The 113495-nt window shown below is 69.3% G+C and carries 102 protein-coding genes and 3 pseudogenes (1 of these 105 cut by a window edge); 59 read left to right on the top strand and 46 right to left on the bottom strand.

Annotated elements, in window-relative coordinates; translation table 11 throughout:
- Positions 1-256: the start of an endo-1,4-beta-xylanase gene (locus tag ACFY0K_RS21595; RefSeq protein ID WP_390641167.1), read on the bottom strand. Its footprint begins 1178 nt before the window's first position; 256 of the gene's 1434 nt are visible here — the first part of the coding sequence; its start codon is at positions 254-256; its stop codon lies beyond the left edge, outside the window.
- Between the two features lie 849 nt (positions 257-1105).
- Here ACFY0K_RS21595 and ACFY0K_RS21590 point away from each other — a divergent pair.
- Positions 1106-2530: a non-reducing end alpha-L-arabinofuranosidase family hydrolase gene (locus tag ACFY0K_RS21590; RefSeq protein ID WP_390641166.1), complete on the top strand. Its 1425-nt coding sequence runs from the start codon at positions 1106-1108 to the stop codon at positions 2528-2530.
- Positions 2531-2569: 39 nt separating this feature from the next.
- A complete protein-coding gene (locus tag ACFY0K_RS21585; RefSeq protein WP_390641165.1) occupies positions 2570-2875 on the top strand; it encodes a transposase in 306 nt (101 codons plus the stop codon).
- Between the two features lie 603 nt (positions 2876-3478).
- Here the strand turns inward: ACFY0K_RS21585 and ACFY0K_RS21580 are convergent.
- The 4 genes from ACFY0K_RS21580 to ACFY0K_RS21565 form a co-directional block, all read right to left on the bottom strand.
- Complete coding sequence (locus ACFY0K_RS21580) at positions 3479-4759, bottom strand: PP2C family protein-serine/threonine phosphatase (RefSeq protein WP_390641164.1); 1281 nt, start codon at positions 4757-4759, stop codon at positions 3479-3481.
- A 260-nt stretch (positions 4760-5019) separates the two neighbouring features.
- The gene (locus tag ACFY0K_RS21575) at positions 5020-5418 is read right to left on the bottom strand and encodes a hypothetical protein (protein WP_390641163.1); all 399 of its coding nucleotides are present in this window, start codon (positions 5416-5418) and stop codon (positions 5020-5022) included.
- On the bottom strand, positions 5409-5897 hold the full coding sequence (locus ACFY0K_RS21570; RefSeq protein WP_390641162.1) for a hypothetical protein: 489 nt from the start codon (positions 5895-5897) through the stop codon (positions 5409-5411). The genes ACFY0K_RS21575 and ACFY0K_RS21570 overlap by 10 nt, the downstream gene beginning before the upstream one ends.
- 132 nt (positions 5898-6029) lie before the next feature.
- The gene (locus ACFY0K_RS21565) at positions 6030-10175 is read right to left on the bottom strand and encodes a hypothetical protein (RefSeq protein ID WP_390641161.1); all 4146 of its coding nucleotides are present in this window, start codon (positions 10173-10175) and stop codon (positions 6030-6032) included.
- A 225-nt stretch (positions 10176-10400) separates the two neighbouring features.
- On the opposite strand from ACFY0K_RS21565, the gene ACFY0K_RS21560 reads away from it, so the two are divergent.
- On the top strand, positions 10401-11375 hold the full coding sequence (locus ACFY0K_RS21560; RefSeq protein WP_390641160.1) for a helix-turn-helix domain-containing protein: 975 nt from the start codon (positions 10401-10403) through the stop codon (positions 11373-11375).
- A 70-nt stretch (positions 11376-11445) separates the two neighbouring features.
- A complete protein-coding gene (locus tag ACFY0K_RS21555) occupies positions 11446-12519 on the top strand; it encodes a transposase (protein ID WP_390641159.1) in 1074 nt (357 codons plus the stop codon).
- A gap of 579 nt (positions 12520-13098) precedes the next feature.
- Here ACFY0K_RS21555 and ACFY0K_RS21550 read toward each other — a convergent pair.
- The 4 genes from ACFY0K_RS21550 to ACFY0K_RS21535 form a co-directional block, all read right to left on the bottom strand.
- Positions 13099-13233, bottom strand: a complete 135-nt coding sequence (locus tag ACFY0K_RS21550; protein ID WP_390641158.1) for a hypothetical protein — start codon at positions 13231-13233, stop codon at positions 13099-13101.
- 151 nt (positions 13234-13384) lie between these two features.
- Positions 13385-13555, bottom strand: coding sequence for a hypothetical protein (locus ACFY0K_RS21545; RefSeq protein WP_351958784.1), 171 nt, complete (start codon positions 13553-13555; stop codon positions 13385-13387).
- A gap of 266 nt (positions 13556-13821) precedes the next feature.
- Positions 13822-14235, bottom strand: a complete 414-nt coding sequence (locus tag ACFY0K_RS21540) for a hypothetical protein (protein WP_390641157.1) — start codon at positions 14233-14235, stop codon at positions 13822-13824.
- A gap of 9 nt (positions 14236-14244) precedes the next feature.
- A complete protein-coding gene (locus tag ACFY0K_RS21535) occupies positions 14245-20466 on the bottom strand; it encodes a DNRLRE domain-containing protein (RefSeq protein WP_390641156.1) in 6222 nt (2073 codons plus the stop codon).
- Between the two features lie 533 nt (positions 20467-20999).
- Between ACFY0K_RS21535 and ACFY0K_RS21530 the strand changes: the two genes are divergently transcribed.
- From ACFY0K_RS21530 to ACFY0K_RS21520, 3 genes are all read left to right on the top strand, one after another.
- Positions 21000-21131: a transposase gene (locus tag ACFY0K_RS21530; RefSeq protein WP_390641155.1), complete on the top strand. Its 132-nt coding sequence runs from the start codon at positions 21000-21002 to the stop codon at positions 21129-21131.
- Between the two features lie 612 nt (positions 21132-21743).
- Positions 21744-22781, top strand: a complete 1038-nt coding sequence (locus ACFY0K_RS21525) for an IS110 family transposase (RefSeq protein WP_390641154.1) — start codon at positions 21744-21746, stop codon at positions 22779-22781.
- A 436-nt stretch (positions 22782-23217) separates the two neighbouring features.
- Positions 23218-24063 (top strand): IS5 family transposase, encoded by an 846-nt coding sequence (locus ACFY0K_RS21520; protein WP_390641153.1) that lies wholly within the window; start codon positions 23218-23220, stop codon positions 24061-24063.
- Between the two features lie 29 nt (positions 24064-24092).
- On the opposite strand, the gene ACFY0K_RS21515 is transcribed toward ACFY0K_RS21520, so the two are convergent.
- The 3 genes from ACFY0K_RS21515 to ACFY0K_RS21505 form a co-directional block, all read right to left on the bottom strand.
- Entirely contained in the window at positions 24093-24983 is an 891-nt protein-coding gene (locus tag ACFY0K_RS21515; RefSeq protein WP_390641152.1) for a fumarylacetoacetate hydrolase family protein, read from the bottom strand.
- A 74-nt stretch (positions 24984-25057) separates the two neighbouring features.
- Complete coding sequence (locus ACFY0K_RS21510) at positions 25058-26353, bottom strand: amidohydrolase family protein (protein ID WP_390641151.1); 1296 nt, start codon at positions 26351-26353, stop codon at positions 25058-25060.
- A gap of 71 nt (positions 26354-26424) precedes the next feature.
- On the bottom strand, positions 26425-27594 hold the full coding sequence (locus tag ACFY0K_RS21505) for a trans-sulfuration enzyme family protein (protein WP_390641150.1): 1170 nt from the start codon (positions 27592-27594) through the stop codon (positions 26425-26427).
- Positions 27595-27748: 154 nt separating this feature from the next.
- Between ACFY0K_RS21505 and ACFY0K_RS21500 the strand changes: the two genes are divergently transcribed.
- Entirely contained in the window at positions 27749-28186 is a 438-nt protein-coding gene (locus tag ACFY0K_RS21500) for an Lrp/AsnC family transcriptional regulator (RefSeq protein WP_390641149.1), read from the top strand.
- Positions 28187-28279: 93 nt separating this feature from the next.
- On the opposite strand, the gene ACFY0K_RS21495 is transcribed toward ACFY0K_RS21500, so the two are convergent.
- Positions 28280-29101 (bottom strand): PhzF family phenazine biosynthesis protein, encoded by an 822-nt coding sequence (locus tag ACFY0K_RS21495; RefSeq protein WP_390641148.1) that lies wholly within the window; start codon positions 29099-29101, stop codon positions 28280-28282.
- A 514-nt stretch (positions 29102-29615) separates the two neighbouring features.
- On the opposite strand from ACFY0K_RS21495, the gene ACFY0K_RS21490 reads away from it, so the two are divergent.
- The 4 genes and pseudogenes from ACFY0K_RS21490 to ACFY0K_RS21475 form a co-directional block, all read left to right on the top strand.
- A complete protein-coding gene (locus ACFY0K_RS21490; protein ID WP_390641147.1) occupies positions 29616-29732 on the top strand; it encodes a DUF397 domain-containing protein in 117 nt (38 codons plus the stop codon).
- A gap of 795 nt (positions 29733-30527) precedes the next feature.
- Complete coding sequence (locus ACFY0K_RS21485; protein WP_390641146.1) at positions 30528-30692, top strand: hypothetical protein; 165 nt, start codon at positions 30528-30530, stop codon at positions 30690-30692.
- A gap of 248 nt (positions 30693-30940) precedes the next feature.
- Positions 30941-32146 (top strand): tyrosine-type recombinase/integrase, encoded by a 1206-nt coding sequence (locus ACFY0K_RS21480; protein ID WP_390641145.1) that lies wholly within the window; start codon positions 30941-30943, stop codon positions 32144-32146.
- Positions 32147-32612: 466 nt separating this feature from the next.
- Positions 32613-32711: pseudogene (locus ACFY0K_RS21475) on the top strand (3-oxoadipate enol-lactone hydrolase); the annotation flags it as partial.
- Positions 32712-33251: 540 nt separating this feature from the next.
- On the opposite strand, the gene ACFY0K_RS21470 reads toward ACFY0K_RS21475, so the two are convergent.
- Positions 33252-34307: a fatty acid desaturase family protein gene (locus ACFY0K_RS21470; protein ID WP_390641144.1), complete on the bottom strand. Its 1056-nt coding sequence runs from the start codon at positions 34305-34307 to the stop codon at positions 33252-33254.
- Between the two features lie 248 nt (positions 34308-34555).
- Between ACFY0K_RS21470 and ACFY0K_RS21465 the strand changes: the two genes are divergently transcribed.
- The 4 genes from ACFY0K_RS21465 (at position 34556) to ACFY0K_RS21450 (ending at position 37567) form a co-directional block, all read left to right on the top strand.
- Positions 34556-35533, top strand: coding sequence for a magnesium transporter CorA family protein (locus tag ACFY0K_RS21465; protein ID WP_390641143.1), 978 nt, complete (start codon positions 34556-34558; stop codon positions 35531-35533).
- A gap of 189 nt (positions 35534-35722) precedes the next feature.
- A complete protein-coding gene (locus tag ACFY0K_RS21460; RefSeq protein WP_390641142.1) occupies positions 35723-36355 on the top strand; it encodes a DUF5994 family protein in 633 nt (210 codons plus the stop codon).
- Between the two features lie 166 nt (positions 36356-36521).
- The gene (locus tag ACFY0K_RS21455) at positions 36522-36794 is read left to right on the top strand and encodes a hypothetical protein (RefSeq protein WP_390641382.1); all 273 of its coding nucleotides are present in this window, start codon (positions 36522-36524) and stop codon (positions 36792-36794) included.
- A gap of 284 nt (positions 36795-37078) precedes the next feature.
- On the top strand, positions 37079-37567 hold the full coding sequence (locus tag ACFY0K_RS21450) for a DUF5994 family protein (protein ID WP_356157348.1): 489 nt from the start codon (positions 37079-37081) through the stop codon (positions 37565-37567).
- 39 nt (positions 37568-37606) lie between these two features.
- Here ACFY0K_RS21450 and ACFY0K_RS21445 read toward each other — a convergent pair whose 3' ends face one another.
- The 3 genes from ACFY0K_RS21445 to ACFY0K_RS21435 all read right to left on the bottom strand — a co-directional run bounded on the left by ACFY0K_RS21445 (position 37607) and on the right by ACFY0K_RS21435 (position 40669).
- On the bottom strand, positions 37607-38875 hold the full coding sequence (locus ACFY0K_RS21445; protein ID WP_390641141.1) for an ATP-binding protein: 1269 nt from the start codon (positions 38873-38875) through the stop codon (positions 37607-37609).
- A gap of 114 nt (positions 38876-38989) precedes the next feature.
- A complete protein-coding gene (locus ACFY0K_RS21440; RefSeq protein WP_390641140.1) occupies positions 38990-39853 on the bottom strand; it encodes a slipin family protein in 864 nt (287 codons plus the stop codon).
- A 123-nt stretch (positions 39854-39976) separates the two neighbouring features.
- Positions 39977-40669 carry a DUF5994 family protein gene (locus ACFY0K_RS21435; protein WP_390641139.1) on the bottom strand — a complete coding sequence of 231 codons (693 nt, stop codon included), beginning with the start codon at positions 40667-40669 and terminating at the stop codon, positions 39977-39979.
- Positions 40670-41022: 353 nt separating this feature from the next.
- On the opposite strand from ACFY0K_RS21435, the gene ACFY0K_RS21430 reads away from it, so the two are divergent.
- Together ACFY0K_RS21430 and ACFY0K_RS21425 are read left to right on the top strand one after the other, a co-directional pair.
- Positions 41023-41652, top strand: a complete 630-nt coding sequence (locus ACFY0K_RS21430) for a DUF5994 family protein (protein ID WP_352089196.1) — start codon at positions 41023-41025, stop codon at positions 41650-41652.
- Positions 41637-41798 carry a hypothetical protein gene (locus tag ACFY0K_RS21425; RefSeq protein ID WP_350834311.1) on the top strand — a complete coding sequence of 54 codons (162 nt, stop codon included), beginning with the start codon at positions 41637-41639 and terminating at the stop codon, positions 41796-41798. The genes ACFY0K_RS21430 and ACFY0K_RS21425 overlap by 16 nt, the downstream gene beginning before the upstream one ends.
- 113 nt (positions 41799-41911) lie before the next feature.
- On the opposite strand, the gene ACFY0K_RS21420 is transcribed toward ACFY0K_RS21425, so the two are convergent.
- From ACFY0K_RS21420 to ACFY0K_RS21390, 7 genes are all read right to left on the bottom strand, one after another.
- Positions 41912-43153, bottom strand: a complete 1242-nt coding sequence (locus tag ACFY0K_RS21420) for a PP2C family protein-serine/threonine phosphatase (RefSeq protein WP_390641138.1) — start codon at positions 43151-43153, stop codon at positions 41912-41914.
- Between the two features lie 350 nt (positions 43154-43503).
- A complete protein-coding gene (locus ACFY0K_RS21415) occupies positions 43504-43659 on the bottom strand; it encodes a DUF6131 family protein (RefSeq protein ID WP_099054839.1) in 156 nt (51 codons plus the stop codon).
- Between the two features lie 85 nt (positions 43660-43744).
- A complete protein-coding gene (locus ACFY0K_RS21410) occupies positions 43745-44353 on the bottom strand; it encodes an alkaline shock response membrane anchor protein AmaP (RefSeq protein ID WP_390641137.1) in 609 nt (202 codons plus the stop codon).
- Positions 44354-44381: 28 nt separating this feature from the next.
- On the bottom strand, positions 44382-45008 hold the full coding sequence (locus ACFY0K_RS21405) for a DUF6286 domain-containing protein (protein ID WP_359378543.1): 627 nt from the start codon (positions 45006-45008) through the stop codon (positions 44382-44384).
- Between the two features lie 112 nt (positions 45009-45120).
- Positions 45121-45528: an Asp23/Gls24 family envelope stress response protein gene (locus ACFY0K_RS21400; protein WP_189304760.1), complete on the bottom strand. Its 408-nt coding sequence runs from the start codon at positions 45526-45528 to the stop codon at positions 45121-45123.
- A complete protein-coding gene (locus ACFY0K_RS21395; RefSeq protein WP_030645371.1) occupies positions 45525-45692 on the bottom strand; it encodes a hypothetical protein in 168 nt (55 codons plus the stop codon). The genes ACFY0K_RS21400 and ACFY0K_RS21395 overlap by 4 nt, the downstream gene beginning before the upstream one ends.
- Before the next feature lie 85 nt (positions 45693-45777).
- The gene (locus ACFY0K_RS21390) at positions 45778-46269 is read right to left on the bottom strand and encodes an Asp23/Gls24 family envelope stress response protein (protein ID WP_390641136.1); all 492 of its coding nucleotides are present in this window, start codon (positions 46267-46269) and stop codon (positions 45778-45780) included.
- Positions 46270-46422: 153 nt separating this feature from the next.
- On the opposite strand from ACFY0K_RS21390, the gene ACFY0K_RS21385 reads away from it, so the two are divergent.
- From ACFY0K_RS21385 to ACFY0K_RS21360, 6 genes and pseudogenes are all read left to right on the top strand, one after another.
- Positions 46423-46995 carry an RNA polymerase sigma factor gene (locus tag ACFY0K_RS21385; RefSeq protein ID WP_390641135.1) on the top strand — a complete coding sequence of 191 codons (573 nt, stop codon included), beginning with the start codon at positions 46423-46425 and terminating at the stop codon, positions 46993-46995.
- The gene (locus tag ACFY0K_RS21380) at positions 46986-47657 is read left to right on the top strand and encodes a hypothetical protein (protein WP_390641134.1); all 672 of its coding nucleotides are present in this window, start codon (positions 46986-46988) and stop codon (positions 47655-47657) included. Before ACFY0K_RS21385 ends, ACFY0K_RS21380 begins: the two co-directional genes overlap by 10 nt.
- Positions 47654-48022, top strand: coding sequence for a hypothetical protein (locus tag ACFY0K_RS21375; protein ID WP_310769928.1), 369 nt, complete (start codon positions 47654-47656; stop codon positions 48020-48022). Before ACFY0K_RS21380 ends, ACFY0K_RS21375 begins: the two co-directional genes overlap by 4 nt.
- 407 nt (positions 48023-48429) lie before the next feature.
- Entirely contained in the window at positions 48430-49635 is a 1206-nt protein-coding gene (locus tag ACFY0K_RS21370) for a PP2C family protein-serine/threonine phosphatase (RefSeq protein WP_390641133.1), read from the top strand.
- An 806-nt stretch (positions 49636-50441) separates the two neighbouring features.
- Positions 50442-50804: pseudogene (locus ACFY0K_RS21365) on the top strand (IS110 family transposase); the annotation flags it as partial.
- Positions 50805-50898: 94 nt separating this feature from the next.
- A complete protein-coding gene (locus tag ACFY0K_RS21360; RefSeq protein ID WP_390641132.1) occupies positions 50899-51456 on the top strand; it encodes a transposase in 558 nt (185 codons plus the stop codon).
- Positions 51457-52117: 661 nt separating this feature from the next.
- On the opposite strand, the gene ACFY0K_RS21355 is transcribed toward ACFY0K_RS21360, so the two are convergent.
- Positions 52118-52609 (bottom strand): cupin domain-containing protein, encoded by a 492-nt coding sequence (locus ACFY0K_RS21355; protein WP_352357872.1) that lies wholly within the window; start codon positions 52607-52609, stop codon positions 52118-52120.
- A gap of 223 nt (positions 52610-52832) precedes the next feature.
- Positions 52833-53327, bottom strand: a complete 495-nt coding sequence (locus ACFY0K_RS21350) for a MarR family transcriptional regulator (RefSeq protein ID WP_352357870.1) — start codon at positions 53325-53327, stop codon at positions 52833-52835.
- Between the two features lie 135 nt (positions 53328-53462).
- On the opposite strand from ACFY0K_RS21350, the gene ACFY0K_RS21345 reads away from it, so the two are divergent.
- Together ACFY0K_RS21345 and ACFY0K_RS21340 are read left to right on the top strand one after the other, a co-directional pair.
- On the top strand, positions 53463-54611 hold the full coding sequence (locus tag ACFY0K_RS21345; RefSeq protein WP_384612897.1) for an ABC transporter substrate-binding protein: 1149 nt from the start codon (positions 53463-53465) through the stop codon (positions 54609-54611).
- 220 nt (positions 54612-54831) lie between these two features.
- Complete coding sequence (locus ACFY0K_RS21340) at positions 54832-55371, top strand: hypothetical protein (RefSeq protein WP_390641131.1); 540 nt, start codon at positions 54832-54834, stop codon at positions 55369-55371.
- A gap of 800 nt (positions 55372-56171) precedes the next feature.
- On the opposite strand, the gene ACFY0K_RS21335 is transcribed toward ACFY0K_RS21340, so the two are convergent.
- Genes ACFY0K_RS21335 through ACFY0K_RS21320 form a run of 4 tightly spaced genes read right to left on the bottom strand, consistent with a single transcriptional unit; the run spans position 56172 to position 59677 of the window.
- Positions 56172-57401, bottom strand: coding sequence for a trans-sulfuration enzyme family protein (locus tag ACFY0K_RS21335; protein WP_384612947.1), 1230 nt, complete (start codon positions 57399-57401; stop codon positions 56172-56174).
- Positions 57402-57423: 22 nt separating this feature from the next.
- Positions 57424-58131 carry a B3/4 domain-containing protein gene (locus ACFY0K_RS21330; RefSeq protein ID WP_390641130.1) on the bottom strand — a complete coding sequence of 236 codons (708 nt, stop codon included), beginning with the start codon at positions 58129-58131 and terminating at the stop codon, positions 57424-57426.
- A gap of 33 nt (positions 58132-58164) precedes the next feature.
- Positions 58165-58812: an FMN-binding negative transcriptional regulator gene (locus ACFY0K_RS21325; protein ID WP_390641129.1), complete on the bottom strand. Its 648-nt coding sequence runs from the start codon at positions 58810-58812 to the stop codon at positions 58165-58167.
- 28 nt (positions 58813-58840) lie between these two features.
- Positions 58841-59677 carry an EamA family transporter gene (locus ACFY0K_RS21320; RefSeq protein ID WP_384612892.1) on the bottom strand — a complete coding sequence of 279 codons (837 nt, stop codon included), beginning with the start codon at positions 59675-59677 and terminating at the stop codon, positions 58841-58843.
- Between the two features lie 116 nt (positions 59678-59793).
- Between ACFY0K_RS21320 and ACFY0K_RS21315 the strand changes: the two genes are divergently transcribed.
- A complete protein-coding gene (locus tag ACFY0K_RS21315) occupies positions 59794-60378 on the top strand; it encodes a helix-turn-helix domain-containing protein (protein WP_390641128.1) in 585 nt (194 codons plus the stop codon).
- A gap of 20 nt (positions 60379-60398) precedes the next feature.
- On the opposite strand, the gene ACFY0K_RS21310 is transcribed toward ACFY0K_RS21315, so the two are convergent.
- From ACFY0K_RS21310 to ACFY0K_RS21285, 6 genes are all read right to left on the bottom strand, one after another.
- Complete coding sequence (locus ACFY0K_RS21310) at positions 60399-61541, bottom strand: serine hydrolase domain-containing protein (RefSeq protein ID WP_390641127.1); 1143 nt, start codon at positions 61539-61541, stop codon at positions 60399-60401.
- A complete protein-coding gene (locus tag ACFY0K_RS21305; RefSeq protein WP_352357852.1) occupies positions 61538-62326 on the bottom strand; it encodes an ATP-binding cassette domain-containing protein in 789 nt (262 codons plus the stop codon). Before ACFY0K_RS21305 ends, ACFY0K_RS21310 begins: the two co-directional genes overlap by 4 nt.
- A gap of 5 nt (positions 62327-62331) precedes the next feature.
- Positions 62332-63372: an ABC transporter permease gene (locus ACFY0K_RS21300; protein WP_390641125.1), complete on the bottom strand. Its 1041-nt coding sequence runs from the start codon at positions 63370-63372 to the stop codon at positions 62332-62334.
- A gap of 39 nt (positions 63373-63411) precedes the next feature.
- Entirely contained in the window at positions 63412-64431 is a 1020-nt protein-coding gene (locus ACFY0K_RS21295; protein WP_390641124.1) for a sugar ABC transporter substrate-binding protein, read from the bottom strand.
- A gap of 286 nt (positions 64432-64717) precedes the next feature.
- Positions 64718-65704: an NAD(P)H-dependent flavin oxidoreductase gene (locus tag ACFY0K_RS21290; protein WP_390641123.1), complete on the bottom strand. Its 987-nt coding sequence runs from the start codon at positions 65702-65704 to the stop codon at positions 64718-64720.
- 427 nt (positions 65705-66131) lie between these two features.
- Positions 66132-66611, bottom strand: a complete 480-nt coding sequence (locus ACFY0K_RS21285; protein ID WP_390641122.1) for a nuclear transport factor 2 family protein — start codon at positions 66609-66611, stop codon at positions 66132-66134.
- A gap of 70 nt (positions 66612-66681) precedes the next feature.
- Between ACFY0K_RS21285 and ACFY0K_RS21280 the strand changes: the two genes are divergently transcribed.
- On the top strand, positions 66682-67248 hold the full coding sequence (locus ACFY0K_RS21280; RefSeq protein WP_390641121.1) for a TetR/AcrR family transcriptional regulator: 567 nt from the start codon (positions 66682-66684) through the stop codon (positions 67246-67248).
- Between the two features lie 41 nt (positions 67249-67289).
- On the opposite strand, the gene ACFY0K_RS21275 is transcribed toward ACFY0K_RS21280, so the two are convergent.
- The 4 genes from ACFY0K_RS21275 to ACFY0K_RS21260 form a co-directional block, all read right to left on the bottom strand.
- Positions 67290-68201, bottom strand: a complete 912-nt coding sequence (locus ACFY0K_RS21275; protein ID WP_390641120.1) for a LysR substrate-binding domain-containing protein — start codon at positions 68199-68201, stop codon at positions 67290-67292.
- Between the two features lie 63 nt (positions 68202-68264).
- Positions 68265-68669, bottom strand: coding sequence for a tautomerase family protein (locus tag ACFY0K_RS21270; protein ID WP_390641119.1), 405 nt, complete (start codon positions 68667-68669; stop codon positions 68265-68267).
- Between the two features lie 47 nt (positions 68670-68716).
- Positions 68717-69532 carry an MBL fold metallo-hydrolase gene (locus tag ACFY0K_RS21265; protein WP_352366973.1) on the bottom strand — a complete coding sequence of 272 codons (816 nt, stop codon included), beginning with the start codon at positions 69530-69532 and terminating at the stop codon, positions 68717-68719.
- Between the two features lie 92 nt (positions 69533-69624).
- Positions 69625-70479 carry a LysR family transcriptional regulator gene (locus ACFY0K_RS21260; RefSeq protein ID WP_352366974.1) on the bottom strand — a complete coding sequence of 285 codons (855 nt, stop codon included), beginning with the start codon at positions 70477-70479 and terminating at the stop codon, positions 69625-69627.
- A gap of 132 nt (positions 70480-70611) precedes the next feature.
- On the opposite strand from ACFY0K_RS21260, the gene ACFY0K_RS21255 reads away from it, so the two are divergent.
- The 18 genes and pseudogenes from ACFY0K_RS21255 to ACFY0K_RS21170 all read left to right on the top strand — a co-directional run bounded on the left by ACFY0K_RS21255 (position 70612) and on the right by ACFY0K_RS21170 (position 88536).
- Positions 70612-71799, top strand: coding sequence for a YbfB/YjiJ family MFS transporter (locus ACFY0K_RS21255; protein ID WP_390641118.1), 1188 nt, complete (start codon positions 70612-70614; stop codon positions 71797-71799).
- Positions 71800-71826: 27 nt separating this feature from the next.
- Positions 71827-72855 (top strand): nitronate monooxygenase, encoded by a 1029-nt coding sequence (locus ACFY0K_RS21250; protein WP_351962018.1) that lies wholly within the window; start codon positions 71827-71829, stop codon positions 72853-72855.
- A 197-nt stretch (positions 72856-73052) separates the two neighbouring features.
- Entirely contained in the window at positions 73053-73211 is a 159-nt protein-coding gene (locus tag ACFY0K_RS21245) for a hexameric tyrosine-coordinated heme protein (protein WP_390641117.1), read from the top strand.
- 279 nt (positions 73212-73490) lie between these two features.
- Positions 73491-74705 (top strand): MFS transporter, encoded by a 1215-nt coding sequence (locus tag ACFY0K_RS21240; protein WP_351962019.1) that lies wholly within the window; start codon positions 73491-73493, stop codon positions 74703-74705.
- A 45-nt stretch (positions 74706-74750) separates the two neighbouring features.
- A complete protein-coding gene (locus ACFY0K_RS21235; RefSeq protein ID WP_351962020.1) occupies positions 74751-75704 on the top strand; it encodes an alpha/beta hydrolase in 954 nt (317 codons plus the stop codon).
- 189 nt (positions 75705-75893) lie between these two features.
- Positions 75894-77402, top strand: a complete 1509-nt coding sequence (locus ACFY0K_RS21230) for a CoA-acylating methylmalonate-semialdehyde dehydrogenase (protein WP_351962021.1) — start codon at positions 75894-75896, stop codon at positions 77400-77402.
- Positions 77403-77679: 277 nt separating this feature from the next.
- The gene (locus tag ACFY0K_RS21225; RefSeq protein ID WP_390641381.1) at positions 77680-78906 is read left to right on the top strand and encodes a MalY/PatB family protein; all 1227 of its coding nucleotides are present in this window, start codon (positions 77680-77682) and stop codon (positions 78904-78906) included.
- A 46-nt stretch (positions 78907-78952) separates the two neighbouring features.
- Positions 78953-79981, top strand: a complete 1029-nt coding sequence (locus ACFY0K_RS21220; protein WP_390641116.1) for a molybdopterin-dependent oxidoreductase — start codon at positions 78953-78955, stop codon at positions 79979-79981.
- A gap of 2 nt (positions 79982-79983) precedes the next feature.
- Positions 79984-80229, top strand: coding sequence for a hypothetical protein (locus tag ACFY0K_RS21215; protein WP_351962023.1), 246 nt, complete (start codon positions 79984-79986; stop codon positions 80227-80229).
- Positions 80230-80772: 543 nt separating this feature from the next.
- Positions 80773-81882: an IS110 family transposase gene (locus ACFY0K_RS21210; protein WP_351962024.1), complete on the top strand. Its 1110-nt coding sequence runs from the start codon at positions 80773-80775 to the stop codon at positions 81880-81882.
- 32 nt (positions 81883-81914) lie between these two features.
- A pseudogene (gene pcaC, locus ACFY0K_RS21205) lies at positions 81915-83235 on the top strand (4-carboxymuconolactone decarboxylase).
- Positions 83236-83254: 19 nt separating this feature from the next.
- On the top strand, positions 83255-83890 hold the full coding sequence (locus ACFY0K_RS21200) for an MBL fold metallo-hydrolase (RefSeq protein ID WP_388598696.1): 636 nt from the start codon (positions 83255-83257) through the stop codon (positions 83888-83890).
- A 99-nt stretch (positions 83891-83989) separates the two neighbouring features.
- Positions 83990-84769, top strand: a complete 780-nt coding sequence (locus ACFY0K_RS21195) for an exodeoxyribonuclease III (protein ID WP_390641115.1) — start codon at positions 83990-83992, stop codon at positions 84767-84769.
- Between the two features lie 16 nt (positions 84770-84785).
- Complete coding sequence (locus ACFY0K_RS21190; RefSeq protein ID WP_351959986.1) at positions 84786-85193, top strand: DUF6278 family protein; 408 nt, start codon at positions 84786-84788, stop codon at positions 85191-85193.
- A gap of 146 nt (positions 85194-85339) precedes the next feature.
- The gene (locus ACFY0K_RS21185; protein WP_390641114.1) at positions 85340-86083 is read left to right on the top strand and encodes an amino acid ABC transporter ATP-binding protein; all 744 of its coding nucleotides are present in this window, start codon (positions 85340-85342) and stop codon (positions 86081-86083) included.
- A gap of 16 nt (positions 86084-86099) precedes the next feature.
- Positions 86100-87035, top strand: coding sequence for a glutamate ABC transporter substrate-binding protein (locus tag ACFY0K_RS21180; RefSeq protein ID WP_390641113.1), 936 nt, complete (start codon positions 86100-86102; stop codon positions 87033-87035).
- 11 nt (positions 87036-87046) lie between these two features.
- Entirely contained in the window at positions 87047-87691 is a 645-nt protein-coding gene (locus ACFY0K_RS21175; RefSeq protein WP_351959983.1) for an amino acid ABC transporter permease, read from the top strand.
- A complete protein-coding gene (locus ACFY0K_RS21170; protein WP_390641112.1) occupies positions 87688-88536 on the top strand; it encodes an amino acid ABC transporter permease in 849 nt (282 codons plus the stop codon). Before ACFY0K_RS21175 ends, ACFY0K_RS21170 begins: the two co-directional genes overlap by 4 nt.
- 44 nt (positions 88537-88580) lie before the next feature.
- Here ACFY0K_RS21170 and ACFY0K_RS21165 read toward each other — a convergent pair whose 3' ends face one another.
- Both ACFY0K_RS21165 and ACFY0K_RS21160 read right to left on the bottom strand, forming a co-directional pair.
- Positions 88581-90149: a CocE/NonD family hydrolase gene (locus ACFY0K_RS21165; RefSeq protein ID WP_388598700.1), complete on the bottom strand. Its 1569-nt coding sequence runs from the start codon at positions 90147-90149 to the stop codon at positions 88581-88583.
- A 116-nt stretch (positions 90150-90265) separates the two neighbouring features.
- The gene (locus tag ACFY0K_RS21160) at positions 90266-91018 is read right to left on the bottom strand and encodes a hypothetical protein (RefSeq protein WP_390641111.1); all 753 of its coding nucleotides are present in this window, start codon (positions 91016-91018) and stop codon (positions 90266-90268) included.
- Between the two features lie 143 nt (positions 91019-91161).
- Here ACFY0K_RS21160 and ggt point away from each other — a divergent pair, with 143 nt between their 5' ends.
- Positions 91162-92955, top strand: coding sequence for a gamma-glutamyltransferase (ggt, locus tag ACFY0K_RS21155; protein WP_351959979.1), 1794 nt, complete (start codon positions 91162-91164; stop codon positions 92953-92955).
- Positions 92956-93037: 82 nt separating this feature from the next.
- Here the strand turns inward: ggt and ACFY0K_RS21150 are convergent, their stop codons facing one another.
- Both ACFY0K_RS21150 and map read right to left on the bottom strand, forming a co-directional pair.
- Positions 93038-95587, bottom strand: coding sequence for an ATP-dependent Clp protease ATP-binding subunit (locus ACFY0K_RS21150; protein WP_390641110.1), 2550 nt, complete (start codon positions 95585-95587; stop codon positions 93038-93040).
- A 195-nt stretch (positions 95588-95782) separates the two neighbouring features.
- Positions 95783-96562 (bottom strand): type I methionyl aminopeptidase, encoded by a 780-nt coding sequence (gene map / locus ACFY0K_RS21145; RefSeq protein ID WP_351959977.1) that lies wholly within the window; start codon positions 96560-96562, stop codon positions 95783-95785.
- Between the two features lie 57 nt (positions 96563-96619).
- Between map and ACFY0K_RS21140 the strand changes: the two genes are divergently transcribed.
- From ACFY0K_RS21140 to ACFY0K_RS21100, 9 genes are all read left to right on the top strand, one after another.
- Complete coding sequence (locus ACFY0K_RS21140) at positions 96620-96871, top strand: helix-turn-helix domain-containing protein (RefSeq protein ID WP_388598703.1); 252 nt, start codon at positions 96620-96622, stop codon at positions 96869-96871.
- A 160-nt stretch (positions 96872-97031) separates the two neighbouring features.
- Positions 97032-98354 (top strand): hypothetical protein, encoded by a 1323-nt coding sequence (locus ACFY0K_RS21135; RefSeq protein WP_390641109.1) that lies wholly within the window; start codon positions 97032-97034, stop codon positions 98352-98354.
- Between the two features lie 259 nt (positions 98355-98613).
- A complete protein-coding gene (locus ACFY0K_RS21130) occupies positions 98614-99456 on the top strand; it encodes a nitrilase-related carbon-nitrogen hydrolase (protein ID WP_351959975.1) in 843 nt (280 codons plus the stop codon).
- On the top strand, positions 99453-100736 hold the full coding sequence (locus ACFY0K_RS21125; RefSeq protein ID WP_388598705.1) for an aspartate aminotransferase family protein: 1284 nt from the start codon (positions 99453-99455) through the stop codon (positions 100734-100736). Before ACFY0K_RS21130 ends, ACFY0K_RS21125 begins: the two co-directional genes overlap by 4 nt.
- Before the next feature lie 178 nt (positions 100737-100914).
- Positions 100915-102495: a PucR family transcriptional regulator gene (locus tag ACFY0K_RS21120; RefSeq protein WP_388598706.1), complete on the top strand. Its 1581-nt coding sequence runs from the start codon at positions 100915-100917 to the stop codon at positions 102493-102495.
- A 155-nt stretch (positions 102496-102650) separates the two neighbouring features.
- On the top strand, positions 102651-103493 hold the full coding sequence (locus tag ACFY0K_RS21115; protein WP_351959972.1) for a nitrilase-related carbon-nitrogen hydrolase: 843 nt from the start codon (positions 102651-102653) through the stop codon (positions 103491-103493).
- Between the two features lie 127 nt (positions 103494-103620).
- Entirely contained in the window at positions 103621-105024 is a 1404-nt protein-coding gene (hydA, locus tag ACFY0K_RS21110) for a dihydropyrimidinase (protein WP_388716820.1), read from the top strand.
- Between the two features lie 11 nt (positions 105025-105035).
- Positions 105036-106055, top strand: coding sequence for a TIGR03842 family LLM class F420-dependent oxidoreductase (locus tag ACFY0K_RS21105; protein WP_351959970.1), 1020 nt, complete (start codon positions 105036-105038; stop codon positions 106053-106055).
- A gap of 129 nt (positions 106056-106184) precedes the next feature.
- The gene (locus ACFY0K_RS21100) at positions 106185-107705 is read left to right on the top strand and encodes an NCS1 family nucleobase:cation symporter-1 (RefSeq protein ID WP_351959969.1); all 1521 of its coding nucleotides are present in this window, start codon (positions 106185-106187) and stop codon (positions 107703-107705) included.
- Between the two features lie 40 nt (positions 107706-107745).
- On the opposite strand, the gene ACFY0K_RS21095 is transcribed toward ACFY0K_RS21100, so the two are convergent.
- Together ACFY0K_RS21095 and ACFY0K_RS21090 are read right to left on the bottom strand one after the other, a co-directional pair.
- Positions 107746-108429 carry a hypothetical protein gene (locus tag ACFY0K_RS21095; protein WP_351959968.1) on the bottom strand — a complete coding sequence of 228 codons (684 nt, stop codon included), beginning with the start codon at positions 108427-108429 and terminating at the stop codon, positions 107746-107748.
- 258 nt (positions 108430-108687) lie between these two features.
- The gene (locus ACFY0K_RS21090) at positions 108688-108954 is read right to left on the bottom strand and encodes a GlsB/YeaQ/YmgE family stress response membrane protein (RefSeq protein WP_351959967.1); all 267 of its coding nucleotides are present in this window, start codon (positions 108952-108954) and stop codon (positions 108688-108690) included.
- 269 nt (positions 108955-109223) lie between these two features.
- On the opposite strand from ACFY0K_RS21090, the gene ACFY0K_RS21085 reads away from it, so the two are divergent.
- The 3 genes from ACFY0K_RS21085 (at position 109224) to ACFY0K_RS21075 (ending at position 113428) form a co-directional block, all read left to right on the top strand.
- Positions 109224-109586 carry a metalloregulator ArsR/SmtB family transcription factor gene (locus tag ACFY0K_RS21085; protein WP_351959966.1) on the top strand — a complete coding sequence of 121 codons (363 nt, stop codon included), beginning with the start codon at positions 109224-109226 and terminating at the stop codon, positions 109584-109586.
- A 235-nt stretch (positions 109587-109821) separates the two neighbouring features.
- Entirely contained in the window at positions 109822-111528 is a 1707-nt protein-coding gene (locus ACFY0K_RS21080) for an LCP family protein (protein WP_351959965.1), read from the top strand.
- 103 nt (positions 111529-111631) lie between these two features.
- A complete protein-coding gene (locus tag ACFY0K_RS21075) occupies positions 111632-113428 on the top strand; it encodes a gamma-glutamyltransferase family protein (RefSeq protein ID WP_390641108.1) in 1797 nt (598 codons plus the stop codon).
- Positions 113429-113495 lie beyond the last annotated feature (67 nt).

Raw genomic sequence — 113495 nt, 5'->3', positions numbered from 1 at the left:
TCTCGGCCGTCACCATGTTGAACTCACGGCTTGCGATCGTCGTGTACGCCGAGTCGCCCAGCCTGCCCGAGGCGATGGCGGTGCCGAAGTAGCGGCCGCTCTGTGCCGCCGCGGCGCCAAGCGTGTTCTCGGCGGCGTGTGCGGTCGGCGGTGCGGCCAGTGCGGCGACCGTCCCGAGGACGCCGACGACCAGCGCCGGCAGCAGGCCGCGGATCATCCGGCGGGTGACGGATCTGGGAAGGGCATACGAGCCCATGACTGTGCCTCCGGGGTAGAAATCGCTGATCGACTGAAGCGCAGGGGATTGCGTCGTCCGGGCAGCAAAGGAATCAGTGGACACCGCAGTCATGGGGACCGGGATGACGCCAACCGGCACGTCGGCCGTCGGGCGACGTACGGCGGGCGTTCCACGTCTCGATACAGGCATGGGGACTCCATCGCGGCTCAGCCGGGAAGCCGTCACACGGCGTCGCATACCTCTCCAACTGCGGAAGAGCCAGGATGCGCTGGTGCGGACCTCACCGGAACGAAACGGGGTGGCGCAGGTGATGTGGTGCGCGGCTCTGCCGTACCGCATGGGTTGCCTTGGCCGATACAGCCCGGAATCCCGAACCAGGGTCGGCTTCTCAGACAGGGATGATTGAGGCGTGACCGTGGATCGTCAATACTCTGGGCCAAATTAATTTCCGATTGCCGCACGAAACTTTCGGTCCTTCGGTTCAGTGGACGGCGGGCCCCGGTGTCGGCGTCGGTGGCGTGCGAAATTTCGGTTTCACGGACGTTGGGGGCAGGGTGACCGAGTATCTGCATCGTCCGCCCATCGCCCCGTTCCGGGGTCAAGTCGCTTACGAGCCAGCCAGTTGGCGCCGTGGTGCGCGCTGGTCGGGCTGCGGTGGTGCGAATCTTTCGACGTGAGTGGCGATACGTGCGAGAGCTATTGACGCCGTTCACCGGTTCCTTGATATTCGGGTTGCTCGACACTTCGACTCTTGTTCGACATGACGAACATTCTGAGCCGCTCCATCGCACAGATAGGGCCATGTACATGCAAGGCGTATGTCATGAACCCGTCAGTAGTCGCCTACTCAAGGTCTCGGGAGTATTCATGCGCAGAGGAAGTTCCAGCCGCAGGCATCCAGCACTGGTCCTCGCCGCCGTGGCTGCGGCCCTGGCGGCGCTGGCGGCGATGCTCGTCGCCGCCCCGGCTCAGGCGGCTTCCAGCGGCGCCTTGCGCGGTGTCGGTTCCGGCCGGTGTCTCGACGTGCCGGGCGCCAGCCAGACCGACGGCACGTATCTGCAGATCTATGACTGCTGGGGCGGGACCAACCAGCAGTGGACGTTGACGGACAGCAACCAGCTCACCGTGTACGGCAACAAGTGCCTGGACGTTCCCGGCCACGCCACCGCGGCCGGTACCCGGGTGCAGATCTGGACCTGCTCCGACGGTGCCAACCAGCAGTGGCGGGTGAACTCCGACGGCACGGTCGTCGGCGTGGAGTCCGGGCTCTGCCTGGAGGTTACGGGCTCCGGTACGGCCAACGGCACAGCGGCGCAGATCTGGACGTGCAACGGGGGCAGCAACCAGAAGTGGACCGGCCTGTCCGGGACAACCCCGCCGGGGAACGGCACGTGTTCTCTGCCGTCGACGTACCGGTGGACGTCGACGGGTGCGTTGGCGCAGCCGGCGAACGGCTGGGTCTCCCTGAAGGACTTCACCGACGTGACGTACAACGGCAAGCACCTCGTCTACGCGTCGAACGTGTCGGGATCGTCGTACGGCTCGATGATGTTCCGACCCTTCACGAACTGGTCGGACATGGCGTCGGCCGGCCAGACCGGGATGAGCCAGGCCGCGGTGGCGCCCACGCTGTTCTACTTCGCGCCCAAGAACATCTGGGTGCTGGCGTACCAGTGGGGTGCGTGGCCCTTCGTCTACCGCACGTCGAGCGACCCCACCAACCCCGACGGCTGGTCCGCGCCGCAGCCGCTGTTCACCGGCAGCATCCCGGGCGCCGCCCCGATCGACCAGACCCTGATCGCCGACGGCCAGAACATGTACCTGTTCTTCGCCGGGGACAACGGCAACATCTACCGGGCGAGCATGCCGATCGGGAACTTCCCGGGCAACTTCGGCTCGTCGTACACGACGGTCATGAGCGACACGGTGAAGAACCTGTTCGAGGCGCCGCAGGTCTACAAGGTCCAGGGCCAGAACCAGTACCTCATGATCGTCGAGGCGCGGGGCGCGCAGGAGCAGCGCTACTTCCGCTCCTTCACCGCCACCAGCCTGAACGGCGCGTGGACCCCGCAGGCCGCCACCGAAGGCAACCCCTTCGCCGGCAAGGCCAACAGCGGCGCCGGCTGGACCAACGACATCAGCCACGGTGACCTGGTCCGCAACAACCCCGACCAGACCATGACCATCGACCCCTGCAACCTGCAGTTCCTCTACCAGGGCAAGTCCCCCACCGCGAGCGGCCCCTACGACCAACTCCCCTGGCGGCCGGCTGTCCTCACTCTGCAGCGCTGAACCGGACTGTGTACCTCGCCGACGGCCGGCCTCACCCAGATGGGGCCGGCCGTCGCCTTTGCCGAGTCGCCCTTTGCTGCCCTCTGCGGAGTCAGCCCCATCGAGTGCTCCTCTGGCCGGCGGCGTACGCGCCGGCTCAACTACGGCGGCGACCCTCAGGCCAACGCGGCCCTGCACTGCATCGTCTTCGCCCGCCTGCGCGTCGACCCCCGCACCCAGGCGTACCACGAACGCCGCACCCAGGAGGGCAAGGCCCGGCGCGAGATGGTCCGAAGCCTCAAGCGATACGCAGCCCGCGAGGCCTTCCACCTGGTCAGACCTGTGCAGTCGCAACCCCCGTCATAGGGGCGGTTGTGATACGGCGAGGCCCCGCCGGGGCACTTCCTGCCGGGACTCTACGCGGAGCCCTGAGACGGCGCAGCCGCACCGGATCGCTCCGGTGCGGCTGCGCCGTGAGATCGGCTGCGCCGGCGCGGACGGTGCAGTCGGTGCCTCACGCGGTCTGGGTTCCTGCGGTTGTTGGCGACGATGTACCAGGTTGGCCTTCGTCCGCCAGGCGGTGCCGGGAACCTGCTGGTTGAACAGGTCCGCCACTGGCACAGCGCCTGTCGCCAGGACGAGCTTCTGCTCCGTTTTCGGGAGGTCGCCGCAGAAGTGCGGGACGCCTGAGGGCCTGAGCCACACGCGGCCTCCGGCAGGATTAGAACCTGCGTCACCCGCTTGAGGAGTTCGATCCGAGCCTGCTCCGGCGGCTACTGACGACCGGCACCACTGCCGGACAGGGGTGCTGGTGCACGTCCCCGTCCGGCGTCGCTGATGTCAGCTGTGAATGTCGGACCGCCCCTCGATGCGAACTATGGGCAGGATGGTCATTGAGGTCAGGTGGGCTGGTCAACTGGTCGCCAAGGACCGTTGGCGGTCCGTGGCGGTCGTGGTGGTTGCTGTACTTCACTGCTGTACTGCACTGGGTCGTTCCCCCAGGTCAACAGTGCTGCGTGACCGCATGTCGAAGGACATCGAGACGCCCCACTCATCACAGGTCGATTGGTCAGCCGATGGCGCTGTGCCGTCAGCGGGTTGACGTTCGATGGCGATCAAGGCGGCGTCGTCGTCGAGTCGGCCGCCGACGTGGTGGAGAAGGTCGCCGCGGAGGTGGTTGAGGAGTGCCGTGGGATGGCGGTGGTCCTGGGGGGTGAGTCGTTTGGCAAGCGGGTAGAACTCGCCGTCGGTATCGCGGGCTTCGATGGCACCGTCGGTGTAGAGGAGGAGGGTGTCTTCGGCGCGTAGGGCGAAGGTGTCGAGGTGGTAGGTGGTTTGCGTCAATGCGCCCAGTCCAAGCGGGGGCGCGGGTTGGCCGGCTTCCAGGGGCACGACGTCGTTCGCTCGTAGGAGCAGCGGTGGGGGGTGTCCGCAGGTGACGCTCCGCACGACGGGCTCGGCATCGGGGATTTCGAGGAGAGTGGCGGTGACGAACGCCTCTTCGGTCTGTTCGGGGCTCACTGCTTCGGATGCGTTGCTGCGGACACTTGAATCCAGGTAGGCGGCGAGTTCCGGCAGCGTGGTCAGCCGGCGGGCGGCGTCGCGGAACGTGCTGATGGTGTGGGCAGCGATGCCGACCGCCGGCAGGCCCTTGCCTCGAACATCACCGATGATCAACCGTGTGCCCGTGGGCGTGCGCACGGCGGCGTAGAGATCTCCGCCGATGCGTGCTTCGTCCTCCGCCGCCAGGTACGTCGAGGCCAGGTGAAGGGGGCCGAGTCGGTGGGGGAGGGGAGGCAGTATGGCGCGTTGCGCGGCCTCGGCGACTGCGCGCAGCTGGACCAGCTTTCGCTGTCCGTGTTCCGTCAGGTACCGGGCGATCACGACGGCCACCGAGGTCGCAAGGAGGGCAGCCGCCTGCGGCGGGTTCACCGATTGCCGGACCAGGAAGATGGCCGTCAAAGCCGACACGGCCATCATGGCGACAAGTGAGGTCACCCGTGAGCTCGCGTACCAGGAAGTGAGTACAGGCGCCATGATCAGCAAGTCGCCGAGATGAACTGAGTCAGGCAGCAGAAGATCGATGAGCGTGATCGCCAGAATGAACAGCAAGGCGACTGTCAGCGCGGATCGTGGTTGCTGCAAGGTGCGCGAGAGAACGAGTGACGGCCCAGCTCGGTGATGCATCAGGTGTGGCTCCTGCACGCAACCTGCAGCCGTACACGCAGGGTCGCGGAACGTGAATGCCATGTGCTGCTCCGTCTCGTAAGGGATCATATCCTCGGTTCTGATGCTTCTATCAATTAAAACGGACATATATGGGCATGTGGGGTAATGTGTTGCAGGTCACAAGGGTTATGGATGCAGACCGGGCTTGATCGGGGCGGGTCTCCGCCGCTGGGCAGGGACGTTCCGCGACTGGGGTGACGACTGACCCGCCGTCCCTCGCGGTGCACGGTACCGAGCGGTCGACGAAGCGACTTCGGCCGGAGCTGCTTTGGCGCGAGTGATCATGGCTCCGTAAGCTTCCGGCGCGTCGGGCAGTCTGTGGACCTGCCTGGTAAGTACGACGTTGGGGCCATGATCTTCGAGGCTCGCGCCAAAGTGGCTAAGGCGGTCTGTCGTCGTTCCAGGGTGACGTCGTAGCCGAGGGCGCCGAGTTGGGCGAGGAGGCGTCGGCGGTGGCGTTCTTCGCCGAGGCGGGTGATGTAGTCGGGGCCGAGGTCCTGGTAGGGGACGTCGTTGGCGAGCATGTGGTAGGCGGACACGAGCATGCTGTGCGCGACCGCGACGATGGTGCGCTTCTCGCCGCGCCGGGGCCGCAGCCGGTGGTACTGGGCGGCGAGATAGGTGCCCTTGGTGCGGCCGACGGCAAGGGCGGCGATACCGAGTCCGGCCTTCAGCCACACGTTGCCGTGTCGGGTGGGAGCGCGCTTGCGCTTGCCGGCGGACTCCCGTTGCCGCTGATCTTCCCGGAATCGCGGGGCACCGGGGCCGACGCGCCGATGAGCGTCATGTCGCCGCCGGTGGCGGCCAGGAACTCGGCGCCAAGGGTGATGCCCAGACCGGGCCTGCTGGTGATCACGCCGAAAGCTCGGTGGTCGCGAAACCTGGCCTCGATGTCCTTGTCGAGTTCGGCGACCTGCTGGTTGAGCTCTATCACCTCCCTCGCGAGCGTATGCACCAGCTGAGCGGCCGGCTTCTCGCCGGGCAGGCTGATGTGCTGTTGTTCAGCGGCCTCGATGGCGATCTGGGCGATCCGGTCCGGGTGCACGACATGGCGGTTGCGCAGCCAGGTTTCCGGCCGGTTGGCGCCGATACGGCGGATGGCGGCGGGGGTCTGGTAGCCGGTCAGCAAGGTGAGCGGGCCGGTGTTGGTCAGGTCCAAGGCGTGACAGCAGCCGCTCGTAAGGTCACCCAGCGCCCCCTGCACGACCTCGGCTGAGAGCCTCGACGACAGACAGCTCAGGGTCCCGGCGTCCAGAAGGACGCCGGGACCCTGCGTGCTCACACCGGATGGCTACTTCATGGCTGCCAGGGCCCCGTCGACGCCCGCGGTGGGGGAGCCGAGGCCGGTGACGGTGTCGTAGCCGGGGCCGGCTGTGCACTCCGCGCCGCATCGGCCGTTGGAGCCGGCGGTGATGTCTCGCAGGTAGGTGCTGCCGAGCGCGTAGACATCGGTGTGCGCCGTGTCGCCGTCCGGACCGTCGGAAGCCAGGTGCGGCTTGCCGGCGGTGGCCCGGAGCTGGTCGGCCGAGGCGATGATCGCACCCCAGATCGGGGCGGACAGGCTGGTGCCGCCCACCTTGAACCACACGGAGTGGGAGGCGCCGCCGTACGTCATCGTCAGGTAGACCGGCACGCCGGTGGCGGGGTCGGCCACGAAGCTGACGTCCGGTGTGGCCCTGAGTGGCGAGGGCTGCACGCCGTCCTGGTAGGCCGGGCGCGGCTCGAAGTAGCTCAGGCCGCCGCCGGTGGACCTCCACGCCGTCTCGTCGATGGTGTTGCCGTCGGCGTCCAGTCGGAGGTTGGTGCCGCCGATGGCCAGGGCGTAGGGGTTGGTGGCGGAGTAGCTGCCGGGGTAGCCGAAGTCTCCGGTGGACTGGACGCAGACCGAGTCGGCCAGCTTGCAGTGGCCGTCGTAGAAGGCCTCCTCGGAGAACTCGCCGGCGCCCCAGCTGTTGCTGACCGCGGCCGGGTGCAGCGCCGCGGCCGCGTCTTGGGCCCGGGACAGCGCTGCCATGGTCGGATCCTTGGCCTCGACCAGGACGATCTTGGCGTGCGGGGCCGCCGAGTGCGCCCACTCGATGTCCAGCGCCGCCTCCTCGTTCCAGCCGGTGTCCACGTCCGGCTGGGTACCGTCCGCGTAGACCTGCTGGAAGTCGAAGCAGTCCTCTCCCGTGCCGGCCGTGTCGCAGGTCTGCGGCAGGTTGAAGTGCGCGGCGAAGTGGTTCAGGTCCGCCTTCGCCGTCGGGTAGTGGTACGCGTCGACGATCGCGATCGTCTGGCCCGTGCCGTCACCCTTGAGGCCCAGGCGTGCCTGGATCTGCTGCGGGGTGTAGCCGGGGGCGACCTCCTGGGCGTTGTCCTGGCCCGCGCTCAGCCTCTTGGCTGCCGGAGTCTTCGACTGGATCTCGATGGGGACCGAGGCGGTGCCGATCGGCATGCCGAGGTCCTTCAGCGGGCTCGCGCTGTGCATCCGGTCGCCGTTGAACTGACCCGCCTTGGCGGCGGTCTGCGGGGCCGCGGCCGACGTGTCGCCGTGCGGAGGAGTCGGAATCCGGGTGGGCTCGTCCTCGGAGAGCTTGTAGGTGGTCAGGCCATGCGGGAAGTAGTCGATGTCGTTGACGGCGTCACCGATCGACTGCGCCGCGATGTTCAGAGCCCGCCAGTCGAGCGCGAGACCGATCAGGTCGTCGCCGGGGCCGTCGCCCAGCGCCGCTGTTTTCACCTGGCTCGCCCCCAGGGCGAAGTCCGTCGCGCTCTCGCGGAGGAAGCCGTCGTTGTCCGCGAAGGGAGTGTCGTAGGACCACAGGTTCTGGTAGGCACCGACGAACGCCTCGGTTCCGCCGACGGATCTGGCGAACACTGCGGAGTGGAAGCCGAGGAAGGTGGGTACGTCGTAGGGCTCACCGCCGTTCGCCGGGTACACGAAGTCGTTGAACTCGCGCATCTCGACCAGGCCGGTCTTCTTGGACGCGACGAAGCCCTGCGAGGTTCCGGGGCTGTCGTAGTTCTTGATCACCGCGCCGGAGCGCGCATCGAGGATCTGGACCAGGTGGCTGTAGTTCCTGAAATCGCCGGTGTAGGCGAAGGCGACACCGTGCCCGCTGGCGCCCGGGATGTTCGGGTCGGCCAGGGCGGGGTTGGTCGGCACGATCGCGACGGCATCAGAGCCGGTCGGGGTCTCGGTCCAGTTCGGGATGCCGGTGGCGGCGTCCAGGCTGACCGCCGTCGGCGCCGGGTCGGTGGCCTGCGTGGGCAGGCCGATGCCGTGGTGTGTGCCGCCGTACTCGAAGAACAGGTGTCCGGCGCCGTCCGTGGTGACGCTGGAGAAGACCAGGCTCTTGCCCGCCGTACCCTTCGGCCGGTACGTCCACAGCATCTTGCCCTGCTCGCTGTACGCGGTCAGGCTGCTGCCCGGGACGACGATCTCGGATCCGCCGCGGCCGTCGCCCACGACCGTGAGCGAAGCGGCATAGCCGCCGGTGCGCACGTTCGCGCGCACCTCACCGCTGTGCGTGTCCAGTACGGCGAAGCCGTGGTCGGTCGCGGCCACCACCGAGGCGCCGGTGGCGTCCTTGCCGGGGTTCGGCAGGAGGCGCAGGGCGTGCACCGAGCTGTCGACGGTGGCCCGCCACAGAACGGTCGGCGCCGCCTTCTTCAGGGTTCTGCCGTCGAGGGCGAAGACACCGCGGCTCTGGCCGGCGACGACCAGGTCCTTGGTCCCGTCCCGGTTCACGTCCGTGGCGACGGCCGTGTACGGGTCGCCGGCCAGGGGCATGGCATGCGACGCACCGCTGTGGGGGTTGACCGTGTAGGCGGTGTCGTCATAGCCGACGGTGAGGAGTCCGCCCTGGTACTGGGTGAGCGTGTCGCCGGAGACGGCGCCGTCCTTTCGCCAGTCGAGTTGACCGCTCGCGGCCTTCAGTCCGATGAGCTGGGTGTGCTCGGGACCCGCGGGGGTGGCGGCGGTGGCGGTCGTCGGGTCGGACAGCGAGGCGAACACCTCGCTGCCCTTCGCGTCAGAGGACAGCTCCATGGTCGGGGCGTTCGGCCCGCCGGTCGTGGAGGCCGTGGTGTACGACCAGAGGGTGTGGCCCTGAGCGTCCCAGCCGGAGACGGTGCTCTGACCGTCCGACAAGTCGGCGTCGATGCCGAGCTCCGCGACAGCGAACCGGGGCCGGCCGTCCTTCGCGTCCGGCAGGACGTGGAAGGCCTCCGGCACGGTGCCCTCACGAGAGGCGAGCACCGCACGCTCGCCGCTGTGCGCGTCGATCGCGGTCAGGTCCCAGCGCACCTTGTCGAACGGGTCGTTCTGCTCGACCACCAGAACACGGTCCGCGCCCGGATCCTTCACCAGCATGCGCGGGTAGCCGGGAGTCTTGGTGTGCGCCATGACGCTGCCGTCGGAGGTCTCGAGCACCAGCACGTTGCCGTCCGCCGGGCGCGGGCTTCCCAGGTCCATCGGGGTGTCGGACCACGACGCGGCGATCCGGCCGCTTCCCATCGACGTCAGATCGCCCCAGTACGCCCAGGGCGCGTGCGTCGAGTAGGTCCAGTCGGCGGTTCCGGTGAGCTTGCCGTCACCGGCGTGGCCGAAGCTGTAGGCGGTCAGATTGCTGCGGCTGTCGCCCTGTTCGGCCACCGGATCGCCGCCCCAGTCCGGGCCGACCGTGTTGGCGACGATCAGCTTGCCGTCCTGGAACAGCATGGTGCCGACGTAGCCGGGAACCAGCTTGCTCCACGCCGTCTTCCCGCTACGGCCGTCCAGGACGGTGACGAAGGTGCCGTAGTCCACCTTCGAACCGGGTGAGGAGAACGGCCGGAACGGCCAGTCGCCCACCGCGTAGGCGACGGCGACGTCCTGGACACCGTCGCCGTTGAAGTCGCCCGTCACATACGGCTGCTTGCCGGCGGCCGACATCTGGTACGGGTTGTAGCCGGCATAGAGGTTCGGCAGATACGGGTACGGCTGGAACCAGTTGTCCGGAGTGACCTGCCAGTCCTTGTACAAGGAGGTGGCTCCGCGGCTCCACACCTGCTTGCCCTGGGCGTCGTACCGGGCGACGGTGCCGCCGCTGAAGACGCCCACCCAGTCTTTGGTGCCGCCGAGCGCCAGGCTCTCGGCGAAGCCACGGGCTGTCTCCCACCGACCGGTCCGCTGGAAACCCGGGGCGACGGACGAGGACGGGGTGTCCGTGTGCTCGCCCGGGCCGGCCATCACGCTCGGCTTCGTGCCCGGCAGCACCGGGGCGGCAGCCGCGGGCCCCTCCTGGGCGGCGACCTGCCCGGGCGTGCCGTCGATCCGGGGTTCGTACCGCCTGCTGAGCCTCTCGATCGCGGCGGCGGTCAGCCGGACGCTCTTCGCACCCTGCTGAGGGACCGCCTGAGCCGACGGTGTGACCAGCAGGCCGGCGGCGAGCCCCAGCACGGTGGCGACCATGCCGGAGCGTATGCCCTTTCCACACATTCTCAAGTGACCACGCGCCTCTCGGGTGGGAGCAGGGCGGTTGTGTCGAAGAAGCACTGGTGAACCGCCCTGCAGGGGATGCCGGTACTGTTCCAGCGCACCCGGCTCACCGGGAGACGAACGGCTGGCCGATACCGGTCAGCAGCCGGTAGCGGCCAGGCGCCGCCTCGGCCGGGACATACATGAGGAGGCGAACCTGTGCTGGAGTCCCTGGGTCTGGACGATGCGACCGAGCGCACCTACCGCCATCTGCTGGCTTCGCCGCCACTGACCGCGACCGAAATGGCCAAGCATCAGTCCTGCGGCACGGCACAGGCCCGCCGCATGCTCGACGACCTGGTCGCGACGGGCCTCGCGGTCCCCTCGGCGGGACGACCCACCCGCTACGCCCCGCTGGATCCGCGCATCGGCCTGGCCGCTCTGATCCGCGCCCGCCGTCTGGAGCTGGAGCGCGCGGAGGCCGCGCTGGACGCCTACGGCGCCGAGTTCAACGAGCGCAAACTGAGCTCCGACCCGAGTCGGCTGGTGGAGATCATCGAGGGGCCGACAGCGATCAACGACTGGCTGACCGAGCTGATGGCGGGCGCCGAGCACGAGGTACTGTGCTTCGACACCCCGCCCTACCTCACGGCTGACGCGAGTGCGTTGCAGTTCGAGGAGGACCTGCTGGCCCGGGGCGTGCGGGCGCGGGCTGTCTATTCGAGCCAGGTGCTGGCCGTCCCCGAGCGCGCGGAACTGCTCCAGCACCTCGTGTCACTCGGAGAGCAGGCCCGGGTGTTGCCCCATGTGCCGTTGAAGCTGCTGGTCTTCGACCGCCGCGATGCCCTGGTTCCGCTCACCGCGGGCGCGGACGGCCTGCGCACCACGGCCGCCCTGGTCCACCGGTCACCGTTGTGCGACGCACTGGTCGACCTCTTCGAGGCGAGTTGGCAGCAGGCCACGCCCGTCTTCGGCAGCGAGGCCCGGGAGACGGACGACCATCCCGACCTCAGCGAGGCGGAGCGTGCTCTGCTCCACTTGCTCCACGCCGGACTGAAGGACGAGACCATAGCCCGCCAACTCGGCCTCAGCGAACGCACCCTGCGCCGCCGGATCACCGACCTGACCGTCCGCCTCGGGGCGACGAGCCGGTTCCAGGCGGGAGCGCAGGCCGTTCGCCGCGGGTGGCTCTGATCCCCGTCCGGGATGGTTGACAGCACCGGGAGCGCTCGGTAGACGGCGGCCAGGGCCTCGCACACGGCGGGTGCCGTCCTGCGGCCACCGCCGCAGACCTACGCGTGCACGGCGAGGTGCATGTCGCCGCCGTGATCTCCCCGCTCGGGAAGATCTTGGGAACCGAGCCCTTTCCGGCAACGACAGTCGGCTATCGGCAGTTCTTGTCTGGGCCCGCAAGCGGGGTACGGAGCGCCGGGCCGGTGTGGAGGGCACCGGCACCTTCGGCGCGGGCCTGTCCCGCTACCTGCTGGCCCAGCAGATTCAGGTCTTCGAAGTGAACCGGCCCGACCGCTCGGCCCGCCGGCTGCTGGGGAAGCCGGACCCGCTCGACGCTCAGGCCGCCGCGCGGGCCGTGCTCAGTGGCCGCGCCCGGGCCCGGGCCAAGTCCGGCGACGGTCCGGTGCACAGCGCCCGGATCTTCAAGCTCGTCAAGGACTCCGCGATCAAGGCCCGTACCCAGGCGATCAACCAGCTCAAAGCCGTCCTGGTCATCGCCGATCCCGCACTGCGGGAACGGCTGGCCGGCCTGGGCAACCGCGAGCTGTTCCGCACCTGCGCACGCCTCGGGCCAGGCGACGGTGAGGACGGCGAGAACGCGGTGGCCCAGGCCACCCACATGACCCTGAGAATGCTCGTGGAGCGTATCGAACAGCTCACCGGGCAGAACAATGAGCTGAACCAACGCCTGACCCAGCTCGTCGAACACCACGCCCCGCAGCTACTCGTACCGGTGGGCATCGGCCCGGACAGCGCAGTCACCCTGCTGATCACCATGGGAGACAACCCCGAGCGGCTGAACACCGAGGCATCCTTTGCTGCCCTTTGCGGAGTCAGCCCAGTCGAGTATTCGTCAGGTCGTCGGAGCACGCGCCGGCTCAACTACGGCGGCGACCGCCAGGCCAACGCGCCCTGCACCGTACCGTGTTCACCCGGCTGCGCCATGACCCCCGCACCCAGGCGTACCACGAACGCCGCACCCAGGAGGGCAAGGCCAGGCGCGAGATGGTCCGAAGCCTCAAGCGATACGCAGCCGGCGAGGCCTTCCACCTGGTCGGACCTGTGCAGTCGCAACCCCCGTCATAGGGGCAGTCGTGAGACGTGAGAGGGTCTGGGGCGTGAGTGAGACACCCCCGAACACCCTGCAATACCGCTTTGACGGGCCAGAAGACGCTCCGGTCCTGATCCTGGGTCCCTCACTGGGTACCACCTGGCACATGTCGTAGAAGCCGTCCAGGACCGTCCATCCATTCCCGTGCGGGCATATATGTTCGGTTTCGAGATCCTGTGCCGATAGGGTGTCCACGGGGTTTGTGACTCCCCCCGTGACAGCTGGCAGCGTGACGAAGCCCCCGTCGGCTGGTGGTGTTTTGGTCTGGCTCGGCGGCATGGCTGGCGCGATGGTGGATATCGCGCGCGCAGAGCCGACGTACTGGATGCGGGCCTCTTCTGTGGCGGCTTCCCGGTGGACGCGCCTGTGGTGTGCCGCTTCGATTTCGGCAACGCGCCTTTGCTCGGAGGTTGCGCTGGCGGGCGTGATCTCCTGGGTGGTCTCCGCAGGCTGGTCTTGGGTGGAGTGTTCGACGGTGTCGTCCGTTCGCCGGCTGGGTGTGGCTGGCGGCTGCCGCGGGCGGGCCCGCGCTGCTCCTGTCGGAGTCGGCGCGGGCCCTGGTTCGGCGGTGGGTCAGTGCAGCGCGCTGACTTCGGTCGCCGAGAGTGTGCGTGGGTAGACGTGGACGTCGGCGACGGAGCCGGGGAAGGCGAGGTAGGGGGTGGAGGCGGAGGCGCTGTTGATGCAGCCGCCGATGGTGAGGGGCATGGAGGAGTCGTACTAGGGGCTGACGTTGGTGGCGGTCCGGATGAGGGTGCCGTTTTGGTAGAGGGCCATGTTGCCGGTGGTGCATCCCGGGACTGGTGCCCGGGAGGTGGCGACGAGGTGGGTCAAGGTGCTGCCGTCATCACGGCAACGGCTAGGGGACGTCGACGTAGTCGGTGACCCGGGCGCTTCTGAGGTAGTGGTCTCCGGTCTCTCGGCTGAGCGCGAGGGCCCAGGTGCCGTCCTGCTTGGCGGCCGCCATGCCGATGAGGTGACCCTTCTTGTCGGTGTCCAGCTCGCAGACGTAGTGGTAGGTGCGGGACATGGACGGTCGGTTGCGTGCCGCAGCTCCGCCATGTCCGCCGTCTTCGTCGCAGGTCCGTGGCGCGAGCCGATTTTCACGAGAGCGGGCACTGCCGGCTCTGTCAGGACCACGTGACAGTCGAACAGGCAGTGCTTGGTCCGCTCGGCCCGCAGCATAGCGAGCGCAGGGGTGGACCGGGAACCTGACCCCGGTCCACCCCTGTCTGGGTAGACCTGCCTACTTACACGGCCTGAGAATGCCAGCCCGCATGAAATGGACCGCGCTAGTTACGGGAATCCGGGTTTCGACAAGTCAAGACACTGTCGCTGACTCATCGATTGGTCGGCTTCGGAGATGTTGAACTTATCGCGAGTGTCATCTCTGGTAGACATCTTCAGGCAGCCGTGGAATGCGACTTTTCCGGCGGTCGAGGGACTGGCGATGAAGCAAGCGGCGCCCGGGTCATCGGCTGGCAGCCAGTCCCCGCCCATGAGGACGGAACTGTGCGGCTTTATGTCGAAAGCTCCCGGAAAGGCGGGGCGATTTTGGGAGCAAGCCGCCACTCGCACCTCGCGATCCGTGTCATTCACCACTCTGAATCCTGAGTCATCTTTCGAGAACAGGATGACCCAGCCACCGAAGCCCAGAAACGCCACGATGGGTGTGACCGCCAGAGCGATGATTATTCCGTTTCTCTTCATGCGACGCGTTCACCACGACCAATCCAGGCGCCGATGATGGTGCCGATCCTTGTACAGTCCCGGCAGCCAGACGTTCCCTTTGCCCTTCCCGTGCAGCGGATTGAGGAAGCCGTTCTGGTGTTCATCCCACGCGTCCTCTTTCCCTGCGTAGCCGGTCCGGCGCTTCATCCAGTCCACTGCAGCGTCGCCTGCGATGCCTTCTCCCTGTGCGATCCAACCATATGGATGCAGTGGCAGTGCCCACCTGCTGTACCTGCTGCGGTTGAACCGGTAGCCGGCGTAGTAGTACGCGTAGGGCACGACGGCGACCACTCTCAGGGACTGGTATATCCAGCGATGGTGCCAGCAGAAGAAGCACCTGCCGTCGAGGTCGAACTTGTTGATCGGATCCTGGTAGACGTAGTCGTAGGCGTTTGCTGAGCCGCCAGGGACGGGGTCGACGGACAGGAAGCGTCCGGTGGTGGGGTCGTAGAGGCGGACTCCCATGAGGGTGGCGCCGGTGACCGTTTCACTGGAGCGCTGCTTGCCAGCGAGCCAGCCGTAGCGGGTGGCGGTAGTACTGCTTTCGGGGTTGCCGAACTCGTCGTAGGACTGGGCGGTGGGCGAGACGCTCGTGTCGAGCGGGAGCTGAACGGTGGCGTCGCCGTGGATGTCGGTCAGCTGGAGGACGACGCCGCCGGTGGCGCTCGTGACGGCTCCTAGGTCCCCGCGGATGTCCTGGACGTTACGAGTGATGGTGGAGCTGGTCTCCTGGGTCCAGTCGGGGCTGTCGGTGTTGGAGCCGTAGTGGTTGGTCTTGGATCCGGTCTGGGTCCAGGTACCGTCGGTGCCCTGGGTGTCGGTGGTCCAGGCGGCTAGGCGGTGGGCCGCGTCCAGGGTCCAGGTCTGCCGGCTGGTGCCGGAGGTCTGCTGGTGGACGAGGTCGTTGGTGTAGTAGCCAAGGGTGGCGCCGGATGCTTGGGTGGTGGTACGGCCGAAAGCGTCGTAGACCGTTCCGGTGGTGGTCAGCCTGTCGGCGCTGTCGTAGGAGTACGACGTGCTGGTGGCGCCGGTCGAGGTGCAGGCCGCGCCGACGTCGCTGACCGAGGTCGCGAGGGCGGTGCGGTTGGTGTTGGCGTCGAAGGTGAAGTCGCGGCGGGTGCAGGCTCCGTCCGGGTCGGTGTCGTCCGCTCTGGTGAGGCGTCCGGCAGCGTCGTAGGTGTAACTGCGCGCCCGGGTCTGGCCAGCGGTGTCCGTGTCGTCGACGATCTGTCCCTGGACGCTTTCGTCCGTGGTGTCGGAGGCGACGACGCTGCCGTCGCTGTCCTGGGTGTAGACGCGGGAGGTCTCGGCGCCGGTCTCGTCCTGGCCGATAGTCAGCGTGTAGCCGCCGGGCAGGGACTCGGTGGTCAGGTCGCCGTCGGCGTCGTAGGTGGCGGCGAAGGTGCCGGCGACCGAGTCGGTGCGGGTGGTCTCAAGTCCCCGCGGGTCCTTGGCGGTGTCGTAGGTGTAGGTGGTGGTGGACGGGGCGGAGTCGGTGGTCTTCACCACGCGGCCGAGCGCGTCGTACTGCGTGGCGGCGGTGTTGCCCGCGCCGTCGCTGTAGGAGATCTCCCGTCCGAGCTGGTCGTAGGTGTGGGTGATGGTCTGCCCGTTGGAGGTGACCGTAGCTACGTCGCCGCTGTCGGCGTCGTATGTGGTGGTGGTGTCCGGCACTGCCGTGCCCACGCCTCCGCTGACGGACACGGTCTTGATGCGCCCCGCGCTGTCGTAGGTGTTGGCGGTGATCCGGGTGACCGAGTTCGCGGTCTCCGTGACCTTGGCGGTGTTGCCCCACCGGTCGTATTCGGTGGTCTTGGTGGGCAGTTGGGTGGGGTTGGCTCCGCCGCCGGTGATCGCAGCGGCTGGGCCGGTGGAGCAGACCAGGTCGGCCCACTCCGGCTTGCCGTTGCAGGCGCCGGTGCCGGTGGCCGAGTAGTACGTGGTCACCGTTGCCCCGGCGTCCGTGCCGGACGACTTGGGCAGGGTCGTCTTGGTGACCCGGCCCTGCGCGTCGTACGACGTCGTGGTCTTCAGCGCCAGACCGGACGGATCGGTGGTGGTGGCCGTGGGCAGGCCCTTGACCCAGTCGAACTCGGTCTTCGTGGTCCGCACGTCCGCGTCCGACGGGTAGCCGTCCACGTAGGCACCCACCTGGGTGGTGGTGACCTGGTTGGCGACGGTGGCCGTGCCGTCGGTCGGACGGCCCTCGTCGTAGGTGTTGACCGTGTGCTGCCGGGCCGGCCACGGGGTGCCCGCGGGCAGGTCCGTGCCGCCGCTACCGGCCTTGAGCGCGGAGGTGAGGGTCACCTCGTGGAGCGGGCCGTACTCCTCGGTCTCCCGCAGGCCGTCGCTGGAGTAGTACGAGCGGGTGGCGAGCAGCTCGGCGCGGTCGGCGGAGGTCATCTGGTCGATGTTCAGCGCCACTTGCTCGGCCTGGCTGGCACCGCTGGTGGCGAGGGCCAGTTCGCGGTTGCCGGCGGTCAGCTGACGCACCGTGTTGCCGAAGCTGTCATACCCGGTGGTGGTGATGTGCCCGCCCGGCGTGGCGGTGTTCACCTCCCGGCCGGAGGCGTCGGTGTAGGTGACGGTCGCCCGCTTGTAGTCGGACGCCGCCAGGTCACTGCCTGTGTTGGATGTCGGTACGAAGTCGGCCGAGGAGGCGGCGGCTGGGAAGACGGCGGTCGCGTCCGTGGGGACGTCCGTCTGTCCCCAGTTTCCGACGTCCGAGGTGCCCATCGCGTTGGGCGCCTTGGTCCCGGTGAGAGGTACGTCGTAGACGACGCTGGTGACGGCGTTGGTGCCGTCGGTGGTGCTCTTGCTGCCGGCGGTCAGGTTCGGGCGGGACGCCGAGAACAGCATGCCCGTGCCGGCGGTGGCCGCGTTGCCGGCTGTGCCGTAGGCGAACGTCCACGGCAGCTCGCCCGGCGGGGTGAGCGTCGTGACGCGTCCGGAACTGTCGTAGGCGTACGTGGTCTTCAGCGCGGTGCTGTTACGCGGGTCCCACTGCTCGCGGAGCCGGCCGGAGGTGTCGTAGGCGTACTGGGAGACGGCCGTGGCGGTGGTGGTGCTGTCACCAGGTGTGACGGCCCAGAGCTTGATCTGCTGGACCTGACCGGTGTAGTTGCCGAACGCCGAACTGGTGGCCGTGGTCGAGGTGGCGTAGACATACTGCAGAACCCGGCAGCCGGTGGTGTCGCTGGCGTTGGTGAACCAGTCCTGGCCGGCGGCGATAGCGGTGTCGATCGCGATCTGGCACTTGTCGGCCGCGACCGCCGAGGTGGGGGAGATGAGGTACTTCGGGCGGGCCAGCGTGCTGCCCGAGGAGGGCTTTTCCGAGACCACGGTGGTAGTGGAGTTGGCGGTCGGCAGGGAGGTGCTGGCGACCTGCCAGGTCGTGGCCGCCGAGTCCACCTTCGTGAACGTGGTGGTGGTGCCCTGGTCGTCCTTGAGGGTGAAGGAGCCGGTCACCGACCCGGTCAGGGTCAGGTCCTCCGAGCCGGGCTCGGGCTTCCAGCCGCCGGAGTTGGTGGCGGTGAACCCGGTCTCGTTGCCGTCGGCGTCCACCAGCGCGAGGGAGGTCGGGGAGGCCGGGGAGGTCGCGGAGGTCTCGCGGAGGTAGGCCCAGTCGGAGTCGGTGATTTTCGCGGTGGTGCCGGAGGTCCACTGCGGGCCGAAGATGGCCACCTGGCCCTCGGCGTCGGACCCAGCGGTTGGGCGGCGCGAGGACGCGGTCCGCGACACCGTCAGGCCGAAGGCGGAGGCGTCGGTGCCGGACAGGGTGTAGTCACCGGTCAGCGCGTTCACCGAGCCGGGGCCGACCTGGGCGCTCGGGGCGGTGCCGGCGTTGCGGTCCACGGTGATGGTGTGCGGCTGCGAGTAGACAGTGGTGGTGCCGTCGGTGAAGGCCGCCCGGATGTCGATGGCACCGTCCTGGGACAGGGAGTCGGTGATGTTCCACGTCAGCGCCGCGGGTGATCCGGCCGACATGGCGAGCGGCCAGGCCGAGACCGCGGAGCCGTCGGAGGACTTCGTGACGTTCGTGGCGGGGACACTGGTCCAGGTGTCGGTTTCTCCGCGCCGGTACTGGTAGGTGACACCTGTGTAGATGCTCTTGCCGGTCGAGGTCAGGCTGACCCTGCGGGCGGCGCTGTCGCCGTCGCGAGGGGTGAGCAGACCGACGCCGCCTCCGACGCCGAAGTCGTACTCCGTCGCCGTTGAGGAAACGTTTCCTCCGGAGTCGACGGTCTTGGCGTACAGCTTGTGCCAGTCCTCACCCGGCTTGATCGTGATCGTCAGCGGGTCACCGCCGTTGCCGTCGGTGGTGTCGTAGACACGGCCCGGCACCGACGAGTCGTCCAGGCCCCAGTAGTAGCCCATACCGTCGGACGAGGACGTGTCCAGGGTGCAGATGGCACCGCTGTCGGCCTTCGCCGTCCAGGTCTGCCCGGCGTACGGATCGCAGGAGATCGTCGGGGCGGCGGGCTTGGCGACGTTCGGCACGAAGTAGATGTAGGACGACCACGAGCCGTAGTCCGTGCCGTCGTACCCGCGCACCCGCATCCGCAGGTGAGACGCGGCCAGCTGGCTCGCGGACGGGATGGCCAGCGTCGCGGTGCTGCCGGAGGCCACCGAGGACGAGGTGCCGGTGTAAGAGTACGAGGTCTCACCGCTGTACGACGGGTCGTTGGTGATCTCGAACTGCGCCTTGACCGTGGAGCCGTCCGCGTCCGTCACCTTCGCCGACACCGTCGGCGTGTACGTCGTCACATACCGCTTGCCGCTGTACGCGTTCACCGAACTCGGCGAGATCGCCAGCGAACTCGTCGTCGCGTACGAGTTGTAGGTCACCGCCAGCTTCGGCGCGTACCCGGAGGTGGTGTAGTTCGCCGACCGGAAACGCCGCCAAGTGGTCGAGTCCGTCTCATCCGCGCCGCGGATCTGCAGGCCGTAGTTGGTGGAGCCGTCCGCCCACGCCTGCGTGATCGTCTGCAGGTTCCAGTTCGACCAGTTCGCCGCACAGCCGGTGTAGCCCCAGTGGCCGGTGTTGGAGGCCATGCCCGTCGTCGTGGTCGACGGCTGCGCACCCCACGTGATCGACGAGGAAGACCAGGTGGAGGTGATCCGCTTCGCCACCGTGGCCGCACCGGAGGTGGAGCACGTCGCCGAGTAGTAGTTGTACAGCGACATCGTCGCCGACGTGATGTGCTTACCGGCGAACTTCGACACGTCGAACTTCAGATACGAGCGCGCGGTGTCCGTACCGCCGTCATAGGTGCCCGACTTCAGCTCCTGCGAGGAGACCTGCGAGTCGGGGTAGTCCGGGTTCTGCACCCAGGTGTCCGTGGTCACCGCGAGGGTGGAGGTCGGGTCCACGGTCACCGGATAGGTCGCGGTGGCCAGGAAGTCCTGGTCCGGAGTGAGGACCAGTGCCTGCGAACCGTCCGACGCCGTCTCGACCTTCGTCGCCACCTGCTCCTGGTGCGCGGACTCGCCGGACGCCTCGTCCTTGCTCGCGTCCCACATCATCGGTGCCGGCGCCTCGGCCACCAGGTCACCGTCGCCGTTCTTCAGCAGCAGGTGCCCGGAGTCGGCCTGGGACAACTTCAGCCCGTCCAGCTTGAGGGGAATCCGGTAGGAGACCGCATCGCCGGGCTGCTGGGTCAGCTTGATGTTCTCCGAGAAACCCTGGGCCAGCGCCGTGACGGACAAGGTCTGGCCACTGCCTAGATCGTAGGAGGCAGTGCTGTCCTTGACGGTCGGGGTCGGGAGCTTGTCCTCCCAGCCGAGCCCGAAGGACTCCTTGTCCTTGGTCACCGACGCCAGCTGTGTGTTACCGCCGTCGGAAACGGCCACGTCGGCCGCCGCCACGGCGGGCGTGAGGTCGGAGCCGGTGTCGGACAGGGACGTGTCGATGTCCTTCCAAGTCCCGTCCTGCTTCACCCGCACCGGACCGGCGTACGCCTCCGTCTCCAGCTCACCGCTGGGCAGCGCATACGTCGTCGAATCCGTCGCCCGAGCGGACAACACCTCGATCTTGCGGTCCTGCACACGCGCCATCAGTACCGCCGACGCCTCGTCCTGCGCCTCCGCAGGACCGGACGCCTTGATGGCGTCCGACTGGGCGGACTCCACCGTCGCAGCGGATGCCGGCGTGGCGAATGCGGCACCAGTGCCCTGCGACACCAGCGCGGCCTCGGCCGCGAACAGCATCACCACACCGATAGCGATCTGCCGTAGCCGTCGCGCCTGGCGCGACCCGCCCCTACTCGATCTGTCATAGGCCACAGGTCTGTGACGCACGATCAGCTCCCTCCCTGACACTCCGCGAAGCGGAGCCAACAGAAACGAACTGATCTTCACTGAAGGTTCGCAGTACACCACGAGCGTCACGGGAGATGCTGAAGTCAAACCCTTGAAATCACCAAAGATCCACCAAGGAAAGACGGGGGTGCTCAGCCATGATTTTCCTGATTGAAGGCTTTTTGCGCCCCTACGTTCGCTTGTACTGGATGCCGCGAGGCCGCAAAGGGTTCCCCTGGCCGATTCAAAATTTTCCCAAGACGTGAAAGAAAAAGTGGATCAATCGGTAAGGATTTAATAAAAGTGCCAACGGATCGCCTCCTTGCCCTTACCTGGCGTAACGAACAACTCCAGGGCCTATCAGATTTGATGTCGCATAGGGGGGCTGATCTGCTTTGGCGGACATCCGAGATCAGGGATTCTGCCCCGGGAGGATGTCCATCATGGAGAGCATGGGGAAGAAGAAGCCTCGGCCTCGCCGTTCGTTCACGCCGGAGTTCAAGGCCGAGATCGTCGAGCTGTGCCGGCGCGGTGACCGCTCGGTGGGCCAGGTCGCCCCAAGGACTTCGACCTGACCGAGACCGCGGTACGGCTGTGGGTCAGCCAGGCCGAGGTCGACGCGGGCGAGCGTGACGGGCTAACCACCAGCGAACGCGAGGAGCAACTACAGGACTTGTGGACAGTCCCGTTTACCAGGAGAGAGTTCGAGGCCGTGCGATGGTCGACATGGGCAGCCGGTAAGGCGGCCCGCATGGCTGTCCGTCAATGCCGGTCATGAGTGGACGGAGAGTCAACTCATTGTCAGCCCGTCCAGGCCGGGTTGAGCGCCGGTTCGGACGAAGCCGTGCGGCAGTGATCGGATCATGCCGTTGTGCCGGGGCCAGTGGGACGGTTGCGCAGTGCCGTCCCGGACGGGGGTCTGACTCATGAGATCTATGACCGAAGTGTCCAGTCACGGACGTGTCGACCGTCGTCGCGGGATGGCGACTGCCGGTACCGAGCCACAGGGCGTGTCCCTATAGGGGCCTTGCCGATTTTCAGGCGTCATCACGGTTCAGACCGCCCGAGCAGGCCGGTGCCATCCAACCAGCACGTCACCACGCGGGAGGCGAACCACCATGACGACCCGACAATGCAGCACCTCCTCCAGCACGGATCCTCCCGTTCGGCGCGAGGTCGTCCTGGGTGTGGACACGCACGGCGAGGTTCACGTCGCCGCCGTGGTCTCCCCACTGGGGAAGGTCCTGGGCACCGAGTCCTTTCCGGCCACGGCGGCCGGCTACCGCCGGCTGCTCGTCTGGGCCCGCAAGCTGGGGACGGTGCGCCGGGCCGGTGTGGAGGGCACCGGTACCTTCGGCGCGGGCCTGTCCCGATACCTGCTGGCCCAGCAGATCCAGGTGTACGAGGTGAACCGGCCCGACCGCACGGCCCGCCGGCTGCTGGGGAAGTCGGACCCGCTCGATGCGCAGGCTGCTGCGCGGGCCGTGCTCAGCGGTCGCGCCAATGCCCGCGCCAAAACCGGTGACGGTCCCGTGCACAGCGCCCGGATGTTCAAGCTCGCGAAGGACTCCGCGGTCAAGGCCCGCACCCAGGCGATCAACCAGCTCAAAGCCGTTTTGGTCATAGCCGACCCGGCCCTGCGGGAACGACTGTCCAGCCTGGGCAACCGCGAGCTGTTCCGCACCTGCGCGCGCCTCAGCCCGCACGACGGCGAAGATGGTGGGGGAGATGAAAACGCCGTGGCCGAGGCCACCCGCATCACCCTGAGCCTGCTGGCCCAGCGCATCGAGCAGCTCACCGTACAGATCGATGAGCTCAATCAGCGCCTGACCCGGCTCGTGGAACGCCACGCCCCGCAGCTACTCGCCCCGGTGGGCATCGGCCCGGACAGCGCCGTCACGCTCCTGATCACCATGGGAGACAACCCCGAGCGGCTGAACACCGAGGCATCCTTTGCTGCGCTTTGCGGAGTCAGCCCCGTCGAGTATTCGTCCGGCCGTCGGAGCACGCGCCGGCTCAACCACGGCGGCGACCGGCAGGCCAACGCCGCCCTGCACCGCATCGTGTTCACCCGCCTGCGCCACGACCCCCGAACCCAGGCGTACTACGAACGCCGCACCCAGGAAGGCAAGACCCGGCGCGAGATCATCCGATGCCTCAAGCGGTATGTCGCCCGCGAGGTCTTTAACCTGGTCAGACCGGTTTCCCGCGCCCCCGCGTTATAGGGGCGTCCGTGAGGTCGCCGAATTCGAAGGTGGCATGGTGTCGACCGCTGGAGATGTGCCGCATGGAATCGTCCTTGTGCGTATGTGGTTGCTCGGTGGGGGATTTGCTTTCGAGTAGTTTGTCTGTATAGATCGCCGTGGCAAAGGCAGCAAGTCCTGTGGCGACGAGAGCCAGGAGGCCGCGGCGCGATTTTGCCTCTCAGAGGACGTTCGTGTCATCTATGGGTAGATTTGGGATAGTTGGGCCGCGTCAGGATTCGCCTTGTACAGGTAGAACGAGCAATATGTCCCTTCAGGTGAAGCGCGCCTGATCTCGCGCTCCACCCCAGTTCCTACCGATAGCTCCTGTCCGGTTCGAAGACGTCCATGAAGTTGGCTTTTGCCTCGCCCGATCGAGCGATACGCCCGGTTGGGAACCTCGTGCATGAGTATTCCCATGACCTCTTCGCAGCAGCGCCAGCCGTACCTGAGTGATCTGTCCGATGCCCGCTGGTCGTTGATGGAACCGACCTTGACAGCCTGGCGGGCCGAGCGCCAGAAGACCTCGCTCAACCTCGGCGGCAAGGTCACTGACCTGCGGGAAGTCATGAACGCGATCCTCTTCCTGAACCGGACCGGCGTCCCCTGGCGCTACCTGCCCCATGACTTCCCGCCGCACACCACCGTGTTCGGCTACTTCAGCGCCTGGACCGCCGACGGCACCATCGAAAAGCTCGGTCTCCACCTCCACCGCATGGTCCGTGAGCAGGCAGGACGCACCGCCGAGCCCACCGCCTGCGTGATCGACGCCCAGAGCGTCAAGACCGCCCCCAGCGTGCCCACCGATACCCAGGGCACCGACGCCGGGAAGAAGATCGTAGGCCGCAAACGCAGCATCGTCGTCGACACCCTCGGCCTGTTACTGCTGGTCATGGTGACGGCCGCCAGCGTCTCCGACAACGAGGCCGGCAAACAGCTCCTCACCCGGATCGCCGCCGACCACCCCACGATCACCAAGGCATGGGTCGACACCGGTTACAAGACCCAGGCCATCGAGCACGGCGCCACCCTCGGCATCGATGTCGACGTCGTCCCGAGGAACCCGCAGGTCAAGGGATTTCAGGTGATCGCCAGGCGCTGGGTAGTGGAGCGAAGTTTCGGGTGGATCATGTTGCACCGCCGCCTCGCCCGGGACTACGAGACCAAACCCGTCCACTCCGAGAGCATGATCCGCCTCGCGATGATCTCCAACCTTGCGCGACGAGCAACCGGTGAAACACCCATAACCTGGCACAATCCATGAACTATCCCGTCTTCAAACGGAACGTCCTCTCAGGGACTGTCCTTCGGCTGCGTGCTGACGGTGTTGCGCAGCGTGCCTAGTGCGGTGATCGCGCATTCGACGACGTCGCCGGGGGTGAGGAAGCGCGGCGGGCTGAAGCCGAGGCCGACGCCCGCGGGGGTGCCGGTGGCGATGATGTCGCCACTGTGCAGGGTGATTCCCGCGGAGATGGTGCTGATGAGTTCCGGGATGTCGAAGATGAGGTCGGCGACGGATGCCTTCTGGCGGGGCTCGCCGTTCACGGTGGAGGAGACCACGAGCCGTGTGGGATCACCGACTTCGTCGGCGGTGACCGCCCAGGGGCCCATCGGGGCGAAGGTGTCGAGGGACTTACCCAAGAGCCACTGCTGGTGGTCCCTTTGCAGATCCCGCGCGGTGACATCGTTGATGATCGTGTATCCCCACACGTGGTCCATCGCCTGATCGCGGTGGATGCCGCGCCCGCCGCGGCCGATGATGACGGCCAGCTCGGCCTCGTAGTCGAGTTCGGAGGTGACCGCGGGGTGGGGGTCGATGTCCTCATACGGTCCGATCACCGTGGAGGGGAGCTTGGAGAAGACGACCGGTACAGTCGGCAGCGCCCCGGGGCGTTCCGGCTGGTCGTAGCCGGAGCGGCCGAACTCCGCTATGTGGTCGCGGTAGTTCTTGCCGACCGCGAACAGGTTTCGACGTGGCTGCGGGATCGGTGCGAGCAGCCGGGGCGAGACCACGGCCGGCAGACCGGCGGCGGTGTCGATGACAGGTCGCAGGTTTTCCCAGTCGTCGATGACGTCGAGCAGGGTGCGGTTGCCGAGCACACTGCTCAGGTCGCGTACGTGTCCTTCGTCGTCGATTCGGCCGAGCGCGGCGCGCTCCGCGGCGGTGAACGTTACGAGTTTCATCAGCCGGGCTCCTTCCTCATGCTGTGGTTGGGCAGGGCGGCGGGCGATGTCTTGCTGCGGCGGCTCGGATGCGACTACTGCGCGGGCTGCGGACGCCAGGTGCCGTCGAGCGGTACGCCTGCCGCGGCGGCGATGCGGTCGCGGGACGCGATCAGCCGGGTCTTGAGCGTGGGCAGGTCGACGTCCAGCAGGGTTCCGTCTCGTTTGACCACGCGGCCGGCGACGAGCACGGTGTCGACCAGGCCGGGGTGGCCGGCGGAGACGATGGTGCCGGCCGGGTCGGTGACCGGGAACACGGTGATGTCATCGGTGCGCAGCAGGATGATGTCGGCGTCCTTGCCGGGGGTGAGGCTGCCGGTTCGGGCGTCGAGTCCGCAGGATGCGGCGGCGTCGATGGTGGTGAATTCCAGCAGGTCGCGGGAGTTCAGGCCGCCGTCCAGGCCGCGCTGCACCGCGAAGGCGGTGCGCATGGTGGAGAACATGTCGCCGCCGACCGAGGGGACGTCGTCGACGGACAGCGTCGGGCGCAGGCCGGCGGCCAGCGCACGGCCGGTCAGTGGGTTGCCGAAGCCCATCTTCAGCTCGACGTCCGGGCTGATGGACAGCCAGCTGCCCGCGTCGGCGAGCATGCGCAGTTCTTCGTCGCTGATGCCGTTGCCGTGCACGAACGTGGTGGTGTCCCGCAGCAGGCCGTGCGCGTACAGGTCGGCGATGGGGCGCTGGGTGCCGTCGGAGCCGGTGTGCAGGCTGGTGCGTAGGCCCAGTTCTTCGGCCAGCTTCAGCTCCCGGGCCAGGGCATCCATGCCGGTGTCCTCGGGGCCGCGCAGTCCCCACACCAGGCTGACCCGTTGGTCTCCGGCCAGGTCGGCGTGGACGCGGCGGATCGCGTCGTCCACGGAGTCGGCGGAGCCCCAGCCGGCGCCCAGGCAGAAGATGGACCGGGCCGGTACGTCGCGCAGTGCGGCGATGGCGGCGTCCTCGTGCTCCGGGCCCTGCGCGACGTGGTACCAGTCCAGCATCGTGGTCACACCGGAGTGCAGGGCCTCAAGGCGGCCGAGCAGGGTGCCCAGGTACACGTCTTCGGGCTGGTAGTGCGGCTTGACGGTGCCGTGCATGGCCACCGCCCACTCGGGGAACGTCCAGTCCGCGCCGGCACCGCGGAACGCGGTCTGCCAGCCGTGGCGGTGGTTGTCGACGAAGCCGGGCATGACGATCCGGTCGGACGCGTCGATCACCTCGGCATCCGGCGCGTCGATCCGCTCGGCTACATCGGTGATCTTTCCGTTCTCGATGAGCACGTCGCCGCGCCCAAGGTTGCCGATGGCCGGGTCCATGCTGACGACGACGCCGCCAGAGAGCAAGGTCTTCATGACAGGGGGTCCTTTGCTTCGGTGTTCACGCTCACCCGCGCCAGGCGGGCTGAGGCCGGGTGCAGGGACGCTCAGTGGTGCAGTGCGTCGGCCGCGGCGAGGGCGTCGGCGACCAGATCGTCGGTGTCCTCGGTGCCGGCCGCCAGTCGCACCAGGCCCGCCGGGACAGCGTCGGTGATCTGGTCGTCGCTGAGCATTCCGGCCCACATGGAGGCCGGGTGCACGGCAAGGGACTCGACACCGCCCAGGCTGGCCGAGCGGCGGGGGTAGCGCAGGTGGGACAGGAAGGCGTCGGCCATCTCGTATCCGCCGGTGAATTCGACGCTAAGCACTCCGCCGAATCCCGTCATCTGGTCGACGGCCAGCTTGTGCTGCGGGTGGGCCGCCAGGCCGGGGTAGTGCACGCGCGTCACAGCCGGGTGGCTGCTCAGTGCCTCGGCGAGGGCGAGGCCGTTGTCGTTGTGCCGCGGCACGCGCAGCGGCAGGGTGCGTATGCCGCGCAGCAGCAGCCAGGCGTCGATGGGGCCGAGGGTGGCACCGGTGAGCAGGCTGGTGTCCCAGATCCGGTCCAGGATCTCCGCCGGCCCGGCCAGCACCCCGGCGGAGACGTCGGAGTGGCCGTTGAGGTACTTCGTCGCGCTGTGCCAGACCACGTCGATGCCGAAGTCCGCCGGGCGCTGGTTCAGCGGGGTGGCGAACGTGTTGTCCGCCAGGGTCAGCACATCGTGGGCGCGGGCCAGGCCGGCGACGGCGCTCAGGTCGGTGATCTGCAGCAGCGGGTTGCTCGGTGTCTCCACCAGGATCAGCCGGGTCTTGGGAGTGAGGGCCTTCTCGAACTCCTCGGGGCTCGTCTGGTCGACCAGCGTGGTGGACACGCCCAGGCGCGGCAGCAGATTGAGCAGGACCGACGCGGTGCCGCCGTAGGTGGACTTCTGCCCGATGACATGGTCACCGGCGGACACCAGAGCGAGTACCGCCGTGGTGATCGCGGCCATGCCCGACGCGGTGACCATCGCGGCCTCGGTGCCCTCCAGCTCCGCGACCACGGCCGCGACCTGGGCGTGGTTGGGGTTGCCGAAACGGGTGTAGAAGTCGGCTCCCCGCGGTTCGACGGCGCCGGCGGCGAACGTGGCCGCGTCCTCGGCCGAGAACGCCGCCGTCTGGTAGATGGGCGGCGCGACAGCGCGGCTTGAGTGGATCTCACGGTCGGTGTGAACGGTGACGGTGCTCTTGCCTGGCATGGCGGCCCTTCCGGAATTCGACGCTATGTCCGTCCCCAGCATGACCGCCGGTGACGCCGACATGACCCGGTTGCCAGCAATCTTGGCAATATATTGCGCTCAAGTACGGCACTAATTTGTGCTACATGAGCCCATCAAGCAATATCCTGCTGTCATGGATGAAGTGGACCGGTCGATCCTGGCCGTACTCGAACGGGACGGCCGTATCAGCAACAACGAACTCGCCGCCCGCGTCGGACTGACGCCCTCACCGTGCCTGCGGCGCGTACGGCAGCTGGAGGAGACCGGGGTCATCCGCGGCTACCGGGCGCTGATCGACCCGGCGGCGGTCGGCCGCGGGCTGCGCGTCTTCGCAGGGGTGCGGCTGATGCGGCACACCCGCGCAGCCGTGGTCGCCTTCGAGGAACAGGTGATGGAGCTGCCGGAGGTGACCGCCTGCCACCACATCACCGGCAACTTCGACTACCTGCTGCAGGTGGAGGTCGCCGACCTGCCCGCCTACGAGGACTTCCACGCCAACCAGCTGGCCGCCCTGCCCGGCGTCGGCACGGTGAACAGCTTCGTCATCATGAAGACACTCGACACCGCATGACGACCCAGCTGCCCGCGGCCCGGGCGACCCACGGTTACGGTCGAACCATGACCGGAGTTGGTGGGTGCCGCGCCGGCGCGGGCGGTGGGACTGTCACGCGGTGATGGAGCCGCGGATGCACACCGTGGTGGCGCCGCTGACCCAGACGGTGCCGTCCGGATCGGCGGTGATCTCGATGCTGGCGGCCCGCCCCAGCCGGGTGCCCTGGGAGACCCGGTAGGTGGAGGGTGCGCCGCCGGTGGCGGTGAGCCACTGCCCGACACCGGCATTCATGCTGCCGCACGCCGGGTCCTCGGGAACGCCCGCCCCTGGGGCGAAGGTGCGCACCTCGAAGTGGTGAGAGGATCCCTCGGGGTGGGCCCCGATCGCGCCGACCATCGCGGTCGGGATGAGAGACAGGTCGGGCTCGAGGGCGAGGACGTCCTGGGCGGTGGCCAGCTGAACCACCGCCCAGCCAGGCCCGTTGTCCACCCACTGGTGGGCCAGCACCCGCTCCCGGCTGATGCCGAACGCGGCAACGATCTGGTCCAGATAGGTGTCGTCGAGCGCGCCTTCGCGCACCTTGGGCGGGGCGGCGAAGGACAGTGAGCCGTCCCCGCAGCGCACAGTGACCAGGCCCCCGGCGCACTCCTGCACGATCCGGTCGGCGTGCTGTGGCGAGCCGCCGCCCTCCAGCCAGGCCCGCGCGGAACCCAGGGTCGGATGCCCCGCGAACGGCAGCTCGCCCCCGGGCGTATAGATCCGCAGCCGGTAATCCGCCTCCGCGGCAGTGGGGGGCAGCACGAATGTGGTCTCGGACAGGTTCGTCCAGCGCGCCAGGCGCTGCATCTCCTCATCCGTCAGGTCCGTACCGTCCAGCACGACCGCGACCGGATTGCCGCCGTAGGGCTGTGCGGAGAACACATCGACCTGCATGAACGAACGGGTTCGCGGCATGGTCATCGAGAGCCTTTCACATGGTGCCAGCGGATTCGGTGTCCATCCGAGCTGGCGCCTGCGGGCCGGTACAGGGCCAGTCGCACTGCAGTGGACTGAATACTGGCCAGGGATGGGAAAGGGCGATCACTGTCCACCGGCCGACATCCCTGTACCCGACTGGTAGGCAGTGGCCTGCTCAGCATCTTCGGTACCAACCGGTAGGGACCTCCCCCTGAGTGGTGCTACTTAGCCTGCTCACCGTGTACAGCCAGCTGACCTGCGCCGACTGGGGCGGATGGCAGTGAGTCTGCTCGTGCTGCCGCCGTACGGGGTCGTGTGTATCGGATGTAGTGGCGGATGCTGTCGTATGTGACCAAGTAGTCGTGGTGGTCCATGAGTTCTGTCCAGATCTGCCTTCCGTTGAGCTTCCTGGCGATCAGGCCCTCGACCAGGTCGGCGAGTTCCGCTGTGATGGGGTCGGTCAGCTGATTCGTCTCTGCGGTGGTCAGGCGTGATCGGTGACTCGCAGAACCCTGGTCGTCCGCCCCAGGTCTTCACCCCGGCCGAGGCCAAGGCGTGGCTGCTCGGCGCGAAGGACACGGACTTCGACTTCCTGCTCGATCTGTGACCCCGTCCTAAAGCACGGCACGACAACGGGCCGGCCCCACGGCAGATGGGGCCGGCCCGAGCGTTCCTGCCCGCTGCCTGGCCCAGCCACACGGGGAATCTCGTCCGCAGTCCGTGGCCGCCGTCTCCGAGGCATCGCCACCTAATATGCCGTTCAACGGCGCAGCGCCCGGCCGCGGGTTGCTCTCCTCGTCGCGACGGACCCGCCCTGTCGACGCCGGCCGTCGCTGACTTCGTCATTTGGGTGGGTGGAAACGGACGAATCGTTCCCCTCGGTTTCCCAGGACGGTCGTGATGCTGCGGCGAGCCTTTCCCGCGTCGCGTCCGTGCCGCATCAACCCCTCATGAGATGGTAAGTAGGGGATTCGCCGACGGCAGACAAGAAATAGCGCCGAAAGACTGGAAAGCTAGGCCGGGGCCATGTCAACGTACAACGTCCCGCGAAACGCCAGGCCAGATGGTGCTACTCGTCGGCTGCGCTCAGGTTTCCGAAACTGCTCGGAATGACGCGTTGCGCGAGTTGTCCCGCTGGCGTGGCCCCTACTTGGGAGGCCCGTCTGTCTGACTCCGCTATCCGATCTGCCCGCTTCACCTCACCCGCACTCTTCGTCCTTGCCGGACTGAACGCCTGGATCGGCCAAACGACGGGTGCCTACCTTGCGGTATCCACTGGGCACTGCGTCTGCGTCTGCGTCTGCCCGGCCTATTCGGTGAGGATCTCCTGCAACGGGGGTACCGCGGTGACCATGCCGTCCTCGCCTATGTTGCGGGGCATCTCGGCGCCACAACACGGCAAGTGTCACAGGCCATCAAGATTCCCGAGCGCCGCGCTACGCGAAATCTCGACCGGCTCACGGACGACGGCCTGCTAATGGTCGCCTCGGACGGCACACCCCGAGCCTTGCGTTCAGATCAGCTTGCCTTTCCCGATGGCGAGCGCAAGCAGACGCCGGGTTCGTGATGCAGCGCGCAACATAGACCACGATCGCCGGTTAGCCAAACCGGCGATCGTCGCGAGCATTGAGCAGGTCCGCATTTGGCTGTACTTGGCGGTGGAGCCATAGCGGACACAGCAAAGGGCAGCGCTCCCCAAACCCACAGGGAGGAAGAGGAGGGACATCAGCTGCCGCAGCCCTGATGTCCGCGGCGCCCTTCGCTGAAGCGCAGCGGCTCTTCCACTCCTGTGCAGTTTCCACACCCTCAAGGAGAGTGAGTATTCTGTCCGATCCCATCAAGAAACTTCCGCCGAACTCGAAGGGGAAGGTTCGATACCGGTTTGTTGTCGACGTAGGAATCGACCCCGAAACTGGGAAGCGTAAGCAGTTGAGGCGCACCTTCGACTCGTTGAAGGAAGCTAGGGCTGAGTACGCGAACATAACTAATCGACGGCATGATGGGTCGCTTGTGCCGCCCAACAAGATCACCGTGAATGAGTGGCTCGACCGATGGCTGGCCATGAAAGCGGAGGACCTCGAAGAAACCACCATCTACAACTACGGGATTACCCTGGACCGAGTTCGAGGGAGGCTCGGCAATATCCGTCTCCAGGACCTTACTGAAGAGCACGTGGAAGAGTGGAGGGACTGGGCGCTGGCGCATGGCCGCGTGCGTGGTAATAGGGCCGGGACGCCACTCAGTGTCACGAGTGTGGATATGAGCCTTGCTCGGCTGAAGGAAGCGCTGGGGAGAGCCGTTACCCGGCGATTGGTGTACGTCAATGTCGCTGCGTACGTGACCATTCCTCGGAGAGCGCGCGAGGAAGAGCGGAAGACTAAAGAGGAGGTGCGGCCCTGGAATGTCCAGGAGGTTCAGAAATTCATACATGGAATTAGGGGTGATCGGCTCTATGCTGCGCTTCTTCTTTCGCTGATGGGGCTTCGTCCAGCTGAAGTCTGCGGCCTCCGGTGGGAAGACGTTGACTTGGAGAACGCCACGATCGTCATTGCCAACACGCGCACGATGATGGGCAACCGGTACGTGGTGGAGAAGGACACCAAGTCTCTTGCGGGTGAGCGGGATCTGCCGCTGCCAGCGCTGGTGCTGGGAGCCCTCAAGGCATTCCGGGCTCTTCAAGCCGAGGAGAGGCTCGCTCTGGGGGAGGCGTACACAGTGTCGGGCTACGTGCTGGCGCACGAGGCGGGCGACGCCTTCACGATCAAGCAACTTCGCCGACGCGCGTACCGGCTTATGGAGCTCCTCGGGCTCCGCCGCGTCAGGCTCTACGACGCACGCTCGTCGTGCTTCACCTTCCTGGCCAACAACGGTGTCCCGGACCACATCCTCGCGCGATGGGCCGGACACACGAACGTAAAGACGACCAAACGGTGGTACGTCAAGCCGGATGTAGAGGATCTTCGCGGAGCCGCCACCACTTGGGATGGCCTGCACGGGGGTGCGGCGGAGGGGCAGCAGTGAGCCACGCGGACTATCAGCCGAGCGACTTGCGAGCAGTATGGCCAGCAGGATTGGGGCGACGTGGATTCGAGGTCCGCTTGCTGGTTTTGGACCGGTGGCTGTCACTGAGAGCATGCGGCTACGGCCAAGCCGTCTACTAAGTGTTCACCGTGTGCTGTTCAAGCTGCTGTTGGGCGGGATTCCGGAAGGTTTCCAGGTGAGTCACACCGAGCCTCGTCCGTGCCACCACACTTGATGCTGCAACGCGAACTGCCTGAAGGCCGTGATCAAAGGGGAAAGCGTTGCTCGTAGTGACTGAAGGAGGGCACGCCCCCGGAGGGCCCACTGTCGACACGGCCACGAGTGCATGGCGGATAACCTGTGCCTGGGCTCTCGTCGGCAGGTCTGGCGGTGCCGGAGCGTGGCAAGGTCCGCGAGGTTCACCCCGGCGATGTGACATCTCGTGACAGATGAGAGGGTCAGGCGGGTGAGTGAGACACCGATGAACACCCTGCAATACCGCTTTGACGGGCCAGAAGACGCTCCGGTCCTGATCCTGGGTCCCTCACTGGGTACCACCTGGCACAGGTCGTAACGATCGTCCATGGGTGTCCAGCCGCTCCGGGGCGCGCATAAAATTGCAGGTCAGATCCCTATGGTTCGCGGGTGTCCGCTCAGTTCGTGACAGCGGCGTGAGAGAGGGCGAAGCAGTGAAGCCCTTCCGGGAACCATCCCCCGACGGGGCTTCTGCTCGGAGCCATGAGACGAAGCCCCGCCGGAGCGCTCCGGCGGCGCTTCGCTGTGATCTCGACTGTGCTTGCGCGCATGACCGCGTTCGGCTCCGCACACAGTGCGCGCTCCTGCGATGCTCGCGGGACGCTGGATTTGCGATTGCGCCCATCTGGGAGGGGAGCCGTAAGACGACGCAGCCGCGCCGGGAAGCCGACGGGGCTGTTCCAGCCGCTGGGTCTCACCGGATCACTTCAGTCGGGCACCGGGAAAAGGCGCTGGAGTACGGCAAGGGAATCTGGATGCGTTGCAGCTGCCGACTCATGCAAGCGGTTCGACGGGATTGCCTCCTGGTTCAGACAGGGTGGCGAGATCATCTACCGCCGGCGCCGGTGCGTCATGCTCGGGCGCTGCTGATACGGGCTCGCCGCAGTGGGGCTCCTGCTTGGTGGAGACTGGCGAGTGCTTGCCGGTAGGAGGCGATCAGTCCGGTTTCCAGATAGTCGACTCCCAGGTCCTGGCAGTAGCGGCGGACGATGGGTCGGGCCCTGCGCAGGTGCGGGCTGGGCATGCTGGGGAACAGGTGGTGTTCGATCTGGTGGTTCAGGCCGCCCAGGGCTAGGTCGTTGAACCAGCTGCCGCGTACGTTGCGTGCGGTGAGGACCTGCCGGCGCAGGAAGTCGGGGCGGTCGTTGCCGGTCAGGGTCGGCATGCCCTTGTGGTTGGGGGCGAACAGGCAGCCGAGGTAGAGGCCGAACAGGCCCTGGTTGACGGCCAGGAACGCGCTCGCCATGCCGGGTGGGAGGACGAGGAACACTGCGGTCAGGTAGGCGGCGGTGTGCCCGTAGAGCAGCGCGCCGTCCAGGGCGCGGTTCTTCAGGGTGCGGTTGCCCAGTGCTCGCGCGCTGGAGACATGAAGGTTGACCCCTTCGAGCAGGAGCAGGGGAAAGAAGAAGAGGAACGCCTGCCGGCGGCCGAGGAGCCTCGGCAGTCCGGTCGCGGCGCGGGCCTGGTCCTGGGACCACACCAGCAGGTCCGGGGCGATGTCGGGGTCGAGGCCCTCGTGGTTGGGGTTGGCGTGGTGGCGGGTGTGTTTGTCCTGCCACCATCCGTAGCCCATCCCGATCGCGGCCCCGGCGATGCGGCCGGCCGTTTCGCTGGGCCGGCGCCGGCGGAAGACCTGGCGGTGCGCGACGTCGTGGGCGAGCAGAGCCACCTGCCCGAACATCACGGCGAGGAACGCGGCGACCGCTAGAGTCCACCAGCCGGCGCCGATGACGACGAACGCGCACCAGCCCCCGGCGTAGGCGACGGCCACGACGACGGAGCGGACGGTGTAGTAGCCGGGTCGCCTGTTCATCAGGCCGGCCTCGGCGATCTTCCTGGACAGGCGGGCGAAATCACTGCCGCCTGCGGGGGGAGGCGGGCGACGGGGCGGGGTGTGCGTGGTCATGCTGTCGGTGTGTCCTTCCCGGCTGACGGGCCGCATCCGGTCGGGCGGTGCACGCCGGATGCGATGCGGCAGCCGGGTACCCACATCCCTGCCTTCGGACCGGCACCCGATGCTCGTCGGTCGGAGCTCCGGATGTCGCGGGCTTTGACGTAAGGCCCCCACGGAGGGTGGCTGCTGTCGATGAACCTGCCGCGCTGGCAATCGGGGCGAAGCGGCATGACAGGGGTATAAGACACTAGCCTCGGGCCATGGTGACGCGCACCCGGCTGTATCACGACGGCACTCTGGTCCTGGAGGGCTTTCCCGTCAGTGACGTCCCTGCGCATCTCGCTGATCCGGCGTCGGTCCTGTGGCTGGACCTGCACCGGCCCGGAGCCAATGAACTCACCATGCTGGGTCAGGAGTTCGGCATCCACGAACTGGCTCTGGAGGATGCCGCCCAGCGTGGACAGCGGCCGAAACTCGACCGCTATCGCACCCACGAGTTCCTCAGCGCCTACGCCGTGACCGTCAGCCCGGACGGTGCGGAACTGACGTACAGCGAGATCGCCGTATTCCTCACCAGTCAGGCCATGATCACCGTCCGCAAGGACGACGGCCTCGACATCGAGGACGTCGTCGCCCGCTGGGACGAGAGCTCGGACCTGGCCGGCCACGGCGTCGGATTCCTGCTGCACGGTCTGCTCGACCATCTCGTGGACGGACACTTCGCCGCGGTCCAGCAACTGGACGACAGCATCGAGGAGCTGGAGGGCCTGCTCTTCGCGGCCGGGCGCCGTGAGGTCGAAGCCGTGCAGCGCCGGGTCTTCGCACTGCGTAAGTCGCTCGTCCGGCTGCGCCGCGTCGTACTTCCGATGCGCGAGGTGGTCAACGGGCTCATGCGCCCCGGCCTGCACCTGATCAGCGACCCTCTCGTCCCGTACTACCAGGACGTCTACGACCACGTGCTGCGTGCCACCGAGTGGACGGAATCGCTGCGGGACCTGGTGGCCTCGGTCATGGAGACGAACCTCTCGGTCCAGGCCAATCGCATGAACCTGATCATGAAGAAGGTGACGAGCTGGGCCGCGATCATCGCCGTACCCACCGCGATCACCGGCTACTACGGCCAGAACCTCCCCTATCCCGGTTTCGGCCGCGAGTCGGGATTCATCACCTCCGCCGCAGTCATCGTGCTCCTGTCCGCATTGCTGTATCGGACGTTCAAGCGCAAGGACTGGCTCTGACCGGCATCGGCACCGGCGACCAGGTCCTGAAGGTAGGAAACTGCCTGGTCATCCCGGGCTTTTCGGGCCGGTGAGCGGAGTAGTGTGAAGACACCGAGAGTTTTTCGCGCACCGGCTCCGACGCGGGTGCCGTTCCCGGTGATCGACAGCGCCGGGCCGCACCCACGAGCCCGGGGACAGGTCCGCGCCATGGCTGTGACCATTGACCGTACGACATCGATCAGATGTGCGCCGCCGCAGCCGGCCCGGCTGTCCCTGACGCCCGCGCCGGGCGGGCTGGACGGTATGTGGTGGCCTCGCTCCCGTGCCTTCACCCGTGAGCTGCCGTCGTTGACGGCCGCATTGGGCGATCTCTGGGGTCGTATAACGGGTGTCACCGTGCACCCGGCCTACTGGCCCGTCCTGCCGCACTGGGTGTCCTACGCCGGGCGCACCGTGCAGGTGGGCTGGTCCACCGAGGAGCAGGATCCCCACAGGCTCACTCTTTTCTCCGCTGACGGCCGCTGGGACGTGCTGGTGATTCCGCCGGAAACCGGTGCGGATGCCGCCGCGCAGCTGATGGTCGGCGACGGCGTCGATGCCTCGGCCCGGGAGCAAGCAGCAGACGGGATCGATGCACGAGACAGGGAAGAAGCCTGGGAGGCCGACGGCGGAGCAGGTCTACCGTCGTCCCTGCCCCCCCCGGCCCATCGGCTCGGCAGGGCCTTCGCCCGCCGGTCGGCGGAGGTGAGATCCCATGCTCGTCATCGCCGTGGCCGTGCTGCTCGTCCTGATCGCCGTCGGAGTCGTTCTGATCCACCAGCTCAACGGTCAGCACGATGAACGGATTGCTGCCTTCCACTACAGCGATGTCCTGCCGGGGATCGGGCGTCGGCCCCGGAGGCGCCGTCGGTCGACGGTGGACGCGAGCGTTCCGATGCGCCCCACCGCGACGGCGGCCGCGGATGACATCGACTTCGGCCCGACGGACGGTAGAGGAAGGCGCGTCATGGCGATATTGCGAGACCGGAAGACGTACCGCGAGAGGATCATGCAGGCTCTGTACCAAGCCGCCGAAGGCAATCGCCTCCTGGGCGTCGATGGGGCGAAGCTCCGCACCGACCTCGGCATTCCTGAGCAGGACATGGCCGCTGCCTGCACGTACCTGGCGGGTGAAGGCTGGGCCGTCGTGGACTGGGGGAGGGGCAACACGCCCGCGATGATCACGCTGACGCACCAGGGGATCCGGCAGATGGAGACGGAAGAGGAAGGGCATGGCTGAGCCGCTGCGTCGGCTCATCGGACCGATGCGAACCTTCGCAAAGATGGTCCATGTCGGATTAATCCCTTTGGCGTAACATGAATAGCGGGTCGGCGCACGCTCACGTGCAATGACCCGGAAGGGCGGCTCCGGCGGGTATACGCCGGAGCCGTTGCCTGTTTCCGTAACCGCGCCCTGCGGCGAAGCGCTCGCGCGAGCGTCGTACGGAGTACGGTGAGCGAGCAGGGTCGTATCGCGGTCGCATGCCTTGCGGTCGCATTGACCTTCGCGGACGGGCGGACATCATGGCCGACTCAGACACCCCCGACCACCTCCCCCGGCTCCTGCCGGACGCCGTTCACCGGTCGGTGAGACCGGGGACTGCCCTGCTGCGGTTGGAGACGACACACGCACGCGAGGGAATCCTGGACGGTGCCTGGTGGCCGCGGTCCCGGGACATCGGTGCCGAGCTCCCCTCGCTGATCTCCGCGTTGACCGAGCATCTCGGGCTCATCACCCGGGTCGGTCTGGACGGGAGCGCCTGGGACGGACTGCCTACCCGGGTGATGGTCGACGGCCGAGCCGTCCACATCGATTCCTTCCCGGTCGGTGACGACACCGTCCTCATCAGCCGGGGCGAGCGGGACCATTTCTCCCTGATGCTGGTCCCTCCGGACACGTCGCCCGACGCGGCACGCGCCGCGATGGCCAGGGCCGTACGGGCCGACAACGTCACCGAGGCCAGGCAGATCCTCATCGAAACGGCCAGCGACACGCCACCTACGCCGGCCTGACACGTCCGTCGCAGATCGACTCCCCACCCGGCCCGGACGCTAGATGCGGGCGAACTCCTCCGTCTGCTGGGCGAATTCCCGGGCCATGGCAGCGCTGACCGTGGGCTTGGTGTCGCGGATCGTGTCCAGGTAGTCGTCGGTGGTGGGGGTGGTCCGGGTTCCGGTGTCGAAGGTGCGCTCGAACTGGGCCTGGGAGACGGTACGCGCCGCGTGGGCGATGTCGGCGGGGGTGAACCCCTCGCTGGCGGACGCGAGTACCGCGCTGTCGGCCCGCGCGCCCGCTCGGGCCAGGTAGCTCTCCCACAGCGCGGTCCTGGCGGTGTGGTCGGGAGGGCCGATCGGCAGCACGTAGTCGAAACGGCCGTGCCGCAGGAACGCGGAGTCGAGCGTGGTCACGTTGTTCGTGGCGCAGACGAGCAGCCGTCCGTCCTGGCTGCGGAACCGGACGATCGCCTTGAGCAGTTCGTTGACGACGCCGACAGCGGTCGCGTCCGCGCCGCCGCGTTCGCCGGCGACCTCCTCGACCTCGTCGATGAAGACGAGGACGTGGTCGAGCCGGGCGATCTCGTCGAAGCGCCGGTTCAGCCCGGTCGCCAGGCCGTACTCGGCGGCCAGACGGGCGGGGAACAGTTCGAGGAAGGGCCATCCCAGGCGGCTGGCGATCGCGTGCGCGAACGTGCTCTTGCCGGTCCCGGGCGGGCCGAACAGCATCACCGCCCGTGGCGGTTCCACTCCGTGCTGGGCGGCCAGTTCGGGATGGGCCAGCGGCAGGACCAGGCGCCGCTCGATGAGCTGCTTCTCCCGTTGCATGCCCGCGACCTTCTGCCAGAGCCCCCCTGGCGGCAGCTCCGCTCCGAGCGAGGACAGCGTGCCGGCCGATTGCGGGGTCACCGGTCCGCGTTTCTCGAAGAAGACCAGCCCGGGGCGGGCGCCGAAGTCGCAGTTGCGCAGGGCGGTGGCACCGGTCTCGCCCTCGGGCAGGGCGGCGTGCACCGCGCGGACGCCGGCGGCGAAGACGCGTTGCTCAAGGGCGGTGATCAGGGCACTGCCCAGCCCGCGCTGCCGCCAGGTGGGCGCCATGCAGATGCGCAGGATCCATGCCCGTTCGCCCTCCACCCTGCTCACCGCGGCGCCGATCAGCACGTCGTCGGCCGTGGCCACCACGGCCGGGTGGCGGGTCTGGAGGGCCGTCACGGCGTCCGAGAGCGGGAAGAGCGGCGGCTCCTCGGTCGTGCCGCTCTGCATGTCGACACGGATCACCGCTTCGAGATCGTCTTGGGTGTAGTCCCTGACCCGCCAACCCGTCATGATCAGCTCCGCGTGTTCGGCCGTACCCCCATCATCAGCCGCTGCCCGGAGGGCGCGCGCGACAGGCGACGGTCACGGATCCTCCCTGGTGCATCGCTCGGGCCGTAGTCGGCTTCACGCCGCGGTGCCGGGCGCGCTGCCTGCCGGGCTGAGGGACGTGTGGGTGCGGCCGGTGCCGTCCGGTGGCGCTGCCGCGGCGGGTGCGGCGGCAGCGGTTTCCCGGGCGAGGAAGGAGCCGAGCTCGCCGATCGTGCTCATGAGGGGGGCCGGGAAGACGACGGTGGTGTTCTGGTCGACTCCGATCTCCACCAGGCTCTGCAGATTGCGCAGTTGAAGCGCCAGGGGGTGGGCCATCATGGTGTCCGAGGCGTCGCCGAGCGCGGCTGCGGCCAGGGACTCGCCCTCCGCGTTGATGATCTTCGCTCGCTTCTCCCGCTCGGCCTCGGCCTGGCGGGCCATGGCGCGCTTCATGGTGTCGGGCAGCTGGATGTCCTTGAGCTCGACCAGCGTGACCTGCACACCCCAGTCGACGGTGGTGACGTCGAGGATCTGGCGGATGTCCAGGTTGATACGGTCCGTCTCCGACAGTGTCTCGTCGAGCGTGTGCCGGCCGACGACCTTCCGCAGGGTGGCCTGGGCGATCTGGTTGATCGCCGCGTTGACGTTCTCCACGGCGACGACCGACTTCACGGCGTCGACGACCCGGAAGTAGGCGACCGCCGACACGTCCACGCTCACGTTGTCCCGGGTGATGATGCCCTGGGACTGGATCGGCATGGTGACGACCCGCAGCGACACCCGGTGCAGGGTGTCGACGAACGGGATGATGAACCGCAGTCCCGGGGAGCGTGTTCCGACGAGTCGGCCGAAGCGGAACAGCACTCCCTTCTCGTACTGCTTGACGACCTTCACGGACAGGGCGAGGGCCAGGACGGCCAGGAGGCCGATCACGACGATGAGAACGATCAGGGCTTGCATGTGCTGCTCCTCGGGACGAGGACCACGGGGGCGGGGATCCGCCGGTCGAGACCCCTGCATGTGCCTGCGCCGGTTCGCGAGGCAGGGCCGAAACCCGGGAAGGCACGGGTCGGGGCGGCCGTCTCACATGCCGATGGCCAGGCGACTGGCGCGATCCGTCCCTGCCGGAACGGCCGCTGAGGCGGGGCCGTCCTCCCCGTACTTCCCTGCCTCGTCGGGTTCGAGTGGCCGGTCGGCGGCGGAGACGGCTTGCCGGGTCTCGTCCGCGGCCATGAGAGCGCTTGCGGTCAGCGGTGGGCCGTCGTAGTCGGACGCGGCCGCCATCAGGCGGGCCGCCGACTTCGTCTCGGTCTCGGGTGGGATGACCAGCAGGTCCCAGCGGCCGGTGCCGTAGGAGAGCAGCAGCAGCTTGTGCGGGTCGATCTCCGGGGTGAACCATCCGGCCTTGACGACATGACCGCCCACGGGGATCTCGTGCGGGATGACCGGCCAGTACGTCGGGTTGACGGCGATGCGGGTGATGCGGCCCCACAGAGGGTCCAGCACATCGGTCAGCGCGGGCAGCTCGCTCAGCAGGTCCCGGGAGCGGGGCCACCAGGCACCGTCCAGGAGGCCGCGCGACGGGCCGTCGGTCTTCAGCGCGAGACGCGCGGCCGGGGCTGCGACGGGCTCGTGGTGTGGCAGGAGTTGGTGCAAGGTCGCCGACATGATGCGGACCCGTCTCCGGGCCGCCTTGGCGGCGCCCCGGGTTTCGTCTCTCGCCGAGAACGACCCGGAGTGGAAGCCGGTGTGCGAAATGTCCTCGGTGCTGTCCACGGTACTCCGCACACGCCGGGGCGGTTGTGGAGGCGCCGCCGGATCCGTGAAGCGGCTGTCGATACCGGCGGGCAGTGGGCTGAGGGCGCCGGGGCACGTCGTACGCCGGCTACCGGACCGGTCTCACGCCCGACGGCTCGCATGCCCTGGCCGGCACTCCTTGGCTGTATTGCGCGGGAGGTTTTCCTCGTGTTTTGTTCAACCCGTCGCTCCGCATCGGTCCGCCGGGCGCGGGCGGGGAGTATCCTGGTGATTACCGAGAGCATCTCGTACACCGGCTTCCACGCCGGGTCGTTCTCGGCGATTCATCACAACCGGGCCGGCCGTGACCGGCCCGGGGTTGGGTCCCCGCCATGACCGCGACCATTCCGTTCACACCCGCAGTCGGAGGCCGGGCTCCTTCTTCGTCACCGCTCCGACTCACGCTGGCGCCGGCCGGCGCCCCTCCGGCCCTCATCGACGGTGCCTGGTGGCCCCGTTCGCGCAACCTGACGGAGCAGCTCCCGGCGCTCGTCGAATGTCTCGACCGGCTGTGGGGGCGGATCACCCGGGTAGCGGTGAGCCGCACGTTCTGGCCGGTCATTCCGGGGGAAGTGCCCGCGCACGGCCACATGGTGCGCGTCGGCTGGTCCAACGCTGGGCAGGATCCGCACAAGCTGTTGCTGCTGTCCTACACCTTCGGCCGCTGGGACCTGCTGGTGATCCCACCGGAGACAGCCCCGGCCACCGCGGCCCGGCTCATGGCCGCGGCCACCGACCCGTCACGGAGCCTCACGGCGACCGGCCTGATCCATGAGGCCGAACGTTTCCGGGCCGCGGCAGAGGCAGCGGCCGACTCGGACTCACTCGGGGAGGCGGTCTGGGACTCCGAAGGCGGACACGACGCCCCCCACCCCGCCTCACGCACTCCTGACGGACCGGTCACCGGTCACGGGCCCCCCACCACGGCAGCAGGAGCATGGGAGATATGGGCACCTTCGTGACGGTGAGCGTGCTGCTCGCGATGATCGTCTTCGGTGTGATCGTGATTCAGCTGTTCACCGCGAGCCACGATGATCGCATGGAGACCCTGACCTCCGGCCGTACCCGGCGGTGGCGGTTCTCGCCATGGCACCGCACGGGGAAGTGAACCCGCTCCAAGGAGGATCGCGGAGCCGCCCCCGCCGGTAGGACTTTCGCAAAGAGCGGCGGGAGAGGAACGTAGTGTGCCGTCGGCCATGTCCATGGTGGTGCGCTGCCGGCTCACTCCAGGAGGGCGAGGTCGTCGGTGGCGCTCCCGCGCCATTCGATCAGCAGGAGCGTCGCATCGTCCGTGGTGATCCCGCCCCGCGCCCGTTGCAGCGCGTGGGAGAGGGAGCGCGCCACCGTCCGGATCTGTTGGGCCGTGGGCTCAAGGCGGTTCACCCACCCGATGAGCTGCTCCTCACCGAATTCCTCACCGCCGACATCGCGCTCCTCTGTCAGTCCGTCGGTGAAGCACAGGATCCGGTCGCCGGGGGTGAGAGCCACTTCACTGATCCGGGGCTCGTGACCGCCGAAACCGACGGGCAGCGTCGTCGGGCCCTCCAGCCGTCGTACGACACGGTGTCCACGGATCAGCACAGGAGCGGGATGTCCGGCGTTGACCCACTGAAGCCTGCCCGTGGCCGTGTTGAGCCGCATCATCTGAGCGGTCACGAAGTGGTCGGGGCCGAACTGCTCGGCGACGGCCCGGTCCATGAACGTATAGATCTCCGACAGGCCGACGCTGATGCGCCGGGCATGCCGGTAGGCTCCGATGACCACCGTGGCCATCGTGGCGGCGTCCAGTCCGTGGCCCATCGCGTCGACCATGGCCACATGCAGGACATCGCCGTTGAGGGCGTAATCGAAGCTGTCGCCGGCCACGTCGTAGGCGGGTTCCAGCATCCCGGCCAGCTCGACCCGGGGCGTGGACATCGCCAGCGGTGGCAGCAGCGACCACTGGATCTCCGCCGCCACACTCATCGGTTCTCTGCGGCGCAGCCGGAAGAACAGATCGGTGTAACCGTGCTTGGTCACCAGCATGTCGGCCACGAGTGAGGCGAGCCTGCGCAGCAGCCGTCGCTCGTCGTCCTGGAGACGGTCCAGGGTGACGGCCATGACGCCCACCTGGTCGCCACCGTCCAGTAGGGGCAGATAGACCCGCACACCGTCGGCCTGCGAAACCTCGACGGGACGAGCTTCCCGGAAGGCGCGTCCGGCGTCGGAGCCGTCGATCGGCTGCGGTTCCCCGGCCGCCAGCCCGTCACCCGGCAGGGGGACGAGCCGCACCTGGCCGTAGTCCTGCAGGAAGATAGAGGTCTCGCGGCCGTCGAGCCTGCCGATCTGCCGTGCGACGAGCGGACCGAGCTGGTACGGCGGCAACTCGTGCCCCTGGTCCAGCAGGACTCCCAGAAACTCCTCCCCGAAGCACTCCGACCGGGTGGAGCCTTCCGTGGGTCCTTGCCGCTCACCGCCCGTCATCGCCGTGGCCCCGGGGGACGTTCTGGCGGATCCTCACGAAGGTGCTGTGCATACGAACTCCCGACGGAGACTCACGGGCCGACGCGTGGGGAACTTCCGCCCGGACCGTGGGGGCCGTTCCACCGACTCCCCGACGAGTCGGCCGTGCGCTCGTGCGGCGAGGACCGGCACAACGGCCACCGGGCGCCCCGCGCTCCGAACCGCGGCGGCTGTCCGGCACCGGCGGCGGCCTCAGGCGGATCGACCTCTCCGCCGTTGTCGTCCGCCGCCGCGAACGTCTTGGTGGGGTCCGCGACGTCTGCCGGCCTGCCCGCAGCCTGGATCACTGTCCTGCAGGGCGACGATTCCGACTACCAGTAGTGGCGTCGGCCGGCGACGGCGTGTCCCATCGCGCCGAGGATCCACAGGATGGCTCCGACGACCAGCAGGATGATCCCGATGGTCCACAGGATGGACAGGCCGGTGAGGAAGCCGACGACGAGCAGTATGACGCCCAGGATGATCATGATCTCTCCTTCGGGGAGTGGTGTCGGCGCGCCCGCGAACCGCGGTGGGCCGCAAGGGTGTCGGCGGGAACGGCCGATCTCCTCCTTACTCCACACGGTGTGGTCCGTGGCGGCTGACCTGTAGGCGGACCTCGGTGGGCATGTCGGTGAGGCCGGTGGACCGACGCGCGGTGCCGATCGGGCCTTCGCACAGGGCACCGAGAGTGGCGCCGGGCGTGCCCTCGGGGGTGAGGGTGAGGTCAATGCGGGTGCGGTGGCGGGCCGGTCGGCCGGTGATGACTACGGCCGCATGGCCTACCCCTGGCAGGGCACCGGCTTCGTTCGCGATCGCTTCGCTGAGTGCGCGGTCGCGCAGTTCGACGCCTTCCTGTGGGGGTGTGCCGCCGACGGGCAGTGAGCCGGGGCGGTGTCGGCTCAGCTGGGCGAGCAGCCACCACAGGGCGAGCAGGGCGGTGAGGACGAGGGCGGCGATGACCGCGGGCCACCACCACCAGCCCTGGCTGCTCCAGCGTGCCCGGTCGGCGGAGCCGAGCAGGACGTCGGCCGGGGTGGTCAGGGGCCAGCCGGCGGGTGGGGCCAGATTGTGCCGCCGGTAGAGGTCGAGCCCGGCGAAGAGGATGAGCAGTCCGCCGCCGAGGAGGACCAGTCCGGCGAGGGCCAGCAGAGTGCGGTTGAGGGCGGATCGCGGCGTCATGGCGGGCTCCGGTGCTGCGGGTCTTGTGTCAGCGGGTGCGTCGCCGCGCCCGTACGGCGATGCGGGGAGGACGGGCGAGGGCGAGCCGGTCGCGCTCCTCGTCGAGGACGGCGGTGAGGTCGTCCTTCACCTGTCGGGGGTCTCGGAAGCGGACGTCCGCGCGGGCTTTGATGCGGTGGCGGCTCACCAGGACGTGCGCCGCGCCGACTCCGGGGACCCGCATGGCGGCGTCGCGCAGCAGGACGGCGGCGCTGTTGCGGTCCACGAAGGCCCGCAATCGCGGGCAGCCGGCGGGTGAGCGCAGGGGCAGCCAGCGTCGCTGACCGGGGGTGAGGGCCAGGACGATCAGCCAGACGCCGACGGCGGCGGCCACGGCGGCCCCCGTCAGCATCCACACGTCGTCCACCGGGCGGGTCGCCAGTTCGTCGGCCAGGTGCCGCCGCCAGGCCGCCGCCGGACGTCCCACCCGTACGGCGACGACGTCGACGAGCGCCGCGACCGCGGCCACGAGGATCACCGCGGCGACCATCGCCGCCGTGACGCGGCGCGCGGACCACTTGCGATGTGTTCGGTGTCCTCCTTCGCGCTCACCGGCTGTGAGGTCGGAGGTGGACACGTCGCGTTCGGGAGGGTCGGGCTCCTTCGCCAGGGGCACCGCGGCAGGGTGCGTGGTCGACTCGGAGCCGCGGCCCGGGGGACGTGGACCGGATGTCATCGCGATCGCCCTTCCTGCACGGCGTGCCCGGTGACCCGGGCCGCCCGGCCGCTCACCGGACCCGCCCCCGGCTCGAGTCGGTGGCGGTCACCAGCCGCCGGACGGTGAGGAGGACCTCTCCCACTCGCAGCCCGGTCAGCTGGGCGACCCGTTCGGCGACGTCCCGCTGGATCCGCTCGCAGACACGGGGGATGTCGGTGGGGTAGGGCAGGTCCATGGTCAGATGCAGGCGCACCGATCCGGTACGGACGGCGGCGGAGGCGTGGGGTGCCGCCGGTCCGCCGCGGTCGGGTGGTACGGCGGCGCGCCGGGACTGGGCCGTGCGTGCGGCCTGGGCGGCGATACGGGCGACCACCCTGTCCGGGATGACGGTGGCGCCCCGCTCGGCCGGGGGCGGCAGCCCGGCGGCCGGCGCCGGCGGGCCCGACCCCTCGCCGGGGGAACCGGGCCGGGTCTTCACCGCTGCCTCCGTGTCCGGAGGTCCAGGTCGCCCTGTACGACGAGGCCGACGATCAGCCCCGCCGCACCCAGGACCAGCACCAGCAGAAAGGCCCAGAAGCCGCCGAAGTAGCCGGCGAAGCCGAGGGCCATGCCGGCCGCGAGTCCCGTCGTTGCTGTGTTCATCTCGCACTCACCCGTCTCGCGAGCGTCCCACTTCGCCGTGATCATCCGCTCGGGCCCGAGGACACGGCGGTGCTCCCGGCAGCGGTCACCTCACGCGGCCCTCGTCCGGTCCGGTCTGTTCCTCCTCGTCGTCGGGCAGGTGGACGTCGTCGACGGCGATGTTCACCTCGACGACCTCCAGGCCCGTCATCCGCTCCACGGCGCTGATGACATTGACGCGTACGCCGCCCGCGACGTCGACGATGGAGACGCCGTACTCGACGACGACGTCCAGGTCCACCGCGGCCTGCCGTTCCCCGACCTCGACCTTGACGCCGCGGGTGACCGCTCCGCCTCCGCCTGCGCCGGGGACGCGTTCGCGCATGGCGCCGAAGGCGCGGGCCATCCCCGCGCCCAGGCTGTGGATGCCCGGTACCTCGCGGGCGGCCATGCCCGCGATCTTGGCCACCACACCGTCCGCGATGGTGGTCCTGCCCCGTGTCTCGGCCGGAGCCCCGGCCCCGGTGCGGCCCTTGAGCGCGCTCACGCCCGCTTCGGGCCGGCTGCCCCCGCCGACGCTGGTGATGTTGTCCGTCATGGCGGTCGCCTCGATCGGTCGGCCGGGCACCGGAATGGTGCCCGTCGAACGTTGGACATACCGGGCGGCACAATCCTCACGCGTCTGGCATGTGATGTGCGTCACAACTCGTATCAGGGGTACACGATCGTTCCGAGCCTGCGTGGGAGCGCCATGATCGAACGCACTGCTTCCCCACGACTGGGATGCGACCTGCCCGACCGCCTGCTGGCCGTACGGGCGGCCGAGGGAGACGAGGACTCCTTCGCCGTTCTCGTCCAGCGGCACAGCCGGTCCCTGCTGACCCTGGCCCGTTGCATGCTGGGCAACCCCCAGGACGCCGAGGAGGCCGTTCAGGACGCCTTCGTCAGCGCCTGGCGCCACCTGCCGGAATACCGCCACAGGGCGGAGTTCCACACCTGGATGTACCGGATCACCGTCAACCGCTGCCAGACCATGTGCCGCCGCCGACCGCCGCCCCTCCCCCTGGACGCCGTCGCCGAACCCGCGGCGGGCGACGCGTGCCAGCCCGCCCGGACCGCCGAGCAGGACGCGGCCACGGCCGCCCTGTCCCGCGCACTCGCCGAGCTGGACGCCGGGCAGCGGGTCTGCTGGATCCTGAGGGAGGTGCAGGGCTTGCCCTACAAGGAGATCGCGCACGTGACGCGTACCGGCGAGCAGACGGTACGCGGCAGACTGTTCAGGGCACGCCGATCCCTGCAGGAGGCGATGGGCCCATGGCGCTAGACGACCCGCACACGCGGCCTCCCGGACCGCCCGGAGCCGACGGGCCCCGCAACGGCTCGGCCGCCGCCGACGTGCCCCCGATCGCAGGCGATGAGGTACTGCCCTGCGGCCGCCTGCTCAGCCGGGTCTGGGAACAGGCGCGGGACGCACCGCCGGCCGCCGACCTGCACCCGGTGTCCTGTCCTCACTGCCGAGAGGCAGTCGAGGGACTGGCAACGGTGAACGCGGCCGCCCGGGCGCTGCGCGACGAGGACCCTCCGGGCCTGCACGCACTCGCGGACCGGGTCATGGACGTCGTCAGGGCAGAGGCCCGGTTCGGGCGACTGCTGCCCCTGGCCGACCCCGACCGCGACCTGCGGATCGCCGAGAGCGCCGCGGCGAAGGTGCTGAGGCAGGCCGCGGACACGGTCCCCGGTGCCAGGGCCGCGACCTGCCGGCTCGTACCCGAGGGCAACGGCACCGACGTGCGGGTGACCATGACCCTGGCCGCCGCCCTCGACCGCCCGCTGCCCGACCGGGTCCACCAGGTACGCCGAACGGTCCTCCACTCGGCCGGACAGGACCTGGGGCTCACGGTGACAGCCGTCGACATCACCGTGGCCGACGTTCTGGAACCGGGGCCGACCCCAGGTCCCCGCCTCCCGACGGGCGGTGGCGCATGATGACCGCCACCGGCACCACCGCGCTCCCCGGCGTCGCGGCCGAGGCAGCCCTCGCGGTTCCTGGCGTGGCCGCCCTGCAACCCCGCCTCGCCCGGCGCCTCGCGGCAGCCGCCGCGCCCACCCGGGCGGACACCACGCCACCCGAGGCGGGCATACGCGCCGACCGGGCGCCGGACGGGTCGGGATGGCACATCGAGGTGCGCTGCGTCCTGACGGAGGGTCGGCGGGCGCTGGACATCGCCCGAATCGTCCACGACCGGGTGACAGCCGCCCTCGTCACCCACCTCGCCACCCACGGTGCCGCGGAGCCGGTCACCGTCGCGGTCACGGTGACCGGTATTGCCGCCTGGCGCGACGCGGCATGAGCGGCGGCGCGGGCACAGGCCCCACGAACCGTCGTTCGGCAAGCGGCAGGTCGCCGACCGTGGGAGCGCGCTGCTCCCCGTCCGGAAGTCCTACATGGGTGGTCGCGGCTCAAGCCTCAGTGCCGCCGACGATCCGGCTCCCGTACGGGGTGACCGGCTGTGAGTTACTCCTCCGGACGTGCCCGTCGAAGCCCGCCCACCATGGAGCTCCAGACTCTGGCGTGTCGCATAAGACATCGGCCTGTCGAGCCGCTTTTGTACAGAGCAGCCGTGGCGGCCCCGTCCGCGGGCGAACGCCGGAGCGTGACTGTTCACGGATTGACGCTCACTGCGGTGATTACCAAGCTGGTGGGGGGGTTGCGGAAGGGACTGCGGTCGTGAGCGGTGGACAAAGTGGGCTCACTCGATTGCTGACAGCAGCGGAGACAGCGGCGCCGGCGGACGCCGTCGACGTGATCGCGGAGGACCTGCGGCGGCGTTTCGAGGCCACTAAGGTCTCTTTCCTCATCGTGGACCTGACGGGGAAGGCGGTGGCTCGGCTGTCCACCGCTCCCACTCAGGGTGGGCGGCAGGCCGAGCGGGTTCCCCTGTTCGGCAGTGTCTACGAGGAGGTGATCCGTACCCAGCGCCTGTATCAGGACGCGACCGGCGAGGGGCAGCGGGTGATCGTGCCCGTCACCAACCGCGGGGATGCGATCGGGCTGCTGGAACTGCTCCTGCCGACCGGCCCTGGCGAGGATGTGCTCGACGCAGTCGGGGAAGCCGCCCACATCCTGGCCTACATCGTGATCGCCAACGGCCGCTTCACCGATCTCTACACCTGGGGCAAACGCTCCAAGCCGGCCACCCTGGCAGCTGAAATCCAGTACCAGCTGCTGCCCCTGTCGCTGTCGTGCGAGGCCGCACAGTTCACCCTGTGCGGGAACCTGGAGCCCTCCGAGGACCTCAGCGGCGACACCTTCGACTACACCGTGGACCGCGACACCTTGCACGTGTCGGTGACCGATCCCATGGGCCACGACATGGATTCCGCCCTGGCCGCCACGGTCCTGGTGGGCGCCCTGCGCGGTGCCCGCCGGGCGGGCACCGGCCTGGGCGAACAGGCCCACCGGGCAGACCAGGCACTGATCGAACACGGCCACGGTCATGCCACCGGGCAGCTCCTGCGCATCAATCTCCATACCGGGCGGGCCCGGTTCGTCAACGCCGGTCATCCCTGGCCGCTGCGCATGCGCGACGGGGCTGTGGAGACGATTGCCTGCGAGGTGGACCATCCCTTCGGGCTGTCTGAGCTGACTCCCCACCCGTACCGTGTGCAGGACCTCGACCTGCGGCCCGGTGACCGTCTGCTCATGGTCACCGACGGCATGCTCGAACGTCACGGAGAGAAGGTCGATCTGCCCGCCCTGCTGGGGTGCACCCGGAATCTGCACCCGAGGGAGACCGCGCTGGCGCTGACGTCCGCGGTCCGGGACGCCGCCGACGGCCGGCTCGAAGACGATGCCACCGCCGTCTGCCTGGACTGGCACGGCCCCCAGGAGACCCAGCGGCACGTCAGCAGCGGCGCAGACACCCGGCAAGCCTCAGCCGCACGCACGAAGGACCAGTCGTGACCTGGGTGAACGGTGCCAACGCGAATGAGACATCACGAGGTGTCTGGAGAACCGTCCCACTTCTCCTCGGCGGCCCACCCATCGGGCGGCGCCGGGTCGGTGACGGGGGCCGCGAGCATCGGGTCCGGCAGCGCCCACATGCGCCATGCCTTCCACGCGGGCGCCCCTTCGTGCGGTGCTGCTGTTCCCCGTTACTCGAGTAGACCGAGTTCCCAAGCACTCGCCGGTGCCTTTGCCGAGTTGCTAGGCAGCCTCTTTGGCAGCCCGCCCCATGACTTGCGGACAACCGTGCACCAGAATGAGGGCTCGAAGCCGTTCGTGCGATGGCCGATGGAGGGCGACCGTAAGGCGGCCCAGACGGCTGTCTGTCATTGCCGGTCGCGAGTGGGCGGGGAGTCAACTCATTCTCAGCCTGCTCCGGCCAGGTTGGGCATTGGTTCGGGCGAAGCCATCCGGCTGTGGTCGGTAGATGCCGATACGCCGGGATCGATGCGACGGTTGCGCGATGCCGTCCCGGACGGGGGTCTGACTCTTGAGATCTTTGACCGAAGTGTCCAGTCACAGGCTTGTCGACCGTCGTTGCGGGCTGGCTTCTGCTGTCACCGAGCCACAGGGCGTGTCCCAATAGGGGCCTTGCCGAGTTCCAGGCGCCATCACGGTTCAGACCGCCCGAGCGGGCCGGTGCCATCCACTCAGCGTGTCACCCTGCGGGAGGCGAACCACCATGACGACCAGACAGCGCATCACCTCCTCCAGTACGGATCCTCCCGTGCGGAGAGAAGTCGTGCTCGGCGTGGACACGCACGGTGAGGTGCACGTCGCCGCCGTGGTGTCCCCGCTGGGCAAGATCCTGGGCACCGAGTCCTTTCCGGCGGTGGCCGGCCGGTTACCGGCGGCTGCTCGTGTGGGCCCGCAGGCGGGGGACGGTGCGCCGGGCCGGTGTGGAGGGCACTGGCACCTTCGGCGCGGGCCTGTCCCGCTACCTGCTGGCGCAGCAGATCCAGGTGTTCGAAGTGAATCGGCCTGACCGCACAGCCCGCCGTCTGCTCGGCAAGTCGGACCCGCTCGATGCGCAGGCCGCAGCGCGAGCCGTGCTCAGCGGTCGCACCCGGGCCCAGGCCAAGTCCGGCGACGGACCCGTGCAAGGCGCCCGGATCTACAAACTCGCCAAGGACTCCGCGGTCAAGGCCCGCACACAGGCGATCAACCAGCTCAAGGCCGTCCTAGTGATCGCCGACCGCCCTGCGGGAACGGTTGTCGAGCTTGGGCAATGCCGAGCTGTTCCGCACCTGCGCGACCCTCAGCCCACCCGATGGTGGGGGAGACGAGGACGCGGTGGTCCAGGCCACCCACATGACATTACGCATGCTCGCCGAACGCATCGAACAGCTCACCGGGCAGATCAACGAGCTGAACCAACGCCTGACCCGACTCGTCGAACGCCACGCGCCGCAACTGCTCGTACCGATGGGCATCGGCCCGGACAGCGCCGTCACTCTCCTGATCACCATGGGGGACAATCCCGAGCGGCTGAACACCGAGGCGTCCTTTGCTGCCCTTTGCGGAGTCAGCCCCATCGAGTACTCCTCCGGGCGGCGCATCACGCGACGGCTCAACCACGGCGGCGACCGGCAGGCCAACGCCGCCCTGCACCGCATCGTGTTCACCCGCCTGCGCCACGACCCCCGAACCCAGGCGTACTACGAACGCCGCACCCAGGAAGGCAAGACCCGGCGCGAGATCATCCGATGCCTCAAACGATATGCCGCCCGCGAGGTCTTCAACCTGGTCAGAACGGTATCCAGCGTTCCCCCGTTATAGGGGCGTCCGTGAGAGCGGCGCGCGACGAGAAGCCCCGCAGGTGCGGCCCGGCTGGCTTCTGAGTAGGCGGGTTTCAGTGTCCGCCGTGGGCACCGTTGCACTCGGATTCTCCTCTCTCAAGCACCCGAAGCAAGGACGCGGTGACGACACGTGTCTTATGGCCGGCGCGCAGCATCCGACCCGGGAACTCTTCGCGACCAACCAGGACATACCCTTCACTCTTGCAAAGCCCACCGCCTTTGGAGGCTTCTGCGGCACTGCCGTGGAGCGGCTCTTCGAGACGAACGGATGATGGTGTCCGGCCGGCCGGGCCCTGCATCACAGCCGCCCCGCCGGGGTCACCGAGGACGACAGCACCCACAACACCCGCCGCTCCTCACTCCAGGTCGCCGCCGCCCGGGTCGTCGACGGCAGGCTGCACCGCGACCGCGACGAGCCTGTCCGACTTGATCTGCTTCCTGATTGCGATTAGCACGAGAAGCGATACCCGGCCTGCCAAGGTGGGTCCGGGCCCGGTTCCCCGAGCACTCCTACGCGGCCGCCGAGCTGAACAGCCGTCCCCGCAAGGTGCTGGATGGCAAACACCGACGGAACTCTTCGCCGAGCTCGTCGCCACAGCGGAGTGATCATGTTGCGATGATCAGGCGGAAGTCAGCGCCCTTCACAGCATGTCCGGGGATAGCGGGTACGAGCTGGTCCGGTAGCGGCTGCGGAATTCGGCGAGCAGTTGGTCGGTCGCTTCTGCACCGGCGCTCACGGCGGCATGGACGTCGCGGAAGTAGTTCTCGTAGCCGGCCGGGGTGTAGAGGCACAGGGCTCGTGCAGGAGCCGGGCCTTCGTTACGGAAGCCGTGAGGGGTGCCGCGGGTCGCGGCGAGCAGATGTCCCAGGCCGGCCGTCACCTCGCCGTCCCCGGTGTGGAGGGTCAACTCACCTTCAAGGACGTAGAAGTACTCGTCATGTCCTTCGTGTACGTGGGGCCTGGCTCCGATGGTGCCCGGCGCGAGACTGAACTCCTCGAAGGCGAAGCGTCCCCCCGTCTGCTCGCCGGTGAGTCGGAAGAAGTGCGCGACGCCGGCGACCTCTATGAGCTCGCCGTCCGAGGGGCGGCGCAGGAGCGGACGAGGCGCCTTGCGGGAAGGGCTGTCGGTCATGGCGTCATTGTGGCCCAGAGAACTTTCCTTGATCGACTTGAGCTGCCGGGTCGGGACGGACCGGCGGATCACGTGATCCGCCGGTCGCGGCTGGAAATGGCGCGCCTCCTGGTACGCCGACTTCTTCCCGGATGTGACGGCCAACGTGGCCCGGCCCTTCTGGTGAGAGCGGAGCTGGAGGCGCTGCGTCACCGCATCGGGCGCGGTCCGGCGAGGGATCGCTTCAGCGGCGCCAGGGCATCCCCGTCGTGGCGGGGCCGTGGGGGTCGGTGAGGGCAGCGAGGATGGTCTCGCAGATCTCGGTGAAGGCGCGGGTCTGCTCGCTGCTGAGGTGGTCGAAGATCGCGGCGCGGACGGTGGCGACGTGTCCGGGCGCGATCCGTGCCAGGGCGGCCATGCCCTCGTCCGTCAGAACGGCGAACTGGGTACGCCTGTCGGTGGAGCAATTCTCGCGGCGAACCCAGCCGTCCTCCTCCAGTCGGCGGACCGCATGGGTGAGCCGGCCGCGGGAGATTTTGAGCTGCTCGGCCAGATCTGTCATCCGCAGGCGTCGGTCGGAGGCGTCAGAGAGGCGGACCATCACTGTGTAGTACAGGTGGATGATGCCCGCTGTGCTTCTCAGCTGCTGGTCGATGGTGTCTTCCAGCAGGGCGCTGGCGTTGCAGTAGGCGCGCCAGGCGTGCTGCTGCTCGGCGTTCAGCCAGCGAGTCTTCTCCATGTGCGGGACCCTAGCACTGCTTCAACTTTTAAGAAAGTGTCGGGTGAACGCTTGAAAGTTTAAGCTCTGCGCCCTAGCGTCAGTCCTGCCCAGGTGCTGAAAAGTTTAAGCACTTCTCGACTCTCAGGAGCTGTCATGAACCCCCTGCGCAGGACTCTGATCGGAGCACTCACGCTCAGCGTGCTGGCGGGCGGCGCCACCGCCGCTCTCGCCGATTCCCCCTCCCGTGGCGCCGACACCCCGCGCCTCGTGCCCACGAGCGAGCAGGCGCAACTGCAGAAGCTGTATCAGCAGGCCCTGGCTGAGGGCGGGACCCTGACCGTCTACGCAGGCGGCGACACGCCCTACCAGGCCGACTACCTCCGTGATGCCTTCCTCAAGAAGTTCCCGAAGATCAAGTTCAACATGGTCACGGACCTCAGCAAGTACCACGACGCCCGCATCGACAACCAGATCGCCACCGACAGAGTCGTCGCGGACGTCGCCCAGCTGCAGACCCTCGACGACTTCCCGTACTGGAAGAAGGAGGGCGTGCTGGCGAAGTACAAGCCGGTCGGCTGGGACAAGGTCTACAACCAGATCAAGGACAAGGACGGCTACTACACCGGCGTGATGTTCTTCGGCTTCGCCGACGTCACCGCCAAGACGCTCGGCAGCGACGCGCCCGTCGAGGCGAAGGACTTCCTCAAGCCCGAGTTCAAGAACAAGCTCGTCTTCACCTACCCCAACGACGACGACGCCGTCCTCTTCTACTTCAAGCAGCTCACCGACAAGTACGGCCTCGGCTACCTGAAGAAGCTCCTGGCCCAGCACCCGAAGTTCGTCCGTGGCACCCAGGCCGCCGCCGACACGGTCGGCACCGGCGGCTATGTCGCGAACTTCGGCAGCGCCGGCAGTTTCTCCGGCCTGTCCACCACCAGCATTCCGCAGCACAGCCCCTGGGTCACCTGGCCGCAGACCGCCGCCATCCTCAAGAAGGCCCCGCACAAGGCCGCGGCCAAGCTCTACCTGAGCTGGCTGCTGTCCAAGGACGCCCAGACCAACTCCATCGGCACCTGGAGCGCCCGCACCGATGTCGCCGCACCTGCGGGCCGCAAGCCCATCTTCAACTACAAGAACACGAACCCGCTCGCCCTCGGCAAGTTCATGGGCAACCGGACCGCCCTCGACCGCTACAAGGCGCTGATCACCCTCTACGTCGGCGACGTCAAGGGCGTCGACCCCTCCGACCCGGGCGGCGTCCTCGGCCTGTACCCGATCAACCGCGACGGCACCCAGGGCTGACGAGCGCTCGGCTTCGATCCGAAGCCGAGCGCCCTGCGTCCTCGCATCGGACGTGCATCATCAAGCGCTCCGCCGCGTGCCCTTTCCCGCCGCAAAGAGGGCCGCAGACGCACAGCTTCGGGCCAAGGCTCGGCCAGGCCGGCCCAACTCAACCTGGCCCTCGACTGAACCGGAGATGGACATGGAATCGTTGCATCCACAGGCTGGCGACACATATCAGGTGGAGAAGGACAACTGCATCCACTTCCACATGGTCGACTTCGTCGCCTGGAACAACCGTAAGTTCGACATGCAGGCTTACTACCACGCGTCAGACGTCTACGTGGAGATGGGCGGCGCGGCGACCGCCGACGTCGACGAGCACATCGCCGCCATGAAGGACATCCTGGTCGACAACCCCGAGGCCCGGATCCTCCAGCACTACCCGCAGGTCGCGCAGGGCGAGTGGACGGCGGTCGTCGGCCACTACGTCCCCGGCGACTTCCGCCTCTGCACCTTCGCCCGCCACCGCGAAGGGCAGATAGTGGAGGAGTACCTCTTCATGCGAGAGCTCACGGAGGAGGAGCCCGACCCGTACGAGGACGAGAAGCCCTTCGTCACCATCACCAGCCCCGATGACAAGCTCCTTCAGGTCGCAGCCGATGTCCGCCCCGGCTGGAGCGCTGTCATCCGCGGCGACGAACTGGGCAAGCGATCGGCCACCTTCACCCGTCGCGAGGGCGGCGAGATCGTCGAACAACTGCGGTTCGCGGCGATCTAGCATGAGCTCGGAGTGATTCGCTCTCGGTTGCGCCGGCTTGTGCCGGCGCAACCGCGTCATGTTCCAGACGGGTGTCAGCCTGACGGCCCGAGTGCAGACCGTCGCGGCGATACCCACTCTTCGCGGCTGCCGAACCTCGGAACACGACGTGGAGTCGGGCCGGGCGGCGGATCACGACCAGGTCAGCAGGCGGTTCGCGGTGGTAGCCGGGAGCGAGCGGTACTTCGGGGAAGCGATCCAGCAGTTGCTCCAGGACGACGCGGGCCTCCAGTCGGACCGGCGGTGCGCCGAGACATGTGAGGATGCCGTATCCGGAGGCCATGGTGAGGGCGCCCGATGGGCAGGTCGAGCGAGTAGCCCGCAGTGTCGGTACCGCAGCCAGTTCATCCCAGGTGGCGGACTGAAGGACGACGGCGAAGCGGTCGCCGGGCTTCACGGACATCCGGATATCTCCCGTTCCTCCGTGTTGTGTTGCCGTCGGCAGGCTGGCCCCACGGTCCTTGCCTTGACGGACTCCGGTCCGCGCCCATCCCGACGGTATTGCGTGCACTACCCGATCGTCGGCAAAGGGCCGTTGACGTTGTCGACTTCGCGCCGCCGGGGACTGCGCCGGTGAGTGTGTAAGGCGCAAATGCCCAAGTACTCCGGTGGCGCCGACGTGGCCACTGCTCCGCGCACGCCGTCCTGCAGGCCGAGTCGGTCTCTTTCGGCCGGGATTACGATGGGGCGGCCTTCGTTGGTCCCCCCGCGGTGCCGTGACGATGAGCAGGCGGCATTCCCAGGGGTCTTCCCGTGGGATGTCAGAGCACGGGCATCGTCGTGTCCAGGGCTGCGGCCAGGTCGGCGATGAGGTCGTCGGGGTCTTCGAGTCCCACCGCCAGACGCAGCAGGCCGTGGGTGCGGAACACCTCGGGGAACAGGGCGGCGCGGCCGGCCGGGGTGTCCTCGTAGACGATGAGGGTCTCGTCGTGTCCCAGGGACACCGCGGAGGTGATCAGCCGCAGGCTGTTGACGAAGGCGTTGCGGGTGTCGTGGTCGGCGTCGAGTGCGAAAGCGATCAGCGCGCCGAAGCCCTGCCCGCCGAACTGTCGCTGGGCGAGTTCATGTTGCGGGTGCGAGGCGAGTCCCGGATAGGCGACGTGCAGTACGCGGGAATCGCTGTTCAGGAACTCCGCCACGCGCTGGGCGCTGGCGAGGTGCTGACGTAGGCGGAGCGGCAGGGTGATCGAACCTCGTGAGATCAGCCACGCGTTGAACGGGGAGATGGCGCCGCCCACATTGATCATGGCCTCGGACTTGATGGGGAGGATCAGCTCCCGCGGCCCGATGACGGCGCCGCCCATGGCGTCGCCGTGCCCGTTGATGTATTTGGTCAGGGAGTGGACCACCAGGTCGGCGCCGTGCTCCAGCGGGCGGAACAGGGGTGGCGGAGTACAGGTGGAGTCCACGGTCAGCAGCGCGCCCGCCGCATGGGCGATGTCGGCAAGGGCAGCGATGTCGGCTGTCTTGACGGTCGGGTTGGCGATGACCTCGGTGTGGATGATCCGTGTGGTGGGACGCATCGCGGCACGCACGGCTTCAAGATCGGTGACGTCGACGAACGTCGCTTCGATGCCCGACTTGGCCGGCAGTAGCTCGGCGAACAGTCGCCATACGGCGCTGTAGGTGACGTCGGAGACGACGACGTGGTCCCCGGCGCGGAGGTGGGTGAAGAACACGGCGTGCAAAGCCGCCACGCCGCTGGCCAGGACGACCGCGTCCTCGGCGCCCTCCAGGACGGCGAGTTTGGTCTGGAGGGCGAGCTGGTTCGCGCCGGACTCCCGGGTGTAGACCAGCAGGTCGGGGTTGTCCGGGTCGAGTGTGAACGGGTCGCCGGGCAGGGTGTAGGAGTTCGCCATGACGATCGGTGTACGGATCGCGCCCGTGCCCACGTCAGCCTCGTTGCCGCAGTGCACCGCCTGGGTCTGGAACGCGAGCGTGGCCGGGTCGTGCTTGTCGGGCCCGGACGGCCGAGTGCTCGAATTCGGCATGGAGATCCTCGATTCGCTGCTCTCAGGTGGTGGTCTGGGCCTGTGCGGGGCTGATGAAGTGCACGGCGGCCTGTCGGGTGTGCGGGGCGAGCAGGCCCTGGAGTTCTTCCGCCGCGGCCTTGAGGAGGTCGCCGTCCCGGTCGGCGTGGAGGGTTTCGAGGACGAAGGCGACGTGGGTGGAGTCCTCGGTGACGCGGGTGCGGTGGGCGTCGCGGTGGTTCCAGTGGCGGGTGAGGACCCCGGTGGTGTCGGCGTAGATGATCTCGCCGGGCTTGGGGTTCTCGACGGTGTCGGGTTCGCCGAGCGGGGTGAAGGACTCGGTGCCGTCCGCGTGGCGGATGTCGACGTCGCCGGTGACGTGGTCGAGGTCGAAGGCGCCGGCGGGCAGGGCGTGGCGGACGGAGACGGCGTTGTAGGAGTCGACGGCCGGGTTGATGCGCGGCAGGCTGCCCTTCTTGGTCAGGCGGCGGCCGAGCGCGTCGACGCTGGGGCGGATCCGGCGGGAGTTGGTGCCGAAGGAGCGGTAGGCGATGTGCCACGCCTCGATGCGGGGGTCGCTCTCGTCGGCGGGGTGCCAGGCGCCGTCGGCGAGCTGCTGTTCCAGCTTCTCCACGGCGACGGCGGTGTGGGGCCAGGACTCACGGCCACGCAGGCCGGTGGCGGTGACCAGGGCGATGAGGGTGTCGGGGAAGGCGTCTGCGACGGCGGGGGCGATGCGGAAGGAGGGCATGGGCGGCGTTACTTTCCTGTGGGCGGGGGGCGGTCAGGACTTCCAGGGGCCGATGTGGTCCAGGCGGCGCAGCTGCTGGCGTGCGGCGGGCGCGTCCAGGCCCTGGCCCCGCTCGGTGAGGCGGTCGGCGACGGCGCTCCGGTGCTCGACGGGCTTGTGGTCGTCGTACTTGAACTTGGCGCGTACGTCGGTGACGTCGAGGCGCAGCCCTCGTATGCCGGAGAGCATCCGGCCGTAGGGCGCCTGGTCGACGGCGACGGGGGCGTGGTCGCCGTCGGGCTGGAAGTGGGCGAGCTGGCGGCGCAGCAGCTCGGCCTTGGCTTCGGGGTCGTCGATGATCTCGGCGCGGCAGGTGAACTGGACGGCCGCGTAGTAGCTGGTGGGGACGCCGTCGGTGGGCGGGACGCCGGGCTTGGCGCGCCAGGGGCCGGGGATGAAGGCGTAGTCGCCGATGACGGTGAAGACGACGTTCGGGTCGTGCTCGATCGCCTTCCAGACCGGGTTGGGCTTGGCGAGATGGACCAGGAGACGGGTTCCGTCGCAGGTGAAGTGGGTGGGGACGACCATGGGCGGCTGGCCCGGCAGGCCGTTGACGCTGAGCTGCCCGAAGTCGTGGCCGTCGGCGATCCAGGTCTGCCACTCGGCCTCGTCCAGGCCGGCGTCCCAGGGGTGAACCAGCATGTGCGTCTCCTTGGTCGTACGGGTCTGCTCAGGTCAGGGCGAGGAGGGTGACGGCGACGGCGGCGGCGCCCAGACCGGCGACCTGGCCGCGGTGTATGCGCTCGGCGAGGACGCCGCGGGCCAGCAGGACGGTGCCGGCCGGGTAGAGGGCGGTGATGACTGCGACGACGGTGAGGTCTCCGCTGCGGGCGGCGAGCAGGAACAGCAGGTTCGCCACGGAGTCCAGCACTCCGGCGGTCGCCGAGAGCGCGTATGCCGGCCGCTCGGGGCCCAGCCTGCGGTGCAGCAGCGCGGCGGCGCCCAGGGTGACGGCCGAGGAGACGGCCCGGCCCACGATCAGCGGGGCCACGCCGCTGTCGGACGGCGCCTGGTGCAGGAAGACCAGCTGCAGGGCGATGGCGGCGCCCGCCCCGAAGGCCAGCAGCAGTGCCGTACGGGAGGGGCGGGCCGAGCCCGCGCCGTGCCCGGCGCTGACCAGCACCACCGCGACCAGCGCGAGCGGCAGACCCACCAGCCCAGTGGCTGCCAGGTGCTCGCCCTGCAGCAGTCCGACGCCGACGGGCAGCGCGGCGGACACCAGGGCGGTCACCGGGGAGAGCACGTTCATCGGACCGATCGCCAGGGTGCGGTAGAGCAGGGCGAACGCGGCGGCCGAGGCGACGCCCGAGGCGGCACCCCAGCTGAGGGCGGCGGGACTGAAGGAGGCGCCGAGCAGCGGCCACAGCAGCAGCTCGACCGCGAGACTGGCCGGGGCGGCGACCATCACCGTACGCAGCACATGGGCCTTTCGGGCGCCGAGACCGCCGAGGAAGTCGGCGCATCCGTAGGCGAGTGAGCTGCCCAGGGCCAGCAGCAGAGCGAGCACAGCACAATCCCTTACCATTCAGTGGAACGACCACACCGTACAGCGAATCGACCGAAGGTTACAACCGATCGACCGCGCGGTGCATCAGAATGTCCAGTGGTAGGAAAGGTGACCAGGTGGCCGAGACAGCCGCAGCCCTGCGGACGGTCGCGCACAACGTCCGGGCGGCCCGCCTGCGTGCGGGTTTGTCTCTGGAGGAACTCAGCCGGCGCGCCCAGGTCAGCAAGGGCGCGCTCGTGGGACTGGAGAAGGCCCAGGGCAACCCCAATCTGGCCACCCTGGTCCGGCTGGCCGACACGCTCGGCATCTCGGTGTCCGCGCTGATGCAGGGGCCGTCCGACAACCGGGTCCGTGTCGTGTCCGCCGACGCCGTGGCACCTCTGTGGACCGGGGAGCGGGGCAGCGAGGCCAAGCTGATGCTGACGACGTCGGGGCCGGCCCCGGTCGAGGTCTGGCGCTGGCGGCTGGAACCGGGTGAGGAATACCCCAGCCACCCCCACCAGGCCGGCGTCGTGGAAACCGCCAGTGTCACCTCCGGCCGGATGGCCCTGATCGTCGACGGCACCGAGCACATCGTCGAAGCCGGCCAGACCGCCACGTTCGACGGCGACACTCCGCACACCTACCGCGGGGCGGGCACCGAGACCTGCCACCTGATCATGACGGTCCATCTGCCGCCCGGTCCAACCGCCACCACCTGACCCGCACAGGGCACGACCGCTCACAGGGCCGCCGCCACCGCCGAGAGAAGACGCCACAGCCGCGTGTGGGGCGTGGGGTCGGGGATGGCCCGGTTGGTGAGGAAGGCGAACGCGATGCCGGACTCCGGGTGGGCGAAGGCCAGATGACCGCCGAGACCGTCGTGGCCGAACGAGCCGGGACCGAGCATGGGCTGACGTGCGGACGACAGCCCAAAGACCGTGCCGAACCGAGTGGGCTGATCGACCAGGACCTCGTCGAGCCCGTGGACCTGCTGGTGGCGGACTCGGTCCACAGTGGTGGGGGAGATGGCACGCAGCGGACCGTCCACCACGCTGGAGTAGAGCCGTGCCAGCGACCTGGCATCGAAGACGCCGTTGGCGGCGGGGATCTCCGGACGCCACAGCGCGGGGTCGTTGAAGAGATCCGCAGTGAGGACAGGGTTGGTGAACGTGGCATGGGTCAGCGTGCCCGGGGTCGCGGCGGCCGTGGCCAGGCAGGCGCCGATTCCCGGCGTGGGGGAGGCGTCCTGGTACGTGACGACGCGGCCGTTGTGCTCGGTGGGCAGTCCGATCCATGCCTGCAGGTCGCCGTCCTGGGCGAAGCGCTCGCGCAACAGGGCGCCGACGCTCCTGCCGCTCGCGCGTCGCGCGACCTCGCCCGCCAGATAGCCGAGGGTCAGCGCGTGGTAGCCGTGCCGGATGCCCGGGTACCACGCCGGCTCCTGCCGGGCCAGGCGTCGCACACAGCCGTCCCAGTCGGCGAGGTCGGCCTCGGTCACCGGCTCGTCGAAGGCGGGCAAGCCGGCTCGGTGCGAGGCCAGTTCACGGACCACGACGCCGTCCTTGCCGGCCGCGCCGAACTCGGGCCAGTAGGCCGACACGGGCGCGTCGAGATCCACCTCGCCCGTGTCGACCAGGCTGGCGAACACCAGACCCATGACGCCCTTGGTCACCGAATACCCCACGTGCAGCGCGTCCTCCGGGTACGGCGTCCCGCCGGGGCCCCGGGCGCCGCCCCACAGGTCCACGACCAGCTCGCCGTGGTGGTAGACGGCGACGGAGGCGCCGATGTCGTCGCCGTTGCGGAGATTGCTCTCGAAGGCGTCGTGGACGCCTGAGAAACGGGGCGCCGTGTAGCCGAATGCCTTGTGCGTCGTGCTCATGCCTGCTTGCGCTCCAGCTCCTCCATCACCGTGCCGCCTGCCATCAGGTCGATGACCTCGGCCGCCTCCATCTCGCCCCGCGCGAACGAGGCGACGAGCCGGCCGTGCGCGAGAACGGCGAAGTGGTCGCCGACCCGCAGGGCATGGTGGGCCTGATGGGTGATCAGCACGACGCCGACGCCGCGGTCCCGTGCCGATTCCACGGCCTGCAGGACGATCTCGGCCTCGCGGACGCCGAGTGCCGAGGTCGGTTCGTCCAGGATCAGCACCCGGGCACCGAAGTGCAGGGCGCGGGCGATGACGAGGGCCTGGCGCTCACCGCCGGACATGGTGCCCACCAACTGGTCGGCGTCGCGGATGCGGCGGATGCCCAGCTGCTGGATCTCCCGCAGGGCGATGCGGCCGGCCGTCGCGGAGTCGAAGCGGCGGAACAGGCCGCGGCCCTTGGTGGGTTCGGCGCCGAGGAAGAAGTTGCGGGCCACGCTCATCAGCGGGACGGTGCCCGCGCCCTGGTGGACGGTGGCGATGCCGCGGTCCAGGGCGGCGCGCGGGCCGCTGAGCATCACAGGCTCGCCATCGATGGACAGGGTGCCCTCGGTCGGCGTGTACACCCCGGAGAGGATCTTGATGAGGGTGGACTTGCCGGCGCCGTTGTGGCCGAGGAGGCAGAGCACCTGGCTGGGGCGGACGGTGAGCGAGACGTCGGCGACGGCGGTCACGCCGGTGAACCGCTGGGTGACGCCCTGGAGTTCGATCAGGGGATGGTCGGTGGTGGTGGTCGTCATGAGGGTCACCTGCCGCTCAGTGCGAGCTTGCGGAAGTAGTTGTTCGCCATCACCGCGACCAGCAGCAGGGCGCCGAGGAAGAGTTGGGCGTAGTCGGTGTTCCAGCCGGTGTAGAAGATGCCGATGCTGACGATGCCGTAGGTCGCTGTGCCCAGCAGGACGCCGAGGGTGGAGCCGTAGCCGCCTTGCAGGAGGACGCCGCCGATCACGGCGGCGATGACGCCGTCGAAGATGAAGCTGGAGCCACGGGTGACGTCACCTCCGCTGTAGGCGATCGTCTGCAGAACACCGACGAGCGCGGCACCGGCGGAGGTGGCCATGAACAGCCCGACCTTGACCCGGGCGGTCGGCACGCCGGCGTCTCGGGCGACCTCGGGTGCACCGCCGGTGGCGTAGATCCAGCTGCCGGTGCGGGTACGGGTCAGCACCCACCAGGCGACGACGGTGATCGCCAGCCACCACGCGATGGACACCTGGAACTGCCCGGCCTTGGAGCCGAACACGGCCTGCACGCTCGGCTCCGGTGCCAGCGTCACGGCTGTACTCCCGGACAGGGCGCGGCTGAGGCCCAGCGCGCCACCGCCGACGACCAGCGAACTTGCCAGGGTGACGATGAAGGACGGGAGCTTGGTGCGGGTGGCGACGAGACCGTTGACCAGTCCCACCAGCAGGCCGAAGCCGATCGCGAGAGGGATCGACGCCCACTGGGGCATGGTGTACGTCCCGCTGCCGATGGCCACGATCGCCGACGTCGCGCCGACGACCGAGCCGATCGACAGGTCGAACTCGCCTGCGATGAGGAGCAGGGCTACCGGGGTGGCGACCACGCCCAGTTCGGCTGCCGTGTCCAGCCAGCTGGCCGTGCCGTTCACACTAGTGAAGCCCGAGCCGGACGCGGTCACCAGGAAGAAGACGTACACGACGACGGCGCCGATCAGCGCGCCGAACTCCGGGCGCCGTGCCGTGCGTGAGATCAGTGAACGGCCGGGGGGTTCGCTCTGCTCGTCCGGCAGCGCGGGTGCCGCAGCCGCTTGGTCGATGGTCATGGGTGCGCTCTCCTGAAACTGGAAGTCTGCTGCGGCGTCTCAGGCGGCACCGCGGATGCCCTGGTACGTCTCGTTGATCTTCAGCACGGCGGCCGCGCTGTCCTTGTCGATGACCAGCGGGCCGGTGAGCACCGTGCCGGAGGGGGAGATCTTGTACTGCACGTACTGCTTGGCGATCAGCACGCCGTAGTACGTCTGGAGGTAGGGCTGCTGGTCCATGGCGTACTGGATCTTGCCCGCCTCGATGTCCTTGAGGACCTTGGTGGACGGGTCGCCGCTGCCGATGACCAGCTTGCGGCCGACGTCGTTCGCCGCGCTCAGCGCGGACTCGGCGACGATGGAGCCCGTGGCCATCACGCCGTCGATGCTCTTGTCCGCCTTGAGCGCGCCCTCGATGGCCTGGGTGACCTTGGTCGGGTTGGTCGCGTCCTGGTACGGGATACGCAGTTCACTCCCCGTGCCGCCACCCTTCTTGAGCGCGTCGGTGTAGCCCTGGCACAGCTGCTCCAAGGCGGGGTTGCCCGGGACCGTGTTGACGCACAGTCCCTTCTTCACGCCGAGCTTGGCTGACTTCTCGCCCGACCTGGTGCCGGCGACCGCCGGCTCGATACCGACGAAGGCGAGGGCGCCGTCCTGCTTCCAGTCCGACTCGCCGGAGTTGATGACGACCACCGGGATACCGGCCTTGACCGCGGCCTTGATCTCGGGGTTCTGGGCCGCGGGGAAGAAGTTGCCCACGACGATCGCGTCCGGCTTCTTCGCCACGGCCGCCTGCATGAGCCTGGCCAGCGTCGGGCCGGAGGCGTCGGTCGAGGTCGGGCTGAGGTACTCGGTGGAGACGTTCAGCTCCTTGCCGGCGTTGTCGGCGCCGGTCTTCATCGCGCCGAAGAACGGGTCGCTCAGCGGACCGGACACGACGATCACGGACAGCTTGCGGCCGGAGGATCCGCTGGAGTGCGAGCCGGTGGAGGCGGTGCGCTTGGAACACGCGGCGGTGACGGCGGTGGTGGCGACGACGGTCGCGATCAGGGCGATGCGAGATCTGCGGAATCGGGGCACGGGGGGCTCCTTGAGCGGGATAAGTGATCAGTGGTTGCGGGGAGGGGCATTCGGTGATGGGGGTTGTGGTGAGGTGGGGGGCGGGGTTCCGCCACGTCCGGGATGGGTGGCGGAACCCCGTGCAGCGCCCGCCGTGTCAGGGAGGCGGGCACTGGTCTGGATCACCCGGTGGGGACGGGTTCGGGCGAGTCCGCCCGATCGGGCGTGCCGAGCTTGGCGGAAGAACTCAGGGCGGTCAGGGGGAGGTTGACCCCGATCGCGGCACACGCAGCGTCAAGAGCCCGGCTCAGCCGCCGACCGCGGCGGTCTGCGGAGCCTGTCGGCCGAGGCGGGCGGCGGCGTCCTGCGCCATTCTGCGCACCACTTCCCCGGCGGGCAGGATCTCCTGGACCAGGCCCACTCCCTCGCCGACGATCATGTTCGCGATGTCGAAGTCCTGCTGGGAGACGGCGTCCTTGAACTCTCCGGCGGCCTCGGCCAGTTGTGCGGCGAGTTCCGTCTCCCGCCCGTGCCACCGGTCGATGAACCGGTTGCGCAGCACACGACCGTTGTACTCGACGGGCCAGTCGTACCTGCGCACGATGTCGTAGACGCTGGTACGGACGGTCTCATCGCCGTCGGCGGCCACCGCTCGGGCGTGGGCGCGAGCGGAGACGACGGCTTCCTCCGCCGCCCAGAAGCGGGTGCCGACGAGGACGCCGTCCGCGCCGAGGGCGAGCGCGCCGGCGAGCCCGCGACCGTCGGCCACTCCTCCCGCGGCCAGCAGGAGAGTGTCCGGGGCGCGGTCGGCGATCGTGTCTGCGACATCGGGGACGAGGGTGAACGTCGACCGCGTTCCGACGCCGTGCCCGCCGGCCTCGCCGCCCTGCGCGACGATGACGTCCGCTCCGGCGTCGAGGGCCTGGCGGGCCTGGTCGAGCGTGTGGATCTGACACAGCAGTGGTATGGCGGCGGCGCGGATCCGGTCGGCGAACGGGGTGGGGTCGCCGAAGGAGAGCATGACAGCTGCGGGCTGGTGTTCCAGTGCGATGTCGAGCAGGTCAGGGTGGCGGGCCAGGCTCCAGGTGATGAAGCCGCATCCCACCCGGGTGCCGGCCGCTGCGGCGAACTCCTGCTTCAGCCAATCTGCGTCGCCGTAGCCTCCGCCGATCAGGCCCAGTCCGCCCGCGGTGGTCACCGCGGTGGCGAGCCGGGCCCCGGAGACGAGGTCCATGGGGGCGAGCACGACGGGGTGCTCGATTCCGAAGGCGTGGGTAAGGCGCGTTGTCAGCAAGGCGAAGTCCTCTTCGTCCAGGCATCCGCCATTGGTGCGTGGGCGGTGCGGCGTTAAGGGGACAGTAGGTTCACCAAGATTTCATATCCAACGATTGCTTGCGATGGGAGCCATCACCGTTGGAGAACTTTCCGATGGCCAACGGGCGGCCGGCGGGTGAATCGGTGTCGCGTTGACACCCTCGGCGGGGCCGTCGCTGTACGGAAGCGTGAGGGGCAGGCGGGGGCCGGCGTCTGCGCGGCCCTGGTGCCGGCCTTCCAGGCTCGTCTGCGCGCGGGACCCCCGGCCTCGACGCCCGTCCAGGCCGTAATCTCCGCCTGCGATACGAGCCTCGCCGTCACGAGGACTGCCTCTCCGAATGAGCGCGGTGGGCTCGGGCGAGCGTGCTGCCTGAGCCCACCGGCTTGGGATGACGTGAGGGCGGGCGCTACTGGAGCGGGAAGTCGATCCCGTATTCGTCCACGGGCCGAGGACCGTGAATGCGCCTGTCGGCTTCGGTGATGGCGACGTCGTTGATGCTCGCCTCGCGGCGCCGCATGAGGCCGCGCTCGTCGAACTCCCACAGTTCATTGCCGTAGCTGCGCCACCATTGGCCTTCCGTGTCATGCCACTCGTACCGGAAGCGGACGGCGATCCGGTTCTCGTGGAACCCCCAGAGGCTCTTGCGCAACGCGTAGCCCAGCTCCCGCTCCCACTTCCGCGTCAGGAAGGCGACGATCTCCTCGCGGCCGCTGACGAACGTGTCCCGGTTCCGCCACATCGAGTCCGCGGTGTAGGCCAGTGCCACCCGCTGGGGATCGCGGGAGTTCCATGCATCCTCGGCGGCCTGGACCTTCTGCAGGGCGGTCTCCCGGGTGAACGGGGGATAGGGCGGGCGATCTTCCGGCACTGCGGTCTCCTCACACATTGAGAACGTACGTTCTCCATTGGTGGGAACTAAGGTAGGGAACGATCGTTCTCAACGTCAAGGAGCCCCGATGCCGGCCCCGATCGCCGAGGAACAGAACCGCCTGGACCGTGAAGCACTGCTCGACGCAGCAGAGAAGCACTTCTACGAGCGAGGCATCCAAGCGGTCGGAATGGATGAGGTGCGCGCGGCATCCGGTCTGCCGCTGAAGCGGATCTACCGGTTCTTCGCATCGAAGGAGGACCTCGTCGTGGCGATGCTCGAACGCCGCGACCGACGGTGGAGAGGAGACCTGGCCGCCCACGTGGAACAGGTACGGGATCCCCGCGAGCGCGTACTCGCGATATTCGACTGGCTTGCCGAGTGGTTCGCACAGCCCGGTTTCCGCGGATGCGCCTGGATCAACATCCACGGCGAACTCGGCTCGTCGTCCGAAGCGGTGGTGGCCGAAGTCCGGTCGCACAAGGAGGCATTCCACGACCAGATCGCCATATGGGTCCACGCCACCGGGGTGCCGGTGGTCGAACCAGTCTTCCTCCTCGCCGAAGGAGCCATCGTGACGGCCGGTATCAGTGGCGACCCGGCTCCAGCCCGTCATGCTCGCGCAGCCGTCGCGACGTTGCTCAAGACACCTTGATCTCTCGGCCACAGCGTCAACAACCTGCTGACGCACCTCGCCTAGCCGGTCGCCGCGGAGGAGCCCCCGACCATCCGCAGGACGGGCGGTGTCTGCTGCACGGCTCGCGCATGGGTGAGGAACCGGGTCAGGGCGGGCGACGGCGGTGTGTCGACGCGCTGGACGAAGACGGTCTGAGCGCGTGCCTCCTCCTCCGGCAGCTCGTGCACCCGCACCTGTTCGCGGGAGGCGTGCCGCTCGACAACAGCGGCGGGCAGCAGGGTGAGGCCCATGTCGGCCCCGACGCAGCCGAGAATGCCGTCCAGTGTTCCGAATTCCATGCAGCGAACGCCGATGGCGCCCCGCGCCTCCAGGATGCTCTCCAAGCGCCTGCGGTAGGAGCAGCCGCTGCGGAAGACGAGGATCTTGGGGTCGCGCATGACCGCGTCCAGGTCGGTGACGCGGCGCGCGGTGACGAGGACGAGGCGTTCCTCGAACACCGGAGTCTCCACCAGGTCGGGCCGCCGCACCGGGCCGTTGACCAGTGCGCCGTCCAGCCGATACTCCAGGACATCCCGGACCAGTTGTTCGGTCGGCCCGGTGATCAGCGAGAAATCGACGCGGGGACAGTCCTCGGCGAAGGCCGCCAGCACGGTGGGAAGTCGCAGGCCCGCCGTGGTCTCCATGGACCCGATCCGCAGGGGACCGCAAGGATCGGCCTCGTCGCCGATCACCTGCTGCGCCTCGTCGACGAGCCTGCTGATGCGCTCGGCGTACGGCAGCAGCTGCTCGCCCGCGTTCGTCAGCGCCACACCCCGCGCGTGCCGACGGAACAGCGGGGCGCCCAGCTGCTTCTCCAGCGCGTGGATGCGCGCGCTGACGTTCGACTGCACGGTGTGCAGTTCCTGAGCGGCCTTGGTGATGCCGTGCGTGCGCGCAACGGCCAGGAAGATCCGCAGGTCGGAGAGTTCCACGTCGACCTCCACATGGGCCCGTGGGCAGGAGCATACCTGCGGCCGGTCACAAGGCGAATGGTGTCAGCGGCCGGGCACGGCCAGGTCGCCCTCGGTGTACTGGGCGCGACCGAAGCCGAACGACCAGTCCTGAGGGCCGTTCTCGACGATGCCGATGAAGACGTCCTCACCGCTGACGCCGAGGGGTTCAAGCTGTTCGGCGACGGCCTGGAAGAGGCGTTGCTTGACCTCGGTGGTGCGTCCGGACTGGGTGAAGATCTGGATCATCACCAGCCGGTCGCTGCGCTCGAAGCCGAGGCCGGCGTCGAGGGCGATGACGTGGTCCGCGTCGTGCTCGGTGATGACCTGGAACCTGTCCCGCTCGGGAATGGCCAGTACGTCGACGAGTGCCCGGTGCGTAGCGTCGGCGATCGCCCTCAGCTCCTCGGGACGGCGTCCACGGATGAGATCGATTCGTACGAATGGCATGCGTCGTTCCTTGCTCGTCTGTTGCCGGTGTGTGGTGGTGACGGCAGTCAGCGGCTCAGCCGCACCCACGTGGCATGGGGTGCGGCCCGCAGTACGGAGGAAAGGCCGGCCTCGTGGAAGGCCAGCTCGATCTCCGGCAGCCCCTCGGTGAAGTGGGCCCAGGCGTCGTAGTGGGCCGGGACGACCGTGTCCGCGCCCAGCACAGCCGCTGCGGCAGCGGAGGCACGGCTGTCCAGTGAGAGGGGGCGCCCGTCGAACTTCGCAGGGACGCGTGCCGCTCCCACGTGCAGGACGGCCGCGTCGATGTCCGGCACCCGGCGGGAGATCTCCGCGACGGTGCGGATCGAGGCGTTGTCGCCACTCACGTACACGGTGGGAAGGTCCTGCCCGGACAGCACGAACCCGGTGACCTCGCAGTTGACGTTGCCGTCGGCGTCGCGCTCGCCGTCCTCGGGGCCGTGGACCGCGGGGACCGCCAGCACGGTCAGGTCGCCGCCGCCGTCCGCGCGCGGCACGGAGTGGCTGGTCCACGGTGCGAGGCCGACGGCCGGCGAGCCCAGTCGTCCGGCGGCCAGGGGGCCGGTGAGGACCAGCGGGGCGGCCTTCGCGAACGCGCGGCCACGCTCGTCGAGGTTGTCCGGATGCGTGTCGTGGCTGACCAGAACAAGGTCGACCGGTCCCACGCCCTCCTCGCCGACGACGGTGTCCGCCGTCTTGGTGAGATACCCATGCGGGCCGGCGTCATCAAAAGTCGGATCACTGATGATGCGCAGTCCGCCGAGGTCGATCACGGCCGTGGGGCCGCCCAGGACGGTGATCGCGGATTCCTGTCGGGACAGACCGGCGCTGAGGGTTTCGCTCATGCCGCCGACGCTAACGACCTCCAGCTCCCGGCAGAAATGCCTGTGGTGACCCATCTATGTGTGTCAGACATAGATTCCTGGTCGGAGTGCGGTCACTGCCGGGTGGCGGCCGGTACCGCGGCGTCCAGGAACCGGCGGATCAGCGTTCGCTGGGCGTCGGGGAAGTGGACGAGGCTGACCGGGCTCGGTGGTGCATCGGTGAGGGGCACGAAGCGCACGGCGGGGTGCGGGGAACGGCGCCGCGCGACTTCCGGGACGATGCCGATGCCGCGGTTGGCGGCTACCGTCTCCAGCCATTCGTCGTAGTTGGTCGTTTCGATGATCTGGGTCGGGCGCTGGTCCACGGGCCACGACCAGGGGCCGGTCGTGCCGCTGACGGTGTTGACGACCAGGGTCCAGTGCTGGACGTCCGTCCAGTCCAGATGGTCGAAACGGGTCAGGTCGGAGTGCTCGGAGCATACGGCGATGCGCGGCTCGTCGAACAGGTGCACGGCGCGCGCTCCTCGTGGCGCGTCGAACTCGCCCCGGACCACCGCGATGTCGAGGGTGCGCTGACGCAGCGCCTGAAGGGGATCGTCGGTCCGGGTCAGGGCGACCGTCGCACCCGTGGTCTCCTCGAAGCGGCTGACGGTCTGCTGTGTCCAGGGGTCGGGCAGCAGCCAGCTGAAGCCGAGCCGCAGGGTGATGCGGTGACTCACGACGGCGAGGGCCTGATCGAGGGTCGCGAGAACCCGCTCGACGTGGAGGAGGAACTCCGCGCCCGTATCGGTCAGTTCGACGTGACGGGAGGACCGGTCGAGCAGGCGGACGCTCAGATTGCCCTCCAGTTGCGCGATCGTACGACTCAGCGCCGGCTGTGTGATCAGCAGTTCCTCGGCCGCACGGGAGAACGAGCGATGGCGGGCCACGGACGCGAAGGCCCGCAGATGACGCAGTTCGACGTCCATACTCCTCGCGTCCCTTCCCGGCATCCATGCCTGCCATGCATAGAGGCACCCTAACCGGCATTTCACAGCGATACGCGCGCTGCCTAGCGTCAAAGGAGGCCACAGAAAGACGCCAGGAAGGTGCCCAAGACCGTGCAGTCATCAGCCCCGCCCCGTCCGCGAACCCGGTCTCCCTGGACGATCGTGGCCCAGGCGGCGGCAGCGCTCGCCGCGGGGCAGGGGATCGGCAGGTTTGTCTACACCCCCATCCTTCCCCTCATGCACGCCCAGGCCGGACTCTCCTCGGCGCAAGGGGCGAACCTTGCGACGGCGAACTTCATCGGCTACCTCGCAGGTGCCCTGGCCGGCATCGCCGTACCCGCCGTCGTACGGTCGGCCGCGACTCTGCGTGGTTCCTTCGTCGTGCTGGTGGCGACGCTGGCGCTCATGCCGGTCACCCACGACGGCACCGTCTGGTTCCTGCTGCGTCTAGTGGCCGGCGCCGCCAGCGCGTTGATCTTCGTCATTGCCGTCAGCGCGATGCTCTCCGGCCTTCGCGAGCACGCCCACCACCTGGTCGGCTGGGCGTTCGGCGGAGTAGGTGCCGGAATCGCTCTGTCCGGCCTGCTGGTTGTCGCCGTGCAGGCCGCGTCCACCTGGCAGGCGGCATGGTGGACCTGCGCCGCCCTGGCCGGCCTGCTCGCCGCGATCGCCTGGCCCCTGGCCCCACAGCCGGAACCAAGGAGTTCCGAGGCGGCCGGGCAGGCCGAACGCCCCCGCGCCCACCGCTGGTTCCTTGCGTTGCTCGCCAGTTACACCTTCGAAGGTATCGGCTACATCATCGCCGGCACCTTCCTGGTCGCCGCGATCCAGCAGGGAGTTCCGGGCCGTCTCGGCTCCGGGGCCTGGATCGTGGTCGGCCTCGCCGCCCTCCCCTCGTGCGCGCTGTGGACCCGATTGGCCGGCCGTTGGTCCAGGCCGGCTCTGCTGCTCACCTCGCTGACCATCCAGGCGGTCGGCATCGCTCTGCCGGCACTGCTGGACGGTGCCACGCCGGCACTCGTGTCCGCCGTGCTGTTCGGCGCCACCTTCATGGGCGTCAGCACGATCGCCCTGTCCATCGGCGCGCACCTTCAAGTGCCGCGGGCTGTGGCCCTGTTGACAGCCGGATACAGCGTCGGCCAGATCCTCGGGCCGCTGCTCGCCGCCCCGCTACTCAGGCACGGCTACCACCAGGCGCTCCTGCTGGGCAGTGCGTTGGTCGCCGTCTCCGCGGTCGCGGCCGCCGCCGTGTTCGTCCGCTTCCCGCACCACCTCGGCCCCGTGGCTCCGGCGGCCTGACGCTCATACCTTTCAGGAGGAGTTGCCATGAGTACCCTGCTCTCCGACCTCGGAGCAGACCTTCCCCTCATCGCGGCGCCGATGGCCGGAGGACCCAGCACGCCCGCTCTGGTCACCGCCGCCGCTCGGGCGGGCGGCCTGGGTTTCCTGGCCGGGGGGTACAAGACCGCACAAGCACTCGCCGGGCAGATCCACACCACCCGCGTAGAAGGCGTCTCCTTCGGTGTCAACCTCTTCGCCCCCAACCCGCTCCCCGCGTCCCGGGAGGCGTACCGGCGCTACGCGCGGGAGGTACAGGCGGAGGCCGATCGCTACGGCCTCACGCTGCCCGAGGAGCCGATCGAGGACGACGACCACTGGACGGACAAGATCGACCTGCTCACCTCCTCTCCCGTCCCCTGGGTGTCCTTCACCTTCGGCATCCCGGACCGCGTGGTCGTCAGCGCCCTGCGCAGGGCCGGGAGCACCGTTCTGCAGTGCGTCACCTCGGCCGACGAGGCACGTCGAGCGGCTGACGCCGGGGTCGACGCCCTCATCGTGCAGGCACCCGCCGCCGGCGGGCACTCGGCCACCCTCACTCCGGCACAGCCGCCCACGCCGGTCCGGCTGCCCGACCTGATCGCCGGAGTGCGTGGCGCCGTCTCGCTGCCCCTCATCGCCACCGGCGGAATCACCACCGCCACCGATGTGGCAGGCGCGCTGGATGCGGGTGCGCATGCCGCCATGGTCGGCACCGTCCTGCTGCGCACGCACGAGAGCGGGGCGTCCGCACCGCACAAGGCGGCCCTGGTCGACCCGGCCTTCCCCACCACCGTCGTCACCCGTGCCTTCACTGGGCGACCTGCGCGTGCCCTGCGCAACCACTTCACCGACCGGTACGACGCGATCGCCCCGGCCGGTTACCCCGCTCTCCACCACCTCACAGGCCCACTCCGCAAGGCCGCCACCGCAGCCATCGACACACGGCTGATCCACCTTTGGGCCGGAACCGGGCACCGGGAGGCGAAGGCCGAATCCATCGCGGACACCTTCGCCCGGCTCGTTGACCAGCTGTGAGTCCTGCGACAGGCGCACCGTGCCCGGCGTCAGCGGCGCGGCTGGCCGCGGACGCTCGCCGCCGAGCGGGACCCGTCGAGAACAAGATGATCCAGAGAACCGTCAACACCACGGAGGTATGACATGGCCACTGAACTGGTCCCCGGCAACACCCTGATCACCGCTTCTCCGTAGGAGGGCCGCGAGCTTGCCTCAGGATGGCCCGGCTGGTCATCAAGGCCACGCAGCCCGACGGCGCGGTGCGCGAGCAACTGCGCCCCGAATACGCGCAGGACGCAGACTCGCTGATCTCGATCGCTCATGTGGTCGCGGTGGAGTTCGCGACGATCGCGGCAGCGAACGACTACTGGCGCTGACCGAGCGCCGCAGATTTGCGCCGCGCGCGTGCTGAGGTTGTAGGCCGCCAGGACAGGTCGAACTCCGAAGGTTCTCTGTCAGCGATGGACTCCATCGCAACCAATCGTTGGTTCTGAAATCTCGGCGAGCCTACAGTCTCCGCAACGCCGCACCATCGACCTACACCCACCGGGACTGAGTGTGAGAACGAAGATTGGCACGACATGACTGCGTCCCCCATCTCGCCCGGGCCGCTGACCGAGTCTCTCATTGCGCCGTCCGACAATGAGCACCCCCCGGTGGGGAAGTCGTTCATCTTCGCGTTCGCGTTCGCCTACGCGGGATTCTGGATCGCCTGCCTGACACCCGGCACAGTCTCCCTCGCACTCAAGGTCCAGACCCTGGTCGGCTCCAAGGACGCCGCAAGCACCTTGAGTGCCGTTGTCGGTGTGGGCGTCCTCCTGCCCCTGCTGCTGATGCCGGTCGTGGGGCGCTTGAGCGACCGGACGACGGCACGCATGGGCATGCGCCGTCCGTACCTTCTCGCCGGCGCGGCCGGAGTCGTCGCGCTCGGAGCGGTGATGGGGCTCGCCCCGAACGTGCCCGTGCTGCTCGTCGCGTTCGCGCTGTACAGCGTCGCGGCGAACCTGATCGGTACCCCGCTGCTCGCGGTCATCGCCGACCGGGTGCCGGTGCACCAGCGTGGCCTCGTGTCGGGTCTGGTCGGTCTCACCCTCCCGCTGGCGGTGATCGGCGGTACGTTCATCGTCCAGGCCGTCGCCACCGACACGCTGCTGATGTTCCTGCTGCCGCCGCTCATCGCGGCCGTGAGTGTCCTGGTCTTCATCGCCCTGGTCAAGGATCGCCGGCTCGCCAAGGACGCCCTCACACCGAAACTGTCGGTGCGCGAGATCGCGGGGACCTTCTGGGTCAACCCGGTCCGGCACCCTGACTTCGCGTGGGTCTGGCTCGGCCGTCTCCTCTTTGTGATCGGTTACGGTTTCCTCACCACCTACCAGGCGTTCTTTCTGCTCAACCACCTCGGATCCAGCCAGAACGAGGTGCCACGGCAGATCTTCGTCGCGAGTCTGGTGCTGTCGATCACCACGATCCTCACCAGCGTCACCGGCGGGAAGCTGTCGGACCGCCTCGGCCGCCGGAAGGCTTTCGTGCTGGCCTCCGCGGCGATATACGGCGTCGCGCTGATCATCGCATCGCTGGTCACGGGGTTCAACGGTTACCTGGTTGCGATGGCCGTCGCGGGCATCGGCTACGGGGCATTCCTCGCCGTCGACCTCGCACTGGTCACCGACGTTCTCCCGGACCCGGCGAACGCGGGCAAGGACATGGCGGTCTTCAACATGTCCAGCACGCTCGCCAACGCCCTCGCTCCCGCGGCGGCTCCGTTCATCCTCCTCCTGGGCGGCGGGTCCTACGCGACGCTGTTCGCCGCCGCCGGCGCTGTCGCCATCCTCGGTGGCCTCGCGATCCTGCCGGTACGGCGCGTCCGCTGACGCCTGTCCTCTGCACTGCCCTTCCACGCACCCTCAAGGACACACATGCCGATCGACCCGGCCCTGCAGCCGCTTCTGCCCTTCGGTCATCCTCCGAAGGTCATCGAAGACCCTGAGCTCTTCCGGGCGCAGATGAACCAGAACAACGACGAAGCATTCGACACGTTCGGCCGTCCTGGTCCGAGCGTCGCCGAGCGCCGGGTCCTGAACATCGATTCGGCCGGCAAGAGCGTGCAAGCGATCCTGTACCGGCCGGCCACCGCCGGACCCCATCCGGTCCACATCTTCCTGCACGGTGGAGGGTGGGTGATCAACAGCGCCTTCTCGAAGGACTCGGAGGCCGTCACCCGCCACCGCAGCGTGCACGCCGACTGCATCGTGATCTCCGTCGACTACCGCAAGGCACCCGAGCACCCCTTTCCGGCGCCTGTGCACGATGTCATATCGGTCGTCAACTGGGTCATCGACAACAGCGCCGAGATCGGCGCGCTCCCCGGTGCGATCACCGTCGGCGGCCAGTCGTCGGGCGCCAACATCGCCGCCGGAGCGACGCTCCTGCTGCGCGACCAGGGACGGGACGACGTCGCCCACCAGCTCCTTGAGGTGCCCGTCCTGGACCTGACCCACAGCCGCCCGAGGGAAGAGGGCGACGAGTTGCCGCTGTCGATGACCGACGTACGCACGTTCTGCGCGCTCTACCTCGGGGACAGCGGCAAAGCCGATGACCCGATCGCCTCCCCTTTGCTGGCCGCGGACCTCACGGGGCTCCCTCCGGCGTACATCGCGGTAGCCGAGTACGACGTACTGCGCGGTGATGGCGAGTGGTACGCGCAGCGACTGGGCGAGGCAGGTGTCCCCGTCGAGCTGTACCTGGGGGAGGGGCATGTCCACATGTCCCCGTCCATGACCGGGCTGCTGGCCTCGGCGCGGGCGTGGCAGGAGGCGTCGACCGCGGCGCTGCGGACGGCCAACTCGCGGTTGCGCGACTCGAATCGGTGACCGTACGACGGCCGGGCGGCGCCTCGTCTCCGACCTCCAGGCGGTCGCGATGCCCACGACCCACAGCACGAGCCGCTCGATCGCAGCCAGCCGGTATCCGATCGCCCACGACCTGGAAGCGTCCACACCCCGAGCTTCCGGGACCCGACGATCCACGGCTGATTCCCCCATCCCTCTGAGGAGCCACACATGACCACCACAGCAACCCACATCGACCACTACATCGACGGCCGCCTCGACGACCGTGGAGCACAGGACCGCAGTGAGGTGTACAACCCGGCGACCGGCCAGGTGACCGGCCTCGTCGCCCTGGCAACGGCCACGGACGTGGACGCGGCGGTACGGGCCGCCGCCGAGGCGTTCGAGACCTGGTCCGTCACCCCACCGCACATCCGGGCCCGCATCCTGTTCCGGTTCCGAGACCTGGTGGAACGGGAGGCCGACCGGCTGGCCGCGATCATCACGTCCGAGCACGGCAAGGTGCTCGACGACGCCAAGGGCGAGGTTATCCGTGGGCTTGAAGTCGTCGAGTTCGCCTGTGGCATCCCTCAGCAGCTGAAGGGGGAGTTCTCCGAGAACGTCGCCCGCGCAGTGGACGCGGTGTCCCTGCGCCAGCCCCTCGGCGTGGTCGCGGGCATCTCACCGTTCAACTTTCCCGCCATGGTGCCGATGTGGATGTTCCCCGTCGCGCTCGCCTGCGGGAACACCTTCGTGATGAAGCCGTCGGAGAAGGACCCCACCCTCAGCGTCGAGCTCGCCAAGCTGCTCACCGAGGCCGGTCTGCCCAAGGGCGTGTTCAACGTCGTACACGGCGACAAGACCGCGGTGGACGCCCTCCTCGCGCATGACGACATCGAGGCCGTCAGCTTCGTCGGCTCCACGCCCATCGCCGAGTACGTCCACCAGACGGCCACGGCCAACGGCAAGCGCGTCCAGGCGCTCGGCGGCGCCAAGAACCACATGGTCGTCATGCCCGACGCCGACCTCGACCAGGCCGTCGCCGCACTGATGGGCGCCGCCTACGGCTCCGCCGGCGAGCGGTGCATGGCGATCTCGGTCGTCGTCCCCGTCGGCGAGGACACCGCCAACGCCCTGCGGGAGCGCATCGTCGCCGCCCTCGCCGACCTCAAGATCGGCCCCGGCACCGACGACGGAGTCCAGATGGGCCCCCTGGTCACCAAGGTTCACCGGGACAAGGTGGCCGGCTACCTCGACGTGGGCACCGAGGAGGGCGCCGAGCTGGTCGTCGACGGCCGCCAGACCGCGCTTCCCGGGCACGAGGGCGGCTTCTTCCTCGGCGGCTCCCTCTTCGACCACGTCACCCCGGACATGCGGATCTACCGGGAGGAGATCTTCGGCCCGGTGCTCTCCATGGTGCGCGCCCAGTCGTTCACCGAGGCGCTGGAGCTGGTCAACGACCACGAGTTCGGCAACGGCACGGCGATCTTCACCGCCGACGGACACACCGCGCGCACCTACCTGGCCAAGGTCAAGGCGGGCATGGTCGGCGTTAATGTGCCCATCCCGGTGCCCATGGCCTTCCACTCCTTCGGTGGCTGGAAGCGGTCCCTGTTCGGCGACCACCACATCCACGGTCCCGAAGGCGTGCGCTTCTACACCCGCTACAAGACCGCCACCACCCGCTGGCCCAACGACAGCCAGGTGCGCGCGGACTTCGCGATGCCGACCCATTCCTGAGCGTTCACGCAGACCCGATGTCGTCAGCCGGACGGGCGGCATCGGTCCGAGTCCGCGGGACCGACGTCGCGAAGCCACGAGCTGTCCTGCCCCCGGTTCACCATGGAGGTTGCTCATGAACCAGTCGGCCTCGGCCCGCCCCTCGCGCGCACCGACCGACCGAGGACAAGGGAGCGCTGTCAGAGGGGCCGGTCCCGCGGGCGGCGTCCCCGAAGCCGGGGAGTTCGCGAACCCCCTGGAGAAACTGTCCCTCGAACAACTCCGCCGGCGCGGGAGTATGAAATGGCGCACTCACCCGGCGGATGTCCTGCCCTTGTGGGTGGCGGAGATGGATGTCCGGCTCGCACCGGCGATCGTCAACGCGCTGCACGAAGCCATCGAGACCGGTGACACGGGGTACCCCTTCGGAACCGAGTTCGCCGAGTCGCTGGTCGCCTTCGCCTCCCGGCGCTGGAATTGGGACGGAGCATCGGTCGACCGTGCCGCCGTGATCCCGGACGTGATGATGGGCGCGGTCCAGGTGCTGCGTCTCATCACTGACCCTGGGGACCCGGTCGTCGTCAACTCTCCCGTCTACGCCCCGTTCTACGCCTTCATCACCCATGGCGACCGCCAGACCATCGAAGCGCCGCTCGGTCAGGACGGCCGGATCAGCCTGGAGACGCTCGGAGAGACGTTCCGGCGAGCCCGGGAACGGAACGCAAAGGGCAAGATCGCCTACCTCCTCAGCAATCCGCACAACCCCACCGGCGCCGTCCACACCTTGGAAGAGCTCACCGCCGTGGCCGAGTTGGCTCGCCGGTACGGGGTCCGTGTCGTCGCCGACGAGATTCACGCCCCGCTCGTGCTCCCCGGCGCCAAGTTCACGCCCTACCTGAGCGTGCCCGGCGCCGAGAATGCCTTCTCGCTCATGTCAGCGACCAAGGGCTGGAACCTCGCCGGAATCAAGGCGGCGCTCGCCCTCGCAGGGCCGGAGGCAGTTGCTGATCTGCGCCGGATGCCTGCGGAGATCCACCTCGGTGCCAGCTATCTGGGCGTCATCGCTCACACGACGGCCTTCCGCCACGGCGACGCATGGCTCGACGCGTTGCTCGCAGGGCTTGCCGCGAACCGGACCCTGCTGGCTGAACTCGTCGCCGAGCACCTGCCGGGGGTCGGATTCACCAGGCCGGAAGGAACTCACCTGGCCTGGCTCGACTGCCGCTCACTCGGCGTCGCCCAGGAAGAGAGCGGCACAGGTCTCGTGGCCGTCACCGACCTGGCCGGACCGGCCAGGCTGTTCTTCGAGCAGGGCAGGGTGGCCCTGTCCTCCGGTCACATCTTCGGAACTGGAGGAGCCGGGCATGTCCGCCTGAACTTCGCCACCCCTCAGTCGATCCTGACGGAGGCGATCACCCGGATGGGACGCGCCGCGGCGCTCCACGCGGACGAGCGGCTCAGCCTTGCGTCGACGCGCCGACAAACCCAATCTCGCGGCCATCCCACCAGACAAAGCCGAAAGTAATGATCAAGAAGACCTGGACGCTGGCCCAGGAACGAGAGCCTCTGCCATGCCCACTTCCTCCCGCCCCGACGCCCCGGACAACCCTCACCGCACACCGATGCTCGTAGAAGGCTTCGGCCTGGACCAGAGACTCCGGCTGCCGGACATGACCTCCTTCCTCACTCCCGAGGCCGACCTGTTCTCCGTCTGGCATCTGGGCATCCCTGATGTCGCCACCGACAGATGGTCATTGACGGTCGGCGGAGCGGTCGCCCAGCAGCTGACCCTGTCTCTCGACGACCTGCGAGCCCTTCCCCAGACAGAGATCACCTCGGTGCACGAATGCGCCGGCAGCCCTCTCGCACCGTCGATCCCCCAGCGACGGGTGGGAAACGTCCGCTGGGGCGGAGTCCGCCTCAGCGAACTCCTTCGCCTCGCCGGGCCGGACGACGGGTCGGTCTATGTCATCTCCACCGGCCTCGATCACGGTGTGTACGACTCCGCGTACCACGATCACTACGAGAAGGACCTCCCCCTGGACAAAGCCCTGGACGGAACCACCCTCGTCGCCCTCACCGTGAACGGAGCCCCACTGCCCGCACGCCGCGGGGGACCGGTCCGCCTCGTCGTACCCGGCTACTACGGCACCAACTCGACCAAGTGGCTGACCTCGCTCACGGTGTCGGACCGTCGCAGCACCGGCGCCTTCAACACGAAGTACTACATGGACCCGCCAGCAGACGCCTCAGCACAAGCCACCCCGGTATGGGATCTGGCACCCAACTCCTTTCTCGTCGCCCCCGTCGACGCAGGCGTCCATGCCGGCAAGCCCGTCGAGATCTGGGGCTGGGCCTGGGCACACGAGCCCGTGACCCGCGTCGACGTCAGCGTCGACGGCGGGCAGACGTGGACACCGGCCCAGGTCACATCCCGCACGGGACACGCCTGGCAGAAGTTCACCCTTGCCTGGACGCCCTCTTCGGTCGGCGAACACATCCTCGCCTGCCGCGCCACGACACGCTCGGGCGCGACACAGCCCTCGACCCCGCGCCGCAACCGCATCCACCAGCGGGTCGTCTTCGTCACCCAGGAGTAGCCATGGGCAGTACCGTCACCGTCACCGCGGCACACCTCGAACCCGTCCTCCTGAACAAGCGGGACACCGTCCGCAAGACGATCGACGCGATCGGCGAAGCCGCCAGCAACGGCGTCCAGCTCCTCGCCTTCCCTGAAGGCGCATGCGGTGATGTCCTGGCCCTGGACATGTCCTGCAGCGACGGCCTCATCGCCGCCCGTCGAAGGAACTGGCCGTCCAGCCCACCCAGTGTGGCCGGTCGTGGGTGAAACCGTGCAGGAATCATGGGGAAAGTGCGGCAGCCGGCCCTCTGAGCCGTATATGTGCGGGGTCCTGTGAGGACACGCTGCGCTCTGGCGCGTACTTCTGGACCTGGACGACCAGCGCGAGGTCATCCGTGAGGTGGCCGACGAGGCCGGCGCCCAAGGGTTGCTCTTGCCGTTGGTGAGCCCTGATCGCGCCGCTCGCCTTTGTGCGCTGTTGTGCTCTGCCAGGATCAGGTTCGGGGTGTTGCGTGAAGGGGATTGAGCATGTCCTGCGGTTCCTGAGTGGTAGAGAGATCGGGGCGGGAGGATGGGCGGGTGCTGTCCCGGGTCCGGGGTCTGACTCATGATTTCTCTGACCGAAGTGTCTCGATCACACGGTGTCGGCCGTTGGCCAGGGATGGTGCGTTGTCGGTGCCGGGCTGGCGGGGTGTGTCCCGATAGGGGCTTGCCGATAGTTGTGGCGTCCTCACGATTCTGACCGTCTGACGCGGCCCGGTACCGGCGACGCCACACGTCATCGGACCGGAAGGGAGGAACGGAACGGGCATGTCCAGTTTGACCGTGCTCAGTACGTCGTCGGTTCCGCGGACCCGCCGCCCTGCGGGGGAGGTGGTGCTGGGAGTGGATACGCACCGGGATGTTCACGTGGCTGCGGTGCTCTCCGTGTCGGGGGCAGTCCTTGCCACCGATGAGTTCCCGGCCACGGCGGCCGGCTACCGCGATCTGCTGAAGAGCGCCAAGAAGTGGGGAACCGTGAGGCGGGCCGGGGTGGAGGGGACCGGCTCATACGGAGCGTCGTTGTCTCGTTATCTGCTGGCCCAGGGCGTGGACGTGTTTGACGTGAATCGGATGGACCGGGCGGATCGTCGGCGGCATGGCAAGTCGGATCCGCTCGATGCCCAGAATGCGGCGCGAGCTGTGTTGAGCGGGCGGGCCTCGGCTCGGGCCAAAGCGGGCGACGGGCCGGTGCAGATCGGCAGGATGTACAAGCTCACGAAGGCGTCGGCCGTCAAGGCCCGCACCCAGGCCATCAATCAGCTCAAGGCCGTCCTTGTTACTGCTGATCCCGTCTTACGGGAAGAACTGGCCGGACTGGGCAATGCCGAACTCTTCCGTACCTGCGCACAGTTCACCGATGCGCGTGGTCGCGAGGAGGTCGGCGAGGAGTCGGTGCTGCAGGCCACCCGGATCACGCTGGGCCTGCTAGCTCACCGGATCGGCCAGCTCTCCGAGCAGATTCGGGACGTGGAGGCTCGTCTTGCCCGGCTCGTGGAACGGCATGCCCCGCAGCTTCTCCACGTGGTGGGGATCGGTCCGGACACGGCGGTCGCTCTGCTTATCACGGTGGGGGACAACCCGGAACGGCTGGACAGTGAGGCGTCGTTCGCCGCGCTGTGCGGTGTCAGCCCTGTCGAGCGCTCCTCGGGACGCCGGCAGTTCCGTCGCCTCAACCGCGGTGGCGACCGGCAGGCCAACGCCGCGCTGCACCGCATCGTGTTCACCCGCCTGCGGGTCGACCCGCGCACTCAGGGCTACTACGAGCGCCGGATCAAGGAGGGCAAGACCCGGCGCGAAATCGTCCGCTGCCTCAAACGCTACGCTGCGCGGGAGGTCTTCCACCTGGTCAAACAACTACAGCCAGCACCCCGCTCATAGGGGCTGTCGTGACAGATGAGAGGCTCAGACGGGTGAGCGAGACACCACCGAACACCCTGCAATACCGCTTTGACGGGCCAGAAGACGCCCCGGTCCTGATCCTCGGTCCCTCACTGGGTACCACATGGCACATGTGGGACCGGCAGATCCCGGAGCTGGTCCAGCAGTGGCGCGTCTTCCGCTACGACCTGCCGGGGCACGGCGGCGCCCCGGCGCACCCGGCCGGTTCCGTGACCGAGCTGACCGCCCGGCTGCTGGCCACGCTGGACTCCTTCGGTGTGCAGCGCTTCGGCTACGCGGGCTGCGCGCTGGGCGGAGCCGTCGGAGTCGAGCTGGCGCTGCGGCACCCGGAGCGGATCGCCTCGCTGGCGCTGGTCGCCACCTCGCCCCGGTTCGGGACGCCGGACGAGTTCCGGCAGCGCGGCGTGATCGTACGGACGAACGGCCTCGACCCGATCGCCCGGACCTCGCCCGAGCGCTGGTTCACCGGCGGGTTCGCCGCCGCCCAGCCCGCGATCACCGAGTGGGCCGTCCAGATGGTCCGCACCACCGACCCCGGCTGCTACATCGCCGCCTGCGAGGCGCTGGCCGGCTTCGACGTACGGCACGAGCTCGCCCGCGTCGGCGTACCGACTCTCGTCCTGGTCGGCTCCGACGACCAGGTCACCGGCCCGGCCGAGGCCCGCACCCTGGTCGCCGGGATCCCCGACGCCCGGCTCGCGGTCGTGCCCGGCGCCTCCCACCTGGTCCCGGTCGAGCAGCCGGCCGCCGTCACCGACCTGCTGGTGCGGCACTTCTCCACCGCCTGGCAGCCCGCCTACGACTCGACCACCGGACAGATCGCCATTCCCGGCCGCGCCGGTCAAGCCGGTGCTGTCCGCCGCGCCCCAGGCCGTGCCGCAGGTCGCGCCCCAGGTGGCGCCGATAGCCGAGATCGCCCCGGCCGTCGTGGCGCCGCAGCCGTTCGGGCGGCCCGACCCCTACGAGGCGGGGCTGAAGGTCCGCCGGGAGGTGCTCGGGGACGCGCACGTGGACCGGGCGCTGGCGCAGGCCGACGAGTTCTCCGGAGACTTCCAGGAGTTCGTCACCCGCTACGCGTGGGGCGAGATCTGGGACCGGCCGGGTCTCGACCGGCGCTCGCGCAGCTGCGTCACGCTCACCGCGCTGGTCGCGGGCGGCCATCTGGAGGAACTGGGCTTCCACCTCCGGGCCGCGCTGCGCAACGGCCTCACCCCGGCCGAGATCAAGGAAGTGCTGCTCCAGGCGGCGGTGTACTGCGGGGTACCGGCCGCGAACAGCGCGTTCCGGGTCGCCCAGCAGGTCATCCGCGAGGAGACCACCCCCGAGGGCTGAGCGGGGCAGGATGGTGACCATGAAGCTCACCAAGAAGTCCCACGCGTGCGTGCGCCTCGAGAAGGACGGGCGCACGCTCGTCCTCGACCCCGGCGGGTTCAGCGAGCAGGACGCGGCCGTCGGCGCCGAGGCGATCCTGATCACCCACGAACACGCCGACCACTTCGACGAGGGCCGGCTGCGGGCCGCCCTGGACGCGAACCCCGGCGCCGAGATCTGGACCCTGAAGTCCGTCGCCGACCAGCTCGCGGCGGCCTTCCCGGGCCGGGTGCACACCGTCGGCCACGGCGACACCTTCACCGCCGCCGGCTTCGACGTCCAGGTGCACGGCGAGCTGCACGCGGTGATCCACCCGGACATCCCGCGCATCACCAACGTCGGCTACCTGATCGACGGCGGCAGGGTCTTCCACCCCGGTGACGCCCTCACCGTCCCCGGCAACCCCGTCGAGACGCTGATGCTCCCCGTGATGGCGCCCTGGAACAAGATCTCCGAGGTCATCGACTACGTCCGCGAGGTGAAGCCGCAGCGCGCCTACGACATCCACGACGCCCTGCTCACCGACCTCGCCCGGCCGATCTACGACCGCCAGATCGGCGCCCTCGGCGGCGCGGACCACCAGCGGCTGGCGCCGGGGGCCTCGGCGGACGTCTGAGGCCGCAGGAGACGCGAGGCGGGAGCAGACGCGAGGCCAAAGGTGCGGGGCCGGACGTCCGAGGGCCCGTTGTCAGAGGCGCCCGGTAGGTTGTGGAGCATGCGCATCGCGACCTGGAACGTGAACTCGATCACCGCCCGCCTGCCGAGGCTCCTGGCCTGGCTGGAGAGCAGCGGCACCGACGTGCTCTGCCTCCAGGAGGCCAAGGTCGCCGAGGCACAGTTCCCGTTCGAGCAGCTGCGCGAGCTGGGCTACGAGGCGGCGGTCCACGCGACCGGCCGGTGGAACGGCGTGGCGGTGCTGTCGAAGGTCGGCCTGGAGGACGTCGTCAAGGGCCTGCCCGGCGACCCGGGCTACGACGGCGCGCCCGAGCCCCGCGCGATCTCGGCGACCTGCGGGCCGGTCCGGGTCTGGTCGGTGTACGTGCCCAACGGGCGCGAGGTCGACCACCCGCACTACGCCTACAAACTCCAGTGGTTCGAGGCGCTGAAGGCCGCCGTCGCCGGGGACGCGGGCGGCAGCCGCCCCTTCGCGGTGCTCGGCGACTACAACGTGGCGCCGACGGACGACGACGTCTTCGACGTGGCCGCCTTCGAGGGACTCACCCACGTCACCCCGGCCGAGCGCGCCGCCCTCACCGCCCTGCGCGAGACCGGCCTGAGCGACGTCGTCCCGCGCCCGCTGAAGTACGACCACCCCTACACCTACTGGGACTACCGCCAGCTCGCCTTCCCCAAGAACCGCGGCATGCGCATCGACCTGGTGTACGGCAACGAAGCATTCGGCAAAGCCGTGAAGGACGCCTATGTCGACCGAGAGGAGCGCAAGGGAAAGGGCGCTTCCGATCACGCTCCGGTGGTGGTGGACCTCGAGGTGTGAGTGTCAACCTGGGACCATGAACATCCCCTTCCTGGGTAACAGGCACGGCAAGCCCGGTGACGTCCCTCACCACGCCGACCCCGATCTGCTCGCCGAGTGCGAGCTGCTGCGCGCCCAGGCGGCCGAGGAGGGTGTCACGCTCGACGACACCCCGGCCTCGCTGGAGGCCCTCGACCAGTTGCTCCCGCGCTGGCGGGACGACGAGGAGACCCTGACCTGGCTCGGCACCGACGCCGGCCTGTACCTGGGCACCGTCCTGACCCGGACCGTGACCGGCGCGGAGTGGGAGATCCGGGCGGACGGCGAGCCCGTCGTACGGCTGTCGTCCGGGCGGGAGTTCGAGGTCGTCGAGGCCGGTCACGACTGGGCGGCGAGCGGGGTCCCCGAACTCTCCCAGCTCTACGCGGAGGTCGCCGAGGCCTGAACCGCGGTGACCCCTTCGACAAGGGCGGCAATAAAGATGGCATAAATACGGCTAATGCCCGAAAAGTGCGTGTCGTGCCTTAAGTCCACTCCCGGCTGGATAGTTTGCGGCAACCACGACACAGCTGAGAGCGGGTAGGGCTGCGGATGGCCGTCGATCCTCTGATCGAACTGCGGGACGTCAACAAGTACTACGGCGAGCTCCATGTCCTCCAGGACGTCGATCTCACCGTCGGCAAGGGAGAAGTGGTCGTCGTCATCGGCCCCTCGGGGTCGGGGAAGTCGACGCTGTGCCGGACGATCAACCGCCTGGAGACCATCGAGTCCGGGACCATCACGCTCGACGGCCGGCCGCTGCCCCAGGAGGGCAAGGCCCTCGCGAAGCTCCGCGCCGAGGTCGGCATGGTCTTCCAGTCCTTCAACCTGTTCGCCCACAAGACGGTCCTGCAGAACGTCTCCCTCGCCCAGGTCAAGGTCCGCGGGCGCCCGAAGGAACAGGCGGACCGGCGCTCGCGCGAACTCCTCGACCGCGTCGGCCTGTCGGCGCACGCCGGGAAGTACCCCGCACAGCTCTCCGGCGGCCAGCAGCAGCGCGTCGCCATCGCCCGCGCCCTCGCCATGGAACCCAAGGCCCTCCTCTTCGACGAACCGACCTCCGCCCTCGACCCCGAGATGATCAACGAGGTGCTGGAGGTCATACGGCAGCTCGCCCGGGACGGCATGACCATGGTCGTCGTCACCCACGAGATGGGCTTCGCCCGCTCCGCCGCACACCGGGTCGTCTTCATGGCCGACGGCCGCATCGTCGAGGACCGCACCCCGGAGGAGTTCTTCACCGCCCCGCGCAGCGAACGCGCCAGGGACTTCCTGTCCAAGATCCTCAAGCACTGAGCGGGGAGCACCACCCATGGTCCGTACCACCCGTGTGCCCGCGGCCCTGGCCCTGTTCACCGCACTGATCGGCGGCGCCGGTGCCGCGTTCGGCGTCGCCGGCTGCGGCAAGGAGGGCAGCCCGCCGCGGAAGGGCCCCGCGGCCGGCACGCTCCCCGACTACCGCGTCGCGCGGGGCTTCCGGCTGCCGGCCTCCCCGACCTGGACCCGGGCGAGGAAGCGCGGCCACTTCGTCGTCGGCGCCAAGGAGGACCAGCCCTACCTCGGCGAGCGGGACCCGGCCACCGGCGTCTACTCGGGCTTCGACATCGAGATCGCCAGGATGATCTCCGCCTCCCTCGGCCTCGCCCCGAAGACCGTCCGGTTCCGGACCATCGCCTCCGCCAACCGCGAGACCGCCCTGCAGAACGGCCAGATCGACTACTACGTCGGCACCTACACCATCAACGACAACCGCAAGCGGCTGGTCGGCTTCGCCGGCCCGTACTACATGGCGGGTCAGTCCCTCCTCGTCCGCCACGACGAGAACGACATCCACGGCCCCCAGGACCTCGCCGGCAAGCGCGTCTGCTCGGCGGCCGGGTCGACGCCGTACCAGCGGATCAGGGCCGAGTACCCGAAAGCGGTCCTGGTCGCCTACGACACCTACTCCGTCTGTGTCGACAACCTGCTCACCTACCAGGTCGACGCCGTCACCACCGACGACGCCATCCTCATCGGCTACGCGGCGAAGGCCCCCGGCGAACTCAAGGTGGTCGGCAGGCCCTTCTCGAAGGAGCCGTACGGCATCGGCGTCCCCCGCGGCGACACCGCCCTGCGCTTCGCGATGGACGACGCATTGGAGGCACGTGAGAAGAACGGCGACTGGAAGAAGGCGTACGAGGCGACGCTCGGCCTGTCCGGCGTACCCGCCCCCACGCCGCCCCCGATCGACCGCTATCCGGCGAGCTGAGCGAGGACGGCATGAACGTACTGACCGACAACTTCCGTACGTACGCCGAGGGTTTCCTCGGCACGCTCGAACTGACCGTCTACTCCTCGGCGCTGGCCCTGCTCCTCGGCTTCGTCATGGCGTCCTTCCGGGTCGCGCCCGTCGGCTCCCTGCGGGCCTTCGGCACGGCCTGGGTCACCGTGCTCCGCAACACCCCGCTCACGCTCCTGTTCTTCGCGGTGCTGCTCGGCCTGCCCCGCTTCGGACTGGTGCTGCCCTTCAAGGTGTTCGCGGTCCTCGCCCTCGGCTGCTACACCTCCGCGTTCATCTGCGAGGCGCTGCGCTCCGGCATCAACACGGTGCCACGGGGGCAGGGCGAGGCGGCCCGCAGCCTGGGCATGACCTTCGGTCAGACGCTCCGGCTGGTGATCCTGCCCCAGGCGTTCCGGTCGGTGATCCCGCCGGTCGGCTCCACCCTCATCGCGCTCGCCAAGAACTCCGCGATCGCGGGCGCCTTCAGCGTCACGGAACTCCTCGGCACCTACCGGACGCTGAGCGAACTCGGCTACAACATCGTCTGGACCTTCGTGTGGATCGCCGTCGGCTACCTCATCCTCACCCTCGCCATCAGCGCCCTGTTCCACCTGATGGAGCGCACCTGGGGAGTCGCCCGATGACCGAGGCCACCGCGCTCTACGACATCCCGGGACCCGTCACCAGAAGGCGGCACACGGCCTACGGCGTCCTCGCGGCCGTCGTCATCGTGGCCCTGCTCGCCGGGATCCTCCACCTCCTCTCCGCCGCCGGCCAGTTCACGTCCACCAAGTGGATGCCCTTCGCCTACGAGGGGATCCAGGAGCTCCTCCTGCGTGGTCTCGGCAACACGCTCAAGGCCTTCGCGACGGCCGCCGTCCTCTCCCTGGCGCTGGGTGGACTGCTGGCCACCGGACGGCTCTCCGAGCACCGGCCGGTGCGCCTGCTCGCGACCGTCGTCGTGGAGTTCTTCCGGGCCATGCCCGTCCTGGTCATGATCTTCTTCGTCTTCGTGGCGCTGCAGGTCCGGCCCCTGCCCGCTCTGGTCACCGGACTCACCCTCTACAACGGCTCGGTGCTCGCCGAGGTGTTCCGCTCCGGGGTGAACAGCGTCGAACGCGGCCAGCGGGAGGCCGCGTTCGCGCTCGGCATGCGCAAGACGCAGGTCATGTCGTACGTCCTGGCGCCCCAGGCCGTCCGGGTCATGCTGCCCGCTGTCATCAGCCAGCTCGTGGTGGCCCTGAAGGACACCTCGCTGGGCTATCTCATCACCTACGAGGAGTTCCTCCATGCCGGGAAACTGATCGCATCCAACCTCGACTACGATTTGCCCTTCATCCCCGTGGTGATGGTGATCTCGCCGATCTACATCGGGATGTGCATGTTGCTCTCGTGGTTCGCCGGCTGGGTGGCCAGGCGGGAGCGGCACAGTCCCAGGACCGGGGCCGCCGAGGTGGCCCCGGCCGAACCAGGGACGCTGCTGCCGTAGGGGCAGCAGCCAAAGGGCCAGGCCCGGCCGGCGGCAGCCGGAGATCACTGCTCGCGCAGCGGGACGGACACGTACGACGGGTCGTCCACCGGCGAGGAGAAGGTCAGCTGCGCGCCGGACGGGTTGTGCTCGATGTAGAGCGGGTCCACCGTGTCGATCACCAGCGCGAGCCGGTGCCCGGCGGGCACGTCGTAGGCCGTGGAGAACAGGTCCAGGTCCACGTCGAACGCCTTGCCGGGCGTCCGGCCGTGCCAGGTGTACGGCGCGTTGGTGACCAGCTTGCCGAGGCCGAGCGGCCCCACGTCGTAGAGGTAGGCGATCAGGGTGCCGCTCTCCGCGGTCGGGGTGAGGGTGGTGTGCAACCGGGCCGTGCCGCGCACCTGTTGGGTGCCGGTGTATTGCCCGGACTGCCAGACGGCGGCCCACCGGCGGGGGAGCAGCGGGATCGAGGCGACCGGCGGCAGCTGGGCGACCTGGTCGAGGATGCTGGACAGGAAGACGATCCCGCCGTCCGCGCCCGAGTCGACGTTCGCGTGCACGGTGGCCGTGCCCGCGAGGTCGATCTTCCGCCCGGTGGCGCCGACCGACTTCCAGTCCGGATAGCCCTCGTAGCCGCCGGTGGAACGGGACTTGAGCTCAACCGGCTGCTCGCGGTCGATCCCGTTGTCCGCGCCCTTGAGGTAGTGGTCGAACCAGCGCCCGGTGTCCGTCCACACGTCGTTGGGCAGCCCGAACAGTCCGGTCAGCTCTGCGGTCGCGTGGTCGCCGGGGCGCAGTTCGAGCCGCTTGGGGCCGGTCAGCCGGCCGTAGAAGTCGGCGATCTGGTTGGGCGGGAAGACCGTGTCGCCCCAGGCGTTGGCGAGCATGATCGCCGCGCCGTTCTTGTTGATCTGGTCGACATAGGTCGTGGCGGAACGTTTCTTGCCCCAGTCGATCAGTTCCTGTTCGTTGGACAGGTCGGAGGCGAAGAAGTCCTTGAAGACCTGGCTGGTCTCCGCGCTCGGGCGGCCGGTGACCTGGCCGACGCCGTCGAGGAGGGCGGTCGCCTCGGAGTGCTCGGTGCGGCCCGAGTAGATCGAGTCGATCAGGTCGGCCCAGCCGCTCAGCGAGGCGACCGCCTTGATCCGGTTGTCGTGCGCGGCCGCCAGCAGGCTGATGCCGGCGCCGTACGACACGCCCGCCATGCCGATGTGCCCCGCGTCGGACGGGGTGTTGGCGAGCGCCCAGTCGATCACCTTCGACGCGTCGGCCACGTCGGGCGGCCCCGCCACTTCTATCCCGCCGCCGGACTGCCAGAACCCCCGGACGTTGTAGGCCACCACGACGTAGCCGGAGTCGGCGAGCTTCTGCGCCTGGGCCAGGTACTGGACCTGGGGGAAGCCCCAGCTCGTGGGCATGACGAGCAGCGGGTAGCGGTGCGAGCCGTCGGCGCCCGCGGGCGTGACGACGTTCGCCTTGAGCGTCGTGCCGCCGTCCCCGGTGATGTCGACGAACCGGACGCCGTTCCCGGCGGCCTGGGCGGCGGGCGTGAACCCGAGGACACCGCCGGCGATCAGGGTCGCGGAGACCGCCCCCACGGCGGTCGTGCGCAGGGCGTTGCGATGGGTTCCCATAGGTCACTCCCCGTCTGTGTCAGAGCAAAGTGACCCGACGGTAACCGCGACTCCCTACTGCAAGTAACCCGTCGGTAAGTTACGTACCAGTAAAGACTGTTGAGCCGGGCGGGCGGTCAGGAGGCGCGGGGCGTCTCGGTGGCGTCGGGCGGCAGCGGGGCCTGGGCGGCACGGGTGACGTCCTCGACGAGTTCGACCACGTCGGGGCCGTACGCCTGCGAGTTGACGACCTTGAGGAGCAGCACGAAGGAGCTGTTGCCGTGCTTGCGGGCGAGCCGCTGGTGGTTGCGGGCGAGGTAGCGGGTGGCCGCCTGGTTGGTGATCGCGCGCTGCCCGCAGAAGAGGAACACCGGGCGGGCGTCCGGGCGTTGGCCGGCGGTGAGGCGGGCCAGCAGCACGTACTCCGTGATGCCCGAATCGAGGCGGTAGCGCTCGGCACCGATCTGGAAGGCGCCGCGGTCCGGGCCCGGTTCCGGGTCAATGTTGACGCGGACGCCGGGCAGCATCGCGGACATGTGGGCGAGCATGCGGCGGTTCGACCCGGGACCGCCGACACAGAACTCGGTCCGCTCGCCGAAGCCCTGCTGGACGTTGTCCTGGGTCACCATCTGCAGGTTCGCGCCGCAGTCCTTGATGAGCGCGGCCAGCTCCAGGAGCGCGAACACGTCGAAACGGTGGACCGCGGGTTCGGAGGTGGCCGGATCGCGGTTGACGACCAGCAGCGACTCCGAGTTCTCCGGCAGCCCGAAAAAGGCCTGCTTGCGGCGCAGGCTCCGGCGCCACAGCGAGGTACGGGCCAGCCAGCCGAGCGCCGCGCTGATGCCGGCCGCCACGACGCCGAGGATAATGTTGCGCAGGTCGTCATTCATGGGCGCGCATGCTAGCGGTCACAGGTGGCCGGAACGTACCCGTGTTCGAAGTGTGGCGGTCATATGACAGTGCCCTGAATGTGGCTGTCGGGGCCCCGGCCTCGTCGGTACGCTGCGCGGACGTTCCGGAACTGGAGGTGCGGATGCGTCGCCCTGTCGCGCGGAAACTGACGGTCCTGGCGGTCTCGGCCGCCGTGGTGTCGGTGGGGGCGGCGGCGCCTCCCGCCCCCGGCGCCGCCACCACCGCGAAAACCCCGGTGGCCGTCGGCTACGGCGGTGCGGTATCCAGCGTCGACGCGGACGCCACCGCCGCCGGTATCGAGGTGCTCCGCAAGGGTGGCAACGCGGTCGACGCGGCCGTTGCCACCGCCGCCGCGCTCGGCGTCACCGAGCCCTACTCCTCCGGCATCGGAGGCGGCGGCTACTTCGTCTACTACGACGCCAAGTCCCGTACGGTGCATACGATCGACGGCCGTGAGACCGCGCCGCTGACCGCCGACTCGAACCTGTTCGTGGAGAACGGCAAGCCGCTCGCCTTCGCCGACGCCGTCAGCAGCGGGCTGAGCGTCGGCACCCCGGGGACGCCGGCCACCTGGCAGACGGCGCTCAGCCAGTGGGGGACCGAGCGGCTCGGCTCAGTGCTGAAACCGGCCGAGCGGATCGCCCGCAACGGGTTCGTCGTCGACGGCACCTTCCAGTCGCAGACCGCCGCGAACGAGACCCGGTTCCGGTACTTCCCGGACACGGCCAAGCTGTTCCTGCCGGGCGGGAAGCTGCCGGTGGTGGGCTCCACCTTCAAGAACCCCGAACTGGCCCGGACCTACGAGGAGCTGGGGAAGAAGGGGATCGGTGCCGTTTACAACGGCGACCTCGCAAAGGACATCGTGTCGACGGTCGACAACCCGCCCGTGGATCCGGGTTCGGGGTGGAAGGCGCGGGCGGGCAAGCTGTCCACCAGGGATCTGGCCGCCTACCGGGCCAAGCTGCAGGCGCCGACCGAGACCGGGTACCGCGGGCTGAAGGTGTACTCGATCGCGCCGTCGTCGTCCGGCGGGACCACGGTCGGGGAGGCCCTCAACATCCTGGAGAACACCGACCTCGCCAAGGCCAGCGAGGTGCAGTACCTGCACCACTTCATCGAGTCGAGCCGGATCTCCTTCGCCGACCGCGGGCGCTGGGTCGGCGACCCCGCGTTCGAGGACGTGCCGACGAAGGGGCTGCTGTCCCAGCGGTACGCGGACGAGCGGGCGAAGCTGATCAGCGACGACGCGGTGCTGACCAGCCCGGTCGCACCGGGCGACCCGAACAACCCCGGGTCGACCGGCACGGCGGCGCCGACCACGTACGAGGGCGAGAACACGACGCACCTCACGGTCGCCGACAAGTGGGGGAACGTCGTCTCCTACACACTGACCATCGAGCAGACCGGTGGCAGCGCGATCACCGTGCCGGGGCGCGGGTTCCTGCTCAACAACGAGCTGACCGACTTCTCGTTCACGCCGGCGAACCCCGCCGTGCACGACCCGAACCTGCCGGGGCCCGGTAAGCGGCCGCGGTCCTCCATCTCGCCGACCATCGTGCTGGACAAGGCGAACCGTCCCGTGGTGGCCGTGGGGTCGCCCGGTGGGGCGACCATCATCACGACGGTGCTGCAGGTGCTGACCGAGTTCCTCGACCGGCGTCTGCCGTTGGTGGACGCGATCGCCGCGCCTCGCGCGTCGCAGCGGAACGCGGCGAAGACCGAGTTGGAGCCGGCGCTGTACAACGACCCGGTGTTGAGGGGGAAGTTGGAGGCGATCGGGCACTCGTTCAGTTTGAATCCGGAGATCGGTGCGGCGACTGGTGTGCAGCGACTGCCCGGTGGGAAGTGGCTGGCGGCGGCTGAGACCGTGCGGCGGGGTGGGGGATCGGCCCAGGTGGTGGATCCTTCGTCCTAGACGCCGGGTCCGGGTGCGTGGGGGCTGGGGGTGGTCGCGCAGTTCCTCCCCCAGCCTTCGGCCGGGGGTACCCCCAGCGCCCCTAAAGGGGCGCCTTCTCCGGGCGGAACTCCAGGTGGCCGTCCGTGACGTCCACCGTCACCTGACTGCCCTCCGCGATCGTGCCGTCCAGGAGCAGACGCGACAGCTGGTTGTCGACTTCCCGTTGGATGGTGCGGCGCAGGGGGCGGGCGCCGTACTCCGGCTGGTAGCCGTGTTCCGCGAGCCAGTTGACCGCCGCGTCCGTGAAGTGGGCGGTGATGCCCTGGGCGTGCAGCATGCGGCGGGTGTGCTCCAGCAGGAGTTCGGTGATCTGGCGCAGCTGGTCGCTCGTGAGCTGGCGGAAGGCGACGATCTCGTCGATGCGGTTGAGGAACTCCGGGCGGAAGTGGTCCCGGAGCGGGCGCAGGACCCGCTCGCGGCGGGCCTCCTCCGTCGCCTCCTCGCCGCCGGGGCCGAAGCCGATGCCGGCACCGCGCCGCGTGATCACGTCGGAGCCCAGGTTGCTCGTCATCACGATGACCGTGTTGGTGAAGTCCACCGTGCGGCCCTGCGAGTCGGTCAGGCGGCCGTCGTCCAGGACCTGGAGCAGGATGTTGAAGACGTCCGGGTGCGCCTTCTCCACCTCGTCCAGGAGGAGCAGGGAGTACGGGTGGCGGCGGACGACCTCGGTGAGCTGGCCCGCCTCCTCGTGGCCGACGTAGCCGGGCGGGGCGCCCACCAGGCGGGAGACGGTGTGGCGCTCCTGGTACTCGCTCATGTCCAGGCGGACCATCCGGTCCTCGCTGCCGAACAGCACCTCGGCGAGCGCGCGGGCCAGTTCGGTCTTGCCGACGCCGGTCGGGCCGAGGAAGAGGAAGCTGCCGATCGGGCGGTTCGGGCTCGCAAGTCCGGCGCGGGAGCGCATGACCGCCTCGGAGACGGCGGCGACCGCCTCGTCCTGGCCGATGACCCGCTGGTGCAGGTGGGACTCCAGGCCGAGCAGCCGTTCCTTCTCCTCCTGGGTGAGGCTGCTGACCGGGATGCCGGTCTGGCGTGACACCACCTCGGCGATCGCCTCGGCCGTCACCTCCAGGTTCAGCCCCTCGTCCGCCTCGTCCTCACCGGAGAGTTCGGCGATGCGGGTCTTCAGCTCGCCGATGCGGTCCCGGACCTGGGTGGCACGCTCGTACTGCTCGTCGGCGACCGCCTGGTCCTTGTCCCGGGTGAGCTGCTCGATCTCCCGCTCCATGGCGCGGACGTCGGTGCCCTTGGTGCGGGCGCCGAGGCGGACCCGGGCGCCTGCCTGGTCGATCAGGTCGATCGCCTTGTCCGGCAGCCTGCGGTCGGTCAGGTAGCGGTCGGAGAGCTCGACGGCGGCGACCAGGGCCTCGTCGGTGTAGCGGACCTGGTGGTGCGCCTCGTAGCGGTCGCGCAGGCCGCGCAGGATCTCGATGGTGTCCGGGACCGTCGGCTCGGGCACCAGGATCGGCTGGAAGCGGCGGGCCAGCGCGGCGTCCTTCTCGATCTTGCGGAACTCCTCGAGCGTGGTCGCGCCCACGATGTGCAGCTCGCCCCGGGCCAGCGCGGGCTTGAGGATGTTGGCCGCGTCCATCGCGCCGCCCTCACCGCCACCCCCGGCGCCGACCACGGTGTGCAGCTCGTCGATGAAGACGATCAGCTGGTCGGAGTGCGAGCGGATCTCGCCCACGATGTTGTTGAGCCGCTCCTCGAAGTCGCCCCGGAACCGGGTGCCGGCGACCACGGCCGGCAGGTCGAGGGCGATCACCCGGCGGCAGGCGAGCCCGTCCGGCACGTCTGCGTCGGCGATCCGCTGGGCCAGGCCCTCCACGATCGCCGTCTTGCCGACCCCGGCGTCACCGATCAGTACCGGGTTGTTCTTGCCGCGACGGGAGAGCACCTCGATGGTCTGCTCGATCTCGTCGTCGCGGCCGATGACCGGGTCGATCCGGCCCTCCCCGGCCAGCTCGGTGAGATCGCGGCCGTACTTGTCGAGGGTGGGCGTGCCGCTCGCCCGGCGCCGGGTGTCCGGGCCGGCGTGCGAGCGGTCGGTCTCGGCGGCGTCCGGCGGCAGGCCGGCGGCGGCGTACCGGGCGGCGTTCAGGATGTGCCCGGCGGCCGAGTCCGGGTTGGCGGCCAGCGCGCCCAGCACGTGCTCGGGGCCGATGTACCCGGCCCCGCCGGCCCGGGCCAGGTCATGGGCGTCCAGCAGGGCCCGCTTGACGGCCGGGGTGAGGGAGAGCGAGGTCGGCGGGGGTGCCTCGCCGGGCGGGTGCTGGACCGGGCCCGCGCGGCCGTCGATCTCCGTCGCCAGCGAGTCGGGGTCGGCGCCGGACCTGCTCAGCAGGGAACGGGTGGGCTCCGCCGCGAGCGCCGCGCGCAGCAGGTGCTCGGTGTCGAGGTCCCGGCTGCCGTGCTCGGCGGCGTACTGGGCGGCGCCCTTGACCAGCTCCCTGGCCGGCTGGCTCAGCAGCCTGCCGATGTCGATCTGCCGGGGGCCCTGGCGGGCTCCGCCGCCGCCGAAGAAGCGTGCGAGGAACTCTCCGAAAGGGTCCTGTCCGAAGTTGTCCGGTCCGGGGTAACCGCTGGTCATGAGCGTTCGTTCCGTTCCGGCGTCCCGGCGCCTGGTGGGACGCGCTCGCTGGTCGACGTGCCGGTCCACGCGGGTGCCCCTGCAGGGGCCCGGTCACACCACCTTCGCACGCCCGCCGGAGGGGGGCACGTCCAGCAGTTCGGGCGACGGGCCGGGCCGTGCCTGCCCCGTGCCGCCGCACCTGCCGGGCCCCTGTCAGTTCTCCGGGTTCCTGGCCGTGAGAACGCGCGGCCCCGCCTCCGTGATCGCCACCGTGTGCTCCGCGTGCGCCGCCCGGGAACCGTCGTTCGTCCGCAGCGTCCAGCCGTCCTCGGCCGCGTGGTAGCCGTCCCGGCCGCCGCCGATCAGCATGGGCTCGATCGCGAGGACCATGCCGTGCCGGAGCGGGAGCCCGCGGCCGGGACGGCCCTCGTTCGGCACCCCGGGGTCCTCGTGCATACGGCGGCCGATGCCGTGTCCGCCGAAGTCCTGCGGGATGCCGTAGCCGGCGTCCCGGCACACCCGGCCGACCGCGTGCGCGATGTCGCCGATGCGGTTGCCGACGACCGCCGCCGCGATGCCCGCCGCGAGCGCCCGTTCGGCCGTCTCGACGAGCCGTACGTCCGCCGGGCGGGGCCTGCCGACCGTGAAACTGATCGCCGAGTCGCCCGCCCAGCCGTCCAGCACCGCGCCGCAGTCGATGGAGACCAGGTCTCCGTCGCGCAGCCGGTAGCCGGTCGGGATGCCGTGCACGATCGCGTCGTTCACGGACGCGCAGATGACGGCGGGGAAGGGGGTGGGCGCGAACGAGGGCCGGTAGCCGAGGAAGGGGGAGGAGGCGCCGGCCGCGCGCAGCACCTCCCGCGCCACCTCGTCCAGTTCGAGCAGGGAGACGCCGATGCCGGCCGCCTCGCGTACGGCCGTCAGAGCACGCCCGACGACCTGGCCCGACGCGTACATGGCGTCGATCGATGTGTCTGTCTTCAGTTCCACCATGCCAATTAATATACCGGCTTTCTCGACCGGATTGGAATCACGGCTTAGAATGACGGCATGGTGCGCACCCCTCTCACTCCGGAAGAGCGCGAACGCGGCGAGCGGCTCGGGCGGTTGCTGCGCGAGGCGCGCGGCGGGCGGAGCATGACGGAGGTGGCGGCCGAGGCGGGCATCTCGGCCGAGACGCTCCGCAAGATCGAGACCGGGCGGGCGCCGACCCCCGCCTTCTTCACCGTGGCCGCGCTGGCCCGCGCGCTCGGCCTCTCGATGGACGAGCTGGTGGAGCGCTGCGCCCTGGTCGTCGTGTGACATGGGGCGGTGCGTGACACGCGTCGACGCGTGCCGCGCATCGGTCAAGATCGGGCAATGAGGGCTCCGCGCCCCCGCTGAAAACTCCCCGTAGCAACCCCGTAACACAACTGGTGTTGCCTACGGAACCGGAGTGTTCCGGTCTGGTGGGAGTCGAGCGATGACTGTGGATCAACTCCCGGGCCGAGTACGGGAGTTCGCGAGCTACCTGAACGGCCTGCTGGCGCGCCTCGACCAGGGCGGCGGCTGGTGCGCCGTCTTCTGGCAGCGCGATCCCGACGGTATGCAGGCCTGCCTCGGCGGGCGCGAGATGCCGCCCTGGGACGTCGTGGAGGCCCTGCTCCAGGACCTGGCGACCGTCCACGGCACCGAGGCCGCCGCGCGTGAGGCCGAGCAGGCCCGCCGGCTGCACGCGGACGCGCTCGCCGCGTACGACAACCGGCCGGGCGCCCGCCAGGACCTGAGTGACCGCCTCGACGTCACCCTCCGCGAACAGCGGTACGCCGCGGAGCGGCTGGCCCAGCTCGGTCGCGCCCTCGACTCCGCGCACTCCCGCGAGCAGGCCGAGGCCCTGCACATCGACCTCGCCTGGGCCCGCGACGACCACGAGCGGGCCTCCGCCCGGTGCGCCGAGCTCCGGGCCCGGATGGGAAGGCTGGAACACCGGGCCGAGCCCGCCGGGCGACCGCCGGCCGAGACCCTCACCGTGACTCCCGAGCCCGCCCCGGCGCCCGCCCCCGCCAAGCAGCGCAAGCGCCGGCGGGGCAGTGCCCGGTTCGCCGGCCTGGCCGAGGACGAGGCCGCCACCGGCGTCGCACCGCAGGTCGCACCACGGACGCCGGACGCGTCCGTGCCCGAGGCCGCCACCGGCCGCCGTACCCCGCGCGGCGCCCGCTTCGCCGGGGCCGTCGAGGCACCGGCGCCGCCGGAGCCGGTGCCGGCGGAGTCCGACGAGGAGTCGGGGCGGGCCGTGGCCGCGGCTGTCGAGATGCTCGAACGGCTCCGGGCGGAGGGCCGCACCGGGGAGGCGCACGCGCTCCTCGCCGAGGTCGCGCTCTGGCCCGCGGCCCGGTTCCCGCTGCTCGCGGACGCCCTCCAGCGGACCGGGCTCGGCGCCGACTGGGCCACGCTGCTGTGGGAGGCGGCCTCGCTGCCGCCCGCCCGGCTCGTCGCGGCGGCCGACGCCCTGACCGCCGCCGGCCGGACCGACGACGGCCGGCAGATCCTGCGCCAGGGCGTCGCCCGCCCCGCCCCGGAGATCGGCGAGGCCGTCCTCGCCCTGGACACGGAGGGCCGCCACCGCGAGGCCCGGGCCCTCCTGGACACGTACGTCCAGGTCCGTCCCCCGGAGGAGGCGGCCCACAGCGCGGAACCGGATCCCCAGCGCCTGGTGCCCCTGCTGCTCCGCTCGGCCCAGCAGATCTCCGACCAGCGCCACTGGGACCTGCTGCACGCCCTGCGGGTGGCAGGCCTCGCTTCTTGAGAGGGCGTAACCGAGGCGCGCCCCATAGGGGCGCTGGGGGTACCCCCGGCCGAAGGCTGGGGGAGGAACTGCGCGACCAGCCCCCACGCCCCCCGCAGTCGGGAACGGCGCCAAGCTGGAACGACGCTTCCGGGACGGTCCCCGCATCCGCCAGCCAGGTAAGAAACGCGATCGACTCGGCGGCTTAACGACGATGGTCTTGGCAAGGACCCCGAGGAGGCCTACTTTCGACCCTCTACGGGCGTAGAAGGAGCAGCTCATGGCCAACGTCGTACGCGCCGCTCTGGTCCAGGCCACCTGGACGGGCGACACCGAGTCCATGGTGGCGAAACACGAGGAACACGCCCGCGAGGCGGCCCGCCGCGGCGCGAAGATCATCGGATTTCAGGAAGTCTTCAACGCCCCCTACTTCTGCCAGGTCCAGGAACCCGGGCACTACCGCTGGGCCGAGCCGGTCCCGGACGGACCCACCACGCGCCGTATGCAGGAACTCGCGCGCGAGACCGGCATGGTGATCGTCGTCCCGGTCTTCGAGGTCGAGCAGTCCGGCTTCTACTACAACACCGCCGCCGTGATCGACGCCGACGGCACCGTCCTCGGCAAGTACCGCAAGCACCACATCCCGCAGGTCAAGGGCTTCTGGGAGAAGTACTACTTCAAGCCCGGGAACGCCGGCTGGCCGGTCTTCGACACCGCCGTCGGCAAGGTCGGCGTGTACATCTGCTACGACCGCCACTTCCCCGAGGGCTGGCGGCAACTCGGACTCAACGGCGCCCAGTTGGTCTACAACCCGTCGGCCACCTCGCGCGGCCTGTCGGCCTACCTCTGGCAGCTGGAGCAGCCGGCCGCCGCCGTCGCCAACGAGTACTTCGTCGCCGCCATCAACCGCGTGGGCCAGGAGGAGTACGGGGACAACGATTTCTACGGGACGAGCTATTTCGTCGATCCACGTGGGCAGTTCGTGGGGGAGGTGGCGAGCGACAAGGGCGAGGAACTCGTCGTGCGCGACCTCGACTTCGACCTGATCGACGAGGTGCGGCAGCAGTGGGCCTTCTACCGCGACCGCCGTCCCGACGCCTACGAAGGGCTGGTACAGCCGTGAACGACCTCTTCGCCCGCCACCGCCAGGTCCTGCCCGACTGGCTGGCTCTCTACTACGACGAGCCCCTGGAGATCACCCACGGCGAGGGCCGGCACGTCTGGGACGCGGCCGGCAACCGGTACCTCGACTTCTTCGGCGGCATCCTCACCACGATGACCGCCCACGCGCTGCCCGAGGTGACGAAGGCGGTGAGCGAGCAGGCCGGCCGGATCATCCACTCCTCCACCCTCTACCTCAACCGCCCGATGGTCGAACTCGCCGAGCGCATCGCCCAGCTGAGCGGCATCCCGGACGCCCGGGTCTTCTTCACCACCTCCGGCACCGAGGCCAACGACACGGCCCTGCTGCTCGCGACCACGTACCGCCGGACCAACACCATCCTGGCGATGCGCAACAGCTATCACGGCCGCTCCTTCAGCGCGGTCGGCATCACCGGCAACAAGGGCTGGTCCCCGACCTCCCTCTCCCCGCTGCAGACGCTGTACGTCCACGGCGGCGTCCGCACCCGCGGCCCGTTCGCCGACCTGAACGACCGCGACTTCATCGCGGCCTGCGTCGACGACCTGCGCGACCTCCTCGGCCACACCCGCCCGCCGGCCGCGCTGATCGCCGAGCCCATCCAGGGCGTCGGCGGCTTCACCTCCCCTCCCGACGGGCTCTACGCGGCCTTCCGCAAGGTCCTCCAGGAGCAGGGCATCCTCTGGATCGCCGACGAGGTGCAGACCGGCTGGGGCCGCACCGGCGAACACTTCTGGGGCTGGCAGGCACACGGCCAGAGCGGCCCGCCGGACATCCTCACCTTCGCCAAGGGCATCGGCAACGGCAGCTCCATCGGCGGCGTGGTGGCCCGCTCGGAGATCATGAACTGCCTCGACTCCAACAGCATCTCGACGTTCGGCGGCACCCAGATCACCATGGCCGCGGGCCTCGCCAACCTGTCGTACCTCCTGGAGCACGATCTCCAGGGCAACGCCCGCCGCGTCGGCGGCCTCCTCATCGAACGCCTCCGCGCGGTCGCCGCCCAGTTGCCCGGCGTACGCGAGGTCCGGGGCCGCGGCCTGATGATCGGCGTCGAACTGGTCAAGCCCGGCACGGACGAGGCCGACCCCAAGTCCGCCTCGGCCGTCCTGGAGGCGGCCCGCGAAGGCGGCCTCCTGATCGGCAAGGGCGGCGGCCACAACACGAGTGCGCTGCGCATCGCCCCGCCGCTGTCCCTGACGGTGGCGGAGGCGGAGGAGGGCGCGGCGATCCTGGAACAGGCGTTGCGGAGTGCCTACTAGGCGACCCGCCGTGTGCCGGCTGCGGCGCCGTCGCGGCTGGTCGCGCAGTTCCCCGCGCCCCCCAAAAAAAGCAGGGGGCTGCACCAGCGCCCCTTGAGGGGCGCGGGGAACTGCGCGACCAGCCCCCACCGGCCCGCAGTCTCCGAACGCACCGAACCAGACCAAGGGACCACGCAAGATGACCGCCACCTGGGATCCCCCGAACACCACAGACCCCATACTGTCGGTCCGCCAGATCCTCGCCCTGGAAAGGGTCCTGGCCGGAGACCCCGAGGTGGTGGCCGGAGCCGCCCACCTCGACCGCCCCGTCCGCTGGGTGCACGTCGCCGAGGCTCCCGACGTCGGCGTCATGCTCACCGGCGGCGAGATGGTCCTCACCACCGGCGTCCTGCTCGCCGGTGACGAGCACAAACAGGCCGACTACATCCAGTCCCTGCACCGGGCCGAGGCGGCGGCCGTCGTCCTCGGCCTCGGCCGCGCCTTCCCCGCCCCGCCCGACGCCATGCGCCGCGCAGCGGACCGCTGCGGCCTCCCCCTGGTGGTCCTGCACCGCCCCTTCCCCTTCGCCGAGCTGACGGAGGAGGTCCAGTCCAGGCTGGTCCGGCGGAAGTTCGCCGCCGTCAGCCTCTCCGAGTCCGTCCGCACCGCCCTCACCGGCCTCATCACGGCCGCCGCCCCTCTCCAGCGGCTCCTCGACGAAGTCGCCGTGCACAGCGCCTGCCCGGTCGTCGTCACCAACCTCGCGCACCGGGTCCTCGCCACCGCGGGGGAGCGGTCGGCCGTGGACGACGTGCTGCGGGACTGGGAACGCATCGCCCGGCAGGCCGGCGGCGGCGCGGCCGACGGCTGGATCCGCGCCGAACTGGGCGGCCGGGGCGAGCGCTGGGGCCAGATCATGCTCTGCGGCTACCGCGGCGACACCGCCACCGGCCGGCTGCTGGCCGAGCGGGGCGCCGAGGCCCTCGTCCTGCACCGCATGCTCGGCGGCGGCTCCGCCCACACCTGGGAGGAGCAGTCCGCGCAGAGCCTGCTGACCGACCTGGTCTCCGGGGTCGTACCGGCCCGCCAGCTGCTGCCCAGGGCCCGGGCGGCCGGCCTCCCGGTCAACCGGCGGACCTTCGTCCCGCTCGTCGTACGGGACGCGGAACCGGCCCAACTGGAGCGGGTCCTGCGGCTGCTGGGCCTGCCAGGACTCGTCGCCGAACTCACCGAGCGCACCACCGCCGTCCTCCTCAGCCTCGCCCGCGACCAGGACGCCGTCGCCCTCGCCGCGCACTTCGCCGCCCGGCTGCACGGCGAGTCTGCGGGGCCCCGCGCGGTGGTGGCGGCCGCGGGCGCCCGTACCGTCTGGGACGACGTGCCCGTCGGCCTGCGCGAGGCCCAGCACGTCGCGGACGCCGTCGCCGACACCACCGACGCCCTCGACCTCCCGGCCGTCGTACGGCTCAAGGACGTCCACCTGCGCGGCCTGATCCGGCTGCTGCGGGACGACCCGCACGTCCAGTCCTTCGCCGAGCGCGAGCTGGACGGCCTGCTGTGCGGCAACGGCACCGACCAGGACCTGCTCGGCGTGTTGCGGACCTACCTCGCCACCGGCCGCAACAAGTCCCGCACCGCCCAGCTCCACCACGTCTCCCGACCCGCGCTGTACCGCCGCCTCGAGGCGATACAGACCCGGCTCGGCGTCGACCTCGACGACTTCGAGCAGGCGGCCTCGGTGCACATCGCACTCCTCGCACACGACGCGCAACAGCAGTGAAACATGCGACGACCTGGGAAAACGGCGGTGAAACATGAGCCGACGGCAGCGTGACACGGTGCCACGCCGGGCGCCCGCAGACGTGACACGATGCAACTCAAACAGGACTTCCGGGCTTTCTAGCCTTCTCGCACACCGAGCGACCGGAGGTCCCGATGAGCCGAGTGATTCGTGCCGCCCTCTTCCAGACCGCCTGGACCGGCGACAAGGAGTCGATGATCCAGGTCCACGAGCAGGCGGCCCGCGACGCGGCCGCACAGGGCGCGCAGGTCCTGTGCTTCCAGGAGCTGTTCTACGGACCCTACTTCTGCCAGGTCCAGGACAAGGCCTTCTACGAGTACGCCGAGCAGGTCCCGGACGGCCCGGTCGTCCAGCGCTTCCAGGCCCTCGCCCGCGAACTGGGCCTCGTCCTGATCCTGCCGGTGTACGAGGAGGAGCAGCCCGGCGTCCTCTACAACACCGCAGCCGTGATCGACGCCGACGGCTCGTACCTCGGCAAGTACCGCAAGCACCACATCCCCCAGGTCCCCGGCTTCTGGGAGAAGTTCTACTTCCGTCCGGGGAACGCCGGCTGGCCCGTCTTCGAGACGGCCGTCGGGAAGATCGGCGTCTACATCTGCTACGACCGCCACTTCCCCGAGGGCTGGCGGGCGTTGGGCCTCGCGGGTGCCGAGATCGTCTTCAACCCGTCTGCCACCTCGCGCGGTCTCTCCCGGTACCTCTGGCAGCTGGAGCAGCCGGCCGCTGCCGCGGCCAACGAGTACTTCGTCGGCGCGATCAACCGGGTCGGCGTGGAGGACCTGGGCGACAACGACTTCTACGGCAGCTCCTACTTCGTGGACCCGGAGGCCCAGTTCGTCGGCGAGGTGGCCTCCGACAAGGAGACCGAACTCGTCGTCCGCGACCTGGACCTGGCCAAGCTCCGCGAGGTCCGCGACCGCTGGCAGTTCTTCCGCGACCGCCGCCCGGACGCGTACGGCCCCCTGACGGCTCCCTGATCGCGCCCCGCTGGAAGCGCCCCGTAAGGGGCGCTGGGGGTACCCCCGGCCGAAGGCTGGGGGAGGAACTGCGCGACCAGCCACAGACGACCGGCACTTTCCCGACAACCGAACGGAGCGTGAACCCATGGTCGGCCGCACTCTCATCCGTGGCGGACTCGTCATCACCGCGTCCGACGAGATCCACGCCGACGTCCTGATCGAGGACGGCCGCATCGCCGCCCTCGCGGCGACCGGCACCCCCGCCGCCGAGGCCTTCACCGCCGAGCGGACCATCGACGCCGCCGGCAAGTACGTCATCCCGGGCGGCGTCGACGCCCACACCCACATGGAGCTGCCGTTCGGCGGCACCTTCGCCTCCGACACCTTCGAGACCGGCACCCGGGCCGCCGCCTGGGGCGGTACGACCACCATCGTGGACTTCGCCGTGCAGAGCGTCGGCCACAGCCTGCGCGAGGGCCTCGACGCCTGGCACGCCAAGGCCGAGGGCAACTGCGCCGTCGACTACGGCTTCCACATGATCGTCTCCGACGTGAACCAGGAGACGCTGAAGGAGATGGACCTGCTGGTCGAGGAGGGGGTGACCTCCTTCAAGCAGTTCATGGCCTACCCCGGCGTCTTCTACTCCGACGACGGCCAGATCCTGCGCGCCATGCAGCGCTCCGCCGAGAACGGCGGCCTGATCATGATGCACGCCGAGAACGGCATCGCCATCGACGTACTCGTGGAACAGGCGCTGGCCCGCGGCGAGACCGACCCCCGCTACCACGGCGAGGTCCGCAAGGCCCTCCTGGAAGCCGAAGCCACCCACCGCGCCATCAAGCTGGCCCAGGTAGCCGGCGCCCCCCTCTACGTCGTGCACGTCTCCGCGATGGAGGCGGTCGCCGAACTCGCCCGCGCCCGCGACGAGGGGCTCCCGGTCTTCGGCGAGACCTGCCCGCAGTACCTCTTCCTCTCCACCGACAACCTCGCCGAACCCGACTTCGAGGGCTCGAAGTACGTGTGCAGCACCCCGCTGCGCCCCAGGGAGCACCAGGCCAAGCTCTGGCAGGGCCTCAGGACCAACGACCTCCAGGTCGTCTCCACCGACCACTGCCCCTTCTGCTTCGTCGGCCAGAAGGAACTCGGCCGCGGCGACTTCTCGAAGATCCCCAACGGCCTGCCCGGCGTCGAGAACCGCATGGACCTGCTCCACCAGGCCGTCGTCGACGGGCACATCACCCGGCGCCGCTGGATCGAGATCGCCTGCGCCACCCCGGCCCGGATGTTCGGCATGTACCCGAAGAAGGGCACCATCACCCCGGGTGCCGACGCCGACGTCGTCATCTACGACCCCCATGCGGAGCAGGTCGTCTCCGCCGAGACCCACCACATGAACGTCGACTACTCGGCGTACGAGGGCAAGCGCCTCACCGGCCGCGTCGAGACGGTCCTCTCGCGCGGCGTACCCGTCATCACCGAGCGCGAGTACACCGGACACGCCGGGCACGGCGTCTACACCCCGCGCTCCACCTGTCAGTACCTCAACTAGGAGAGGCGCCCATGGACTTCGGACTCGTCCTGCAGACCGACCCGCCGGCCTCCCGGGTCGTCAGCCTGATGAAACGGGCCGAGCGCAACGGCTTCCGCTACGGCTGGACCTTCGACTCCGCCGTGCTCTGGCAGGAGCCGTTCGTGATCTACAGTCAGATCCTGGCCAACACCAGCAAGCTGACGGTCGGCCCGATGGTCACCAACCCGGGCACCCGCACCTGGGAGGTCACCGCCTCCACCTTCGCCACCCTCAACGACATGTTCGGCAACCGCACGGTCTGCGGCATCGGCCGCGGCGACTCCGCGATGCGGGTGGCCGGCCGCAAGCCCAACACCCTCGCCCGGATCAGCGAGGCCATGAAGGTCATCCGCGCCCTCGGCAGCGGCGGCGAGGCCGACCTCGGCGGGACCGTCATCAGGTTGCCGTGGGTCAAGCCGGGTGCCGAACTCCCCGTCTGGATGGCCGCGTACGGCCCGAAGGCTCTGAAGATGACCGGTGAGGAGGCCGACGGTTTCATCCTGCAGCTCTCCGACCTCTACCTCACCGAGTACATGGTCAAGGCGGTGAAGGACGCGGCCGTGGCGGCCGGACGCGACCCGTCCGAGGTCAGGATCTGTGTCGCCGCCCCCGCCTACGTCACCGAGGACGACTCGCCCGAGGCCCTCGCCCACGCCCGCGACCAGTGCCGCTGGTTCGGCGGCATGGTCGGCAACCACGTCGCCGACCTGGTCGCCAAGTACGGCGAGCACTCGGCCGCCGTACCCGAGGAACTCACCGACTACATCAAGGCCCGCCAGGGCTACGACTACTCGCACCACGGACGCAGCGGCAACCCCGACACCGAGTTCGTGCCCGACGAGATCGTCGACCGCTTCTGCGTCATCGGCCCGGCCGAGAAGCACATCGAGAAGCTGACCGCCCTGCGCGAGCTGGGCGTCGACCAGTTCGCCGTCTACGACATGCACGACGCCCAGGAGGCCACCATCGACGCGTACGGGACGAAGGTCATCCCGGCCGTCAACGGCTAGCCCACACCTGGCAGTTGGTCTCCCCCTTCCCGCCGTCCCGGGAAGGGGGTCAGGGCGCACCCCACACGCGTACCCCCCGCCCCGCCCGCACGGCCTTTCCCGTCCCACCTCACCCCGATTGGCCTGCCCATGACCGACACCGCTCCCTCGGCCATACCCATCTCCGGTCAAGTCTCCCTCCCCGACGGGCGCGTCGAGCTCACCCCGGGCTCCCCGCCGCCGAGCGGTCCGTACGCCAACGAGGACCTGCTGCCGGTCCCCGTCGTCAAGCGCACCTGGACCACGTACAACTTCTCCGCCCTCTGGGTCGGCATGGCCCACAACACGGCGTCCTGGACCCTCGCCTCCGGGCTCATCGCGGTCGGCATGGACTGGAAACAGGCCGTGTTCACCATCGCCCTCGCCAACCTGATCGTCCTCGTCCCGATGCTGCTCACCGGGCACGCCGGACCCAAGTACGGCATCCCCTTCCCGGTCTTCGCCCGCGCCTCCTTCGGCGTGCGCGGCGCCAACCTCCCTGCCGTCGTACGGGCGTTGGTGGCCTGCGGCTGGTTCGGCATCCAGACCTGGATCGGCGGCGAGGCCATCTACTTCCTGGCCGGCAAGCTGATCGGCGACAGCTGGGCGAACGCCTCGCACATCGGCGGCTACGCCTGGACCATGTGGCTGTCGTTCGCGCTCTTCTGGGTGCTCCAGGTCGCGATCATCTACCGGGGCATGGAGACCATCCGCCGCTTCGAGAACTGGGCCGCGCCCTTCGTCATCGTCGGCGCCGTAGTGATGCTGATCTGGATGAGCAACAAGGCCGGCGGCCTCGGCCCGCTCTTCGACCAGCCCTCCAAGCTCGGCTGGGGCGGCGGCTTCTGGAAGATCTTCTGGCCGTCCCTGATGGGCATGATCGGCTTCTGGTCGACGCTGTCGCTGAACATCCCCGACTTCACCCGGTACGGCAAGAGCCAGAAGGCGCAGACCTGGGGCCAGGCGCTCGGCCTGCCCACCACCATGACCCTCTTCGCCTTCCTCTCCGTCCTGGTGACCTCCGGTTCGCAGGCCGTCTACGGGCAGCCGATCTGGGACCCGGTCCAGCTGGCCGCCAAGACGGACAACGTGGTCGGCCTGCTCTACGCCCTGGTCACCGTCCTCGTCGCGACCCTCTCCGTGAACATCGCGGCCAACCTGGTCTCGCCCGCCTTCGACTTCTCCAACATCGCGCCCCGGAAGATCAGTTTCCGTACCGGCGCGCTGATCACCTCGGTCCTCGCGGTACTGATCTTCCCGTGGAAGCTGTACTCGGACCCGCAGGGCTACATCTTCACCTGGCTCGGCCTGGTCGGCGGCCTGCTCGGCACGGTCGCCGGCATCCTCGTCGCCGACTACTGGATCCTGCGCCGCACCCGCCTCGACCTGACCGACCTGTACCGCACAGGCGGCCGCTACTGGTACGACGGCGGCTGGAACTGGCGGGCGGTCGTCGCCTTCCTCGTCGGCGGCATCCTCGCGATCGGCGGCGCCAGCTTCAAGCCGCTGATCGACGGCAGGCCCATCCCGGCCCTGTCCTCACTGGCCGACTACGGCTGGGCGGTCGGCCTCGGCACGTCCCTGGTGCTGTACCTGGGGCTGACGACGCTGGTACGGCCCAAGGAGGCCTGAGCAGCAGGCGTGGCGTGCGAACGAGGGGCAGCCGGTGCGGCTACTGGCTGCCCTTCAGCGCGGTCACCGCGGCCTTCGCCGCCTGGATGGCGCCCTTGTTGATCACGTCCGTGCTGGGCGCCTTCTTGTTCTCGAAGTCGCTGCCGTTGTACGTGACGACCACCAGCGCGTTGGACACCTGGGCCATCACCACGCCCTCACGGGTCTGCTGCTTGTCCTCGGTGGTGAGGTTCACGACCGAGTAGCCGCTGTCGCCGAGCCCCGGCACGGCCCCGCCGCCGCTCTTCTCGGCGACCCGGTCCTTGTACTCCTTCGCGGCCGCCGCGTTCGTGTCCATGATCTCGAAGGAGACGTCGAGCCAGCGGTAGTCGTAGCCCTTGAGCGCGTTCCACGAGCAGGTGCGGCGCAGCTTGGTGTCGGTGGAGGGAATCTCCTTGCCGGCCGTCTTCGCACCGGGCACCAGCGACTTGATGGTGGCCACCGGGATGCTGCCGCAGGGGGCGGGGGCGGCGGAGAACGCCTTGGTGGCGGCCGTGGAGGCGGCGGACGTCGACGGGGAGTCGCCGGCCGACTGGCCGGACGCCTGCTGGGCCGAGGTGTCACCCGAGGTGCTCGTGGACGTCGTCGTGTCCGGGCCCGACGCCATCACCCAGCCAGCACAGGCGAGCACGGCGACCGGCGTCAGGCGCGCGGTGAGGGCGAGCGGCAGTGGAAGAGAACGCAAGTCGCACTTCTCGCTGGGGGACGGTGTGCGGAGTGGTCCGCACTGCGGACGGGACGCCAGTTTCACACGAGTCCCTGTGGGGCGGAAGTGGAATCCGCGCCTTGCCTGTGGGCCGGCCACGGCGCGCTGTTGACAGCGGCCGTGGGCCGTCCCCCTACATCCGGAATGTCGCGCCTTTCCGGTCCGTGTACATCCGGAATGTCGTGACTGCATCGGCCCGCGAGGGTGACCGGAGTCACCGTCGGGCCCGGCCGGTACTCAGTCGCGCGAGTTGCCGAACAGCAGCCGGTAGCCGATGAGCAGGACCAGGGAGCCGGCGATCGCGGCGCCCCACGTGTACAGGTCGAAGAAGTGCTTCTCCACCGGGCGGTCGAGGAAGCGGGAGGAGAGCCAGCCGCCCACGAATGCGCCCGCGATGCCGATGAGGGTGGTGCCGATCAGGCCACCCGGGTCGCGGCCGGGCAGCAGGATCTTGGCGATGGCTCCGGCGAGGAGACCCAGGACGATCCAGCCGATGATGCCCACGTTCGTTGTCCTCCGGTACGGGTGCTGCTTGACGGACGCCGCCGCTCCGCGGGTTGCCGCCCCGCTGGGTTGCGTTGTTGCGCAAGCCTAGGAACGGGAGCGGCCGCCGGTATACGCCTGGCGTCGAGCCGTCGATGTTCTGTCACGCGCCCATGACAATGCGAAGAACACGTGGCGGACATGGCGGGGAGGCCCTGCGGGGTGCGGTGACCGTACGCCTACACTGAGTGGGCATCTGTGCCGAGGCTGTGCGTGGGAGGGAGCGGTCCGTGGGGGAGAACGGCGACGGCTACACGGACCCCTCCGACGGGGTGCTGACGGAGGCGGCCGCGGTGTTCGGGCTGCTCGCCTCGCCGGCCCGGCTGCACATCATGTGGGCGCTGTCCCAGGGCGAGAGCGACGTGACGCGCCTCGCCGACCGGGTCGGCGGCGCCCTGCCGGCGGTCAGCCAGCACCTGGCCAAACTCCGGCTGGCCGGTCTCGTGCGGTCCCGCCGGGAGGGCCGCAGGCAGGTCTACTACGTGGACGATCCGGACATCGTGACCGTGGTGCGAGTGACCGTCGGGCAGCTGACCGCACGCTCGCACCAGGCCCCCGTGCCCGTGCGGCGGTTGTACGAGGCGGGCGTCTGACCGAGCGGGCCGGCGCGGCGCGCGGGGGCGGACGGCGGGTGTGTCCTGGAGGTTTCATGAGATGCCTCACCTGTGAATTCGGGTGGGGCTTGTGCTGTCGGGGCTGTGGGTTTGTTAGATTGCGCAATCACGCAACCCAAATGGGCCCACCTCGCGGCTGCCCTTGAGCCGCCGCGGACGCCCGACCTGCCCGACCGTACCCGCAGACGGACCCGACCGTTCATGGGAGTGGAAGATGACCGACCCGTGGGACGGCCCGGGAGGCCAGGCCACGCGCAGCCGCACCGACCGGGTGCCCGGACAGCGTGGGGCCCTGCCGGACGGGACGCGGCCGCCCGGCGGCCGGGCCGCCGCCCGGCAGGCGGCGAAGACCCGCGGTGGCAGAGGGGGCTCCCGGCGGGCGAAACCGACGGGCCGCGGCCGGCGGGTCCTGAAGATCCTGGGCCTGTGCACGGCGGTCCTGGTCCTGGTCACGGCCGGCGCGGGCTGGTGGTTCTACGAGCACCTCAACGGCAACATCAACAGCGTCTCCCTCGACGGCAAGGGCGGCACCGAGAAGGCCGACGCGTTCGGCCGCACTCCGATCAACATCCTGGTGATCGGCTCGGACGGCCGGACCAGCTCGGCCGACTGCAAGCTCGGCGGCGGCTGCAAGCAGACCGGCGTCCAGACCGGCAACGGCAACGCGGACGTGGAGATGGTCGTCCACATATCCGCCGACCGCTCCAACGCCACCGTCATGAGCATCCCGCGTGACACCATGGTCGACGTCCCCGCCTGCAAGGACAGTTCGAGCGGCGAGTCCACCTCCGGCTACTACGGCCAGGTCAACAGCGCCCTCCAGTACGGCGCGGCCTGCCAGGTCGCCACCGTCCACCAGCTCACCGGCGTCCCCATCGACCACTTCGTCAAGCTGGACTTCTCCGGCGTGGTCAAGATGTCCGACGCGGTCGGCGGAGTCTCCGTCTGCGTCAACAACAACGTGTACGACACCTACTCGCACCTGAAGCTGTCCAAGGGCACCCACACCCTCAAGGGCGAGGCCGCGCTGGAGTTCGTCCGCTCCCGGCACGGCTTCGGCGACGGCAGTGACCTCGGCCGTACCATCTCCCAGCACATCTTCCTCAGCGCGATGATCCGCAAGTTCAAGAGCGCGGGCACCCTCACCGACCCCACCGCGGTCTACAGCCTCGCCGACGCGGCCACCAAGGCGCTGACCGTCGACGACGAGCTCGACAGCGTCAAGAAGCTGATCTCGCTCGCGGCCGACGTGAACAAGGTCCCCACCAAGCGGATGACGTTCACCACCATGCAGACCGCGCCCGACCCGAACAACAGCAACCGCGTGGTGGTCGGCGCGGGCGCCAAGGACCTGTTCGCCACCATGGCCAACGACCAGTCGCTGACCACCAGCTCGGGCAAGAAGTCGTCGGCGGCCTCGGCGACCGCGAGCGCGAAGCCGACGCCCACCGCGACCGTGCCGGCCTCCCAGATCGCCGTGACCGTCGAGAACGGTACCGACGTCACGGGCCGCGCCTCCGCCATCGCGAACTCCCTGATCTCGCAGGGCTTCAGCACCGGCACCAGCACGGCCAACGCCCCGAGCTCCGCGAGCTCGACCACCCTGACCTACGGCAGCGGCGACAAGGCCGAGGCCCAGACCGTGGCCAAGGCCCTGGACATCCCGAGCTCGCACATCAAGTCGGGCAGCGGCACCGGCGTGGTCCTGGTGATCGGCAGCGACTGGAGCAGCGGCACCTCCTATCCGGCCAGCTCCGGCGACACCAAGGCGGCCGTCTCCAACGCCAACGCCTCGACCGCCGCCGACACCAAGACCTGCGCCAAGGTCAGCCAGTACAAGACGGTCAGCCTCAACGGGATCGCGATGACCCCGTCCCAGGCGTACGCGGCGGCGACGAACAAGCCCGACTCGGACAAGTGACGGGGGGAGGCGAGCCCCCCCGGAGGGGGTTCGCCTCGCCACGGCCGTGAAAGCATGTAACCGCCAGACACCTGGCCCGGCCGTGCGCACAGCGAGGTGACAGATGCAGTTCACCACCCGTCCCACCCTCCAGGGCACCTTCGGCATGGTCTCGTCCACGCACTGGCTGGCCTCCCAGTCGGCGATGGCGGTCCTGGAGAGCGGCGGCAACGCGTACGACGCGGCCGTCGCCGGCGCCTTCGTCCTGCACGTGGTCGAGCCGCACCTCAACGGGCCGGCCGGCGAGGTGCCGATCCTGCTCGCCCCGGCCGGCGGCGAGGTGCGGGTGCTGTGCGGGCAGGGCGTGGCCCCGGCGGGCGCGGACGTCGCCCACTACCGGAGCCTCGGCCTGGACCTGGTCCCCGGTACCGGGCCGCTGGCCGCGGCCGTACCCGGCGCCTTCGACGCCTGGCTGCTCCTGCTGCGCGACCACGGCAGCAAGCCGCTGGACGAGGTCCTGAAGTACGCCATCGGCTACGCGGAGCACGGGCATCCGGCCGTGGAGAACGTCGGCGCCACGGTGGCGAGCGTCCGCAGCCTGTTCGAGACCGAGTGGACGTCGTCGGCGGAGCTCTACCTGCCCGGCGGCCGGGCCCACCGCCCCGGCGAACTGCTGCGCAATCCCGCCCTCGCCGCCACCTGGCAGCGGCTGCTCACCGAGACCGCGGGCGCCGGGGACCGCGAGGCCCGCATCGACGCCGCCCGCGAGGTGTGGCGCACCGGCTTCATCGCCGAGGCGCTGGTACGCCAGGCCGCCCGCCCCACCATGGACACCAGCGGCACCCGGCACACCGGCACCCTCACCGCCGCCGACCTGGCCGGCTGGTCCGCGGGCTACGAGAGCCCGGTCTCGTACGACTGGAACGGCTGGACCGTGTGCAAGGCCGGCCCCTGGAGCCAGGGGCCGGCCCTGCTCCAGCAGCTCGCCCTGCTGCCGCCCGAACTGCCCGCCTACGGCTCGGCCGACTACGTCCACCTCCTGATCGAGGGCTGCAAGCTCGCCATGGCCGACCGCGAGGCCTGGTACGGGGACGCGGCCGAGGTACCGCTGGCCGAGCTGCTCTCGGACGCCTACAACGCCGGACGGCGGGAGCTGATCGGGGCCAAGGCCTCCGAGGAGCTGCGGCCGGGCAGCCCCGGCGGGCGCGCGCCCCGGTTGCCCGCGTACGCGCGCGTGGAGGCCGGGCGGAGCACCGCCTTCGACCCGCTCGGTGCCGGTGAGCCGACGGTCGCGCAGGTCGCCGCCGACGGCACCACCCGGGGCGACACCTGCCACCTGGACGTCGTCGACCGCTGGGGCAACATGGTCGCGGCCACGCCCAGCGGCGGCTGGCTCCAGTCCAACCCGGTCGTCCCCGAACTGGGCTTCCCGCTCGGCACCCGGTTGCAGATGGCCTGGCTGGAGGAGGGACTGCCCAACTCCCTCACGCCCGGCAAGCGCCCCCGCACCACCCTCACCCCGTCGCTCGCCCTGCGCGACGGCGTCCCGGTGCTGGCCTTCGGCACGCCCGGCGGCGACCAGCAGGACCAGTGGCAGCTGCACTTCCTCCTCGCCCTGGCGCTGCGCGGCCAGGTCCGCGGCGGCCTCGACCTGCAGGGCGCGATCGACGCCCCGAACTGGCACAACGACAGCTTCCCCAGCTCCTTCTACCCGCGCGGCCGGCGCCCCGGGAGCGTGACCGTCGAGTCCCGCACGGACGACGAGGTCGTGGCTGAGCTGCGGCGGCGCGGCCACGACGTGACGGTCGGGCCGGGCTGGTCGGAGGGCCGCCTGTGCGCGGTGGCCCGGGACCCGGAGACCGGGGTGCTGTCGGCGGCGGCCAACCCGCGCGGGATGCAGGGCTACGCGGTGGGACGCTGACGCGGGCCCGCCGGCCTGGTACGCCCGCCGACGGCCCGCCGACCGTCGGTACCGCCTGTTCGTCCGT

Source organism: Streptomyces sp. NPDC001507 (assembly GCF_042894765.1).
Lineage (GTDB): Bacteria > Actinomycetota > Actinomycetes > Streptomycetales > Streptomycetaceae > Streptomyces.
This window is presented reverse-complemented; position numbering and strand designations above follow the sequence as displayed.

Excerpts from the sequence above, each read along its gene's own strand:
- ACFY0K_RS21590 (WP_390641166.1), top strand. The coding sequence starts at position 1,106 with ATGCGCAGAGGAAGTTCCAGCCGCAGGCATCCAGCACTGGTCCTCGCC.
- ACFY0K_RS21585 (WP_390641165.1), top strand. The coding sequence starts at position 2,570 with ATGGGGCCGGCCGTCGCCTTTGCCGAGTCGCCCTTTGCTGCCCTCTGC.
- ACFY0K_RS21580 (WP_390641164.1), bottom strand. The coding sequence starts at position 4,759 with ATGGCATTCACGTTCCGCGACCCTGCGTGTACGGCTGCAGGTTGCGTG.
- ACFY0K_RS21565 (WP_390641161.1), bottom strand. The coding sequence starts at position 10,175 with ATGGTCGCCACCGTGCTGGGGCTCGCCGCCGGCCTGCTGGTCACACCG.
- ACFY0K_RS21550 (WP_390641158.1), bottom strand. The coding sequence starts at position 13,233 with ATGCCCCTCACCATCGGCGGCTGCATCAACAGCGCCTCCGCCTCCACC.
- ACFY0K_RS21545 (WP_351958784.1), bottom strand. The coding sequence starts at position 13,555 with ATGTCCCGCACCTACCACTACGTCTGCGAGCTGGACACCGACAAGAAG.
- ACFY0K_RS21540 (WP_390641157.1), bottom strand. The coding sequence starts at position 14,235 with ATGAAGAGAAACGGAATAATCATCGCTCTGGCGGTCACACCCATCGTG.
- ACFY0K_RS21535 (WP_390641156.1), bottom strand. The coding sequence starts at position 20,466 with ATGCTGTTCGCGGCCGAGGCCGCGCTGGTGTCGCAGGGCACTGGTGCC.
- ACFY0K_RS21530 (WP_390641155.1), top strand. The coding sequence starts at position 21,000 with ATGGAGAGCATGGGGAAGAAGAAGCCTCGGCCTCGCCGTTCGTTCACG.
- ACFY0K_RS21520 (WP_390641153.1), top strand. The coding sequence starts at position 23,218 with ATGACCTCTTCGCAGCAGCGCCAGCCGTACCTGAGTGATCTGTCCGAT.
- ACFY0K_RS21515 (WP_390641152.1), bottom strand. The coding sequence starts at position 24,983 with ATGAAACTCGTAACGTTCACCGCCGCGGAGCGCGCCGCGCTCGGCCGA.
- ACFY0K_RS21510 (WP_390641151.1), bottom strand. The coding sequence starts at position 26,353 with ATGAAGACCTTGCTCTCTGGCGGCGTCGTCGTCAGCATGGACCCGGCC.
- ACFY0K_RS21505 (WP_390641150.1), bottom strand. The coding sequence starts at position 27,594 with ATGCCAGGCAAGAGCACCGTCACCGTTCACACCGACCGTGAGATCCAC.
- ACFY0K_RS21500 (WP_390641149.1), top strand. The coding sequence starts at position 27,749 with ATGGATGAAGTGGACCGGTCGATCCTGGCCGTACTCGAACGGGACGGC.
- ACFY0K_RS21495 (WP_390641148.1), bottom strand. The coding sequence starts at position 29,101 with ATGCAGGTCGATGTGTTCTCCGCACAGCCCTACGGCGGCAATCCGGTC.
- ACFY0K_RS21470 (WP_390641144.1), bottom strand. The coding sequence starts at position 34,307 with ATGACCACGCACACCCCGCCCCGTCGCCCGCCTCCCCCCGCAGGCGGC.
- ACFY0K_RS21465 (WP_390641143.1), top strand. The coding sequence starts at position 34,556 with ATGGTGACGCGCACCCGGCTGTATCACGACGGCACTCTGGTCCTGGAG.
- ACFY0K_RS21460 (WP_390641142.1), top strand. The coding sequence starts at position 35,723 with ATGGCTGTGACCATTGACCGTACGACATCGATCAGATGTGCGCCGCCG.
- ACFY0K_RS21455 (WP_390641382.1), top strand. The coding sequence starts at position 36,522 with ATGGCGATATTGCGAGACCGGAAGACGTACCGCGAGAGGATCATGCAG.
- ACFY0K_RS21450 (WP_356157348.1), top strand. The coding sequence starts at position 37,079 with ATGGCCGACTCAGACACCCCCGACCACCTCCCCCGGCTCCTGCCGGAC.
- ACFY0K_RS21445 (WP_390641141.1), bottom strand. The coding sequence starts at position 38,875 with ATGACGGGTTGGCGGGTCAGGGACTACACCCAAGACGATCTCGAAGCG.
- ACFY0K_RS21440 (WP_390641140.1), bottom strand. The coding sequence starts at position 39,853 with ATGCAAGCCCTGATCGTTCTCATCGTCGTGATCGGCCTCCTGGCCGTC.
- ACFY0K_RS21430 (WP_352089196.1), top strand. The coding sequence starts at position 41,023 with ATGACCGCGACCATTCCGTTCACACCCGCAGTCGGAGGCCGGGCTCCT.
- ACFY0K_RS21425 (WP_350834311.1), top strand. The coding sequence starts at position 41,637 with ATGGGCACCTTCGTGACGGTGAGCGTGCTGCTCGCGATGATCGTCTTC.
- ACFY0K_RS21420 (WP_390641138.1), bottom strand. The coding sequence starts at position 43,153 with ATGACGGGCGGTGAGCGGCAAGGACCCACGGAAGGCTCCACCCGGTCG.
- ACFY0K_RS21415 (WP_099054839.1), bottom strand. The coding sequence starts at position 43,659 with ATGATCATCCTGGGCGTCATACTGCTCGTCGTCGGCTTCCTCACCGGC.
- ACFY0K_RS21410 (WP_390641137.1), bottom strand. The coding sequence starts at position 44,353 with ATGACGCCGCGATCCGCCCTCAACCGCACTCTGCTGGCCCTCGCCGGA.
- ACFY0K_RS21395 (WP_030645371.1), bottom strand. The coding sequence starts at position 45,692 with ATGAACACAGCAACGACGGGACTCGCGGCCGGCATGGCCCTCGGCTTC.
- ACFY0K_RS21390 (WP_390641136.1), bottom strand. The coding sequence starts at position 46,269 with ATGACGGACAACATCACCAGCGTCGGCGGGGGCAGCCGGCCCGAAGCG.
- ACFY0K_RS21385 (WP_390641135.1), top strand. The coding sequence starts at position 46,423 with ATGATCGAACGCACTGCTTCCCCACGACTGGGATGCGACCTGCCCGAC.
- ACFY0K_RS21380 (WP_390641134.1), top strand. The coding sequence starts at position 46,986 with ATGGCGCTAGACGACCCGCACACGCGGCCTCCCGGACCGCCCGGAGCC.
- ACFY0K_RS21375 (WP_310769928.1), top strand. The coding sequence starts at position 47,654 with ATGATGACCGCCACCGGCACCACCGCGCTCCCCGGCGTCGCGGCCGAG.
- ACFY0K_RS21355 (WP_352357872.1), bottom strand. The coding sequence starts at position 52,609 with ATGACCGACAGCCCTTCCCGCAAGGCGCCTCGTCCGCTCCTGCGCCGC.
- ACFY0K_RS21350 (WP_352357870.1), bottom strand. The coding sequence starts at position 53,327 with ATGGAGAAGACTCGCTGGCTGAACGCCGAGCAGCAGCACGCCTGGCGC.
- ACFY0K_RS21345 (WP_384612897.1), top strand. The coding sequence starts at position 53,463 with ATGAACCCCCTGCGCAGGACTCTGATCGGAGCACTCACGCTCAGCGTG.
- ACFY0K_RS21335 (WP_384612947.1), bottom strand. The coding sequence starts at position 57,401 with ATGCCGAATTCGAGCACTCGGCCGTCCGGGCCCGACAAGCACGACCCG.
- ACFY0K_RS21330 (WP_390641130.1), bottom strand. The coding sequence starts at position 58,131 with ATGCCCTCCTTCCGCATCGCCCCCGCCGTCGCAGACGCCTTCCCCGAC.
- ACFY0K_RS21325 (WP_390641129.1), bottom strand. The coding sequence starts at position 58,812 with ATGCTGGTTCACCCCTGGGACGCCGGCCTGGACGAGGCCGAGTGGCAG.
- ACFY0K_RS21310 (WP_390641127.1), bottom strand. The coding sequence starts at position 61,541 with ATGAGCACGACGCACAAGGCATTCGGCTACACGGCGCCCCGTTTCTCA.
- ACFY0K_RS21305 (WP_352357852.1), bottom strand. The coding sequence starts at position 62,326 with ATGACGACCACCACCACCGACCATCCCCTGATCGAACTCCAGGGCGTC.
- ACFY0K_RS21300 (WP_390641125.1), bottom strand. The coding sequence starts at position 63,372 with ATGACCATCGACCAAGCGGCTGCGGCACCCGCGCTGCCGGACGAGCAG.
- ACFY0K_RS21285 (WP_390641122.1), bottom strand. The coding sequence starts at position 66,611 with ATGTGTGAGGAGACCGCAGTGCCGGAAGATCGCCCGCCCTATCCCCCG.
- ACFY0K_RS21280 (WP_390641121.1), top strand. The coding sequence starts at position 66,682 with ATGCCGGCCCCGATCGCCGAGGAACAGAACCGCCTGGACCGTGAAGCA.
- ACFY0K_RS21270 (WP_390641119.1), bottom strand. The coding sequence starts at position 68,669 with ATGCCATTCGTACGAATCGATCTCATCCGTGGACGCCGTCCCGAGGAG.
- ACFY0K_RS21265 (WP_352366973.1), bottom strand. The coding sequence starts at position 69,532 with ATGAGCGAAACCCTCAGCGCCGGTCTGTCCCGACAGGAATCCGCGATC.
- ACFY0K_RS21260 (WP_352366974.1), bottom strand. The coding sequence starts at position 70,479 with ATGGACGTCGAACTGCGTCATCTGCGGGCCTTCGCGTCCGTGGCCCGC.
- ACFY0K_RS21250 (WP_351962018.1), top strand. The coding sequence starts at position 71,827 with ATGAGTACCCTGCTCTCCGACCTCGGAGCAGACCTTCCCCTCATCGCG.
- ACFY0K_RS21245 (WP_390641117.1), top strand. The coding sequence starts at position 73,053 with ATGGCCCGGCTGGTCATCAAGGCCACGCAGCCCGACGGCGCGGTGCGC.
- ACFY0K_RS21235 (WP_351962020.1), top strand. The coding sequence starts at position 74,751 with ATGCCGATCGACCCGGCCCTGCAGCCGCTTCTGCCCTTCGGTCATCCT.
- ACFY0K_RS21230 (WP_351962021.1), top strand. The coding sequence starts at position 75,894 with ATGACCACCACAGCAACCCACATCGACCACTACATCGACGGCCGCCTC.
- ACFY0K_RS21225 (WP_390641381.1), top strand. The coding sequence starts at position 77,680 with ATGAAATGGCGCACTCACCCGGCGGATGTCCTGCCCTTGTGGGTGGCG.
- ACFY0K_RS21220 (WP_390641116.1), top strand. The coding sequence starts at position 78,953 with ATGCCCACTTCCTCCCGCCCCGACGCCCCGGACAACCCTCACCGCACA.
- ACFY0K_RS21215 (WP_351962023.1), top strand. The coding sequence starts at position 79,984 with ATGGGCAGTACCGTCACCGTCACCGCGGCACACCTCGAACCCGTCCTC.
- ACFY0K_RS21210 (WP_351962024.1), top strand. The coding sequence starts at position 80,773 with ATGTCCAGTTTGACCGTGCTCAGTACGTCGTCGGTTCCGCGGACCCGC.
- ACFY0K_RS21200 (WP_388598696.1), top strand. The coding sequence starts at position 83,255 with ATGAAGCTCACCAAGAAGTCCCACGCGTGCGTGCGCCTCGAGAAGGAC.
- ACFY0K_RS21195 (WP_390641115.1), top strand. The coding sequence starts at position 83,990 with ATGCGCATCGCGACCTGGAACGTGAACTCGATCACCGCCCGCCTGCCG.
- ACFY0K_RS21190 (WP_351959986.1), top strand. The coding sequence starts at position 84,786 with ATGAACATCCCCTTCCTGGGTAACAGGCACGGCAAGCCCGGTGACGTC.
- ACFY0K_RS21185 (WP_390641114.1), top strand. The coding sequence starts at position 85,340 with ATGGCCGTCGATCCTCTGATCGAACTGCGGGACGTCAACAAGTACTAC.
- ACFY0K_RS21180 (WP_390641113.1), top strand. The coding sequence starts at position 86,100 with ATGGTCCGTACCACCCGTGTGCCCGCGGCCCTGGCCCTGTTCACCGCA.
- ACFY0K_RS21175 (WP_351959983.1), top strand. The coding sequence starts at position 87,047 with ATGAACGTACTGACCGACAACTTCCGTACGTACGCCGAGGGTTTCCTC.
- ACFY0K_RS21170 (WP_390641112.1), top strand. The coding sequence starts at position 87,688 with ATGACCGAGGCCACCGCGCTCTACGACATCCCGGGACCCGTCACCAGA.
- ACFY0K_RS21165 (WP_388598700.1), bottom strand. The coding sequence starts at position 90,149 with ATGGGAACCCATCGCAACGCCCTGCGCACGACCGCCGTGGGGGCGGTC.
- ACFY0K_RS21160 (WP_390641111.1), bottom strand. The coding sequence starts at position 91,018 with ATGAATGACGACCTGCGCAACATTATCCTCGGCGTCGTGGCGGCCGGC.
- ggt (WP_351959979.1), top strand. The coding sequence starts at position 91,162 with ATGCGTCGCCCTGTCGCGCGGAAACTGACGGTCCTGGCGGTCTCGGCC.
- ACFY0K_RS21150 (WP_390641110.1), bottom strand. The coding sequence starts at position 95,587 with ATGACCAGCGGTTACCCCGGACCGGACAACTTCGGACAGGACCCTTTC.
- map (WP_351959977.1), bottom strand. The coding sequence starts at position 96,562 with ATGGTGGAACTGAAGACAGACACATCGATCGACGCCATGTACGCGTCG.
- ACFY0K_RS21140 (WP_388598703.1), top strand. The coding sequence starts at position 96,620 with ATGGTGCGCACCCCTCTCACTCCGGAAGAGCGCGAACGCGGCGAGCGG.
- ACFY0K_RS21135 (WP_390641109.1), top strand. The coding sequence starts at position 97,032 with ATGACTGTGGATCAACTCCCGGGCCGAGTACGGGAGTTCGCGAGCTAC.
- ACFY0K_RS21130 (WP_351959975.1), top strand. The coding sequence starts at position 98,614 with ATGGCCAACGTCGTACGCGCCGCTCTGGTCCAGGCCACCTGGACGGGC.
- ACFY0K_RS21120 (WP_388598706.1), top strand. The coding sequence starts at position 100,915 with ATGACCGCCACCTGGGATCCCCCGAACACCACAGACCCCATACTGTCG.
- ACFY0K_RS21115 (WP_351959972.1), top strand. The coding sequence starts at position 102,651 with ATGAGCCGAGTGATTCGTGCCGCCCTCTTCCAGACCGCCTGGACCGGC.
- hydA (WP_388716820.1), top strand. The coding sequence starts at position 103,621 with ATGGTCGGCCGCACTCTCATCCGTGGCGGACTCGTCATCACCGCGTCC.
- ACFY0K_RS21105 (WP_351959970.1), top strand. The coding sequence starts at position 105,036 with ATGGACTTCGGACTCGTCCTGCAGACCGACCCGCCGGCCTCCCGGGTC.
- ACFY0K_RS21100 (WP_351959969.1), top strand. The coding sequence starts at position 106,185 with ATGACCGACACCGCTCCCTCGGCCATACCCATCTCCGGTCAAGTCTCC.
- ACFY0K_RS21080 (WP_351959965.1), top strand. The coding sequence starts at position 109,822 with ATGACCGACCCGTGGGACGGCCCGGGAGGCCAGGCCACGCGCAGCCGC.
- ACFY0K_RS21075 (WP_390641108.1), top strand. The coding sequence starts at position 111,632 with ATGCAGTTCACCACCCGTCCCACCCTCCAGGGCACCTTCGGCATGGTC.